The organism is Thermostilla marina, from assembly GCF_054657455.1.
In genome coordinates, this window is record NZ_BAAHYR010000001.1 from 3,112,009 (window position 1) to 3,227,351 (window position 115,343).

At 58.5% G+C, this 115,343-nt stretch carries 84 protein-coding genes and 1 tRNA gene (2 of these 85 only partly in view); 39 read left to right on the forward strand and 46 right to left on the reverse strand.

The features are described 5' to 3' along the window. The 3 genes from ACYQ2I_RS11405 to ACYQ2I_RS11415 form a co-directional block, all read right to left on the reverse strand. Positions 1-614 carry the 5' portion of an efflux RND transporter permease subunit gene (locus ACYQ2I_RS11405; protein ID WP_460167139.1) on the reverse strand. 2,497 nt of this gene lie to the left of the window's left edge, so 614 of the gene's 3,111 nt are visible here — the first part of the coding sequence; the start codon lies at positions 612-614; the stop codon falls past the left edge of the window. Between the two features lie 93 nt (positions 615-707). Continuing rightward, positions 708-2,093, reverse strand: a complete 1,386-nt coding sequence (locus tag ACYQ2I_RS11410) for an efflux RND transporter periplasmic adaptor subunit (protein WP_460167140.1) — start codon at positions 2,091-2,093, stop codon at positions 708-710. A 289-nt stretch (positions 2,094-2,382) separates the two neighbouring features. Next, on the reverse strand, positions 2,383-4,296 hold the full coding sequence (locus ACYQ2I_RS11415) for a glycerophosphodiester phosphodiesterase family protein (RefSeq protein ID WP_460167141.1): 1,914 nt from the start codon (positions 4,294-4,296) through the stop codon (positions 2,383-2,385). Between the two features lie 274 nt (positions 4,297-4,570). Between ACYQ2I_RS11415 and ACYQ2I_RS11420 the strand changes: the two genes are divergently transcribed. From ACYQ2I_RS11420 to ACYQ2I_RS11430, 3 genes are all read left to right on the forward strand, one after another. Next, entirely contained in the window at positions 4,571-7,483 is a 2,913-nt protein-coding gene (locus ACYQ2I_RS11420) for an HzsA-related protein (protein WP_460167142.1), read from the forward strand. Between the two features lie 104 nt (positions 7,484-7,587). Next, positions 7,588-8,973, forward strand: a complete 1,386-nt coding sequence (locus ACYQ2I_RS11425) for a sulfatase family protein (RefSeq protein WP_460167143.1) — start codon at positions 7,588-7,590, stop codon at positions 8,971-8,973. A 112-nt stretch (positions 8,974-9,085) separates the two neighbouring features. Then, complete coding sequence (locus tag ACYQ2I_RS11430; RefSeq protein ID WP_460167144.1) at positions 9,086-10,489, forward strand: sulfatase family protein; 1,404 nt, start codon at positions 9,086-9,088, stop codon at positions 10,487-10,489. 85 nt (positions 10,490-10,574) lie between these two features. On the opposite strand, the gene ACYQ2I_RS11435 is transcribed toward ACYQ2I_RS11430, so the two are convergent. The 3 genes from ACYQ2I_RS11435 to ACYQ2I_RS11445 all read right to left on the reverse strand — a co-directional run bounded on the left by ACYQ2I_RS11435 (position 10,575) and on the right by ACYQ2I_RS11445 (position 15,141). Continuing rightward, on the reverse strand, positions 10,575-12,215 hold the full coding sequence (locus ACYQ2I_RS11435) for an alkaline phosphatase D family protein (protein ID WP_460167145.1): 1,641 nt from the start codon (positions 12,213-12,215) through the stop codon (positions 10,575-10,577). A 195-nt stretch (positions 12,216-12,410) separates the two neighbouring features. Continuing rightward, positions 12,411-13,706, reverse strand: coding sequence for a Gfo/Idh/MocA family protein (locus ACYQ2I_RS11440; RefSeq protein ID WP_460167146.1), 1,296 nt, complete (start codon positions 13,704-13,706; stop codon positions 12,411-12,413). 136 nt (positions 13,707-13,842) lie between these two features. Beyond that, the gene (locus tag ACYQ2I_RS11445; RefSeq protein ID WP_460167147.1) at positions 13,843-15,141 is read right to left on the reverse strand and encodes a Gfo/Idh/MocA family protein; all 1,299 of its coding nucleotides are present in this window, start codon (positions 15,139-15,141) and stop codon (positions 13,843-13,845) included. 292 nt (positions 15,142-15,433) lie between these two features. Between ACYQ2I_RS11445 and ACYQ2I_RS11450 the strand changes: the two genes are divergently transcribed. The 6 genes from ACYQ2I_RS11450 to ACYQ2I_RS11475 all read left to right on the forward strand — a co-directional run bounded on the left by ACYQ2I_RS11450 (position 15,434) and on the right by ACYQ2I_RS11475 (position 22,446). Then, entirely contained in the window at positions 15,434-18,160 is a 2,727-nt protein-coding gene (locus tag ACYQ2I_RS11450) for an FAD-dependent oxidoreductase (protein ID WP_460167148.1), read from the forward strand. A 103-nt stretch (positions 18,161-18,263) separates the two neighbouring features. Beyond that, positions 18,264-19,229, forward strand: a complete 966-nt coding sequence (locus ACYQ2I_RS11455; protein ID WP_460167149.1) for a sugar phosphate isomerase/epimerase family protein — start codon at positions 18,264-18,266, stop codon at positions 19,227-19,229. Positions 19,230-19,247: 18 nt separating this feature from the next. Next, a complete protein-coding gene (locus tag ACYQ2I_RS11460; protein ID WP_460167150.1) occupies positions 19,248-20,249 on the forward strand; it encodes a Gfo/Idh/MocA family protein in 1,002 nt (333 codons plus the stop codon). A 70-nt stretch (positions 20,250-20,319) separates the two neighbouring features. After that, on the forward strand, positions 20,320-20,715 hold the full coding sequence (locus ACYQ2I_RS11465; RefSeq protein ID WP_460167151.1) for a metallopeptidase family protein: 396 nt from the start codon (positions 20,320-20,322) through the stop codon (positions 20,713-20,715). A 141-nt stretch (positions 20,716-20,856) separates the two neighbouring features. Further along, entirely contained in the window at positions 20,857-21,183 is a 327-nt protein-coding gene (locus tag ACYQ2I_RS11470) for a UxaA family hydrolase (RefSeq protein WP_460167152.1), read from the forward strand. Positions 21,184-21,243: 60 nt separating this feature from the next. Further along, positions 21,244-22,446, forward strand: a complete 1,203-nt coding sequence (locus ACYQ2I_RS11475) for a UxaA family hydrolase (protein ID WP_460167153.1) — start codon at positions 21,244-21,246, stop codon at positions 22,444-22,446. Between the two features lie 91 nt (positions 22,447-22,537). Here ACYQ2I_RS11475 and ACYQ2I_RS11480 read toward each other — a convergent pair whose 3' ends face one another. The 12 genes from ACYQ2I_RS11480 to groL (ACYQ2I_RS11535) all read right to left on the reverse strand — a co-directional run bounded on the left by ACYQ2I_RS11480 (position 22,538) and on the right by groL (ACYQ2I_RS11535) (position 39,088). Continuing rightward, positions 22,538-24,298 (reverse strand): divalent metal cation transporter, encoded by a 1,761-nt coding sequence (locus ACYQ2I_RS11480; protein ID WP_460167154.1) that lies wholly within the window; start codon positions 24,296-24,298, stop codon positions 22,538-22,540. A 275-nt stretch (positions 24,299-24,573) separates the two neighbouring features. Next, entirely contained in the window at positions 24,574-27,045 is a 2,472-nt protein-coding gene (locus tag ACYQ2I_RS11485) for a DUF4962 domain-containing protein (protein WP_460167155.1), read from the reverse strand. A gap of 201 nt (positions 27,046-27,246) precedes the next feature. Continuing rightward, complete coding sequence (gene nuoE, locus ACYQ2I_RS11490) at positions 27,247-27,792, reverse strand: NADH-quinone oxidoreductase subunit NuoE (RefSeq protein ID WP_460167156.1); 546 nt, start codon at positions 27,790-27,792, stop codon at positions 27,247-27,249. After that, positions 27,789-29,558, reverse strand: coding sequence for an NADH-dependent [FeFe] hydrogenase, group A6 (locus ACYQ2I_RS11495; RefSeq protein WP_460167157.1), 1,770 nt, complete (start codon positions 29,556-29,558; stop codon positions 27,789-27,791). Before ACYQ2I_RS11495 ends, nuoE begins: the two co-directional genes overlap by 4 nt. Before the next feature lie 80 nt (positions 29,559-29,638). Continuing rightward, entirely contained in the window at positions 29,639-31,822 is a 2,184-nt protein-coding gene (gene nuoF / locus ACYQ2I_RS11500) for an NADH-quinone oxidoreductase subunit NuoF (RefSeq protein ID WP_460167158.1), read from the reverse strand. A 722-nt stretch (positions 31,823-32,544) separates the two neighbouring features. Beyond that, the gene (locus ACYQ2I_RS11505) at positions 32,545-32,748 is read right to left on the reverse strand and encodes a DNA gyrase inhibitor YacG (RefSeq protein ID WP_460167159.1); all 204 of its coding nucleotides are present in this window, start codon (positions 32,746-32,748) and stop codon (positions 32,545-32,547) included. Positions 32,749-32,809: 61 nt separating this feature from the next. After that, entirely contained in the window at positions 32,810-33,127 is a 318-nt protein-coding gene (locus ACYQ2I_RS11510) for an FmdB family zinc ribbon protein (protein ID WP_460167160.1), read from the reverse strand. Between the two features lie 47 nt (positions 33,128-33,174). Then, positions 33,175-33,891, reverse strand: coding sequence for a nucleotide exchange factor GrpE (gene grpE, locus ACYQ2I_RS11515; RefSeq protein WP_460167161.1), 717 nt, complete (start codon positions 33,889-33,891; stop codon positions 33,175-33,177). 72 nt (positions 33,892-33,963) lie between these two features. Beyond that, complete coding sequence (dnaJ, locus tag ACYQ2I_RS11520; protein WP_460167162.1) at positions 33,964-35,094, reverse strand: molecular chaperone DnaJ; 1,131 nt, start codon at positions 35,092-35,094, stop codon at positions 33,964-33,966. Between the two features lie 267 nt (positions 35,095-35,361). Continuing rightward, on the reverse strand, positions 35,362-36,981 hold the full coding sequence (gene groL / locus ACYQ2I_RS11525) for a chaperonin GroEL (RefSeq protein WP_460167163.1): 1,620 nt from the start codon (positions 36,979-36,981) through the stop codon (positions 35,362-35,364). Between the two features lie 81 nt (positions 36,982-37,062). Then, positions 37,063-37,362, reverse strand: coding sequence for a co-chaperone GroES (gene groES / locus ACYQ2I_RS11530; protein ID WP_460167164.1), 300 nt, complete (start codon positions 37,360-37,362; stop codon positions 37,063-37,065). 82 nt (positions 37,363-37,444) lie between these two features. Beyond that, positions 37,445-39,088, reverse strand: coding sequence for a chaperonin GroEL (gene groL, locus ACYQ2I_RS11535; RefSeq protein WP_460167165.1), 1,644 nt, complete (start codon positions 39,086-39,088; stop codon positions 37,445-37,447). 636 nt (positions 39,089-39,724) lie between these two features. Between groL (ACYQ2I_RS11535) and ACYQ2I_RS11540 the strand changes: the two genes are divergently transcribed. Continuing rightward, complete coding sequence (locus ACYQ2I_RS11540) at positions 39,725-40,006, forward strand: hypothetical protein (protein ID WP_460167166.1); 282 nt, start codon at positions 39,725-39,727, stop codon at positions 40,004-40,006. Positions 40,007-40,008: 2 nt separating this feature from the next. Continuing rightward, positions 40,009-40,470 carry an Hsp20/alpha crystallin family protein gene (locus ACYQ2I_RS11545; protein WP_460167167.1) on the forward strand — a complete coding sequence of 154 codons (462 nt, stop codon included), beginning with the start codon at positions 40,009-40,011 and terminating at the stop codon, positions 40,468-40,470. 170 nt (positions 40,471-40,640) lie between these two features. Here ACYQ2I_RS11545 and ACYQ2I_RS11550 read toward each other — a convergent pair whose 3' ends face one another. After that, positions 40,641-41,057, reverse strand: a complete 417-nt coding sequence (locus ACYQ2I_RS11550; protein WP_460167168.1) for a hypothetical protein — start codon at positions 41,055-41,057, stop codon at positions 40,641-40,643. Positions 41,058-41,481: 424 nt separating this feature from the next. On the opposite strand from ACYQ2I_RS11550, the gene ACYQ2I_RS11555 reads away from it, so the two are divergent. Next, positions 41,482-42,513 carry a hypothetical protein gene (locus tag ACYQ2I_RS11555; RefSeq protein ID WP_460167169.1) on the forward strand — a complete coding sequence of 344 codons (1,032 nt, stop codon included), beginning with the start codon at positions 41,482-41,484 and terminating at the stop codon, positions 42,511-42,513. A 223-nt stretch (positions 42,514-42,736) separates the two neighbouring features. Here ACYQ2I_RS11555 and ACYQ2I_RS11560 read toward each other — a convergent pair whose 3' ends face one another. From ACYQ2I_RS11560 to ACYQ2I_RS11610, 11 genes are all read right to left on the reverse strand, one after another. Continuing rightward, a complete protein-coding gene (locus ACYQ2I_RS11560) occupies positions 42,737-42,955 on the reverse strand; it encodes a hypothetical protein (RefSeq protein WP_460167170.1) in 219 nt (72 codons plus the stop codon). 244 nt (positions 42,956-43,199) lie between these two features. After that, positions 43,200-44,627, reverse strand: a complete 1,428-nt coding sequence (locus tag ACYQ2I_RS11565) for a hypothetical protein (RefSeq protein WP_460167171.1) — start codon at positions 44,625-44,627, stop codon at positions 43,200-43,202. Then, entirely contained in the window at positions 44,624-47,101 is a 2,478-nt protein-coding gene (locus tag ACYQ2I_RS11570; RefSeq protein WP_460167172.1) for an ABC transporter substrate-binding protein, read from the reverse strand. The genes ACYQ2I_RS11565 and ACYQ2I_RS11570 overlap by 4 nt, the downstream gene beginning before the upstream one ends. Beyond that, positions 47,098-50,730 (reverse strand): outer membrane protein assembly factor BamB family protein, encoded by a 3,633-nt coding sequence (locus tag ACYQ2I_RS11575; protein ID WP_460167173.1) that lies wholly within the window; start codon positions 50,728-50,730, stop codon positions 47,098-47,100. Before ACYQ2I_RS11575 ends, ACYQ2I_RS11570 begins: the two co-directional genes overlap by 4 nt. Positions 50,731-50,814: 84 nt before the next feature. Next, the gene (locus tag ACYQ2I_RS11580; protein ID WP_460167174.1) at positions 50,815-51,447 is read right to left on the reverse strand and encodes a biopolymer transporter ExbD; all 633 of its coding nucleotides are present in this window, start codon (positions 51,445-51,447) and stop codon (positions 50,815-50,817) included. 83 nt (positions 51,448-51,530) lie between these two features. Further along, a complete protein-coding gene (locus tag ACYQ2I_RS11585) occupies positions 51,531-52,022 on the reverse strand; it encodes an ExbD/TolR family protein (RefSeq protein ID WP_460167175.1) in 492 nt (163 codons plus the stop codon). Positions 52,023-52,065: 43 nt separating this feature from the next. Further along, positions 52,066-52,758 carry a MotA/TolQ/ExbB proton channel family protein gene (locus ACYQ2I_RS11590; RefSeq protein ID WP_460167176.1) on the reverse strand — a complete coding sequence of 231 codons (693 nt, stop codon included), beginning with the start codon at positions 52,756-52,758 and terminating at the stop codon, positions 52,066-52,068. Positions 52,759-52,811: 53 nt separating this feature from the next. After that, positions 52,812-53,666, reverse strand: coding sequence for a hypothetical protein (locus tag ACYQ2I_RS11595; RefSeq protein ID WP_460167177.1), 855 nt, complete (start codon positions 53,664-53,666; stop codon positions 52,812-52,814). A gap of 151 nt (positions 53,667-53,817) precedes the next feature. Further along, positions 53,818-54,150 carry a HEAT repeat domain-containing protein gene (locus ACYQ2I_RS11600; protein ID WP_460168414.1) on the reverse strand — a complete coding sequence of 111 codons (333 nt, stop codon included), beginning with the start codon at positions 54,148-54,150 and terminating at the stop codon, positions 53,818-53,820. A gap of 1,518 nt (positions 54,151-55,668) precedes the next feature. Continuing rightward, on the reverse strand, positions 55,669-56,784 hold the full coding sequence (locus tag ACYQ2I_RS11605; protein WP_460167178.1) for a glycoside hydrolase family 26 protein: 1,116 nt from the start codon (positions 56,782-56,784) through the stop codon (positions 55,669-55,671). Positions 56,785-56,885: 101 nt separating this feature from the next. After that, positions 56,886-56,959: transfer RNA gene (locus tag ACYQ2I_RS11610), tRNA-Met, on the reverse strand. A 530-nt stretch (positions 56,960-57,489) separates the two neighbouring features. Between ACYQ2I_RS11610 and rpsR the strand changes: the two genes are divergently transcribed. From rpsR to ACYQ2I_RS11625, 3 genes are all read left to right on the forward strand, one after another. Next, a complete protein-coding gene (gene rpsR / locus ACYQ2I_RS11615) occupies positions 57,490-57,738 on the forward strand; it encodes a 30S ribosomal protein S18 (RefSeq protein ID WP_460167179.1) in 249 nt (82 codons plus the stop codon). Positions 57,739-58,071: 333 nt separating this feature from the next. Then, positions 58,072-58,992, forward strand: coding sequence for a tetratricopeptide repeat protein (locus tag ACYQ2I_RS11620; protein ID WP_460167180.1), 921 nt, complete (start codon positions 58,072-58,074; stop codon positions 58,990-58,992). Between the two features lie 25 nt (positions 58,993-59,017). Further along, entirely contained in the window at positions 59,018-60,034 is a 1,017-nt protein-coding gene (locus ACYQ2I_RS11625) for an RluA family pseudouridine synthase (protein ID WP_460167181.1), read from the forward strand. A gap of 26 nt (positions 60,035-60,060) precedes the next feature. Here ACYQ2I_RS11625 and ACYQ2I_RS11630 read toward each other — a convergent pair whose 3' ends face one another. From ACYQ2I_RS11630 to queA, 5 genes are all read right to left on the reverse strand, one after another. Continuing rightward, positions 60,061-60,804 carry a PIG-L family deacetylase gene (locus ACYQ2I_RS11630; RefSeq protein WP_460167182.1) on the reverse strand — a complete coding sequence of 248 codons (744 nt, stop codon included), beginning with the start codon at positions 60,802-60,804 and terminating at the stop codon, positions 60,061-60,063. A gap of 74 nt (positions 60,805-60,878) precedes the next feature. Continuing rightward, positions 60,879-62,135, reverse strand: coding sequence for a precorrin-6y C5,15-methyltransferase (decarboxylating) subunit CbiE (gene cbiE, locus ACYQ2I_RS11635; protein WP_460167183.1), 1,257 nt, complete (start codon positions 62,133-62,135; stop codon positions 60,879-60,881). Between the two features lie 141 nt (positions 62,136-62,276). Then, the gene (locus tag ACYQ2I_RS11640; RefSeq protein ID WP_460167184.1) at positions 62,277-63,461 is read right to left on the reverse strand and encodes a cysteine desulfurase family protein; all 1,185 of its coding nucleotides are present in this window, start codon (positions 63,459-63,461) and stop codon (positions 62,277-62,279) included. A gap of 62 nt (positions 63,462-63,523) precedes the next feature. Next, positions 63,524-64,129, reverse strand: coding sequence for a phosphoesterase (locus tag ACYQ2I_RS11645; RefSeq protein ID WP_460167185.1), 606 nt, complete (start codon positions 64,127-64,129; stop codon positions 63,524-63,526). Positions 64,130-64,199: 70 nt separating this feature from the next. After that, entirely contained in the window at positions 64,200-65,249 is a 1,050-nt protein-coding gene (gene queA / locus ACYQ2I_RS11650) for a tRNA preQ1(34) S-adenosylmethionine ribosyltransferase-isomerase QueA (RefSeq protein WP_460167186.1), read from the reverse strand. Positions 65,250-65,380: 131 nt separating this feature from the next. Between queA and ACYQ2I_RS11655 the strand changes: the two genes are divergently transcribed. The 4 genes from ACYQ2I_RS11655 to ACYQ2I_RS11670 all read left to right on the forward strand — a co-directional run bounded on the left by ACYQ2I_RS11655 (position 65,381) and on the right by ACYQ2I_RS11670 (position 70,204). After that, complete coding sequence (locus ACYQ2I_RS11655) at positions 65,381-66,517, forward strand: glycosyltransferase (RefSeq protein ID WP_460167187.1); 1,137 nt, start codon at positions 65,381-65,383, stop codon at positions 66,515-66,517. 152 nt (positions 66,518-66,669) lie between these two features. Further along, positions 66,670-67,137, forward strand: a complete 468-nt coding sequence (gene mraZ / locus ACYQ2I_RS11660) for a division/cell wall cluster transcriptional repressor MraZ (protein ID WP_460167188.1) — start codon at positions 66,670-66,672, stop codon at positions 67,135-67,137. A gap of 389 nt (positions 67,138-67,526) precedes the next feature. Beyond that, on the forward strand, positions 67,527-68,468 hold the full coding sequence (gene rsmH / locus ACYQ2I_RS11665) for a 16S rRNA (cytosine(1402)-N(4))-methyltransferase RsmH (protein WP_460167189.1): 942 nt from the start codon (positions 67,527-67,529) through the stop codon (positions 68,466-68,468). A 278-nt stretch (positions 68,469-68,746) separates the two neighbouring features. Continuing rightward, a complete protein-coding gene (locus tag ACYQ2I_RS11670) occupies positions 68,747-70,204 on the forward strand; it encodes a LysM peptidoglycan-binding domain-containing protein (protein WP_460167190.1) in 1,458 nt (485 codons plus the stop codon). Positions 70,205-70,220: 16 nt separating this feature from the next. Here ACYQ2I_RS11670 and ACYQ2I_RS11675 read toward each other — a convergent pair whose 3' ends face one another. From ACYQ2I_RS11675 to ACYQ2I_RS11685, 3 genes are all read right to left on the reverse strand, one after another. Further along, positions 70,221-71,711: a sulfatase family protein gene (locus ACYQ2I_RS11675; protein ID WP_460167191.1), complete on the reverse strand. Its 1,491-nt coding sequence runs from the start codon at positions 71,709-71,711 to the stop codon at positions 70,221-70,223. Between the two features lie 125 nt (positions 71,712-71,836). Continuing rightward, positions 71,837-73,312, reverse strand: a complete 1,476-nt coding sequence (locus ACYQ2I_RS11680; protein ID WP_460167192.1) for a sulfatase family protein — start codon at positions 73,310-73,312, stop codon at positions 71,837-71,839. A gap of 255 nt (positions 73,313-73,567) precedes the next feature. After that, positions 73,568-74,221 (reverse strand): MBL fold metallo-hydrolase, encoded by a 654-nt coding sequence (locus tag ACYQ2I_RS11685; RefSeq protein WP_460167193.1) that lies wholly within the window; start codon positions 74,219-74,221, stop codon positions 73,568-73,570. Between the two features lie 484 nt (positions 74,222-74,705). On the opposite strand from ACYQ2I_RS11685, the gene ACYQ2I_RS11690 reads away from it, so the two are divergent. Further along, positions 74,706-75,581 (forward strand): DUF1571 domain-containing protein, encoded by an 876-nt coding sequence (locus ACYQ2I_RS11690; RefSeq protein WP_460167194.1) that lies wholly within the window; start codon positions 74,706-74,708, stop codon positions 75,579-75,581. A gap of 147 nt (positions 75,582-75,728) precedes the next feature. On the opposite strand, the gene ACYQ2I_RS11695 is transcribed toward ACYQ2I_RS11690, so the two are convergent. Then, the gene (locus ACYQ2I_RS11695) at positions 75,729-77,177 is read right to left on the reverse strand and encodes a sulfatase family protein (RefSeq protein ID WP_460167195.1); all 1,449 of its coding nucleotides are present in this window, start codon (positions 77,175-77,177) and stop codon (positions 75,729-75,731) included. A 241-nt stretch (positions 77,178-77,418) separates the two neighbouring features. Here ACYQ2I_RS11695 and ACYQ2I_RS11700 point away from each other — a divergent pair, with 241 nt between their 5' ends. Next, positions 77,419-78,849 carry a sensor histidine kinase gene (locus ACYQ2I_RS11700; protein WP_460167196.1) on the forward strand — a complete coding sequence of 477 codons (1,431 nt, stop codon included), beginning with the start codon at positions 77,419-77,421 and terminating at the stop codon, positions 78,847-78,849. Positions 78,850-78,852: 3 nt separating this feature from the next. Here ACYQ2I_RS11700 and ACYQ2I_RS11705 read toward each other — a convergent pair whose 3' ends face one another. Together ACYQ2I_RS11705 and ACYQ2I_RS11710 are read right to left on the reverse strand one after the other, a co-directional pair. Next, positions 78,853-80,007 (reverse strand): FG-GAP repeat domain-containing protein, encoded by a 1,155-nt coding sequence (locus tag ACYQ2I_RS11705; RefSeq protein WP_460167197.1) that lies wholly within the window; start codon positions 80,005-80,007, stop codon positions 78,853-78,855. 153 nt (positions 80,008-80,160) lie between these two features. Beyond that, positions 80,161-80,904, reverse strand: a complete 744-nt coding sequence (locus ACYQ2I_RS11710) for a hypothetical protein (protein WP_460167198.1) — start codon at positions 80,902-80,904, stop codon at positions 80,161-80,163. A 221-nt stretch (positions 80,905-81,125) separates the two neighbouring features. Between ACYQ2I_RS11710 and ACYQ2I_RS11715 the strand changes: the two genes are divergently transcribed. The 9 genes from ACYQ2I_RS11715 (at position 81,126) to ACYQ2I_RS11755 (ending at position 92,976) form a co-directional block, all read left to right on the forward strand. Beyond that, complete coding sequence (locus ACYQ2I_RS11715) at positions 81,126-81,902, forward strand: methylated-DNA--[protein]-cysteine S-methyltransferase (protein WP_460167199.1); 777 nt, start codon at positions 81,126-81,128, stop codon at positions 81,900-81,902. Positions 81,903-82,161: 259 nt separating this feature from the next. After that, complete coding sequence (locus tag ACYQ2I_RS11720) at positions 82,162-82,362, forward strand: hypothetical protein (protein ID WP_460167200.1); 201 nt, start codon at positions 82,162-82,164, stop codon at positions 82,360-82,362. 403 nt (positions 82,363-82,765) lie between these two features. Next, positions 82,766-83,722: a hydroxypyruvate isomerase family protein gene (locus ACYQ2I_RS11725; protein WP_460167201.1), complete on the forward strand. Its 957-nt coding sequence runs from the start codon at positions 82,766-82,768 to the stop codon at positions 83,720-83,722. 234 nt (positions 83,723-83,956) lie between these two features. Then, positions 83,957-85,750 carry a tetratricopeptide repeat protein gene (locus ACYQ2I_RS11730; protein ID WP_460167202.1) on the forward strand — a complete coding sequence of 598 codons (1,794 nt, stop codon included), beginning with the start codon at positions 83,957-83,959 and terminating at the stop codon, positions 85,748-85,750. 477 nt (positions 85,751-86,227) lie between these two features. Continuing rightward, a complete protein-coding gene (locus ACYQ2I_RS11735) occupies positions 86,228-86,653 on the forward strand; it encodes a hypothetical protein (RefSeq protein ID WP_460167203.1) in 426 nt (141 codons plus the stop codon). Positions 86,654-86,763: 110 nt separating this feature from the next. Beyond that, positions 86,764-87,594 carry a purine-nucleoside phosphorylase gene (locus ACYQ2I_RS11740; RefSeq protein WP_460167204.1) on the forward strand — a complete coding sequence of 277 codons (831 nt, stop codon included), beginning with the start codon at positions 86,764-86,766 and terminating at the stop codon, positions 87,592-87,594. Positions 87,595-87,647: 53 nt separating this feature from the next. Beyond that, positions 87,648-91,064, forward strand: a complete 3,417-nt coding sequence (ileS, locus tag ACYQ2I_RS11745; protein ID WP_460167205.1) for an isoleucine--tRNA ligase — start codon at positions 87,648-87,650, stop codon at positions 91,062-91,064. A 69-nt stretch (positions 91,065-91,133) separates the two neighbouring features. Beyond that, the gene (gene purN, locus ACYQ2I_RS11750; RefSeq protein WP_460167206.1) at positions 91,134-91,775 is read left to right on the forward strand and encodes a phosphoribosylglycinamide formyltransferase; all 642 of its coding nucleotides are present in this window, start codon (positions 91,134-91,136) and stop codon (positions 91,773-91,775) included. 220 nt (positions 91,776-91,995) lie between these two features. Then, complete coding sequence (locus ACYQ2I_RS11755; protein ID WP_460167207.1) at positions 91,996-92,976, forward strand: type I phosphomannose isomerase catalytic subunit; 981 nt, start codon at positions 91,996-91,998, stop codon at positions 92,974-92,976. A 64-nt stretch (positions 92,977-93,040) separates the two neighbouring features. Here ACYQ2I_RS11755 and ACYQ2I_RS11760 read toward each other — a convergent pair whose 3' ends face one another. Further along, entirely contained in the window at positions 93,041-95,671 is a 2,631-nt protein-coding gene (locus tag ACYQ2I_RS11760; RefSeq protein ID WP_460167208.1) for a hypothetical protein, read from the reverse strand. A 324-nt stretch (positions 95,672-95,995) separates the two neighbouring features. Here ACYQ2I_RS11760 and ACYQ2I_RS11765 point away from each other — a divergent pair, with 324 nt between their 5' ends. Continuing rightward, positions 95,996-97,219: a DUF6807 family protein gene (locus ACYQ2I_RS11765; protein WP_460167209.1), complete on the forward strand. Its 1,224-nt coding sequence runs from the start codon at positions 95,996-95,998 to the stop codon at positions 97,217-97,219. Positions 97,220-97,291: 72 nt separating this feature from the next. Here the strand turns inward: ACYQ2I_RS11765 and ACYQ2I_RS11770 are convergent, their stop codons facing one another. Both ACYQ2I_RS11770 and ACYQ2I_RS11775 read right to left on the reverse strand, forming a co-directional pair. After that, positions 97,292-98,911, reverse strand: a complete 1,620-nt coding sequence (locus ACYQ2I_RS11770) for a sulfatase family protein (protein ID WP_460167210.1) — start codon at positions 98,909-98,911, stop codon at positions 97,292-97,294. A gap of 78 nt (positions 98,912-98,989) precedes the next feature. Further along, on the reverse strand, positions 98,990-100,486 hold the full coding sequence (locus tag ACYQ2I_RS11775) for an arylsulfatase (protein WP_460167211.1): 1,497 nt from the start codon (positions 100,484-100,486) through the stop codon (positions 98,990-98,992). A gap of 344 nt (positions 100,487-100,830) precedes the next feature. Here ACYQ2I_RS11775 and ACYQ2I_RS11780 point away from each other — a divergent pair, with 344 nt between their 5' ends. From ACYQ2I_RS11780 to ACYQ2I_RS11790, 3 genes are all read left to right on the forward strand, one after another. Next, complete coding sequence (locus ACYQ2I_RS11780; protein WP_460167212.1) at positions 100,831-101,367, forward strand: sigma-70 family RNA polymerase sigma factor; 537 nt, start codon at positions 100,831-100,833, stop codon at positions 101,365-101,367. After that, positions 101,364-103,154 (forward strand): FecR domain-containing protein, encoded by a 1,791-nt coding sequence (locus tag ACYQ2I_RS11785; protein WP_460167213.1) that lies wholly within the window; start codon positions 101,364-101,366, stop codon positions 103,152-103,154. The genes ACYQ2I_RS11780 and ACYQ2I_RS11785 overlap by 4 nt, the downstream gene beginning before the upstream one ends. Before the next feature lie 134 nt (positions 103,155-103,288). Then, the gene (locus ACYQ2I_RS11790) at positions 103,289-104,842 is read left to right on the forward strand and encodes a DUF4159 domain-containing protein (protein WP_460167214.1); all 1,554 of its coding nucleotides are present in this window, start codon (positions 103,289-103,291) and stop codon (positions 104,840-104,842) included. A gap of 125 nt (positions 104,843-104,967) precedes the next feature. On the opposite strand, the gene ACYQ2I_RS11795 is transcribed toward ACYQ2I_RS11790, so the two are convergent. Further along, positions 104,968-106,872 (reverse strand): alpha-L-arabinofuranosidase C-terminal domain-containing protein, encoded by a 1,905-nt coding sequence (locus tag ACYQ2I_RS11795; protein ID WP_460167215.1) that lies wholly within the window; start codon positions 106,870-106,872, stop codon positions 104,968-104,970. 194 nt (positions 106,873-107,066) lie between these two features. Next, positions 107,067-108,677, reverse strand: a complete 1,611-nt coding sequence (locus ACYQ2I_RS11800) for a hypothetical protein (protein ID WP_460167216.1) — start codon at positions 108,675-108,677, stop codon at positions 107,067-107,069. Between the two features lie 317 nt (positions 108,678-108,994). On the opposite strand from ACYQ2I_RS11800, the gene ACYQ2I_RS11805 reads away from it, so the two are divergent. The 5 genes from ACYQ2I_RS11805 to ACYQ2I_RS11825 all read left to right on the forward strand — a co-directional run. Further along, positions 108,995-109,621: an RrF2 family transcriptional regulator gene (locus tag ACYQ2I_RS11805; protein WP_460167217.1), complete on the forward strand. Its 627-nt coding sequence runs from the start codon at positions 108,995-108,997 to the stop codon at positions 109,619-109,621. A 35-nt stretch (positions 109,622-109,656) separates the two neighbouring features. Continuing rightward, positions 109,657-110,544, forward strand: a complete 888-nt coding sequence (locus tag ACYQ2I_RS11810; protein ID WP_460167218.1) for a 4Fe-4S dicluster domain-containing protein — start codon at positions 109,657-109,659, stop codon at positions 110,542-110,544. Positions 110,545-110,563: 19 nt separating this feature from the next. After that, a complete protein-coding gene (gene nrfD / locus ACYQ2I_RS11815; protein WP_460167219.1) occupies positions 110,564-111,799 on the forward strand; it encodes an NrfD/PsrC family molybdoenzyme membrane anchor subunit in 1,236 nt (411 codons plus the stop codon). A 14-nt stretch (positions 111,800-111,813) separates the two neighbouring features. After that, entirely contained in the window at positions 111,814-114,969 is a 3,156-nt protein-coding gene (locus ACYQ2I_RS11820; protein WP_460167220.1) for a molybdopterin-dependent oxidoreductase, read from the forward strand. 196 nt (positions 114,970-115,165) lie between these two features. Further along, positions 115,166-115,343, forward strand: partial view of a molybdopterin molybdotransferase MoeA gene (locus tag ACYQ2I_RS11825; protein WP_460167221.1) — the 5' end (the start) only. The gene runs 1,076 nt beyond the window's last position; the window shows 178 of its 1,254 coding nt (coding positions 1-178); the start codon lies at positions 115,166-115,168; its stop codon lies beyond the right edge, outside the window.

Below are 115,343 nucleotides of genomic sequence, written 5' to 3' on the forward strand. Positions count from 1 at the left end.
CGCAAATCATCCATCGTCAGGCCCAGCTGACTCAACTGGGATTCCGAAACATCGATATACACGCACCGCTGCGGAACGCCCCAGAACTCGACTCGCGAGACACCGGGCACCAGACTCAATTCTTTTTTCAAGGCGTCGGCGAACGTTTCCATTTCGGCATAGTCGAAACCGTCGCCGGTCAGCGCCAGCAAGAAGCCATAGACATCACCGAAGTCGTCCCCGACGACCGGTTTTCCGGCTCCCGGCGGCAAGTCGCCGGCAGCATCGTTCACCTTGCGCCGCAGCTCGTCCCAAATCTGCGGGATCTTCGAAGAGTCGTACTTGCTTAGAATATCGACGTTGATAATCGAAAAGCCGGGTGACGAACGGGACCGAATCCGCTTTACCTGCGGCATTTCTTGAATGGCCCGCTCCAACCGATCGGTCACCTCCAACTCGACCTCTTCCGCGGTCGCCCCCGGATAGACCGTGGTGATCGCCGCCGTCTTGATCGTGAATTCCGGATCTTCCAACTGGCCGAGTTGAGTCGCCGCCGCCAGGCCGCCGAGAGTCAACAAGACCGCGGCAAAAGTTGTTACGGTCGGCCGTTCAACAGCAATCTTGGCCAAGTTCACCTTGGAGCACTCCCTCAAAGATTAACCGACCACCGCTCGGAAAGGCGTCGGTGAAACGAACGTCTCTTGGTAAAGAGACAGATAGCCGCCTCGTCAGGCGTCTCCCTTGCCGGCTTGCTCACCATCCGACTCATCCGGCACGGTTTCAGCCTTGCCCGCCGCTCCGGCGTCTTCCTCTTGCACAGCAGACTCGAGTGATGGGAGTTTGACCTGTTGCCCTTCGCGCAAGACATGGACGCCGGCAGTCACCACAATTTCACCCTTTTGCACTCCGACAATCTGAATACCGCCGGTCGCTACCCCCCGAGGATCGACTTTCCGCTTCCGGACGGTCTCGGTCTCGGGATCGACGATCCACACGTATGAATTCCCGTCCCCATCCCCTAACAAAGCCGACTCAGGCACGACGAATCCCTGCTTTGCCACCTCGTCCGGTAGGTCCACCGTACCGTATAAGTCGCCGGTCATGCCCGGCATGACCAAGCCATCCGAATTGTCGACCGTCAATTTGACCGGATACGTGCGCGTGATAGGAGACGGCTCGATACCGATCTCCGTCACCGTCGCCGGAAACACTTTCTCCGGAATTTCGCGAAATTTACAACGCAACTCTTTGGCGTACGGGACCAGCGGTAAAGCGCTCTCGGGCACATCCACGACGAAATCAATATGCCCGATATCCACCAACCGGCAGATCGGTTGTTGCGGTTGAACGGTCTCAAAGTTCTCGACATAAATCGCGGTGATCGTGCCGGAGAAGGGAGCATGAAGCTCACAATACTTGAGCTTGTTTTCTGTCGCCTCGACGGCTGCCGACAATGTTAAAATTTCGGCTTTCTTCGCTGCGATATCCTCTTCGCGGGCTCCCCGCAACCCGATCGCCAGAGCCTCTTCGGCTTGTCGCAATTCGGCTTCGGTCTGTTCGACACGCTGCTTCGTAAGGTCGAAATCTTGCTGTGAGATCGTCCGCGAAGCGACAAGCTGTGAGTCGCGTTCGTAATCCTTCTGCGCACGCTCGTATGCAGCCTTGGCACTGGCCACAGCGGCTTTGAGTTGTTCGATTTCTTCCGGCCTTGCCCCGGCCTGCATTTTTGCCAATTCAGCCTCAGCCCGCGCCAAAGCCCCCTTTGCGCTATTCAACTCGACCTCGAAATCCGTAGGATCGATCTTGGCCAGCAAATCGCCTTTTTCGACTTTCTGACCAACACGAATGGGACGTTGAATCAAGGGGCCTCCGACACGAAAGGCCAAATTGACTTCGGTCGCGGCCTCAGCCCGTCCCGGTAACGATCCTTTGCTTAGCGCCGAGAAATCTCCAACGACAGTAACCCGTACGGGTCGCACAACCTCGGTAGACTCCGGCTCGCGGCAACCGACAACCGAGGTGACCAGCAGCATGCCGAATGCCACAAAGGCGAGCGACAAGTATTCAAAGCGATGTCGAGCCGCCTTTTCCTGCGAGGCAACAAAGACCTTCATCGAACGAGAACCTCGCTTTCCAGAGGCAAAATAAAAAAGAATGGCCCCGAAACGCTCCGCCGATTCGGAATCAAGAGAGAGAGTTCCCCAAAAGACGGCCGAAAGAGAAGGAGCATTCGGAGATCAATTTGACCAAACTCGTAATCGAACTGTATCCCTTGTGTGATTAAGTGTCAAGGAACCGCAGACTCGGCTTACCTGCTTCCATGATTGCACGGTTTGCGGTTTTCTATCTCCGACATCTTGTTGTCGTCTTGCACATGGAATAGCGCAAAGTCGAAAAGGCCGATTATTCCGCTGTCTCGCCGGGGGTAATCGTCTTGCCCAAGTAGATGCCGATTTCGATGAGCAAACGTTCGGCGGGTGAAAGATTCTTCATCTCCCGGAGCGCACGTCTTGCCATGGACACGTCGTCGGTCAAAATCCCGTCGGCATCGCGAGAAGCCAGAACGGCCACCCACACCGGGTCGTTGACCGTCCAGACATAGACTTCCTTGTTCCGCTGATGCGCCGATCGAATCAATTCACGGCCGGCCAACGCCGTGTGTACCCCCAGAAAAGCGACGTCGTCGCGGGTCAGATCGCCAACAGCCACAGCGGTCAATTGGCCCACTGACCAATCCGGACGCAGTTCCCGTAGCTCCTTCACCAATTCGCGGTCGAGCGACATCAGCCGAACCTGATCGCTCATCTCGGCCTGCTCGACGGCATCGATCACCAATTGCACAAGGTGCTCACCATGGGCATATCGCTTGAGCTCGATCACCAGAGGAATACGATCGCGACACGCCTCCAGCATGTCTCGTAATTCGGGAACACGTTGATTGCTATAGCGCGGATCAAAATGACTTCCTATGTCAACCTGCTGCAACTCGAGTAGTGTCGCTTCCTCGACAACCAAAGGCACCCCGGCCACTTTCATCAAGTCGGCGTCGTGAATGACGACAACCCGACCGTCGGCTGTTTCTTGAACATCGATCTCGACCGCATCGGCCCGATTCTCGATGGCCATCTCTACGGCGGCCAAGGTGTTCTCCGGGGCATGAAACGCTCCAGCGCGGTGGGCCAACACTTCGCAATCCGGGACATCGGCCACGGTATCTACGGCCTCCCATCCGACTAAAGCGCCGACCACCCCGGCTCCGATCACGCCTACCCACGCCCACCGGACGACGCTCGGCTTGATCTTGCCGGCCGCCGACTTGATGCTCTCCAGCTCGGCCTGCTGAAATCCGCCCCGAGGATGAAATCGTCGGTAGGCCGCGTACACAAATAGCACGAATAGCACGTTGCCCGCAACGTGCAGCATTGCCTGAGTCGCAATCCAAATGAGAGCGCACAGTTGGACGACGACCAAGAACAGTTGTGGACGCTGCGCCACATAGTGAAGCCAAGCCCAGCACACCCCGCCGACAAAACCACTAACCAGCCATGAGGTTGCCAGGTACGCTCCCCAAATACCTGCAACACCGAGGGCTAGTCCCATCCGTTGCCCGTGAACCACCGCGCCGCTTCGACGCACGGCATCACGAGACGACAACCCGTCCACCAATACCAACGGAAACGCCAAGAAATATCGAGCAAGCATCGCTGCCGCGGCCACACAATAGCCAAGCAACAACAATCCGCCGATGGCGACCGCCATGAAGAACTCCGGCGGCTTCGTCGTCAGATACCAATTAATGTCATGCGAGCCGAGCAACCAGAATGCCGTTAAGGCTGCAACTATGGCGAAGGGCACAAATACCGCCACAAGCGGAACCAAAATGCGCAGTGCCGTCGCAAACAAAGCCCGCCGTCGCGAGAATGTCAAGCGCAGTGCGGCATAAAGGTTCGCAACAGCATTTTCTCTCGCATTGCGGCCTTCTGCCTCCTCCCGTTCGCCGATCGTCAAATAGATCAGCACGATTCCCGCTTCGAATGCCCCGATCGCCAACCCCAGCGCGGCGAGTATTATCCCCAGAGCGGCCCCAAGCGGACTCGCCAAGTAACCGGCAATTTGCTGATCGGCCAAAACACCCTCGGGAGAAAGAGCGAGCATGCCGCGAAGCACCAACCCGAACGACGGCGTCAACACGGCGACACCCAACATCTTCACCGCGATATCGACCAGCGTCAAACTCCGCCAGTGACGCCGAACTCCCCGCCAAGTTGCACCCCACAGTGATTGGGCCGTCGTCCAGGTGCGTTGCACGTCAATCATGATCTTCCCTTTGCTGCCCTCGATCGCGTCTCGTGCCCCCCTCTCCGCGATACGTCGCCGGCGTTCGGTTGGAGTTCCGCGAGGCGTTGTTGCCAAACTTGCACATCCCGCATGACGTTGCTACCCTAAATTCGGCTTAACAATCGGAATACCTAGCAGTTAGGTTTCCCCTCGCATCCCCCCGTTTCCATCGTCACCCTCCCTCAGGAGCCGAATGATGCTGTCGCTTTTTGTGATACGCGCATCCCACACGCCGACCGGAAGGCCCTCTCGCATGCGTTCCGTCCTTGGTTTGTCTTTACCGCTTGTCATCATAGCGGCTTGCCTGTTGACCGGCTCTCACGTTCACTCGGCCGAATGGGTAACGGCATCATCGACGCACTCGCCGCCGTATCCGGCTTATTATGCTGTCGACGGCAAGGGGGACACTCGCTGGGCCAGTCGGTCGTTTCAGGCTGGTGATCCGCAATGGTTGACCATTGACCTCGGACGCTCCATGCCGATTACGGGTGTTCGTATCCACTGGGAACGTGCTTTTGCCGCTGCGTACAGCTTGCGCGTTTCGGAAGACGGCAATCACTGGGACACCATCTACGAACAACCTGACGGACGCGGCAATGTCGAAGAAATTCCTTCCCTTTCCGGTCACGGCCGATTCTTGCAGTTGTACTGTACGAAGCCGGGGCCGTTCGGATTGGTATCGGTCTGGGAAATCGAATTTCTTGACCCGGCAGCACAGGCGAGACTATCAGCAAGACAGGAAGAAGCCCGCGCGGCCGAGGAAAAAGAAACGGCCGCCTGGAAGCACGACGTGATCGAACATCTTGTTTCGCAAGGAATCTCGCAGATCGTCTTTGCCGTCCGCCAACCGGGCAAAGACGGGCATTGGTACGCCAACTTTTCGTATTACGCCGACGACGAAAACCGCCTCACGTACGGCGACGGTGGTCGTCTTTGCGTTCTCGATTTGCGGTCCGGAAACGTCCGTACCTTGCTCGACGATCCCCGCGGCGGCGTGCGGGATCCCTACGTGTCGTACGACGGGGCAAGCATCGTATTCTCATACCGGCCCGGGGGCACGGCGCACTATCATCTTTACGAGATCCGAGCCGACGGCACGGGACTCCGTCAACTGACCGACGGCCCCTACGACGACATCGAACCGTGCCTGATGCCCGACGACACGATCGTGTTCATCTCCAGTCGTTGCAAACGTTGGGTGAACTGCTGGCTCACACAGGTCGCCGTCATGCATCGTTGCGATCGCGACGGCGGCAACATTCGGCCGATTTCGGCGAACATCGAACACGACAACACCCCCTGGCCGCTGCCCGACGGCCGCATTCTTTATCAACGGTGGGAGTACGTCGATCGTTCCCAAGTCGACTATCACCATCTATGGACGAGTCGCCCCGACGGCACGCAACAAATGGTGTTTTACGGGAACATGCACCCGAGCACCTTGATGATCGACGCCAAGCCCATTCCGCACAGCGATGCAGTCGTGTCTATCTTCTCACCGGGCCACGGGCGGCGGGAACATGACGGCTTTGTCACGCTGGTTGATCCCCGCTACGGTCCGGACGATCCTCGTGCAGCCCGCAACATCACAAAGACCCCCGACTATCGCGACCCCTGGGCGTTTTCGAGCGATTTGTTCATGGCTGCCCGCGATACGCGGTTGGTGCTGTTCGACACCGAAGGTCGCGAAGTCGACCTGTTTCGTCTATCCCCGAGTGATGTACGCCTCGGCCTGCAATGCCATGAACCGCGTCCGCTCGTTCCTCATCCGCGAGAAAAAGTCCTGCCCGACATTGTCGATTCCTCGAAAGACGTCGGCTATTTCTACCTGGCGGATGTGTACCACGGTCGCGCCATGCAAGAGGTTCCGCGCGGAACGATCAAGAAACTGCTGGTCCTCGAATCCCTGCCCAAGCCGATCAACTATACCGGAGGCATGGATCCATTGACCTATGGCGGGTCGTTTACGCTGGAACGTGTTCTAGGCACAGTGCCGGTCGCTGAAGACGGCTCGGCCTATTTCGAGGCGCCGGCGTTGCGATCGATTTTCTTCGTGGCCCTCGATGCGAACGACATGGCCGTCAAGCGAATGCGCAGCTTCACGACGGTCCAACCGGGCGAAACGGTCGGCTGCGTCGGCTGTCATGAACCACGGTCGAACGCACCGCTTGCTCGCTTCGGAGCCACCCAGGCGTTGCTGACGGCGCCGCGGCAGATCGAACCGATCGACGATTGCCCCGACGTTTTTGATTTTCCGCGTGACATTCAGCCGATTCTCGATCGCCATTGTGTCGATTGCCACGGTTACGAAAAGACGGAGCGAGGCGGTCCTTACGCGGGCAGAATCCTTCTCTCGGGCGATCACGGTCCGATGTTCTCTCATGCGTATTTCACGATGACCGTCCGGCAACTTTTCTCGGACAACCGCAATCGCCCCCGCAGCAATGATCGCCCCTACGAACTCGGGTCGCCGGCCAGCGCGATTTTCGAGTACATAAGCGGTAGCCATTACGGCGTATCGGCCGACGCTCACGAAAGAAAAATGCTGAGATTGTGGATCGACACCGGGGCTCCGTATCCCGGTACGTACGCCGCTTTGGGGAACGGCTCGATCGGCGGCTACTTCCAGAACACCTTGGTCGAAACCGACTTCGATTGGCCGACGACCAAGGCAGGCGCCGATGTCATGCGTCGTCGTTGCGACGGTTGCCACACGGGCAACAACATCCTACCGCACGCAATTTCGGACGAGCGCAATGTGTCGTTCTGGCGGTTCGACATCAACGACCCGCGCCTTGCCCTCAGCCGTCATATCGTCTTCAACCTGTCGCGGCCGGATAAATCCCTGCTACTGCTTGCCCCCTCGGCCCGCAACGTGGGGGGCTGGGAATTGTGCCGAAATGCCGACGGCACTCCCCACGTCGAGTTCGCCTCGCCCGATGATCCCGATTACGAAACGCTTCGCCGGATGGTCGAAGCCGCGGCGCGACGTCTGGCCGAAATCAAGCGATTCGACATGCCGGGTTTTCGACCGCCCGAGCCCTATTTGCGAGAGATGAAACGCTACGGGATCCTTCCCGCCGACTTTCCGGCCGACGCGACGGTCGATCCTTATCAGCTCGACCGCCTGTATTGGGAGTCCTTGTGGTATCGCCCCGCCGGTTGACGCGAATGTCGAGACCAATCACACTCGGCACGATCGGAAGCGGAGATGGTGTGCGGCGTATCGGTGGTATCACTACCTTTCTTTTCTGTCGATGAGGCCCTTCAATGAACCGCATGCCCTGGTACCTGTTGGTGTTCCTTTGCTTCATGGTCGTCTCGCCGCGCCTTCGCGCGACTGCGGCAGAATTAAAGTCGCAAACCCCACCCAACATCGTTTTCTTGCTTACCGACGATCAGCGGTGGGATACGCTCGGTTGCATGGGAAACTCCATTATCCAAACGCCCAACGTCGATGCGTTGGCCGAGCGCGGAATCGTCTTCGATCGGTGCTTCGTCACAACGTCGATCTGTGCCACGAACCGTGCTTGCATTCTCAGCGGTCAATATGCATCCAAACACGGAATCTGGGATTTTCGAACGACTTTCGGCCCTCAAGAGTTGGACGAAACCTATCCCGGCGTCCTCAAGGCCCACGGCTACATAAACGGGTTCATCGGCAAATGGGGCGTGGGTGCACCACCGCGCGGGTATTTCGAGTACGACAAAACGTTCCCCGGCCAAGGGAAATATGAAAACACCATCGAAGGCCGCACTGTTCATCTCAACCGCATCATGGGGGATCAAGCTGTCGAGTTCCTCGAAACGGTTCCCGGTTCGCAACCATTTTGCCTTTCGGTGAGCTTCAAGTCGCCGCACGTTCAAGACGGCGATCCCCGTCAATTCATTCCCGAAGCCGACCTATCCGACCTGTACCGCGACGTTGTCATTCCCGCGGCTCCTCTTTCCGATCCCGCCTTTTTCGATGCCCTGCCCGAGTTTCTCCAGCAAACCGAAAATCGAATTCGCTGGAAACTTCGGTTCGCCACTCCCGAAGCGTATCAAGAGTCGGTCAAGAACTACTACCGGCTGATTACGGGCGCCGATCGTGTAGTCGGTCGCATCGTCGACACCCTCCGACAACGCGGACTGGCCGACAACACGGTAATCATCTTCACCGGCGACAACGGCTTCTACTTGGGAGAAAGAGGATTCGCGGGCAAATGGTTCCCGCATGAAGTCTCCATCCAGGTGCCGCTTGTCGTCTTCGATCCGCGTCTTCCCAAAGAACAACAGGGAACACGACGACAAGAGATGGTTCTGAGCATCGACATCGCGCCGACGATTCTCGATCTCGCCGGAGCACCGATTCCCGCGGGGATGCAAGGCCGAAGCCTCGTCCCCCTGCTTCAAGGCGAGCCCACCTCTTGGCGTCACGAGTTCTTCTATGAGCACCTCTTCGATCACGCGACCATTCCGCGTAGTGAAGGTGTACGTACCGAGCGATACAAGTACATACGGTACGTCGATATCGACCCGCCTTACGAAGAACTTTACGACCTTGCGACCGATCCGGATGAGGCCCATAACCTTGTCGGCGTCCCCGCATCGGCACCACTTTTGGATCGTATGCGGGCAAAGTGGGAATCGTGGCGCGAAGCGCTGCGTCATTGACCTGCCATGCTTCGCACTCGATCGTGTCGTGTAAACACAAAATGCAGCCGGCATCCTGTCGACTGTCGACAATCACCCGACTTGTTTTTCTGAATCAACCAGGAGATTTCTTATGGACAAATGGAAGTTGATACCGATCATCCTGCTTTCGTTGTCGTGGTGTGCCCTCGAAACGGTTCGTGCCGAATCACCGCCGGTCAAACCCAATTTTCTGATCATCTTTTGCGATGATCTCGGTTATGGCGACCTGAGCTGTTTCGGACACCCGACGATTCGAACGCCGAACCTCGATCGCATGGCCGCCGAAGGCCAACGCTGGACCGATTTCTACGTGGCCGCCTGTGTGTGCACACCGAGTCGCGCCGCCTTGATCACGGGGCGATTGCCCGTGCGAACGGGGATGTGCAGCGACAAACGCCGTGTGCTGTTTCCCGACTCGGCGGGCGGACTACAGGCCTCCGAATACACCATTGCCGAGGCACTCCACGACCTGGGCTACACGACGCACTGCATCGGCAAATGGCACTTGGGACACTTACCCCAATATCTTCCGACTGCGCACGGTTTCGAAAGCTATTTTGGAATTCCCTATTCGAACGACATGGATCGTGTCGCCGACTCGCCGCGAGGCCGGGAAGCCTTTCTCCACCCGAAGCCGGAGTATTTCAACGTGCCGCTGATGCGGAACACCGAGATCGTCGAACGACCGGCCAACCAATACACGTTGATAAGACGATACACCGACGAAACCATTCGCCTGATTCGCGAGAACCGCGATCGCCCCTTCTTCATCTACCTCGCGCACAACCTGCCGCATGTCCCCTTGTTCAATTCGCCGGAGTTCAACGGCCACAGTCGTCGCGGATTGTACGGCGACGTCGTCGAAGAAATCGATCATAACGTCGGCCGAATCCTGGAAACGCTCAAGGAACTGAAGCTCGACAAGAAGACCTTGGTCGTTTTTACCTCCGACAATGGTCCGTGGCTCATTTTCGATCAGCAAGGCGGATCGGCCGGACTTCTGCGAGGCGGGAAAGGTAGCACATGGGAAGGCGGTATGCGGGAACCGACCATCTTCTGGTGGCCGGGAACGATCGCTCCGAAAATCGTCGAAGACATCGGTTGCACGATGGATCTGCTCCCGACCTTCGTTGCTTTGGCCGGGGGCTCGCTGCCGGAGGATCTCGTACTCGACGGTTACGATATTTCCCCGGCTTTGTTGGGCACGGGGGCGAGCCCACGAGATCGGATGTTCTACTATCGCGGGACGCGTCTGTTTGCCGTGCGCTACGGTCGGTACAAGGCCCACTTTCAAACCCAGGCAGGATACGGCCAACCCAAGCCGGAAATACATGATCCGCCGCTGCTGTATGACTTGTGGGTCGATCCGGGCGAGCAATACAACATTGCCACAGATCATCCGGACGTAATTGCCAAGATCCGTAAAATCGCCGGGGAGCACGAAGCGACGCTCGACCGCCCCGAATCTCAGCTCGAAAAAGTCATCGGCAAGTAGGGGGCCTTGATCCCCTCAAGAAATAGCCGGAGCCGGGCCTCGACTCATCGCTGCCCGGCTCCCTTCTTTTTCGCCGTTAAACGTGTTACTTCCCGCCGGTCGATCGCAAATCGCTGAGGGGAACGGTAATCTCGTAAATCGGCTCGTCGTCGATGCTGAAGATGCGATAGGTAACGGTCGGATCGTCCGCCAAGGTGTCGAATGCGAGCATCCCGAACGAGCACTTCTCGTTGTACCCGAACAGCGCCCCTTCGACCAAACCGTGGGTGTGGACGTTCGTCAACCGCGAACTTTCAAACTCCCACAGCGGATAATCTCCTTCACGGTCGATCTTCCATACGTCGCTACGATGCCGATCGGCCGAAATCAAAATCACTCCGTCGATTTTCTCCTTCGTCAAGAAATCGAAAATCTCGTCACGTTCGTCGGCGAACCCTCGCCAGGTGTCCAAGCTGGTTCCCTTGGCATCCAACGTCCACGGAACGGGTGAAGCAAGCACCTTGAAGGTTGCATCCGACCGCTCAAGCTCTTTTTTCAGCCACTTCTTCTGATACTCGCCCAACATCGTCGGATTGGCCGATTTGGGATCCGTTCGCCAATAGCGACCGTCGAGCATGAAGAATTGCACATCGGCAATGCGAAAAGTGAACCAACAACCGGGATGTTTCTCGCCGCCGCCGTAGGACGGGTTGACCCAGTTCTCTTGAAACAGCTTCCAGACGGGAATCTTCCACGGCGGATCGTTGCGTTTCGGACCACCCCACTGATCATTCGTGCAGAAATCGTGGTCGTCCCAAATCGCGAATACGGAGGTCGACGCAGTGAACCGCCGGTACTCAGGCCGCGTTTGCCGCCGGTAATAGCAGTAGCGCTGTGCCTGAGGCACCTTCGGCTGGTCGATGTATACGTTGTCGCCTAAGAACAGAAACGCGAGCGGCCGATGACCGCGAATCGTATCCCACATCCGTTCGTGTTGCGGATTGTAGCCGGCCCCGCCGCCGAAAGCGATTTCGAACTTCGCCGGTCGCCCCTCGACAGGGAACGTTCGGAATTGCGGCAGATCCTTGCCGAAGAGGCGATTCCCGTCGATTACGATATCGTAGTAGTACGTCGTATCAGGCTCGAGAGATTCGATTCTTGCAATGCCCGTGTAATCCCGTTCGGCATCCGTAAAGCTGCCCGGCGTACGCAGCGGAGACGTCAACGCGGGATCCTTGCCCACGAGAACACAAAACGGCTCTTCCTTTGCCGTTCGAATCCAAAAGCTCGCCGCGCGATCCGTCACGTTTCCGACCATCGGCCCGTGAATGACCGGTGACTTCAATTCGGCAGTGACTGCTCGATAGGCAGCCGTCTCGTAAAGCGGCGCAAACCAATCGCGAGGTCCTGCAACGAAACGCTCGACCGGCAGCCCCTGCGCGATCGCCCGTCGCATCGCTTCAACGGCATGCGGCACATCGCCTTTCCGACAATAAGCCATCGAAAGCACGTACCAACCTTCCACGTCGTCCGGTGTGACCGCGACTTTTTCGGTCAATGTCTCGATGACCTCATCCGTTTTGCCGTTCGCGATCTTGGCGATCAACTGCACATGATATTTTTTGTCGGGATAGGCTTTCGGCGGTGCTTTTCGCGATTGCGCGGCGAGCGGAGATTGCATACTACAACAAGTACACAACAGCACGAGAACAAACAGTACGACGTTCTTGACGCCCTTCGAGGACATGGAACACCCTCCTTTTGCTACGAGACACCGGCAACATCCGTCACACCCCCGTTCCCGGTGTTCGTGTGGTTGAAGCCCCATCATATTCGCGAAAACGGGCCGATGCCAGTCGGCACCGACCCGTAATTTCCATGCCCTCGGCGCACGCAACCGGTCTCGCGATCGGCTGCGTGGCCTGTTCACCGAAGGTCGCGTTTATACCTCAGGCAACACGTAGGGCTTTCGCCGCTCACGATCGAGCAACGCGTTGGCCTCGTCGTCGCCTTCGAATTGTTCTTTGACGGGATCCCACTTGAGCGGCCGCCCCACCCATCGAGCAATATTGCACAAGTGGCACACGGTCGTCGAGCGGTGCCCGATTTCGACATCGCAAATCGGCTTCTCGCGAGTTTTGATGCACTCGAGCCAATTCAACAGGTGATTGGTGCTCTCGTACAAGTGGACCGTGAAGTCATCGTAGGGAGGTTTCGCCAACTCGCGGGGTTCAACGACGAAGCGGGCGCGATCAATCGTGATCTTGCCTTTGTCGCCGATGAAGATGCCGCCTCCGGGAGGTCCATTATCGAGCCGAACCACCACGCCGTCGGCGTACTTGAAGCACACCTTCGGCACGCGGCAAATCTCTTCACCCCTCGCACGCGACTCCGGCTTCGTATACGTCGGTGGATTGAACTTGGGACCTTCCGTCCAGATTTCGACCGGGCCCGTATCGTCCTTGCCGAGCGCCCATTGGATTTGGTCGAACCCATGAGCCCCCCATCCGGTAATTTCGCCGCCGGAATAGGGTCGGAAGGAAATCCAGCCCGGATTCGCCCGTGGTGCATAGAGATCCGGATGGTACGGCACCAACGGCGCCGGCCCGCACCACATATCCCAATCCAGCCCCTCGGGTACCGGTTGTCCCGGAAAAGCACATTCCCATGGACTCGGATAGTTCGCTGCAATCACTTCGCGAATCTTACCGATGCGTCCGTTGCGCACCAATTCGCAAGCCAACCGGTTGGCCGGCATCGAACGTTGCTGACTTCCCGTTTGGAACACACGACCGTACTTACGCACTGCCTTGACGACCTGACGGCCTTCGTGGATCGTCAACGTCATCGGTTTTTCGGCGTAGATGTCTTTTCCCGCCTGGGCCGCGTGAATACATACAATCGCCCGCCAGTGGTCCGGCGTGGCGGTCACAATGGCGTCGACATCCTTTCGTTCCAGCAGCTTCCGATAATCCTGGTACGCGTCGGCACCAAACTGGGCGGCATTCGCTTTGCCTCGCGGCAAATTCACGTCGGCGATGGCGACAATGCGTCCCAGCGACGGCATTCCCCCAAACACCTGCATTCCACGGCGTCCGATGCCGATCCCGCCGATGCCGATCCGCTCGTTGGCCGAGGGCGTGTCCTCGGTACCGAGCACGATTCGGGGAATGATCGAGGGTGCCGCCACGGCCGAGGTCGCTAGGGCCGCCGATTTCAAGAAACTCCGTCGTTTCACGTTGATAACCTCCCGCGTATGGAAAACGATGATTGTGAGAAACTTTTCCTTGTTACGAAGCGCGATAATCCGACGATCGCCGTTGGGACGAGACTCGCTTCGGCAAATCTTGTGCTCCCCCAATACGTTTCCGGCGTCACGCCTCGGGATACTTCCAGGGGGTGCGATACTCGCGTCGCAACAGAGAATTCGCCTCGTCGTCCCCGACGATTCGCTCGTTCTCTCCGTCCCATTCGACGCTACGTCCCAACTTCAATGACAGCATTCCCAGCAAACTCATGGTCGTCGAACGATGCCCGATCTCGATGTCACACACCGGACGCCGTTTCGCCTCGATCGCATCGATGAAGTCGGCCCACAACTCCGGAATATTCTGAGAATCCGGCTCATGCAACACCGGGTCTTCATGATAGATCGGTTGACTCTTGTTCGCCGGATAAAACGTCCAGCCGTCGCGCCATCCCAAATGCAATGTGCCGGCGGTGCCGTAAAAATAGCAGCCGATATTATGGTTTTCGGCGTTGTTTCCCGCATACCGACGATGTTCCCAAACCGCAGTGAACGAATCAAACTGGAATTCGACCGTTTGGGTGTCGGGGGCGTCGTCGGTCGTCTCGCGGATGAACCGTCCTCCCATCGAACAGACTTTTTTGGGATAGGTTTCCTCCGTCCACCAAAGAATTTGATCCATCCAGTGAATACCCCAGTCTCCCAACGTACCGTTGGCATAATCCAGGAAATGTCGGAAGCCCTTGGGATGAATGGCAGGATTGAAAGGCCGATAGGGCGCCGGCCCGCACCACATATCCCAATCTAGACCTTCGGGAGGCTCCGTGTCGGGCGTCGGCGATCCGACGCCGCCGGGATAATGCACAAACGCCCGTACCATCCCAATCTTACCAAGCTTCCCTTCTTTCATAAATTTTTGGGCGCTGATGCAGTGAGGTGATACGCGCCGGTGTGTGCCGACTTGGACGACGCGGTCGTTCGCCCTAGCCGCGGCCACCATGGCTCGCCCCTCCAAGATCGTGTGGCTGATCGGCTTCTCGACGTATACGTGCGCACCGCCATTGACCGCAGCGATCGTGATCAGCGGATGCCAATGATCCGGCGTCGCCACGATGACGATTTCCGGCTTCTCCTTTTCGAGCAACTCTCGGTAGTCGCGGTATTTGTTCGGTACCTTTCCCGTCAGTTCTTCGATTTTCGCGACGGCGGGATCCAGTTGATTTCGATCCACGTCGCACATGGCAATCACTTCGACATTCTTTGCGGCAACCGCGGTCGTTAGGATGTTCATTCCCCACCACCCGGTGCCGACCAATGCCGTGCGGTATTTCTTTCCCTTTTGAACGCCCAACACAGCAGGGGCGGCTACGCTCAGCGCCCCCAAAGCTCCCGCCGACTTCAGAAAACCTCGACGTCGCAGTTGCATCACGCTCCCCCTTGTGTTCGGTCCGTTTTCGTTACGATACATCGGCCCGATGCCCGGCATCACTTTCTCGCCCTTTCTCCCGTTTTTTGAGAATGACGAGCCGGGTTGTGCGTGTCAAGAAAATCTCGTTCCCCCAAAAAATTGCCGAAGCCGCGCCGACGCAGATTTCACGATGCCGCAACCCCAAAATCATCGGTGACCGTTCGTTTGCCCTTTATGCTCTTCCCGCTAACAATTAGGCGTTAACCGACAAGGAACCGGACTTCCATCATCCTCGACCAAAAGAAATCCCATGTGTACACGATCTCGCTCTTGCTTTCTTCCTTTCGTTCTCCTGGGTCTCTTTGCCGCGACATCACCGTGTTTCGCCGATGAGCCGACAACCCTTTGGCTGGAATGCGAAACATTCGACAACTTAGGCGGCTGGACGAACGACGCCCAGTTCGTCGACCATATGGGCTCACCCTATCTGCTTGCGATAGGACTCGACGGTCCGGTGGCGGACGCATCGACCGAAATCCGGATTCCCCACGCCGGTACGTACCGTTTGTGGGTACGATCGCGTGATTGGCTACCGGAATACAGTCCCGGGCGTTTTCAGATTGTGTTGGGCAACCGGGCCTGCGCGCATGTCTTCGGACAATCCAAACGATACGGCGGGTGGTACTGGGAAGACGGCGGAACCGTTACGCTGCCCTCCGGAACGCTGCGTGTCGCACTACACGATTTAACGGGGCATTACGCTCGCTGCGATGCGATCGTCCTGACATCCGATGCAAACTATCGTCCTCCCAACGACTTGCCCGGATTGGCCGAAGCCAGAGAACGATTCGGCGGCGTTTCCCGCGAACTCGATGAACGCGGCCCCTACGACACGATCGTCGTCGGAGGCGGATTGGCCGGCACATTCGCCGCCGTCGCTTCTGCCCGAATGGGGTGCAAGACGGCCCTCATTCAAAACCGCCCCGTGCTCGGCGGCAACGGCTCGACCGAGATTCTCGTTCGGCCGGAGGGCGATACCACGCGAGAACCGCTCGATCCCGGCGAAGGCGGCATCATCGAAGAGGTTCGGGGCGACGTGTTCGATTACTCCGACCGCATGCTTGCGTTGGTACAGCAAGAACCCAATCTCGATCTGTTCCTGAATACACATGCCACCGACGTCCAAATGCGAGACTCGCGTCATATCGAAGGCGTGTACGCCCTCGACGTGACCACGAACCGACGATACTTATTCCGCGGCAACATTTTCATCGACTGTACCGGCGATGGCGAGATCGGCGTGTGGGCAGGAGCCGAATATCGTCATGGCCAGGAACTCCGCTCGATGTACGGAGAATCACGGGCGCCCGTCTACGGCATGATCAACACAGGCACGATGGGTGGAACGCTTCGCTACGACGTCGAACGTCTTCCGACGGCGATCCCGTTCGAAGCACCGTCGTGGGCATACAAATTTACAGACTGCGATGATTTCGGCCCCAAACGCCATCCACAGTTGAATTTCGGCGGATGGCAATGGGTGATCGAATACGGCGGCCAGCGAGATACCTATCGCGACGCCGAGGAAATCCGTGACGAGCTGCTGCGCATCATCTGGGGTATGTGGGACCACGCGAAAAATCATTGCCCACGGCTGGCTGAAGACGGTGCCGCCTACTACCGCCTCAAGTGGGTCAGCCACGTCGTCGGCAAGCGGGAATCGCGACGCCTCATCGGTGACTACGTGATGCGGGAACAAGACATCGGCGAACAAACTCTTTTCCCGGATCGTGTCGCCTACGGGGGATGGGGAATCGACATCCACCCACCCGGCGGCTTCTATGCCCCCGGTGAACCGGCCGTCTTTTCGCATAAGGTGAAATTCTCGATTCCATTTCGCAGTTTGTATTCGAAAAATATCGACAATTTGATGATGGCCGGCCGATGCATTTCGGTCTCCCATGTAGCCCTTGGTGCGACGCGCGTAATGATCACATGCGGCCTTCAAGGCCAAGCGGTCGGCACGGCGGCCGGATTTTGCAAACGCCACAACGCCATGCCCCGCGACGTCGGCCGAAGTTACATCACCGAGCTGCAACAACAACTCCTCAAAGACGGTTGCTATCTGATCAAGCTACCGAATTCGGATCCGGCCGATCTTGCCCTCCGAGCCGTCCGGGTAACAGCTTCGAGCACGGCTTCGCCCGATGCAGTAAAGATTCCGGCGAAGCCGTACGAACATCCCTTAGGACACCACCGCGCGGTTCGGTTTCGGCTCGAACGGCCGCAACTTGATGCCGTGGAAGTGCATTTACGCAACGATTCCGGTCAGCCGATCCGTTTGACCGCAGGCTTGCACGTCTCGACCACCGAGGAACGCCCCTCCGCCGACCCTCTCGCCACGGCCGAAGCGGTCATCGCCCCGAATCTCGAAGGCTGGATCAGGTTTCGCTTTTCGCTCGACAAACCTCTTCCGCCCGGCTCGTATTGGCTCGTACTGCCGAAAACCGATCACGTTTTCTGGACCTTGTATCGCTCAGAGCCGGCGTTTACCGGTCGTGCATATAACAACGGGAACGAGTGGATCACCGCGCCGGGCTGTTACGCTTTTCGGACGTCGCCCGGGGATCCGCCGAAAGCCGTCCTCGCTGCACCGATTCGCCCACCGGGTGAAGACGTGTTCGCCCCACAGAATGTCGTGAACGGCTATGCCCGAGCCGTCGAAGGCGTACCGAATTCATGGCGCCCCGATCCGACGGCTTCTTGCCCTCAATGGATCGAGATCGATTTCCAGCAGGCGAGGGAATTCAACACCGTCCACATATCTTTTCAATCGATGACGATGCGCGCGGACGATTTCGACATTGCCGTTCCCGACGGTGACGGTTGGCGCACCATCGCCGAAATCCGCGACAACACGATGCGGCGGCGTGTCGTGACGTTTCGAACCGTCCGGGCGAATCGCCTCCGGGTGATCGTCCAAAAAGCCCAACAGGAAATGGGAATCTGCGAGATTCGCATTTACCACGAACGATAATTTGCCCGCAGGCACTGCGGCAATTATCTTGCACACAATGAGAACTGCTCATTGCGAAGCCGACACATTTCCCCAGCATGCCACTCGAAGGGAGAGCGCCGACATGTCGTCTGTAGTAAATCGCCGAGGATTTCTGGCCGGCTCGGCCGTGGCCGGTGCGGCTGCCTGGTTGACCAACTCGCGACTCGCCGCGGCCGCCACGTCGGATGGTCGCCCGACGTGGAAAGGGGCCATGATCGGCAAGCCTGACGAACCGACGTTGACGCGACTCAAAGAGGCCGGATTCGAGGGCATCGAATCGAACGATCGCCATGCCGCAATCCCCGATGCCGAAGCTGCGAGGAAACTAGCCGAATCGCTGGGCATGCGGATTCATTCCGTCTTGTACGGGTGGGCGAATTTCAATACCGACAAGATCGATTCCGACATCGAGAGCGTCGCCAAATCGCTGGAAACGGCCGCGGCCTACGGCGCCGATGCTTTGCTGTTGGTCCCCTGCCGAATCGGCGGTATGCCCATGCCGCAACCATGGGAATTTCAGCTCGAGTTCGATCCCAAAACGAACCACTTGATTCGCGTCGTCGAAGGCGACAATAGTCCGTACGAAGCGTACATCGCGGCACACAACCACGCGATCGACGCATCCCGGAAGGCAGTTGAAAAGCTCATTCCTCGCGCCGAGAAAACCGGCGTCGTCATCGCTTTGGAGAACGTGTGGAACAATTTGTGGGTCAAGCCGGCTCATTTCGCGAATTTCGTCAAGTCGTTCGGCCATCCAAAGGTGCAAACGTACTATGACGTCGGCAATCACGTGAAGTACGCCCCGCCTCAAGAGTGGATCAAGGCGTTGGGTACGACGATCGCCAAGATCCATATCAAAGACTTTGCTCTCAATCCCGACGGCCGTGGCGGTAAGTTCGTCCATCCGCGAGACGGAAGTGTCGACTGGCCTGCGGTTCACGACCTTCTTGTCGATATCGGATACGACGGTTGGCTGACGATCGAAGACGGCGGGCTTGAGTTGACTGAATTCCGCCGCCGGCTCGATTTGATCATTGCCGGAAAATAGCCCTTTGGGAGACGCCCCATGCCCCGCATCCCTCGTCGCCGGATGTTTCCCGTTGCGGCAAGCGCATGGTTCCTCGCAAGCAACGCCTCCTTTGCACAGGATGCCGCCGACTCCACAAGCGTCCTTCGGGCGGGAATGATCGGACTCGATACGTCGCATGTCGTCGCCTTCAGCCGCATGATCAACGATCCGAAAGCCGAGGGCCCGACCGCGGCGGTCGAGATCATTGCCGGTTATCCGAACGGCATGCCCGACAATGAGTTTTCGCGGACGCGGATCGCCGGATTCACTGAGACCGTTCGCGAAATGGGGATCACGATTTATGATTCGATCGATGCGTTATTGCCGCACGTCGATGTCGTTCTGATTGAAAGCGTCGACGGGCGTCCTCATCTGGAACAAGCCCGCAAAGCGATTGCGGCACGCAAGCCGATGTATATCGACAAACCGATGGCTGCCTCGCTTGCCGATGTACTCACGATTTTTCGTGAAGCCCGTGAGGCCGCCGTTCCTGTGTTTTCGGCTTCGTCACTCCGATTCAGTTCAGGATTCCAAGCCGCACGTTCAGGCAAATTAGGAAAGATAACCGGGTGTACCGCGTGGAGCCCGTATCACGTCGAACCGCATCACCCCAGTCTCTTCTGGTACGGAATTCATGGTGTCGAAACGTTGTACACCATCATGGGCCCAGGATGCCGCACGGTCGTGCGGGAGCGTGACAATCGCGTGGTGGGACGATGGGCCGACGGTCGCGTCGGCATTTGGGAAGGTCGCGAAGGATACGGCGCCGAAGTGGAAACGCCCGACGGAAAGAAATCGGCAGGCAAATACGAAGGTTACGGGCCTTTGTGTTTAGAAATCTGCCGTTTTTTCCAAACGCATAAACCTCCGGTCCACGAAAAGGAAACCGTTGAGATCTTTGCCTTCATGGAGGCCGCCGACGTCTCCCGGGATCGGGGCGGGCAACCGGTCGAGATCGACGAAGTGATGAATTCAGCCGTCGAAAAAAGTAAAGGCTGACACGGCGACTCGTCGGGCTCCCTTTGCCCCGGACAACCGATTACGATCACTGCTTCGTACGAACCGCGTCATGGATGAATCGACTCGGAACTGGTTCGATGCGATCTTTGAGGAGGTGCTCGACGCGATGCCCTCGCGCATCCACGAGCTGATGGAGCAAATTCCGATCCACCTCGAGGATCATCCGTCTCCGGCAATGATGCGGGAACTGGGCATTCGTTACCGAGACGACCTGTGCGGGCTGTTCACCGGAATTCCGATCACCGACAAAAGCCTCGAGCATTCGGGAGTGCTTCCCGATGTCGTCACGATCTTCCGTGAAGGCATCATGCGTGCAGCCGCCGACGAATTCGGGCGCATCGACGAGCAGGCACTTCGGGATCAGATTCGCATCACGATTCTCCACGAATTCGGCCACTACCACGGTCTGGACGAAGATGAATTACGGGCTCTTGGATACGGCTGATCCGTCGCAGGCTTTCCGCTATCGACGACGGTCGATATGATGAACGACGTGGCCGCTTTTGATGCATTCAGAAAGTGAACACGGCCTCACAGCCGCGCACCCTCGTCGCTTTTCCGACGCCATTTCCCAAGGAATCGAGTCGTGGCAGCCACTCTGATTCGCATTCACCCTGAAGACAATGTCGCCGTCGCCACGGGACCGCTGTCTGCGGGCATGACGATTTCGGTCGGCGAGATCACACTGTCCTTGCACCAAGCGGTCCGGCTCGGCGACAAAGTCGCCTTGCTACCGATCGCCAAAGGTGAACCCGTGCTGAAGTACGGACTACCGATCGGCAAGGCAACGGCCGCAATCGCACCGGGCGAACACGTTCATACCCACAATCTTGCCAGCACCTATTACCCGACGTTCGACCACCGGGGCGACGGTCCGGAAGAACACGCGGCTATCACAAACAGCCCCGAATAAATGTCGGCGATCGGTCTCCAATCAACCAGCGAACACTAGGGCAGTTCCGGGGATGGTTACATGTCTGACGACATTTCGATCATTGGTTTTCAACGACCGGACGGCCGCAAAGGCATTCGGAACATCGTCCTTGTCGCCTATTTAGTCGAGTGCGCACACCACGTAGCCGGCGAGATCGCTCGCTCCTTCCCGGACGACCAGGTTCACCTAGCCGGTTTTCCCGGTTGCTACCCGAACGCTTATGCCCATCGTGTTCTTGCAAGCGTCGCAACTCACCCGAACGTGGGTGCGGTTGTGTTGGTATCGCTGGGATGCGAAAGTTTCGATCGGGAATCATTGGCCGCCGCCGTCGAATCGTCGGGGCGCTCCGTCGCCACGATCGTCATCCAAGAAACCGGTGGAACGGCACGATCGGTCGAGCTGGGCCGCACAATCGTTTCCGACTTTCTTCGGACCATCGCCGAAGCCCCTCGCGTCCCGATGGGACCGGCAGACCTCGTCGTCGGCACGATTTGCGGTGGTTCCGACGCCACAAGCGGAATTACGGCCAACCCGGCTTGCGGTCGTGCCTTCGACCTGTTGCTCGATGCAGGCGGGACGGCAATCTTTGAAGAAACGAGCGAGCTGATCGGGTGCGAACATTTGATGGCGCAGCGTGCCGTCACTCCGGAATTGGGACGCGAGATCGTCGCCGTCGTCGAAAAGGCGGCTCGATATCACCAAGTTCTCGGCCACGGTAGTTTCGCGCCCGGCAACGCGGAAGGCGGTTTGACGACAATCGAGGAAAAATCGCTGGGCGCCTATGCCAAGAGCGGCCGCTCGCCCATCAGCGGAATCCTCAAACCTGCCGTCGCGCCGCCACGTCCGGGGTTGTACCTGTTGGACGTCGTTCCGGATGGAGACGTCCGCTTCGGCTTTCCGAACATTGTCGACAATGCCGAGATCGTCGAATTGATCTCGTGCGGTTGCCATTTGGTGTTGTTCACGACCGGCCGAGGATCGGTCGTCGGTTCGGCGATCTCGCCCGTTATCAAGGTCTGCGCCAACCCCGAAACCTATCGTCGAATGACCGACGATATGGACGTCAACGCCGGCAAGATTCTCGACGGAGCAGCCGATCTCGACGAAGTCGGAGCTGAAATTTACGCGAGAATTCTGCGGACGGCCGCTGGCGAACCGACCGCTTCCGAACGACTCGGGCACCGGGAATTCATCCTCGGATACAAGCGATTCGACCCGCTCGAGCCCGCATGCTTGCCGTAGGTTTCCATGAAACACATCGGGCCGAAGCCGGACATTGCCGCTTCGGCCCGATTCAACTCTTACGCTTGGCTACCGGAGTTCACTTTCCCGCCTATTCGGCGGCATCTCCCTGAGCTTCCCCGGTCTCGGCCGTATCGCCGCCTTGTTCGGCCGGTGCGGCCTCGCCCGAGGCGGATTCGTCGGGTGCGGCTTCTTCTTGCGATGGAGCCGCATGCTCGGCCGCCGGTGCGGACAACCCCAAGAATTCGCGCACGCGCGGATTCTGGATTACGCGGTTGTTGATCTGGATCACCGAACCGATCGTGGCTACCAACAGTGCCACGACGAGAACGGCGTTGAACAACAAGCGGGAAAGCCCCTTTCCGACTGCGTCGCCGATGTAGCTGCGTTTGTTGTTCATGATCAAGAATGTGAGATATGCAATCGGCAACATCGCGAAACAGATGGCCGAGGCAGCAACGGGAAACCAGAAGGGCAAAGTCGTTACCACGCCGAAAATGCCGATCGCCGGCGTCAATGCAAACAGGCGGAAACGCGTCTTCGTGTATTCGAGATTCAGCATCTCACAAAACGTGAAGCCGCACACGATCATGTGCGTTGAAATCGCACTACACGTCATAGCAATCAAACCCAAGTCGAAGACCAGACGCCCGGCCTTTTCACCAAGTACCCCGTGCAACGATGCCGCAGCGGCGACCGGCTTGATTCCCTCGCGGAGGACGTCTTCTCCGGAATACACCCCCGTGACCGTCATCGCGATAATGACCAACGACGTCACCAAGACGAACGGCAGGAACATCGACATTCCCAAGTCCCACTTGGCCAACGTCTTGTGCTTGGGGCCCCACCCTTTGGCAAGCAGACTGTACGGGTAAAGGAAGGTCATGTTGATGCCGACCGCGGCCCCGAGCATACCCAGCACCAAAGTCACGTTCTTGGGATCCTGCCAGTTTGGAATGCCGTACCAGCCGATGAAGCCTTTACCGAGTTCGGCCCAGTCGATTTTCGAGGCACTGGCAATGACCACGATGGCGAACATCAAAATGACCAGCCCGATGACCGCCCGCAGGAACCATTCGTACAGTTTGATTCCCCGCGAGCTGCCCCCGTAGGAGAACACCATGAAAACGTTGATTCCGAGGATGATACAGCCGACGAGCCAGCCGAGTCCCAAACCGGCAGGCGTAAATACGCTGGCCAGCTTGGCTCCTTCACCTTTCGCGGCGTCGATTTTCAGTTGTTTCCATTCATCCGCGGGCACTCCCGTACGCACTTTTTGCAGATCAAAAGCGTCAAACTTGGCCTTTAGTTTGTCGGCCACCGCTTGCACGGTTTCGCTATCGGCCGGTGTCGCGAACGTTCCATCGGCCAATTGCACCATTTCGACATCGGTTACGACGCTGGCCATCTTGCCCAAGTCGCGCATGGCCCCCGCGGCCAGCCCATACTGTGGAAAGTGCCAAATAATCGACGAGGCAATCGTGGCAAGCGCCCAAAGGAAAACAAGAACCCAACTCAACTCCCGCCCGAAGGCCTTGTAAGGGCGTTCCTGCGTGGTCAGAACCACGTTCGCCAACGCCGCCAACATCATGACGCCCAAGAACATGGCGACCGGCTGAACCCACAACAGCTTGTAGCCGAAGGATGCCCCCGCCATGACCGAAGCGGTCGCACTTCCCGCTCCCAGGGTCATTGCGCTTTGCAGCAGCCCCGGACCGGTTCGTTTGATGTAGCCGATCGCCCTCGGCAAGAAGGGCTTTTGCTCCAAGGCCTCCAGTTCAGCCACTTCGCGTTGTAGTTTCTCAGGATCCCACTTGGCCGTCATCGGAAGGCCTTTGTTGCCGTCACTCATCGCTTGACTCCTTGGCGTACAAGGACAGAAACCGTTTCGTTGATTCGGGTAAGAAATCGTCATCTGCGACCGCGCCACCGCGCGCAAATTAAGCGATCGCCCGGGAGTTACCGGCCCGCCCGATGCGACCGCAGACCGATTCCGCTTCCGGCGGATCAGGCATTAAATTAGCCCCGATTCGGGGATTTTGCAACAACCAGCATTAGGGAGCATCACAGCCGGAGCACGGAAGAAACAGACAACAACGCTTCTTCGTCATCTGCGCACGAACCGCCCTACTGTATACCATCGACAATCTGCATCTCGTCGGGTCGGCCGTCGCTGAATCGTCGCCGCACCACGATCTGCCCGTGTGTGGCCAGGTCTCCGGAACGCACCGTCGCTTCTCCTGAAAGGGGCAAGAGCAGTTCGGCGGTCCCGTCCGCCAATTCCGCCGTCAAGATGTATCCTCCGTCGACCTGACGCAACGTCGCCTCATGCCCGACAGACGTCCCTTTCTTGTGCGGACGATACAGCGCGACGAACTCCACCGACCGGGCTTTCTCGGTCGTGGACGCCATAAGATGCCATTCCCGCAGCGTAATCCGCGGTCGCGGATTCGGATCGTATTGGTTCGTCTGTTCAAAGTGTAAGCCGCGCGGAGCAAGGAACTCGACGGGGCAAACCACCTCTCCCGACGACGCCGTCAACCGATTATCGTCGAGTTCCATCCGATTCGGCGAGTGCAACCAGTACTCGTAGCGAACAGGACGCGACGCCTCGAGCCGGTCGTACACGACGACCAACTCCGGTTTGCAAAAGATGATCGTCCTCGTGAACCGCTTCAGTACCGAGCTGTCACCCTGCGGCGCCTTCGTATCTTGGTAGCAACCACCGGCTTCGCCCTCGACGATATCGATCGTCGGCGAGGTCGAAAAGGCCGTGATGCGTCCCCGGCAGGCCGCCGAATGCGGAATCTGTCCGATTCCGTCGACGGTGATCGAATTGACCGAACGCGTGCTCCACATCCAATCGCGATGATGAGCACTACCATACATGTCGCGACGACCGCTCGACACAAACAACCGCTGGTTGTAAGCCGAGAGCAAGAACGCATTGTTTGCGTCGTACCCGTGCGATTGCGTCCCGAACGGGCTCGATTTGAACTGTACCTGGACGTTGTCGCGACCGTCCGTCAACGTCGTATTCAAAACGGCTTGTCCCGTCCCCCGAAAGACCCGCGACGTCGGCAAGTCGACGGGCGGTTTTCCGTCCGTTGCCGGCAAGGCTCCACGCACGAAATCCCAGCTCGTCGTCTTCGGCGGCGAGCCGCCCATCGTGTCGACGTACCATTGCCAATATGGGTTACCCGCTTGCGCCGCCAGAATGGACACCAACGGCACGTTCGCTCTTGCCTCCCGCGTGCAGGCCAAGTCACCGAATCCGCCGGTCTCGGAAAACGGCGGCATGAAGTACATGGCGTAGTACCCAGCTTTCGAGAAGTAAGGCTTTCGATAGGCATCGACACCGAAAGCCGCCCGCATCACATCGGCCCACCACGTGAACCGGGTGATGTAACTGTTCCAGTACGAAGCCCCCTCGTGCCAGCCCCCGTCGTCGTCGGACCACACGGGATAGACGTTGTAGAAAACGTTGACGGCGAACCACGTCCAATCGTCGGCCTCGGCGATCTCTCCGTGGAACGCAACGCCGATCTCGCCTAGAAAATGATAGGCTCGGTTGCTGTGACTCGCGTAGGGTTGCCAGAGGTGCCGCGGACACAAATGACGGTACATCTCTTCGCCGCGTGCCTTCATGACGTCACGGCATGTTTGCCGCTCCGATTCGTTCAGCAAATCGTAGACGTAGGTATACGTTCGCGAAAAAAAGTACGCATAGGGCATCCCCGCCTCGTCGTTGTACCGGTAGCCCGTCGCACCATGCGGGTCCCATTTCGCGCATTCCATCAAGATGCGTCTCGCTGCCTCGCCGTAACGACGGTCGCCGCTGATTTGGTAAGCGAAGCCGAGTTCGGCAGCCGTCCCCAATGCCCGTTGCGTGTACGTTCGATTTCCCCACCAAATCTCGCGCCATGCTTCACCTCGCGGTTCGATATCGTCGGGATACCGAGGCGGCTCTTTCGTAGGGGGAGGATTTCGCAGGGCTTCGTCGCACTGCTTCTTGATTGCCTGCCAAGCATCCGCCAGTTCCCCCTTTGCCGCTTGGCGCAACCGAGGCAAATCCTCCGGTCGCAAGAACAACCGCGGGTGCGCGTCGGGTATGCGAGCCAGTAGTTCTTTTCGCGTCGGCATGGGAAAGGCTGTTGCCCCCGAGGCTATTCGAAACCGACGTGGTCGACTCCACGCCGTATGCCGCGATTGGTCGTCCCATCCGCGATATCGCCACCAGTACGTTTTCGAAGGCAACACAACAGGCGGTGTGTGCACATTCCAATTAATGTCGTCGGCCGAATAAACGATTTCGGAGAATGACTCGTCACCGGCAACCTGAATTTCCCAGTGATTGATCCCTTTCTGCGGCCGCCACGCGAAATTCGGCGGTGACACGACAAGCACGCTGTCGTTCGTCGGGCGGTACCCCCACTCTCCCGGGCCCGCCGGTCTCTCGTCCAGTGGGATTTCGGCCCCCATGGTCACCGCCCCGACAAGCAAACCGACCACTAAAACGAACAAGACGGAGATCGCCGTTCGTTCGTGTTTTCGGCAACGTCGGCGGAACGACGCACGATAGGCTTCAGCACATTTCATAGGGACATACCATAAGCGGAGGGAAACATACGGAAAGAAAACCGGCGGGACACTGGCGAGGTGCTACTATCCTTTCTCGAATGCGACGCGTCTGCAACCTGTCGACATCGAAATACTCAAAAAACGCGAAGCCGGAGCCCCGCATCAAGCGAAACTCCGGCTTTGGTGGCCCGTTTTTGAAAGACGGCAGTGTCAGCGGAATCAATCGTCTTGTTGTTCTTCTTCCCGCACTTTCTGGAGATAGCGTTCCAAGATGACGGGCACCTGGTCGGGTGTCACTGTTGCATGGACATCGTCGTTGATGGTCATGACCGGTGCCAGACCACACGTCCCTAAACAACGAGTCCCCTGAAGCGTGAACAACCCGTCGGAACTCGTTTCTCCGAATGTGATCCCAAGCTCATCCATCAATTTCTGAGCAACGCGGTCGGCTCCCTTGACGTAGCAGGCCGTTCCCATGCACAAGTTGATGACGAACCTTCCTCGCGGCTGGAGCCGGAAAAAGTGGTAAAAGCTTGCCACTCCCGCCACTTTCGCCGCAGGGACTTGCAACAGTTGAGCGACCGCATCCAGGTGGGCCTCGGCCAAGTAGCCGTATTTGGCCTGGATCTTGTGTAAGACGGCAATCAAGTAACTGTGCGGCTCGGGACGATTCCGACACTCGTTGATGTATTCGACGATGTCCTCGCCCAGGACGTGTTCCGCCGTTGCCTTGACTTCTTCCCAGTTATCGATCGAAGCGCTCATCGGATACCTCGCGGAAGTCGTGGTCTATAGTGGGTGTGCAGCAACTTGTGCGCCATCAACGAACCCGGACTTCCCAAGAAGTTCTCGTACAGGTCTTCAATGGCCGGGTTCTCGTACGACTTGCGCAACTCCTTGCTGCTGTCGATGGCATAGAGGGCGGAAGCCCGCTGCCGAAGTAAGTCGGGATCCAAGACATGATATTCGCCCGAAGGATACGGCTGTCCGCCTCCGCCGATGCACCCCCCAGGACACGCCATGACCTCGATGACGTGAAAATCCCCTTCTCCCCGCACGACGCGATCGAGCAACGTTTTCGCATTCGTCAGCCCGTTCGCAACGCCGAGATGAATGTTCTTGTCGCCGATGGCAACGTACGTCTCACGGAGTCCCTCGACCGCCCGCACCTCGGTGAATTCGAGCCGTTGTGCCGGTTTGCCCGTCACCATCTCCGAAGCCGCCCGCAATGTCGCCTCCATGACACCGCCGGTCGTCCCGAAGATGTCGCCCGCCCCCGAAGCCAACCCCAGCGGTGCATCGAATTCACCGTCGGTGAGCCGCGTGAAGTCGATGCCGTAGCATTTGATCATCCAGATCAACTCGCGAGTGGTCAGCACGGCGTCGGTATACGGGCGTCCGTTTTCATCCTGGTGCTCCGGACGACTGGCCTCGTATTTCTTGGCCACACAGGGCATGACCGCCACCATATAGATATTCTCGGGATCGATCCCCTTCATCTTGGCGTAATACGTTTTCGCCAGCGTCGAAAGCATGCTCATCGGCGACTTACACGTCGAAGCGTGCGGGATCAGCTCAGGATAGAACTTCTCCATGAAGCTGATCCAACCGGGCGAGCAGGACGTGATCATCGGCAAGGGACCGCCGTCCTGAAGCCGATTCAGAAATTCGTGGGCCTCCTCGACGATCGTCAAATCCGCCCCAAAATCGGTATCGAACACGGCATCGAACCCCAGCAACCGCAGGGCCGTCACCATCTTCCCCGTGCACGGAGTGCCGGGCGGCAACCCGAACCCTTCGCCGATCGCCGCGCGAATCGAGGGGGCCGTTTGCACGACGACGTGCAGGTTCGGATTCGCCAACGCCTGCCAGACATCCTCGACGCTCGATTTTTCGAGGAACGCCGCGGTCGGACACACGTTGATGCACTGGCCACATTGGATGCAGACCGATTCATCCATCGGCGTCATATGGGCCGGAGCGACGACGGTATTGAACCCGCGTCCGTGCTGGCTGAGGTTGCACACGCCTTGAATCTCGGCACACACACGAACGCAGCGTCCGCACAGAATACACTTGTTCGGATTGCGAACGACGGCGCAACCGCTATCGTCGATGGGAAACTCTTTGCGTTTTCCCTCGAACAATCGTTTGCGGACCCCCAGCGAATATGCCAAGTTTTGCAGTTCGCAGTTTCCGTCACGATCGCACGTCTGGCAGTCACGGGGATGGTTGTCCAGCAGTAGTTCAACGATATCGCGACGTGCCTCTCGAATCTCCGGCGAATTCGTCACGACCTCCATGCCGTCCCAAACGTGCACACTACACGAAGCCATGTAGAAGCCGGTGTTTTTGACTTCGACCAGACAAACACGGCACGACCCGGCCAGACTCAGATCGGGATGATAACACAACCGTGGAATCCGAACGCCGATCTGTTCCGCCGCCTCCATGATCGTCGTTCCCTCGGGCACAGCGATCTGGGTGTCGTCGATCTTGACGTTTACGAGTTTCTTTTTCGGTCGAATCATGACGATGGTTTCCGTTGTCGGTCGACAGCTTGTCGAAAACAATTTCCGTCAGACGATGAAAGCCGAACCTGCTTTCGGCATCACAACCGCAACACGGCGTCGAAACGGCATACCTGATGACATCGGCCGCATTTGATGCAGGCGTTTTGGTCGATGACGTGCGGTTCCCGTCGCTTCCCCGAGATGCACTCCACCGGGCAGTTCCGGGCACATGCCGTGCACCCGATGCACTTTTCAGGATCGATTTCGTAGTGGATCAACGCCACGCACTTCTTGGCCGGACATCGCTTCTCGATCACGTGGGCCAAGTACTCGTCGCGGAAATGCGTCAACGTACTCAATACCGGGTTCGGTGCGGCACGTCCCAAGCCGCACAGCGACGCTTTTCGTACGAGTTTAGCCAACCGTTCGAGCTTATAGATATCCTCTTCCGACCCCTTGCCGTTCGTGATTCGCTCGAGGATTTCGAGCATCCGTGTCGTCCCTTCGCGGCACGGAGTGCATTTCCCGCACGACTCATCCTGCGAAAATGTGGTGAAAAACTTGGCGATATCGACCATGCAGTCGGTTTCGTCGAGAACGATCATTCCGCCGGATCCCATGATCGAACCGGCCTGCTGCAAGTTGTCGAAATCGACCTGCAGATCCAGCATTTGGGCCGGGATGCAGCCACCGGCAGGGCCGCCGGTCTGGACCGCCTTGATCTTCTTGCCGCCCGGCGGGCCGCCGCCGATATCTTCGACGATTTCCCGCAGAGTGATTCCCATGGGGACTTCGACCAACCCGGTGTGCCGGACCTTTCCGGCCAAGGCAAACACCTTCGTGCCGCCGCTCTTTTCGGTACCGATCCGTTTGAACCAGTCGGCCCCATAGGCGATGATGACCGGTACGTTCGCAAACGTTTCCACGTTATTGATGACCGTCGGCTTGCCCCACAAGCCGGCCTCGGTCGGAAACGGCGGACGAATCCGCGGCTGCCCTCGCTCACCCTCGATTGAATGGATCAAGGCCGTTTCTTCGCCGCACACGAAGGCCCCCGCCCCGAGGCGAACCTCGAGGTCGAAATCGAATCCCGAGCCGAGGATGTTCTTTCCCAACAGCCCCCATTCGCGGCAAAGCCGAATCGCATTTTCGATCCGCTCGATGGCCAAGGGATATTCGGCCCGAATATAGAAGAACCCCTTTTGAGCCCCGATCGCGTAAGCCCCGATGATCATGCCTTCGACGACGTTCAACGGATCGGATTCCAACATACTGCGATCCATGAACGCCCCGGGATCCCCTTCGTCGGCATTGCAGATGATGTAGCGAGTCTTTTTCGACGATTTCCTCGCGAACGACCACTTGACACCCGTGGGGAACCCACCGCCGCCCCGCCCGCGCAAGTTCGACCGGGTAATCTCTTCGATCACCCATTCGGGATCACCTTGCGACAGGACCTTCGCCAAGGCTTCAAAGCCTCGAAAATGCAAGTATTCTTCGATACTCGTCGGATCGAGTACGCCGTTATGACGCAAGGCGACTCGAGTCTGGCGATTGAAGAAGGCCACATCACCGTACAGTTCGAAGAAATCACGGCTGACCGGTTCGTCCCGCACCACGAGCCGTTCGACGATCCTTCCGCCCTGCAAGTGTTCGCGAACGACCTCTTCGAGATCGGCTTCGTTCTTCAATCGATAGAGAACATTCTCGGGACGGATCAGAACGTGCGTGCATTTCCCCTCCATTTCGGCACTGCACGCCCCGAAACAACTAGCCGGTGTCACACGACACGTCTGCTCCGACACCCCGAGTTCGCGAAGACGATCGGCGATCGCCCCACCGCAGATTTTCTCTCCATGAAAACCGCATCTGGCTGAACCGCAGTTAAGCAGCTCATGGCGAGTGAGTTCCTCCACCGGCCCGTCCAGAACGTACTCGAGCAGAGGCTCACCCTTCATGATGTGACGGGTGAAGATTTCGTGTACGATCTTTCGGTCGACGCGCTGATACTTCACCGGAATCTCACCCGCCCGGAAAATACCGACGATCGGCTCGCGACTACACCGGCCCGTACAACCGGTCTGCCTCAGCACGATGTCGGTTCTTCCCGAAGCCGCGATGTGCTTGCGAAACTCGTCCAGGACCTCGAGCGATCCTGCGGCATGTTCACACGTCGCCGACCCGACCTGGATGAAGGTGTATCCCTCCCGGGATCGGGCCGCATAGGCCTCGTCGGCCTTCTTCCGCAACTCTTGCAGCGCTTCGAGAACTTGCTGATTCACTGCCGTCCCTCGTATTCAAAGCGGAGTGTTCCAATAACCTCCCGAGTATCCTGCCGAACCGCCCGGCCTCCGCGGCGGTATCGACCGCCATCATGGCGACACCGCGAAGCGACTCTGCTTTCGAGCCGGGTTATGCGACCGTCACGGCGCACTCGGGGCGCACACGGTAGATAACCTCAAGTCGGTCCGCAGTTCCGACAAGACGCGATCCTTTGCCTTCCGGAAACAAAAGACGGGAATATTCCTTTACACCGATCGAAGCGTGAGAACGCAATGCTGCCTTACCGAAGGGAACGAAGGCCTTGCAACCTCGCTCAAGGGAGGTCACGTCGAAGTAGTGGGAAGCCGAAACGGGAATGTTCTCGCGAATCGTGACCTGCCTCTCACAAATGTCTCCAATTCGACACTTGCCTGCAAGTCCTCGGCTCTCATTTTTTCAATTCGACGCACACCCCAACCGGCAAGGCCCGAGCCACAACTGCCTTCTCACGGCTCGCGGCACGGCCGCTCGGTCCTCACACAAGTCCTTACGCCCTATCTCGGACTTGGTTCACCCGCCGGTCCTAAAAGTGTCACGCCCCCGTTTGCCGAGCCTGTTTCACTGCTCTGTACGACACGACTGCTAAACCGAAAAGCGGGACCACCATTGGGGTGATCCCGCCAGTATTTCATCGGCAAGATGCTCAGGAATGATTTCGGTTCACACTTTGCAGCCCACCTTTTCAATACTCGTCACGGCACACACGGTCTTCTCGTCCCCACCCTTCCCCGTCTTCCTCGTCGGGCTCGACCGGCATCCCGTATGCCTCGTCGAGCCACCGACCAAGATCGATCCGTTTGCAGCGTAGGCTGCAAAAAGGCATCGCCTTCGGATCGGCATCCGGTAGAAACTCGCAACCGCAAATCGGACAGACCATCGGCTTCATGATCGTTTCACCGCTCCGGACCATCCGACCCTACCAAGTGAAACCGCGATTCCCGGCATGATCAGTCTTTCTTTGCCCCATTCTTGCCGTTACCGCTACCGCTCGACTTATCCTTGGCTGCTCCTTGTTTGTACGAACTGCTGCGGTAATCGGTCTGATAGAAACCGGACCCCTTGAACAAGATCGCCGCCCCTGGCCCGATCAACCGTCGAAGCTTCCGTTTCCCGCAGGCAGGGCATTTCTTCAAGGGCGCTGCCGTGATCGATTGAAACTCCTCAAATTCATGATCACAAGCATCACAATGGTAATCATATGTAGGCATGACGATCCTCACCAAAGAAGAATTACCAAAACCATCTCGTTTTGCGATTTCGCTCACACTCTATCGACCACACGTCACACGCCTTCACGCGCAGCGTGCTTCAACTACGGTTCTTGTTCGGTTGTCTCTTCGGCACACTCTTCATCGCCGGACGTGTGCGTGTCATCGGCCTCGGGCTGAAACGACACGATGACCTGACTCGGTCGCACAACGCGATCGTGCAAGGTGTAACCTTCCTGCGTCACGTACACAACCGTGTTCGGCGGATGGTCGTTGCTTGGCTGCCTTGAAATCGCTTCGTGCAAATTCGGATCGAACGGGCTGCCCTCGGCTTCAATGCGAACGCAATGATGCTTGCAGAACGTGTCCTCGATTTGCTTGAGCACCATCTTCAATCCCGAGAGCAACGCCTCGATGTCATGATTCTGCTCTGCGGAATCGACGGCCCGCTTCAAGTTGTCGACGATCGGCAACAGGTCACGGAAAAGATCCATGCCTGCGTATTTGCGTTCTTCCTGGGCTTGGCGCGTTACACGCTTGCGGTAATTCTCGAGTTCGGCCTGCCAGCGCATGGCGCGCTCGTTGGCTTCGGCAAGTTGGGCTCGCAAGTTCTCGAGCTCCGCCTCGGCCGATGCCTCACACGCAACCTCTTCCGCGACGGTCGTCGCCTCTTCTTCGGCGGCCATCGAAGCTTCGTTCCCACTCTCATCGGATGTCGCCGAAGCAAACTCCGGCTCGAGCGACCGCTGTTCGTCTTCGGTTCGCTTCTCTTCCGCGGCCTTGGCTGCTTGTTGTTCCGTCGGTTTATGTTTCTTGCTCATGGCGTTCGTCTCCTCGCGCCAAGTTTTGGTCGTTCTTTGCTCCCGGCGAAAGCCACACGTTGCCGCACGCGGCTAGGCGTCGCCGCGGAACAATTCCCGCACCTTGTCGAAAAAGCCTTTACGTTGCGGCAACACGTCGCTTTCTTCGATTTCGGCAAGCGTTTCGAGCACCTCGCGATGACGACGGCTGAGGTGCTTGGGCACTTCGATATACACCTGCACAAGCAAGTCACCGCGCCGTGTCGACCGTGGAGAGGGCATACCACGTCCCCGCAGCGGAAACACATCGCCGCTTTGGGTTCCTGCCGGAATCCTTAGCGTTTCCGGACCGTCCAAGGTCGGCACTTCGATCGTTGCCCCAAGCGCGGCCTGGGGATACGTGATGGGCACACGGCATATCAAGTGCTGCCCGTCACGTTGAAACAAGGGATGTTCCTTGACGTGGATGAAGCAATAACAATCGCCTCGCAGGCCGCTGTCGGGATCGATATCTCCTTCACCCTGAAGCCGCAGTCGCGTGTTCGTGTCGACGCCCGGAGGGATCTTGACTTCGCGGACGACCTCTTCGACGACCAATCGCTCTCCGCGACATTCGCGGCATTTGTCCTTGACCAGCTTGCCCCGTCCACCGCAGGCCGGACACGTCGACTGGACGGAGAAAAAACCCGCCGACTGGACGACGCGTCCTCGGCCGCCGCAGTATTGGCACACCACGGGCTGCGACCCCGCCCTTGCGCCCGACCCGTCACATGCGTCGCAAATGCGGTGGCGATGAAATCGAACGGTTTTCGTGGCCCCTCTGGCTGCCTCGACGAGATCAAGCGTCACCTCGCATCGAATGTCGGCACCGCGCCGCGCGCGTCGCGTTCTTCCGCCGCCAAAAATGTCGCCGAACAGGCCGTCGCCGAAAATGTCGCCGAACGCCTCGAAAATATCGTTGACGTCGTGAAATCGCGCTCCGCCCGCGGCTCCGCCGTTGACGCCCGCATGCCCGTATCGGTCGTATACTGCCCGTTTTTCGGGATCGCTGAGAACCTCGAACGCCTCGGCGGCTTCTTTGAATTTCTCGACGGCTTCTTCGTCGCCGGGATTGCGGTCAGGATGGTATTTCAGCGCAAGCTTGCGGTAGGCTTGAGCGATTTCCTTTTCGCTCGCGTTTCGATCGACGCCCAAGATTTCGTAGTAATCACGCTTTTCGGCCATCGTTGCCATGGCTCTTGTCAGAAGTCCGAATCGTTTCCCGCGACGGTTTCGACGCTGCGTACGACATCTGCTTTTTCGTCAATGCCGCCACACCGCTTTTTCGGCCGGCGTCTCGGTACAGCCCTACCGAGCGACATTTCGCTAACGGCATCGAAACCGTTGATTGTCGTCTTGTCATGGCAACAGGGCCACCCCTCGACTTGGAGAGGCGGCCCGTCGCCGTCTTGCTACCGAAAAAACGTCCGGGCGAAGATCAGGCCCGTCCCCTCAGCGGACCGCGCCTTCGACCAATTGGTCTTCCTCGTCTTCCTTCGGGATGTCGGTGACCAAAGCCTCGGTCGTCAGCATCAGCCCGGCGATACTGGCGGCATTTTCCAACGCACACCGCACGACCTTTGCCGGATCGATCACACCGGCTTTCATCAGGTCGCAATATTCACCGGTAAGCGCGTTGAAGCCGTAGTTGCCGTCCTTCTGGAGGACCTGATCGATGACAACGTCACCGTCCAGGCCGCAGTTTTCCGCGATCTGGGCCAAGGGACGTCGAATCGCACGGGTCACGATGTCGACGCCGATCTTCTCGTCTCCGCGGGCGTTGTTCCGCGCCTTTTCGAGCGCGGGCAGACAACGCAACAGGGCCGTGCCGCCGCCGGGGACGATTCCTTCCTCGGCAGCCGCTCGCGTAGCGTGCAAGGCGTCTTCCACACGGGCTTTCGTCTGCTTCATCTCGGCCTCGGTGGTTCCGCCGACTTCGACGATCGCCACACCACCGCAGATTTTCGCCAGGCGTTCCTGGTACTTCTCGCGATCGTAGTCGCTGTCGGTGGTTTCGATCAGTTTGCGCAACTGATCGGCACGCGCGGTGATGTCGGCCTTCTTGCCGGCACCTTCGATGATCGTCGTGCTGTCCTTGTCGACGGTAATCTTCTTCGCGCGGCCGAGATGTTCCAAGCCCACGTTTTCGAGCTTGATGCCCAGATCTTCGCTGATCACCGTACCGCCGGTAACGATGGCGATGTCTCCCAGCATCGCCTTGCGCCGATCACCGAAGCCGGGTGCCTTGACCGCACAAATATTCAGCACCCCGCGCAGCTTGTTGACGACCAGTGCCGTGAGGGCCTCGCCCTCGATGTCTTCGGCGATGATCAGCAAGGGTTTGCCGGTCTGGGCCGTCTTCTCCAACAACGGGATCAGATCTCGCAAATTCGTGATCTTCTTCTCGTGGATGAGGATGTACGCATCCTCGAGATAGCAGTCCATCTCGGGCGCCCGGTTGATGAAGTAGGGCGACAGGTATCCCTTGTCGAACTGCATACCTTCCACGATACGATACGTCGTTTGGGCCGACTTGCCTTCTTCGACGGTGATCACCCCGTCCTTGCCGACCTTCTCCATCGCCTCGGCCAACAAATTTCCGATGGCCTCGTCGTTGTTCGCGCTGATCGTACCCACATGCGCCAATTGTTTTTGGTTCTCGACGCGCTGGGCCATATCCATCAAATGGGACACAACGGCGTCGACTGCCATATCGATTCCGCGGCGCACGGCCGTCGGGTTGCAACCGGCCGCCACATTACGCAACCCTTCTTTGAGGATTGCATGCGCCAAGACGGTCGCCGTCGTCGTCCCGTCACCGGCGGTATCCGACGTCTTAGAGGCGACTTCGTTCACAAGCTTGGCGCCCATGTTTTCGAACTTGTCTTCCAGTTCGACTTCTTTGGCCACGGTGACGCCGTCTTTTGTGACTTGCGGACCGCCGTAGCTCTTGGAAAGGATCACGTTGTGGCCGGTCGGCCCCAGCGTGACGGCGACGACCTTGGCCAGCTTTTCAACACCTCGCAACAAGCGGTTGCGAGCGTCGTCCGAATAGAGCAATTGTTTCGCCACGATTGCGGCTCCTTTATTTCCTCACGACAAAACCAGGATCATTCTGCGGTCGGACGAATTCGTCCGACCGCCCGCTTCGCTTCATTTGACGACCTTGGCCAAGACTTCGCTTTCCCGCAGAATCTTCAGCTCTTTGCCGTCCACTTCGATATCGCTTCCGGCATACTTGCCGAAGATCACTTCGTCGCCGACGGCCACCGACATCTCGCCTCGCGAGCCGTCGTCGAGGAGCTTACCCGGCCCGACGGCCAAGACGGTACCGCGTTGCGGTTTTTCCTTCGCGGTGTCGGGCAGGACGATACCGCCTGCGGTCGTCTCTTCCGCAGCCACGGGTTCGACAACGATCCGATCATCGAGAGGACGCAGATTAATCTTGCTCATCGTCTTTCACCCTTTCCGATTATCTGTATTCTCGACCTTTTTGAGGAAACGTTTCTCAATCAAAGCCCGTACCCGGCGGACTTCAGAAGTCCATGCCCCCCATTCCGTCCATGCCGGGTTGACCGTTGTTGTCCGACGGTTTTTCCTTCTTGGGAATCTCGGTCACCAGGCACGATGTGGTCAACAGGAGCGAAGCAATACTTGCAGCATTTTCGATCGCTACCCGAACGACCTTCGCCGGGTCGATAATTCCTTGCTCGAACATATCGCCGTAGGTGTCGGTCAAGGCGTTGTAGCCTTCCGTCTTCTTCATCCCCTTGACGCGGTTGACGACGACGGCCCCAGACTGGCCGGCGTTCTCGGCGATCGTCCGCAACGGAATCTCAAGCACATCGGCCACGATTTGCACGCCCAAAGCCTCGTCGCCCGAAGCTTGCACTTTCGCAACGGCGTCGGCACTGCGCAACAGTGCCACACCACCGCCGGGCACGATGCCCTCGGCCAAGGCGGCTTGGGTCGCGGCTTTCGCATCGTCGACCAAGGCCTTACGCTCTTTCATTTCGGTTTCGGTGGCGGCGCCCACGTAGATCTGCGCGACACCACCGGACAATTTCGCCAACCGTTCCTGGAGTTTTTCGCGATCGTAATCGCTGGTGGTCGTTTCGAGTTCCTGACGAATCTGTTCGCAACGACCGGCGATCTCTTCTTTCTTTCCGCCGCCGCCGACGATCGTCGTGTAATCGGAACCGACGACGATCTTCTTCGCAGTTCCCAAGTCTGCGAGCTTGATCGACTCGAGCTTGATCCCCAGGTCCTTGAAGATCGCCTTACCGCCGGTCAGGGTGGCGATGTCGCCCAACATCGCTTTCCGGCGTTCACCATACGCAGGCGCCTTGACGGCACACACATTCAAGATGCCGCGAAGCTTGTTCACGACCAGCGTGGCCAACGCTTCACCTTCGACATCCTCGGCGACGATCAACAGCGGTTTATTCGCCTTGCTGACCGCCTCGAGAAGGGGTACCAACGCACGGGCGTTGGAAATCTTTTCCTCGTGAACCAGCACGAGGCAGTTTTCGAGTTCAGCCACCTGCTCGTCAGGATTGGTGACGAAGTGCGGCGACAGGTAACCGCGGTCGAACTGCATCCCTTCGACGACCTCGACGTACGTCTCGGCCTGTTTGCCTTCCTCGACGGTGATGGCCCCGTCTTTACCGACCTTGATGAACGCGTCGGCCAGCACGGCCCCGATCGACGGATCATTATTCCCGGCGATGGTGCCGACCTGGGCGATCTCTTTTTTGTTTTTCGGATCGATCGGCTTGGCCTGCTTGCGAATCGACTCGACGACGGCCTCGACGGCCTTATGAATGCCTCGCGACAAGGCCATCGGATCGGCGCCGGCGGCGATCATCTTCAGGCCGCGCGTGTAGATGGCCTCTGCCAAAACGGTCGCCGTGGTCGTCCCATCACCCGCGACATCGTTCGTCTTGGAAGCCGCTTCGCGGACGAGCTTGGCCGCAAGATTCTCGTACGGATCCTGGAGATCGACGTCCTCGGCTACCGTCACGCCGTCTTTGGTGATCTTCGGGGATCCCCATCCTTTGTCGAGCACAACGTTCCGCCCCCGCGGGCCGAGCGTCGCTTTCACGGCACGAGCCAATTTGCTCACCCCGCTGGCAAGCGACTGCCGGGCCGCTTCCTCGAATTGCATTTGTTTCGCCACAGTGGGTTCCTCCTTTTCCAACGGTCGCAATCATGGACCGATGCCGAATCCGGCCGTTTCTGCCCCGACACTCGCCGACGCTCGGCTCGTCGAAGCGAAACAGCCCACCACAGAGGTATTTCTTTCTAGCCAAAATCGTGCAGCTTCCCGTCGGGCAGTCGATCGCCATCCGCACACGAATCCCCGAACAGGAATCGCCCCCTCCCAAAGCAAGAAGCGTGCCGATCAAGACACAAATTCATAAGACATTTTACAGACTACAGTTACGTCGAATGTCCCAAAGTCCGTTCGGCACACGTTTGGCAGTCACCCGGCCTTGTGGTATGCCAATTTGGCAGACAGGCCCGACGAATCACCACCATCCAGCGTCCACCGTCCACCGCCGAAAACCGACCGCTACGACTTCCCGGTACCCACCCGACTGAGGGAGCTGCTTTGCCCAAACGAATCCGTTCCCGGCAAAGGCGGCAATGTCTGCCAAATTGACAGCAAGCCTGCCGCAAAATTTGTCGTTTTGCCGCAACGCGACCACCGATGGGCGGGAGCCATCAGGGGCAGGCCACACAGCGCAAACCACGAACAGAAGACAACTTGCGACAAATCCGCCCATCAATGCAACAGCCGACGTGCTCTTTTTTGATTTTGGCACGCCCGTTGCAAATGCTGATCTACGGCGGCAAGAGAAGCCCCGACACCAACCGCGCCTCGATCGTCTCCGTCGGCGCCCTACAGGAAACGGGCATCTCGGCGGTGAAAAGCACGGAGGCCGACGAGACGAAGTTACGAGACGCGATCAATATAAACCTTTCCTTACGACGGCGTTCCGGCATTGCCGGAGAAGATATGGTGAACCGTGGTAGCCGGGCATTGCCCCGGCAGGCGAATCATCAAGGTGAAACAGGCGGAAAGGAGGTGTAGCCATGACGAGGACCTTGGTTCCTTGGACTGCGACGGCTCCGGACCGTGTGTTTGACACCTTGCGGCGCGAGATGAACGAGTTGATGGAGCAATTCTTCGGGGCTGAGACCAACGGCCGCCATGGCGCGCCGTGGTATGCTCCGCGGGTCAACCTGGCCGAGACGGACAAGGAGTTCGAGTTGACGGTCGACCTGCCGGGCATGGACCCCGAAGACTTCCAGGTGGAACTCAAGGAAGGGCAACTGTGGATCAGCGGTGAACGCAAGGAAGAGAAGGAAGAAAAAGGCAAGACCTATCACCGCGTGGAACGGCAGTACGGCAAGTTCCAGCGGGTGATCCCGCTCCCCGCTGCGGTCAATGCCGATAAGATCGAGGCGGAATACCGCAACGGTGTGCTGCGGATCACGGTGCCCAAGGACGAAGCCGCTCAGCCGAAGCGCATCAGCGTGAAGAAAGCCGGGTGAGCTTCGAACGGGCGCGGTGCATGCGTCCCGCCGATCCTACGTGCCGTGCGCCGACTGTAGGGAAGCGGTCCGGAACGCTGACCGTTCGGTACTGTCGGCCCCTTCGGCTCGCCGCTTCTTCGGCGGCCGAGGGGCTACTTTCGTTTCTTGCTGCACCTTTCCGCCGCGAATCAAAACGTGATGTCGGCCAGCCCGGGATAATCCGCGGGATGCAGCATCCGAAGGTACTGCACGCCGAGCTGATAGAAACCGGCTCCCATCGGGCTGAGGTGAATAGCCTTCGCGTGCACGAACTGCGTATTGCCCTCATGGCGGAAGGCCAAAATCACTTCATCGACGCCCCGAGGCTCACTCAACACGAGGGATGCTCCCCCGCTGGAAACTTCCTTCGTCACAGCGGCGAACATCTTCGTGAAGTCGGGCTTCTTGTTCTCAAACGGGATGACCAGCGTCACGACGGTCATCCGTACACGGCTTTCGGCGCGATTCCCGAATTCGAAGTCTTGTAAGTCGGGACAATTATTGTTGACCAGCTTCAGCATGAAGCTGCGAACATCCAGTTTCGGATCACGAGCAAAAAGCCACATCGAACGTCGCCCCTCCTGTTGCCGCCGTCCACGGATGCGCAAGGCGCCGGAATCCACCGACGCGATCTATTTCCCCAACAAGTCTAGTTCACTTCCTGTGGGCGTGTCGGCCGGGCCGAGCAAGTGGAGCGTAACCGCAATGGGGTTCGGCGACTAGGCGAGCCGATTGTGTCGAATTTTCCGCGCCATGAACGGCAAAGTCCTGGGCTTTCGTACTTGCCGTCCGACGCCTCGTTCGGTGATGCAGACGGCCCGGCGAGCCTTCCTCAAGCCACTTGGAAGCCAAGTCTTGACCCTTTGCAGAATTGAGCTAGAAATGGGAGATTATCGCTCGATCGTCATGGGCCGTCGGCAGACGGCGCCGCTCGACATGACAGTTCGCATCGACGAGACATCTGCGGTTTCTTCAGGCGAGAATCAGGACATGACAACGTCACGAGAACGGGTCGTCAATGCGTTGAACTTCGAACCGGTCGACCGCATCCCGCGAGACTTGTGGCTTCCGCCCGAATCTATGTCCCGTCGCCGTGATGAACTCGCCGAGCTGTTGCTGCGGTTCCCTAGCGATTTCGAGCGACCGTCCGGATTTTATCCTGCCGGCAAGCGCACTTCGGGCGATCGGAGCACGCCCGGCGCCTATACCGATGCCTGGGGATGCACCTGGGAGATTTCGCATACGGACGGGTCTGCTACACTACTTCGGCCCGCGATTACCTCTAAAAAGAAGATGTGCACGTACGAGCCGCCAATGGAGGTCGTCGAAAATCTCGACCCGACTCCGGTGGACGAAATCGCGGCCGAATCATCCCGCTTCGTTTTGCCGTGGACCGACATTAGTCTCGTTCGTCGAATGATCTCGCTCGTCGGCGAAGAACGCTTTCAGACCGAGATACGCGATACTGCGTCCGACATCTTTGCGCTGCTTGAGGCGATCGACACGTACAATACTGCAGAAATCGAAAAATGGGCCGAAAGCAACGTCGACGGCATCATGCTGGTCGACGACTGGGCCGATGCAAATCGGCTCAACCTGCCGCTCGGCGTCCTGCGAAATCACATTTTGCCGCGGCTGGCCCATTACGGCGAAATCTTGTGCGAGGCCGACAAGTTCGTATTCTTGAGCGTAACCGGTAACATCACGAAGATACTTCCGGAACTGATCGAGGCGGGTATCGATTGCCTCCACACCGATCTCGCGGGATGGGACTTAGAACGAAGCGCCGAATCAATCAGGGGAAAATTGGCAATCTGGGCAGCGCCCGCTATTGAAACATCTTCATCTTCCGACACGGAAGAAAGCGGCCCGCGGGAAACGATTCAACGCCTCGTAAAGGTGTTCCAGCCACAAAACGGAGGATTTATCGCGGGGTTCACTTGGGACGAGTCGGTATCGTTCTACAGCGCCTGCGCGGTGTTCGACGAATGGAACTTCGCGGTAGGTACCCCATCGGCCTAGTTTTCGACACGACACCTCGAGGGGCCCCAGGGTAGGCATGTGGATTCCGCCTTCGCGCGTTTTGGTTGCGTGGCGGGTTTACGAAGGCGTAGAATACATGTGTCTCGAAAGAAGGGAGTCCTGAAAGGGTGAAATAATGTTCCACCCAGTCCTCGTGGTGTCAGCGACCGTTCTTGTGCTTTTCATGGTCGCCGGTCTGGCATGGACGCCCGCTCGTCGCTTTTTATCCCGCAGCCGGATTGCCGACGCAAAGCGATCGTTTCGCCGCCGTCGGGAACATCTGGAAGCAAGCTTCGTTTGCTTGGTAGCTCGCCGTGCCGAAGTGGATGTCGATGACGTCCAGTGTGAGTTCGAAGATGAAATTCTTTTCGTGCGGCATCGTGAAACCGGCGAAATCTCGGCGCTGGTCGGCATCGCGATTGATGTTCGTATGCCCGGCCAAACATTCGCCGATCGTTCACTCGGCCTGCAACGAGCGGTCGCCTGGTTCCGTCTGGGACCGGACGGCTGGCAGGCGACGGAACGACCGCTCATGAACCTAAGCCCGCGAGAAGCCTTGAACCGACTGGGCAGTCAACTGGAACCCCTAGGCTTGGAACGCCCGCGACCGCGAACCGTAAGCTCTTGAAGGAAGGCCGCCGCGTTTCTCTGGACGAGCCGACCGCGCCCGCCCCCCTTGGGAACCGTTACTTGCTTTGTCGGGCTTGCTCCAACTGCTGGGTCAACGCCTCGACCTCCGACGGATCCAAGAATTGAACCACCAGCTTCTTGATCTCGTCGAACATGGCATCGACGCGTCGCTGCGAAGCGGGATCGTCACAAACGGTGAGCTGTTGTTGTTGAGTCAACTCGTTGACGAACTGCTCGCGCGTTTTCAGGCCTCGGGCCTCCGTCAGTAGGCGATCGGCAGTGTCAAAATCACCGTTTTCCAAAGCGCGACGGGCACGAGCGAGCAACAACGTCCGCCGCGTCACCAAATCCATCAGTTCATCCTGGACGCCGATCAAGTATCCTTCGGCCGCCAAACGCTGGTCGTCATTGGGAAGAGCGGCTTCCAAAACCGGCTCCAGACCGGGGACGACCGGTAAACGGGCCAATTGACGCGAGCCGTGTTTGACGATCAATTCTCGCAAGGGTGACACGTCAACCGGAGAAATCTCGACCGCGCCCTGAAAATCGGTCCGTCCGATCCGCTGATAATGGTCTTCACCCGGCGACTTTGCGTAGATGTCGTAGCCGACCAAGGGCGTCTTTTCTTCTCCCGGTGAGAACAACACCAATCGCGTCGTTCCCTCCTGCGGACGCACTAGACGGGTGATCTGGCGCACGCGTCCGCGCCGTCTGGCGCTGAACGCATTCCGCAAGCCCGAATACACGCTGCTGATCAGCTTCCCTCCGTCCTCGACCTGGTCGATTTGCAAGTACGACCAAGGAACTCGCACGATCGCCCGCGCCTTCCCGAACCGATCTTCGTATCGCACAAACGATTCAAAGATGGCGCCGACCGCAATCTGATCCAACCGCTCGTCTCGAGCCGGCAAAGCCCCTGCCCGCAACCGTAATTGCACCGAATCAGATTCGATGACGGCAATTCGAGCCAATGGCGTGAAAGCTCTACGAACTGTCTCTTCAACGGCCTCCGACAACAGTGAACTGTCGGGAGCGTAGCCCTCGACGGGAACTCCAAACGACTCCAAGGCGACATCCCAATCGCAGGCCCTCAAGTGCAGTCCGTCGATTTCTTCCGATACGACGACGAGAATGACCTTGTCCCACTTCTTGGGATCGCGCCAATCTTCGGGAAACGCGTCTTTGTCTACGTTGTTCCAATCCGCCAGAATCACCGAACGCAAACTGGGAGGACACATGCCCCCCGAGACATCCCAGCGCGCCGCGGCCGCATAATCAAGCGACGCCACCACGGCCGGCAACACTTCGCTCTCCAGCAACGATTCGAGTTCGATACAGTCATCTGCGGCAATCACGATACGAACCTTGTACGGCGTCAGCTCCCACATCGATTGCGCGCAGAGGTTGGGGGCATTCGACACTGCGAACGCAAGGCCGACCGCCGCAGCGAAGAAACACGAACTCGGTATCTTCAACCGATTCATTGCGTCTCCAACATCGGTGGTTGAATGCGCCACTTTTCCACGCTCTGGTACAAGACGACCGGCTGACGCCCGCCGGGATCCAGTCGATTGCGATAGGCATAATAGTCACGCAGTTGCCACAGCGGAATGATGGTCACATCGTCATGAACAAGCCGGTGGATCTTGCGGAGTCGGCGTCCGATCTCACGCCAGTCGACGGCCTCGGCCAGTTCGTCCATCGCTTGGAGTAGATAAGGCGAGACCTCTCCCCGAACAGGCCCTCCTTTTCCCAACAATCGGTAGACATCGACGATCGGCTCCCACATGGCGACTTCGCAATAATAGAAGTCGATCTCATCACCCTGTGTTTGCCACTGCGAATAAGTCATCGGGACGAGCTCTATCTCCATCCCCAGTAACTCGAGTTGTTCTTCGATTTCGGAGCACGCTTCGGCAGCCAACTCCGTCGGTGGGTGTCCGATCGTCAACTCAAGCGAATCCGGGAAAGGCTCGCCGCCCTTCTCGGCCTTCGCAGCCGCCTGTGAGAACGCAACCTCGCCGAGTGCCAACGCCAAGGCGGGATCGTACGGCCGAGGCTCAATCGTATCGTCGTAGGCGTAATCGAGCGGATCGTCGAACGACACACCTTGAGCGAAAGGGCCGCTGACGACCTGACAGCCCGGCGTTTCGCTCCCACCGAGCAGATTGTTCAAGATACGCTCGCGGTTGATTCCGTACACGATTGCACGCCGCAAATCCCGATTGCCGGCCAACGGGCGTTCCAGATTCGGCACGAGACAATGCACCAAAGGAACCGCGTATTGTTCCACGACGATGCCCGGTTCTTCCCGAACCATCGGCAGTTCCCAGGGGTTGATCCGGTCGACGATGTCGACTTCGCCGCGGCGGAGCGCCCGCAAGCCGTCCCGACCGCGAGCAAAGTACTCCTCGACGATCTCGGCCGGTTGGGCGGCTTCTTTGGCTGCATACCCGGCAAGTTCTTGGAAAACGCGTTCCCGCTCATTGGATAGTGAAGGCACCGGGGTGTACGGCCCCGTTCCCGGCGGTTCTTCGTCGTGCCAGTTCGCGCCGACCATCACCCACGGACCGATCCGGCAGCGCAAGAGTCCCTCAGGACGCACGAACGCGTGTCGCAGATCGACGTCGACCACCCGGCCTTCGCGGGTTGCCACGCGTTCGACAATGGACGCCCACTGGGGGGCGTACTGCGCCGACTCGGGCGACGTCATAGCGAGCATGTAGGATGCCAAGTCAGCCGCAGAAAACGTCAACTCCGCCGCATTCGGAAAAGGCCGTTCGGTCTCCAGGGTCAACGACAACCTCGCGCCGAGATTCTCGATGCGCAAGGTTCCCCACGGACACACATATGTACCACCCTCTTGGCCGGGGCCGGTAAACTCCATCAAGGTGCGGTACAGCAATCGACCGGTCCGACGTGCATTCCAGTCGCAAAGTGATGCCGGGTCCTGGATGTCGGCGAACCCCAACACGCCGACGCGCACGCGTGGAAAACGCCGAAAAGCCTCTTGCACGGGCTCGGCAATGCCGGGTAAAGCAGGCCATATTTGCAACACTTTGCGGGCCGACGAAGCCGCCTCGCGATCCCTTCCGGCTTCGAGTGCCGCACGCAGTTGTTCGGCCAATTTCGTCGCTTCGGCAATCCAACGTTGCCTCCATTTTGCAACCGCAGGATCGTCAGGATAGTGCGATTCAAGCCTTTCCAACAATTCGCGTGCGGCCGGAACCTCGTTGCGCGACACATAATCTTCGATCAACTTGTCGATCGCCAACGAGTACGTTTCTTGCAAGCCTGGATACTCTGCGTCGAGTTCATACAGTCGTTCAAGGTCGGCCAACGCTCGATCGTAAACGTGTCGATCCACGAAGTCTTGCGACTCGGCCAATAACAGTTTGGCGTATACTTCGTCTCGTCCCGGCCATTCGGGATAGTTGTCGATCATGAAGAGCAAGTGATCGAACGCCGACTCGAACTTTTTCTCGTCGATCAAGCGAGACGCTTCATTCAGGATCAATTGAGGAAACGGTCGCACCTCGACGACATGCGGCCAGGCAACGCGATATTTTTCGCCGGGCTTATCGACCAGTTCGACTTCCAAGAACCCTTGTTTGGGCAACGTTTCGGGAAAACGGCCGTCGGGCCACTCGATCGGCTCGACCTTCAATATGAGATTGTCGTTCGCCGCGTCGAGTTGGATTTCGTCATACGGCAGGCGGTCGTAGAGGGGGACTTCCGACTCCGCCACGCCCTGCGGTTCCGTCTCTTGAGCGCGTAGCGAAACCGGCCCGGGCAACACGCCCAACACGAGCACACAAAAAAACCATACGAGCGATTTCCACCCCCACGCCGTCATACCGCGCAAGGGCGCACGACGCGGCTTGCGACGAGGTTCCATGCCCCCGCCGTCGCGAATCTCCGGGCGTCGATCGATCACGTCACAAGTATGTCGAATCATGGTTCGTGCCGGAATTGCAACGCCTTACTCGGTTCGTTCAGCGACAACAAAGGCTCGGCATCGAGGAAGACGAGGTGTCCGTCCGTCGTTCCTACGACGATCGTCCCCTGGATGTCGACCGGGCCCGTCGCAAGCGGAACGCGCAGTTCCGACCGATCGAGGATCTTTCCTTGGGCCGGATCAACACGCAACACGAGGCCGCGTCGCGTCGCGAGAAGCACGTCTTTCCCCAAAGGCCACGGTCGCCCCACCGGTCGATCGCCTTGGAGTTCGATCCGACCGCAAATCTTCGGTGACGCGTCGATAACGCACAATCGCGAGTCATCCGTTGCCAGGAATGCGTATTCACCGACGGCAATTGGTCCCCAGGCACAACGCCCTTCCAATTCCAGCTCGCCTACCGATTCCAAATCGGGCAAGCGGTGTGCATGGATGGTATGACGAGAATCGACGGTAAGCACGATATCGCCCAAGATCACGATACCGCAATCCGTCACGTCTGCCTCGACCGCGGCTTCCAGGGCCACATGTCGCGTCGGTGCATCGCGAAGGCGCACGCGATACATGCCGTGCTCGCGGTCGGCCAGCAATGCTTCGCCTTCCGCTGTTCCCACGGCGTCGACCCACGTAAATCGTTCACGTGGAGCCGCCGGGAGTTGCAAGGGGTGATATTCGCCCTTACCGCTCTCCCAGTTTACCGCATATACGTGGCCGCCCTCGCTTGCCGTAATGAATTGGCCGTTTACGAAGGCCGCCGGTGCCGTTACCGGTTCCGGAAAACGAACGGCCGTCGCCTGCGAGGCCGTCGCATCGTCGCTCGTTTGAATCTTCCAGACATGATCTTCCATCTCGGCTGGATACGCCAACCACTCCTTATCGTTCACCCGAATCAGCCGCCGCAGAGGCCCCGATTCTTTCGGCAGGCCGACGTGCATCGCGCTGAGCAGCACGCCGTCTTTCGGCTCCCCCGAAAGGCGAAACACATCGCCGGATCGACTCACGAAATACGGAACGTTTGCGTTGCTTTCCCTTTGCGCATCGACCGAAGGTTCGGCGGGAATCGCGATCCGCACTTTCCAGCGTACTTCTCCCGACTCCGTATCGACCGCCGCCACGACCACTCCCGGCTGCCGGGTTTCCCTCGCCGAATAGAAAACGGTGTTGCCGAGGACGACCGGCGGCCCTAACGCCGCAGTTCGCTCGACGGCAATCCACTTGGGAAGCAAACGTCTTGCCGAAGCCTGAAATTCGTACTTCGTCAATTGCGAATCGGCGAGATACACATTGCCCTCGGCGTACGTCGCGTAATGGATTCCCGGCCCTTCCCGGCGGGCGAGTTCTTGGCGCTTGCCTGAAGCGAGAAACGTTACCGGCTCGTCCGGTTCCCCGCCGCGCAACTCGTAGACGAGGAGGTCTCCGTCGATGGTCACCGCCAACACACGCGAGCCGAATACGATCGCCGGACTCCGAATCAGCCCGTCGATCGTCAACTGTTGGACCTCGATAACGGGTACAGTATCGTCATCGGCATTTTCCACGTTGAACACACGCAATCGCGTTTTCTCGCCCGTCTCCTCAAAAAGCAAAAGATACGGATCGATAAACAACGGCGGCACGCGAATCGTCCCCGCTTCGTGTCCGAGATAGACGACTTGCCGGCAGGCTTGGGCCTCGGGTTCGATTACGAAAAGGTTGGAATGGGCAGCGACCTGGTACCATCGACGCCGCCGAGAATCGACGACCGGCGCGAGAGTCAATTCTTGCGGCAATCGCCAAGCGCCTCGGGATTCCCCCGCTTCAGCATCCAACACGATGATTCGCCCGCTGCGCGTCGCCACGAGGATGTCGTCCCCATTCACGACAGGCATTGAATCGACGGCTTCACCGATCGGCTTGTGCCAACGAACGGTCCCATCTGCCGATGACAATCGCTCGACAGCTTCAGCGTTCCAGTCGACGACAAGAACATCGTCGCCGGGCTTGTTTCCAAGTGACACCGGCAACAAGGGGGCGGCGTTGACGGCGACCTTTGCCCCGACACGATGCGTCCATCTCAAACTGCCGTCGGTCGCATCGAGCGCGAACAGACTTCCCGATACCGCTACAAATAGGCGAGTCCCCTCAGGAACGGCCGCTTCCCCCTGTTGCACGACTGCGGCCAACGCCGCTTGGTCCGGTTGTTTTTCGACATTGTGCCGCACGGGAGCGCCGACCGGTTCGTCCGAAAACGTCACTCGCTTCCCTTCCGATTCGGTCACCTGCGCGATGACTGATTGCAACTCTTTGTCGGAAGCGAGCGAGGGATATTGTTTCAACAAGCGACGGCGCACATCGTAGGCTTGGTCTGATTTTCCGCTTTCCAAAAGCTTCTTGATCTCGGCAATCGCCTCGACGCGTTTGTCTTCCTTCGTGATTTCGCGACGCGCACCATCGAGCAAGGCCTGAATATCGGCCAACCGTGTTTGCGGCCGTTTTTCTTTCGGCACGTACCGCTCCAAGAGAGCCAGCGATTCTTCGGCGGCATCGACCAAATCAGGATCGCGTTTTTCGTACGCCCGCTGCGCCAACTTCTCAGAAAGCTTCGGCAAGAGAGCCGTCAGCTCACCTTCCGCTTCGGCACGAAATACCTCCTCGTCGTCGATCTGGGGAAGTACTTCCTGCGCCAGATCGAGCGCTTCGTCGGGAGGCGCCCCTTCGACGGCCTGCCGCAATTGCGCCAAACCTCGACGTACCCGAGCGGCTCCGACTTCGGGATGGTTCGGAAACCGCTCCAAGAACATATCGTACTTATGGATCGCCTGCGTGTACGAAGCGCTACGATAGTCGTCGTCGGCCGCGGCCAGCAGCTCATCCCCGCCTTGCCGATTCAAGATCCATACCAGCGCGATGGCCGCGAACAACAGGAGCAAGACACCGCCCGCCCCCCAAAGCAATAAGGGAGACTCCCACACATTCCGACGTTTCTTGACCGGCGGTGCCGGTCCCTGCAACGGTTCCATTCCGCCGCCAAGCGCCCCGGGTATCCCCGTCCCCGGCATGGACGAGGGGATCGTTCCGGGAGTCGGCGGCACTCCCGGTTGCGGTGCGGCCGGGGCCGGCTGCTGATATCCGGGAATGCCGGCCTGTGGCGGCACCCCATAGCCCCCGGCCACGGAGCCACCGGAGGCACTCGGAGGTGCGGTGGTTTGCATCGATTGCCGGTCTGAAGCCGCGGGCGAAGACGCCGTCTCGGGAGACGGTTCCACAGACTCGGCTTCCGGCGGTTCGTCGGCGAACCCCAATTCCTCGTCTTCGTCGACAACTTCGACCGGCACGTCTCCGATATCTTCCTCGCCCACGGATCCGGGGCCGGGAATATCCAACCGAGAATCACTTCCCGAAAGCGGCAACGGCTCGGGACGTTTTCTTTCCTCACTTGAAGAATCCTGCGAGGCCTTGTCGAGTAGTCGTTGGGCGAGAAGCCGAGACAGATATCCCCGATCGACCAGGAACCTCGCGACCATCGGCGCCGTCAGCGGTTTCGGGCCGTTCGCGGCTTCGTCGATCTTCTTGCGCAGATCGGCAATCACCTCGGGCGGAACGAGGTCCTTTTCTTCAAGCAGCGTCAGGAAGTCGGATGCCGAGATCATGGGGTGCCCATATTGCTTGAGAAATCGGTCGCGTTGCGAGGCATGTCACCTTCTGCCTCAGCCGCGAGTCACTTCCGAATGTCGTCACAATTCCGTTTCGTCAAGGGTCGCCACGCGGATTCGCTCCATTCCGACGGCGTTGCCGGCATCAAGGACCATTACCAACGTTTCGTGGCGGGCGTCGCCATCGGCGAGGACGAGCATGCCCGTCGGCCCCGAAGCCGCACTCGCCGGATCTCCCTCTTTGGCTTCCCGCAATCGCGAAAGCAATTCTTGCTCACTGGGCGCATCCTCTCCGTCGACGGTGATATAGTTGTCGGCGTCGATCCGCACGATGATGAAATCGGTATCGGTTTCGAGTTCTTCGAGGGTTTGGCTTTGCGCAGCCTCTTCTTGTTGGTCGGGCGGCGGCACTTCAAGCGATTTTTGTAGATTGAATGCGGCCGTCACCATAAAGAAAATGAGCAGCAAGAAAGTAACGTCGACCATCGGCGTCATATCCAGTCCCTCGTCTTCTTCGCCGACGGAAGACCGAAAACTGATCGCCTGCGGATTATCGGCCCCCGGCAACGGCGGTGCCTCGACCGGAGGTTCCCGATGGCCGGCCATCGGCACACGCCCGACGGTGCGACAGTGCGGGCAGCGTACATTTCGCCCTCCGTACTCGTCTTTCACCGAGAGCGATTTTCCGCAATTGTGACAATTGAATACGACCATCTCTCAGTTCACTCACCGCCGCCGAACGAAGCGTTTTCGTGCCGTCAAAGCTCACCGTGCACGACAGCTCGTCGCGAAAGCGTTCATTTCTTGTCAACCACTCCTAAGTAGATGCGCACGCCTTGTTCTTGCGACGCTGCCGCGGCGATGCGCGTCACATCACGGTTTTTTACCCCTTTTTCGGCCTTGATCAGCACGCGGCTCTTGCCCGCTCGAAGTCCTTCCGCAACCGCCTGGGCAATCAAGCGTTCTTGGGCTTCGATGTCGTCGGGCAGCGGCTCCCCTTTCTTACCATCTCCCAGGTACACCAAAGGAAGTCGCCCGCCGGAACGCTCGGCTACCGTCAAGATCACACATTCTTGCTGGGGAATACCTGTACCGTAGCGGGCCTCGGGAATTTCCGCACTACTTTGCACATCCATCGACGAGGCAACAAGGAAAAATATCAATAACAAGAAAGTGACGTCGATCATCGGCGTAATGTCCGGATCGACCGACTCACGTCGCGGACGCCGAAAATTGATCGCTCCGCTCTCTTCAGCATTCAAGAATTGTTGCAGGTTCGACTGCGGCATCGTGTCGGCCTACTGCGAAAGGCATTTGCAGGAAAAGTCTCGATCAGCTCCACTGGCTCGACGCAGCCTGTTGGGGCGTTTGCCCGGCGGCCGGATGGGCAGGAAGTACGTACTTGAGCGACTCGAAGAAACGGCTGAGCCCTGTCCCCACCAGATCTTCCAGTTTGCGAATCTGCACACTCACGTTCGCCGTACAGATCACCAACGGAATCGCAATCGCCAAGCCCATTGCCGTCGTGATCAACGCCAAGCTGATGTCGCTCGCCAGTTGGGTCGCATCGACCTTCGCGCCCGACGACAACTTGCTGAACGCCCCCATCATCCCCAATACGGTTCCGAACAATCCGAGCATCGGTGCCGTCTTGATGACGGTGTACACCCATGTAAGCCGATACTCGAGGTCGGCCAACACGTCTCGTTGAAACCGCTCGATGATCAACGTTCGCAAACGCGACACGCCGAGCTTTCGATTCATAAGGGCCAACCGCACCAATTGCGGCATCGCCCGGGTATCGTCCTCGCACATGGCGATCGCCTCATCGAAAGCGCCTTGCGAAAGCAGTTCGTCGAGTCGCGCCAAGAACTCGGCCTGTGCCTGTTCATTTCGAAAACGGGTTTGGCCGACCCGACGAAACACCATCACCACACAAAAGGCGCCCCAGATCGCCACCAGCCCCAAGGCGATGTACGTGGCGTTACCTAGGTAATGCGTAATTGCCGTAATGTCGAGACCCATGAGAACGTTTCACCTACTAGCTTGGGACGATTTGATGTCGATGACGTAAGGTGTTACCGGTAGCTTTGGTCAATCACGAAAAAGTCGAATCCGTTTCCTTGGGGACGAATCCCAAACCGCGTTCGCAGCACGCGGTCGGCGCGGTTTCCCGCTCTGGCCTGTTCGAGCTCGTACAGCCTCCGCTCGACCTCCGGCGGTAAGAACTTGAGAATGATCTTACCCGATGCCGAGACGCCCGCCTTGGCCAATAATTCCAAGTCGGCCTGCATCAGATCTCCTTGCCGCCACGTCAGATAGTAGCGTTTTTCTTGATCGGCGGGACCGGTACGGACGGTGGGCCGTGAGCTGCTCAGATTAGACACATACTGCACGCGATTGTCCGGAAGGAGGACTCCCAGTTCGATTTTGAAATAATCGAGCTGTCGGGCATACGTTTCGAGCGTATTTCCCTTATCGAAAATAAGCTCCCATCGTCGCGGCTTTCCGGTTCCGCCGGTCCCTCCACCGCTGCGGCGCAAATCTCCTTTCTTACCTCCCCGCTCCAGATTATTCGGATCAGAAAAGATCGGGTTATCGAGCATCGCGAGCTTCGACGAGACGGCGTCGGCAACGTTCGCCAAAGCGTCTTTGAGTTCCGGATCTTCAAGATCTTCTTCTTGCCCGAGGTTCTCGGTGTCGAGCTCCATATCGTCCCCGATCGGTGCATCACCTTCACCGATAGGTTGCAAGTCGATCGGAACCGCCGTTTGGTTCGCATTCGTGTGTCCGGTGAACCAGATGACCACCAAAATCAAAACCGCAATTCCCAGCAAGACCAACAACGACAGCACGACGCTCACCGCTCGATCGTAGGCGGTCGTCTGTAGCGCGTAGTCGGAATCGTGCAATTGCGGAATGAATTCCGGCATCCTCGTTGAACTCACCTTTTCTCCGTTGTTTCACCGAGCTTTGTCCATCGATCCGCATGCTCGGCGTTCTTGGAAGCGCGGCGGCCCCCATTCTGACGTGTTCCCGAACACGACGCAATCGCCGAACACGGGGCGCCCCTCGCTCCGAATCTCAATGCTCGAATTCGGCATCCGGCCGAATCGACCGATACCACTGCTTCCACTTTGCGACTGCGTTCGCGCGTTGCGTTTCGTCGAACCCGGCGGGTAAGCCGGGCGTCAATTGCCGGCTCAACCGTCGAAGGGCTCGATCCGCCTCCAGTACGATCGCAGGATCCGGATCGGTCAGGGCATAGATCAGGACCGGGACATACTCGAGGTTGCCCGCCTTCCCAAGTGCTCGCACCGCCGCCATGCGGGCCTCAGGAGACGGATCTCCGGCCAATTCCTTTAGTTTCTCACCGATGTCGGAAACCAGCAGTTTCTTGACTTCCTCACCCGACATGTTCCCCAGGGCTTCAAGTTTCCGAAGCGATTCAGCCTTGTCGGGATCGTCAAACACGGCCGTCAGGTCCTCCGGCGAAATGCGAACAGGCAACGCAACGACTCGCCCGTCTTCCAAACGAACGCTACCGGTGGTTTTCGGCAATCCACGCCCCCCGACGAGGACACCGGGGCCGAAATCCCTGGCCTTTTGAATGGCTTGTTGCGTCGAACGGACTAAGAACATGATCGCGAAGGCCGTATCCGGCACCTTTCCGCACCGATCGATCCAAGATCCGTCCTTCTCTTGATGCTCCAACAGGTACTCGGCACCGGCGGTATACCAGTCGGGCCAGTTTCCGCGACCGTCCACCAATTCGCGGAAAGAAAAGTACCGCTCGACGGTGTACAGGTAATAGTAGCGGTACATTCCGGAGTCGATTTTGAAGTTTTGCTCGATGTACATGTTGCCCCGATTCAGGCCTGCACGAATCAACGCGGGCGACACCGAAAACCGAATCCCCCGTTGTTGCGCCCGGTCCGGCACACGTTGAACCGCACCGGGCAAGCCGTCGTCGCCTTCCGATTCCGAAGGACGCAGGAAAGAAGCACACACGTATAGCGAAGCTGTTCCGGCAACCCCCATCCCGATGCGCACTCCGGGTTGTCGCACCAATTGGTTTCCCGGTGCCGGATGGCCCTGATACGCATAGCCGCCGCCGGGGTCCTGTGTCCGAATGAGCCACATGCATACGCGATCCAGCGGCCCCGGATCGACCGGGATTCCGGCCTGCATTGCTTCCCACAAACCCAAGACGGCGTACTGCGTCTGCGATGTATCTCCCGTCTTCCCGTGCTCCGGATCGTTCAGCGGGTAACCCCATCCGCCATGCGACTTTTGCCGAAACTTCAAGTAATCGATGATTGCCGTAATCTCGTTCCGATAACGAATCGGATCATAAGAGCACAGAAAGATCAGCGACAAACCGGTGCTGTAGATATCCCAACGTCCGATGGGAAAATCGCCGGGTTGGTGCGAACCGGGTACCGCGCGAGCAATTCGGTCGGCCGACTTGGCCACCAACGGATGGTCGGCATGATGCGCCTTCAAGAAGGCCAAGCCGATCAACGCATCTTCGCCCAGAGCGCCGATCCGCTCCGACCCCGCATCCGCTTCAAGAAACTTGAGCCCGCGTTCGACGGCCGCACGAACTTCCGGGCTTTGCGGGGTGAGAGCCAACGCCGAGCGCGCACCGAGCACAAAGCACAAGACCGCCGCTGCGATCCGGGCAAGCTTCTCCATGATCGGCCTCTCTGTTCCCGTCATCACGCGCCGCCGAAAAGGCATGGCATAGCCTCCGTCGATCGCACGCCGCCTGCGTCTCGATCGATGCTTGGCCCTTCCTCCGCAGCATGCGGCACGTTGCAATGGCAAGACGATTGCGAAAGATGAGTCACTCAACACCGACGATGCTAGTTGACCGGCGCATGGGTGTCAAGCAAGCGTAACAATGGGGGGCCTTGCCCAGAAACCGAAGCTCTACTCAGCGGCAGAGGACGTACGCAGGCCGTACATGTCGGGGAGATCGCCCAAGAATGTCGTCCGCGCGTCCTGGTAGAACCGCACGAAATCAGCGTGCAATGGCTCCGCGGGCACCGGCACCCAATGGTGCTCGGGCGAGGCGTTGCGCCAGGTCAGCCAATAGACGACTTGCTGTGTGTCTTCGTCGCTATAGACGGCCTCGAGGATGCACCGCGTAAACCAATCGTCGATCGTCGCGTTGGAGATCCCCTGACCGACACCGGCTTCGGTGATCGCGGCAACTTTTCCGTGCTCACGGGCAAAACGCACAATCACACGACAATTTTCGCGAATCATGTCGGCAATGTTTCCCCCGCCCCAGTAGCAGTCGAAACCGACGATATCGACCCAATCATCTCCCGGGTATCGTCCGTCGGTCAGCCCATTCAACTGAGCAGGACGGGAGGGAGAGTACGCGTACAGGAGGTTGTGCACGCCTTTTCTATCTCGCAGGTAGGTAACGGTGAATCGCCACGCCTGCACGAAATCTTCAGGTTGCACGCCCTCGTGCGACCACCAGAAATGCCCGTTCGTGTTTTCATGAAACGGCCGAAAAATGACCGGAACCTTGACGCCGTCGACTTCGAGAGAATCAAAAAACGCAGCGGCGCGATCCAACTGATGACACCAGTAGTCATGCTTGGCACCACCCGGCAGAATCGCCCGAACGGCATCTCCTCGCTTATCGAGGTAATTGCCGCCGGTGACGGGATTCCGCGCGTGCCAACTGTACGTGATGATTCCTCCGCGGCGAAATACCTCCTCTACTTGGCGTTTTCGGACCTCGACACCGTCGATGAAATCGAACCCGAACACGGCAGGAAAGTCGCCAACCGCTCGTTCAACGTCGCTTTTCCAATCGGCAGGATCGTCGGATTTCCATCCGATGCCCGTGACGATCGTATTCTGGTGCCCGAACAAAAGAGTCTCGGGAGCGAGCTCTTTCAGCCAGCGATAGAGGATTTTGGTTTCTCGCGTGGCCTGGGGATCAATCTGGGCGCGACATTGCCTGCCGGATGCCGCCGCTACTCCGAGGCCGACAGCGAACAGAAAGAAGATGCACCGTCTTGTCATCGCTATCGCTATTCCTCTGCTCCAACATGCCCGCAACACACCACCCCGAAACAGACCGTCGGCGCGTAAAAAAAGGAGGTCGACGACCTCCCGGATACAAGTAGCGGCGCAGGGACTCGAACCCCGGACACGCGGATTATGATTCCGCTGCTCTAACCAACTGAGCTACGCCGCCGAATTTATTGTCAACACAATGATCGACTCGCCGATACGTCGGACTCCATCGAAATCCGACGGTCGCGAATCTGCGATCGGCGTCCTCAGCGGGCAAGCTCGGACACCGATCATAAGCTTAGCCTAACGAGAGAAACTGCCCTTTTCAAGTGGGGGGACCAACACACAACACAAAACGTAACTTCTTAAAACACAAACATTTAAGACACGCCACAGCAAAACTGTCTTGCAAATCCTTCCTCGGAAACCGTCGGCGAGTTTTTAATCATCCCGACACCAATCGACGTGAATTCCACCAACAAGAATCTAGGCAGCCTAGGGGCTCTGCAAAACCTACACGACTCATCCGCCGGTCCGGCGTGCTGCTGGATAAGTTCCCAGCGGCGGGCGACTTGCGTTTTTTCGCCAAGTCGATAAACTGAAGGTCTTTGTCGAGTGAGGAGTGTCGGCACCTACTTGGCCAGTGTTTTCGCGGTGCCCGACCAAGGCGATATACGCAGCATTTCTGACCTATTTCGAGTCGAGTACACGATGGCAAAACGAAAGAAGCGAGTTCGAGCAAAGCGGCGCAAACGGGACCCCCTGATGGTCGGCGGCGAATACCCTCGCCCCTTGTACGTCGATTACAAAGATATCGACTTGCTCAAGAAACTGACGAATCGGCAAGGAAAGATCATCGGCCGTCGCAAGAGCGGGTGTTCCGCGATGAGTCAACATGCCGTCACGAAGGCCATCAAGCGAGCCCGTTTCATGGCGCTGCTGCCGTACGTGGGCGACTAATTTCAGCCGACCGCCGGTTGAATGGGGCGGTGTCGTCGGTAGTTCTGCCGGACGCGAAACGGGAACGATCCGCGAGTTACCTCACTGGCGCGAGAGTGCCGATCGAACTCGGTGCTCTCGTGCGTTTTTCTTGTCGCGAGGCATGCGATCCACGGCGTTCCGTCACCGCGGCCCATCCGTATCGGGACGATCGCGGCTTGCCTTGACGGCGATGTGTATCTCCTTCTATATTCAAGGCTTTCGATCGCCGAGAGGTTTACCTCGTCGGCACTTCCCCCTTCCATGCGATCCTCGGCTGTTGAATGCCATTTTCCAGCGAAAAGAACGCCTGACATGAGACGCGAACGCCGACACGAGTTGCAGCACAACGATTTTGCCGAATGGCTCGTCCAGTGGTACCGGAAACTGGCCCCTCACGGTCGATTGATCGGGGGGATTGGCGTGCTGATTGTCTTGGCGGTTGTCTTGTACATCGTCCAAACGAATCGATCTCGATCGTACCGCGAAGAAGCCGCGTCGGCGCTTTGGGCGGCCCTCCGCGTAGGCACAACGGCCAATCTCGAAGACGTCTACGAAAACTACAACAAAACGGCGAGCGGTCAGATGGCCCTGTTGATCGCTGCAGATCTTCATCTGCAACAGGGGTGCAACCAATTGACCGTCAACAAGGCCGACGCCGCGGATGAGATCCGCAAGGCATTAGATGCTTATATGCAGATCTACGAGCGGCCACGCAACAAGGAACTCAAGGAACGGGCCTTGTGGGGGCTGGCGCGGGCTTACGAGGCGTTGGCGTCTACGAGCGAAGGGCAAGGCGAAGCCGATAAGGCACTCGAATACTACAAGCAGCTTATCGAAGAGTTTCCTCAAAGCTGTTATCTCGACATGGCCAAACGCCGAACGGTCATGCTGCAACGCAAAGACACGCTCAAGATGCTCGACGCGCTGGCCGCCTACGAACCACCCGCTCCCGGAGCCGGCGATCTCGATTTGCCGACGTCCGACGGCATGGGATTCGATCCCGGCGACCTTCCGACCGGCGGGGATGTTCCCAACGTGGTAGGCGAACCCTCTGATGAGTCCGGTGCAGGCGACGAACCGGCAAACTCCGACTCCGAATCCCCGGACCTATCGGGTTCTGACGAGGCCGGTCCGGGACCTGCGCTGACCGCGCCCGGCGGAGATACATCGTCTGAAGAAGGCTCCGCATCCGCCGACGAACAGGAAACTTCCCCGGCAACGGAAGAAAACTGATCCGGCGTCCAACGGCATCGTCCTCATGACGGCTCCACACGCCTCGGCTCTCGAACGGTTTGAAGCCGGCAAGCCGGTCGAGCTGGTTGTCGAGTCAGCCGAAGAAGGCTGGCGGCTTGACGTGTTCTTGACGTATCGCTTGCAACAATACAGCCGCGCTCACTTGCGGCGCGTCATCACCGCAGGCGGTGTACAAGTCGACGACCACGGAGGCAAACCGTCGTACCGCTTGAAGGCCGGACAAAAAGTTCGTCTCGTTCTCCCCGAGATTCCACGACAATCTCCCAAACCGGAACCGATCCCGATCGAAGTCGTCTACGAAGACGATTGGCTGGCGGTCGTCAACAAACCGCCCGGCATGGTGGTGCATCCTGCACGGGGCCATTGGTCCGGAACACTGGCCGGTGCCGTCCAGTACCGCTTCGGGGGCCGATTGAGCAAACTTGGAGGCCCCACTCGACCGGGAATCGTACACCGCCTAGACCGTGATACGAGCGGTGCCGTACTGATCGCCAAACACGATCGCGCACACACCGGTTTGGCCCAACAGTTTGCCGACCGATCCATCCGCAAGGAATACTTTGCCATCGTCTGCGGAATTCCCGATCGAGACAGCGACCTGATCGACGAACCGATCGGAATTCATCCCAAACAGCGCGAGAAGATGGCGATTCGCCGCAATCACCCGGACGCCAGACCGGCCCAAACCATCTATCACGTCGTCGAGCGATTCGATGGGTTTGCGGCTGTTCGTGTTTGCCCCAAGACGGGCCGCACCCACCAGATTCGTCTGCACTTGGCGCATATCGGCTGCCCGATCCTGTGCGACAAACTCTACGGCGGTCGGGCCGAAATCACCCTGGGTGAGCTGCAAGGCCGAGAAAGAGATGACCGTATCGTTCTTGCCCGCCAAGCTCTCCACGCCTATCGTCTTACGCTACAACATCCTCAAGACGGCCGCGAATTCCACGTAGAAGCACCGCTTTGGCCCGACTTGAAAGAGACGTTGAACGCCCTGAGAAGCCTACGTTCTCTCCGGTAAGGGCGTCTCCGGCTCGCAACGACACATCAGTCGAAGAACAACCCCATCAAGTTTCTCGTTCCCAAGGTGCCCGGCACCCCCAAAACCTCCCCGGCACCAAAGCCCGCCGTTTGCCCTTGTTGGAGACTGATCGCCTTCAGACGCTCGAGCACCTCAGGGCGTTGTTCGAACTGCGTGCGGTACGCGGCAATCGCTTCGATCTTGCGGTCGATTGTGTCGGTGATGTCGTGAACAATTCCCCACGCGCCCGGGCGCACGGGATCCAAGTCCCTGGTTGCCAAGTAGTAATACATCAACCGCTCAATGGTATGCGGCGCTCGGCCGTCAAAATGCGAGTCCCATTTACACAGGCGCGAATAAAACACGGCTGCCTCGGTCAATTTACCCGCCTGCTCGTGATCGGGGGACGCCAGCGGTGTCGGGGCCCCCAAGCCCAAGACCAGCCGGGGGCGAAATCGGCGAAAGACCGTCGCCAGGGCGACACGCCCCTCGAAATCGTCGAACAGGCGGCGATTCGTCAACGGAAGGATACAACGGAATGCAGCGCCGAGAATTCTGGCCGCCTCGACGGCCTCGGCGATGCGCACATCCGGCGAAGGTGAACGCGGCGTCGGTTCTCCGTCGGTCAAATCGACGATTCCTACCGTGTATCCTTGGTCCGCCAACCGAGCCACCGTGCCGCCGCATCCGATTTCCACATCGTCCGGATGGGCTCCGACTGCGATCACATCGACACGATCGACCTCGTTTCCAAAGGTCTCAAGAAACACGCCGTACCCCCTGAATCACCAATCTTCCCACACCCAGCAACCTCCGAAGAAGACATGCGACCGAGGCCGCAGCATCATTTCGTGGGCTTGACGACCGACACAAGAAACGTCGGACTGACGGGCTGGAATCGCACGCGGTCGAGCTGGTAATTCCCTCGAGCCACGTTGATCAACAGCACCTGCACGTCGTGACAATGACCGCGCAGCGTCCGATGGACGTCGGCAACGTTGTCGATGCTTCCCATGGTCACGACGAGTCGCCCGCCCGGTTTTAGTCGCACGAACGCCTGCTCACACAGGGTGACGACCTGCCGACCGCTTCCTCCGACGAAAACGGCGTCCGGGTCGGGCAGATCGCTCCACGCTTCCGGTGCCCTTCCGAACACCGGCACGACATTATTCACCTCAAACCGGGCAACGTTTTCTTTGGTCAACTCGATGTCGTCGGGATCCATCTCGATGGCGTAGACGGTTCCCTCGCGGCAAAGTTGTGCGGCTTCGATCGCCACCGAACCGCTTCCCGCACCGACATCCCACACGATGCTGGACGGACCGAGATCCAGTTCCGCCAACGCGATCACGCGAATCTCGCGAGGTGTAAGAAGGCAGCGTTTCGGCTTGCTCTGGAGAAACACCTCATCGGGGTTCCCGAAAAGCCGTCGTCCGAACATCTCGCGAGGTCGGTCGGGTACATCGGGTTTCCGAACCAATACCATGACGTTCAGCGGCGAGAATTGCATGTCGGCGATGTCGGCCAATTCACCGTGGGTCACCCGCTCGTCGGGTGAACCGAGATTTTCACATACGTACACCGTGAAGGTGTCGATTCCGCGGGCCAGCAACGCCTTGGCAACGGCCGCCGGCGGATACGCCTCGGTAGTAAACAACCCGACTTTTTCGGCGACGGCAATCACGTCGATGATATCTTCCAGCGGGCGGTTCGCCAGATTCGTCAAGTACGCTTCTTCCCAGCTTTCCTTCACGCGGGCGAAGGCCAATTGCATTGTGCTGACGTGCGGCAACACCTCGAAACGGTCTTTGCCCAACCGATCGCACAGGTATCGAGCCACACCGTAAAACAGCGGATCGCCGATCGCCAGCAGCACGGTTTTACGTCCGGCATTCTTTTCAATCGTGGCGGCAATTTCGCTCAATTCGCCGGGTGTCGTGATTTGCTCGGCCTTGGTACGGCCGACCAATGCCAGGGCATGCGACTCGCCGATCAGTACATCGGCTTCTTCGATCACTCGCCGGGCGAAGTCGGTAACGCCCGACAAGCCGTCCTCACCGATTCCGACGATATAGATTCTTTCCGATTCGTTTCCACTCACGGATGGATCCTTTTCGATGATGAACTTCGCCACTAATCGCGGCTGCGCATGCCGCGGTCGTTTTGCCTGCCGTTCACTTCGGGTGATTGTAGGAGAGGGAAGGCGCCATTGGCAACAGGGCGGTTCCCGACGCGTTTCCACTCACTGCCCTACAGTCCGCCGCAATCGCGCAACGGCTTCGGCGACCGCGTCGACCGCTTGGGTAATGTCGCTGTCACTGTTGAAGCGTCCCAGCCCGAACCGGACGCTGCACCTTGCTTCGTCTTCGTGCAACCCGATTGCCGTAAGAACATGACTGGGCTCAGGCTTTGCCGAGCTACAAGCGGCGCCCGACGACGCCGCAATCGACGGGCAGTGCATCAACAGCGTTTCGCCTTCGATTTGCGGAATCAACACGTTCAAATTGTTCGGAAGCCGATGGACCGATCCCACAGGGGGCCCGTTGAGGCGAATATCGGGAATCCGAGCCACTAGTTCACGGTACAGGCGATCTCGAAGGCCTCGCAGTCTCGCGGCTTCGGACTCCCGTTCAGCCGATAACAGATCGCACGCGACTGCAAATCCGATGATTGCCGGCACGTTCAATGTTCCGCTTCGCAAACCTCGCTCGTGGCCTCCACCGACGATCAACGGTTCCAACCGTACTCGTGGCCTGCGACGGCGAACCACCAAAGCTCCGATTCCCTTCGGTCCGTAGATTTTGTGGGCCGAAATGCTGATCAGGTCGGCATTCCACCGGTCGATCGATACGGATTGTGTCGACATCGCCTGGACGGCGTCGACGTGAAAGACGACTCCCCGCTCCCGACAGATTTCGCCAATTTCGGCAACAGGTTGGAGCGTACCGATCTCGTTGTTGGCCGCCATGATCGAAACCAGACACGTCTCCGGCGTCAGCGCCTCGGCGACCCACTCCGGATCAATTCTTCCGGGAGTGTCGTCCGTGTGACGTTCCGGTTGTAGAACGGTAATCTGCCCTCCCTCTCGCTCGATACGATACACCGCCTCGAGAACCGAAGGGTGCTCGATCGCCGAAGTCACCACGTGCGACCGTTCCTTTCGTCGACGACGCCATACGCCGAGGATCGCCAGGTTGTTGGCCTCGGTCGCGCCGCTGGTGAAAATCACCTCGTCGCCACGCCCCCCCACACACGCGGCAATTCGGGAACGTGCCTCTTCCACCGCCTCACGAACCCGTCGTCCCGACTCATGGGTCGTGCTCGCCGGATTCGCGTACAGCTCGGTCAAGTACGGTAACATGGCCTCGACAACCCGCGGATCACAACGGGTCGTCGCGTGATTGTCGAGATACACCACGTCGGCCATCGTTTTTTCGGTTTCCTTTGGGTAGCATCGGCACATCGGCCGGCGAACGGATCTTCGCCGCTCTACCGCCCGAACAGTCCCCGCAAGCAAATTTGCGACCAGGTTTCAAAACCGTCGAGGTTTGCCAAGAGCTCCGACACCGACACGAAACCGGTCTCGGTGATCTCGGCTTCGTTCGGCTCCAACTTCGGTTCGACCAGGTCGAAGCGGTGAACGATCCCCAAGTGGACTGTGCCGACCGGTGTTTCGTCGTCGTTGATCAACCCGACACACCGCTCGGTGTAATCACTGAGGATGCATACTTCTTCTTCGAGTTCGCGTCGCATTCCCTCTCGGTACGGGTCTCCCTGACGGGCGTCGACCGCGGAAATGTGTCCACCGATGCCGACGCTATGTTTTCGATGCAGTCGGCTTTCTCCTTGGCCGGTTCCCCGCGTGTAACGGAACACCGAAACGCGTCCTTCGGCATCTTGCCAGCAAAAAATACAGTAGGGAATCAATTGCTTCCACGAGGGGTCTTGCTCGACCTCGGCTCTCGGCCGAAAGGAAACATGCTCGGGTTTCAGCAGTTCGTCCAAATACGGCCCGGGGTCGCTGCAAAACCCTTGAAAACGGCCGACTTCGTGGAAGACCGAAGTCGGTACTACCAGCACGCGTTCTTGTTCCATGTCGATGTTCCGCCGTTTGATCCTCACCGGCAAACACGACCTGATCCTCGACTCTGAAGCGGGAAACGGCCTAAAGGATCAACATCGCATCGCCGTAACTATAGAACCGATATTCTTCGCGAATAGCCTCTTCGTAGGCTCGTCGAATCAACGCATCCCCGCCGAAAGTCCGCACCAAGACCAATAACGTCGTCTTTGGAAGATGAAAGTTCGTCATCAGGCAATCGACGGCGCGAAAGGTATACGGAGGCCGAATGAACAAGTCGGTTTCGCCACGAAAAGCCTTCAATTCTCCATCGGCCGCCGCTGTTTCCAAAAGGCGCACCGACGTGGTTCCAACGGCAACGACGCGTCCACCTCTCGCCTTCACTTGCCGAAGACGATCCACGGCCTCCGCGGTCAATTCGCCCCATTCGGCGTGCATCCGGTGCTCTGCAAGGTCGGCCGTCTTCACCGGCGCGAACGTCCCCAAGCCGACATGCAACGTCAAATAAACCTGCTCGATTCCGCGACTCGAGAGCCGATCCAAAAGGTTCTCGGTGAAATGCAAACCGGCCGTCGGGGCAGCGACGGCCCCCGGAACGCGCGCGTAAACCGTTTGATAATGTTCCTGGTCCTCAGGCAACATCTCGCCCTTGCGAATGTACGGCGGCAAGGGAACCCGCCCGACCCGATCGAGCAATTCGAGCAACGGCATACCGATCTTCGGTTTGGCCAGCCATTTGCCTTCGGCGGTTTGCCCGATCATGTGTAACTCGATCGCTTCGCGCCCTTGCCGATCGAGCAACACGATGTCTTCACCGGGCTGAAGTTTACCTCGCGTATGCCCCAATACCAACCACACACCCTGCTCGCCGAGCTGAAGAAACAACCCCTCCCAGCGACCGCCCGTTTCCTTTCGAAATCCGACCAGTCGTGCCGGCACGACGCGCGTATTATTCAGAACCAAGGCATCGCCCGGTCGCAAGATCTCCGGCAAATCGCGCACGTGCCGATGCTCCAGCTCGCCCGAAGCCCGATCGACCACCAACAACCGCGCATCGGCACGGTTGGGCACCGGCTGCTGGGCGATCAGGTGCTTCGGCAATTCGTAATCGTACGCCGCCAGATCGAGACTCATGCCGTCTTCCAAACTCCCCATCTTAGGGGAACAGTCCGATTCGTCGCTTTACACTCATACCCCGAAATGAGTATAAGCGAGCAGTGGAGTGTTGTCATTGGGGCCGATCTCGCGAATCGCGGAACCGAATCATGTCGCCTCATCCCATCGGATTGACGATCACCGATCTTGACGTGGGCGGTGCCGAGCGATGTTTGACGGAAATCGCGTGCCGTCTCGATCGGACGCAGTTCGAGCCTCACGTCTTCGTGCTTTCTCCCCCTCCTTCGCCAGAAAAGGCAAAGCTCGTTCGACGTCTTCAACAAGCCGATGTCCCGGTCACCTTCTTCAACTTTCGGCGGAATCTCGCTTTTCCAGTTGCGGTATTGCGTGCGGCTCGCGCTTACCGACGCGAGTCAATTTCCTTGGTGCAAGCGTTTTTGTTTCACGCGAACCTCGTGGCCCGCTTGGCAGCTCTAGCGGGGGGCGTTCCCTGTGTGGTGTGCGGCATTCGCGTGGCAGAACACCGCCGTCGCGGTCACCTGCTCTTGGATCGCTTGACGTCTTGGCGGGTCGACCGGTACGTGTGCGTGAGCGAGGCCGTGCGCCGCTTCAGCGTGTCGTCGGCCGGGCTTCCCTCCGAAAAACTTCTCGTCATCCCCAACGGTGTGGATCCCGCCGAGTACGAGAGCGTTTCCTCGCCGCCTCCGTTACCGATCGCCGAAGGTCGAATCGTGCTTTATGTGGGGCGACTGGACCACCAGAAGGGAGTCGACATCTTGCTGCGTTCGGCGGCCGCCTGGTTGCCCCAATACCGTGATGTGCATTTGCTTCTCGCCGGAGACGGGCCGGATCGTGCCCGCTTGGAATCGTTGGCTCGGTCACTCGAAATCGCACGACAAGTCTGTTTCCTGGGATTTCGCGAAGACATACCGGCCCTGCTGCGTGCCGCGGACGTTTTTGTTCTTCCTTCTCGGTGGGAAGGGATGCCGAACGCCGTCTTGGAAGCCATGGCCGCCGGACTTCCAATCGTCGCCACCGACGTCGAAGGGGTCCGCGAGCTACTGGGCGAGGCAGCGCCACTTGTGCCCCCGGAATCTCCGGACGCACTTACCACTCACATCACCCGCTTTCTCGACTCCCCCTCGTCAGCCCAAACTATCGGCGAAGCCAACCGAGAACGCGCGTCTTCCCTGTTTTCGTGGAACTCCGTGGTGGACAGCTACCAAGCGCTCTGGGCCGATCTTCTCACCCAAAAAATCGCCGAAAAATCGCGAAAATTGGGTTAGGTCGCGGCTGTCTGTCCCAAGTCCTTTGCTGCACGCAGGCTACGTCGAAGCGGCCGTTACTAACTGCCGAAACGGCCCAAATTCCACGCTTGACGTCGAAAACGAATTGCTTATGCTTGGGGACGTGTGGGGCAAATTGGAGCGATTTGGGGATGCCGCTGCTTACCGGACAGTATACCCGAGCGATCGACGACAAGCAGCGCATCGCGATGCCCAAGCGACTGCGCGACGCCTTCGGTACCAGCAAGGGCGACCACCTTTATGTCTCGCCGGGACTCGATGGTTCGTTGTCGGTTTACGATGAGGCTTCCCTTTCAGCGTTCGCCGACCGGTTGGCCAACGCGTCGCCTACGAATCGTGACGTGCGCGACTTCACCCGGATTTTTTATGCCCTGACGGAAGTCGTAGAAATCGACAGCCAAGGACGCATCCGAATACCGCAGAACCTGATCGAGTTGGCCGGTATGACAAAGGAGGTCGTTCTGGTAGGTGCCCGCGATCACGTCGAAATTTGGGCCGCTCAGCGCTGGCGAGAGTACCTTGCGGCAAAGCAGCCGGCATACGACCGCATCGCCGAATCCGCCTTCGAACCACGTCCCAACACTTTTGGATGCACTTGATTCACCATTCATCGGCCGTTGGCCATCGCCTCCAACGATTGATCACCGCACGGCGACCACGCGTCTGGATTCGACAATCGTTACAGGCTTCACCCCTAAAAGGGCTAAACGTGTCCGTCCGTACCAATCGCCTAGCGTGAGAGTGGGAGCGTCGGTTACCGGCCACCGATCGACGCATCCCAACCCGGCAACCACGTGCCGTCGGGAGAACTCACGGGCCGGGACAGGGATAGACCGGTCGCGATAGCGGAGCCTGTGCGTCGGATTCAGACGTGGGCATTCCCCCTCGTTCATAGGGACGTGACCGAGGGGGTTTTTGTTGCGCTCGCGCCCGGCGTCTTCCGGCCCGGAGGCTGGTCGCAACGTGCCCGCCCCGCTAGCATGGATCCATGATTCACGATCGGCCCAACGAACTTTGCAATACCGGACGAAACGACACGATGGCGTTCGATTTGCCTCCACCAACGCGACATCAGCCTGTGTTGCTCCGAGAGACTCTCGAACAACTGCAGATCGAATCGGGAGCCGTCATCGTCGACGGAACCTTTGGAGGCGGCGGGCACACACGGGTAATCGCGGAACAAATCGGCGCCGACGGGCGGGTTATTGCTATCGATCGTGATCCGCAGGCTGTCGATCGCGCAAAGGCGCTCGCCGCAAACCTTCCTGTCATTCCGTACCTCGGCAACTATTGCGACCTCCCCGAGATCCTCAGGGACTTGGGCCTTGAAACCGTCGACGGCATTCTTCTCGACCTGGGGCTGTCCAGCGATCAACTGGCCGATGACGACCGCGGATTCAGCTTTCAATCGAACGGTCCGCTGGATCTTCGCTTTGATCCTACGCGTGGGGAGCCGGCCTGGAGACTGTTGGAACACATCAGCGAGCGTGCCTTGGCCGATTTGATTTTCCGGTATGGTGAAGAGCGCTACAGCCGCCGAATCGCTCGAGCCGTCGCCGAACGTCGCCGCAAGCGGGAACCCATCCGCACCGCCGCCGATTTGGCCGAACTCGTTCGCCGTTGCGTCCCGCGGGGACGCCAACGAATCGATCCCGCAACGCGAACATTTCAAGCCTTGAGAATCGCCGTCAACGACGAACTCGGTTCATTGGAGCGAGCCTTGAAAAGACTGCCCGAATGCCTTCGCCCGGGAGGCCGTTTCGCCATCATCAGTTTTCATTCGTTGGAAGACCGGCTGGTCAAACATGCGTTTCGCAATGATCCGCGTTTGCACGCGGTAACACGAAAGCCAATCTGCCCATCGGAGGGGGAAATTGCCGCCAATCCACGAAGTCGTAGCGCCAAGCTGCGCGTGGCCGAACGGGTTTAGCCACGCAAGATAGACAAAACAGGAAAACACGACAAAACATTCCGATAGAACGGATTCGTGCCGCCCGATTCCCTCAATCGGTCGATGAAAGAAAAAAGGCAACCCGTATTTCGCGCCGGGTCGGAATTCGGCAGCCCCTCTTGTGGGGTTTAGGCAAATACGGTAATTATGCCCGACATTGGAATGGAACCTAGACGCTCTGGCTCGGCTCGACTCTCACATAGGTTCCGGCCCAATAGGTTCTCGTCTTTTCTTCGCAGGAAAGCAGGGATGCGATCATGGCCGAGGACATGGCCAAGTCGGATGTCGGCCGCTCGAGCAACGGCTCATCGGTAGCTGTTGACGAACTGGGCACCCCAGTCGACGGCGGTATGCGCGAAAAGCTTGCTCGATACCAGCGTGAAGTACGCTGGGGGTTGCTGATCTTGGCGGCGCTCGTCATTGCATTGGTTGTCGCCACCGGATACCGCGTGGTACGAATGCGGGCCGAATCGAGGGCGGAACAGCTCGTCGATCAGCCCAACGCATCGAACGAAAGTGAAACGGCCACATCGGGAGAGGATTCCGCTACCGGTCCGAAGATGCCGGCGTTCGCTTCCAACGGTACCGCCTCAACGTCCTTGTCATCGTGGGATCCGGACGACGGGTTTGCGTTCGTCGGCGACGACAGCGGTTCGCAGGAGACAGATCGTTCTGCTCCGGCGACATCCTCTCCGTACCCAACCTACGCACAATATCCGGAATATGCTCAGCCCGGCGACACGCCCCCTGACGTCCCGCCGTATTATGCCGACCAGCCGAACGGCGCTACACGCTACGGGGAATCGGCATACGCGCCGCAAGCACAAACGGAAGACTACGCCCAAGTTCCCGGCAGCGGATACTCGTCCTACTCGCAGGAAATCGCCCCCTTCCCGGACGCATTGCACGGCGGCCGGGGCGTTCCACCGCAACACAACGAATTCGGTTACCCCTCGGACTCGCAAGGGTACGCCGCCTATCGAACCGATGTGACCGGCTCATCGAACTCGTCCATCACGATGGGGGCGGAAAATGCGTCTTCCGCGTACGGTCCATCGGGCTCTTCCTCCGATAGTTCCCTGGAGTACACCGCAACCGGCCGTATGCAGGGTTCTTCACGTGTCGATGTCTCCCAAGAATTTGCCGACGTCCACGCGTCCCCCTACAATGCCTACGGCCGTACGACCGAGCCGACAAATACGTCGCCTCTGCCGGCGACGACTCCAAACAACGCGATGCCCCAATACGGCGGGCGATACGCCGACATCACAGCGGGCTCTTGGGAAGCAACCGCCGGGTCGCGAACCGACGCCGGCGCATTGACTACGGCTTCGCCTGCCGGTCCGGTCGCGTCGCAGCCGTTCGGAAACTACGATCCGTCACCGACGTCGACGAACCCTTCACCTTCAGAGGTGCGGGTTCCTCCGCTGCAACCGATTCCCGCCTCCCCCGGCAACATGGGTGTTGCAGAGCGATATGGAACGTCGCCATCGACGAACACGAACTATCGCCCGTATGTCGTTCGGGAAGGCGACACACTTTTCGAAATCGCCCGACGGGAATTGGGACGCGCGTCACGGTGGATGGAAATCTACAATCTGAACCGCGATCGTTTGGGCGACCGGCTCGAACATCTCCACCCCGGCACAACCATCTTGCTGCCGACGGAAAACCGAACGGCTGCTCGGGCGTTAGGCTCCTTTCCGCAGCAATGATCGCCCGGGTACGCAGTCAATTACGCGGGCTCTCCGCCTTCGTCCCGATGAAATGATGCCCTTGACGAGCCGCTTTTAGTTGCTCGGTCGAATCGATTTGCGCCCCTGGGTCGTGCTGTTCGGCAAGCCACTGATCCAACGCCCGACTCAGACGATCCTTGATCTCGGCATACTGCGGATCGTCTGCCACGTTCGTCATCTCGAACGGATCATCCTGCGTGCAGTAAAGTTCCTCGGCAGGGCGCCGCATGTAACGTTCGATCACTCGGTACGTCGCCTCGTCCTCGGCCGAAGCCATCAACCAACTGTTCCAATACGGATTGTGTTCAGGCAGCCCCATCACGTGTTTTTCGATATAGATCCGGTCCGGCAGGAGGTTTCGCACGTATCGGAATTTTCCGTCGGTCACGCCGCGAATGGGATAGGGCGGCCCCTCGGGCACGTTGTTGTGCATGAAGAAGGCGTATTCGCGGTGGGTGTCGGTTTCGCCGAGCAATACCGGCAAGAAACTCTTTCCGTCGAATGTTCCTTCCGGATCATCTGCACCGACCGCGTCGAGCAACGTCGGCAAAACATCCGCATACTGCACCAAAGCCGACGTACGGCGTCCTGGCCTCACTTTCCCCGGCCAGCGCACGACGAGCGCTGTGTGCACGCCTTGGTTCCATACCGTCCATTTGCAACCCGGAAATTGGGCTCCCTGTTCCGACGTGAACACGACGATCGTATCGTCGGCATGACCGGTCTCGTCAAGCATCTTCAATATCGCGCCGACTTGCTGATCGAGAACCTCGATTTCGGCCAGATAGCGTGCGAAATCCTGACGCGAAACCGGGGTGTCGGCCACATGCGGCGGCAGCTCGAACGATGCGGGATCAAAGTGGGACGGATCGCCCGCCGTCCAAACCGCGTGCGGAACGACTAATGCCGTCACCAAGCAAAACGGCTTTGCGGCGTTTCGAGTAATGAACTCACGGCAACCGCCCAAGTCGAAACGAACCGTCGGTGAAACACAATTCGTCTCAAGTCCGGGCACGATTTCGAAGGGGAAAACACTCTTCGGCCGAACGTGGACCTTACCGGCCAATCCTACCCGATAGCCGAGCGGACGCAGGTAATGCGGCATACTGCGCACGCCGCTGCGCGAGGCCGAGTGATTCCAGCAGCAACCGTTCCCGATGGGATAAAGGCCGGTATACAATTCGCTCCGACACGGTTGACACATCGCTTCGGTGACAAACGCCTGATCAAAGACCACCCCTTGGCCGGCCAAGCGATCGATATTCGGCGTCTTTACGTTCGTGCCGCCATAGATGGGCAAGTCGCTGTAGGTCGCGTCGTCTGCGATTATGACCAGGATGTTCGGACGTTCCGCGGCGAGAAGTTGATTCTGCGTTCCATTGATCGCGCCCCACCAAGCGACGATCGCCACAATCGCGGCAACTCCCGCCATCCGGTTGCGTTGCGTCCCCCGGGCGCAGCAGCAGCGTGCAGTGTCGTTTTTCACTTTGCTATCCCCCACATTCGGACATAAAAAACAATCGGGGAGGCGTCCCCGCCTCCCCTTTCATACCATTGATTGCCGCAAGCCCACGAAATGCACGCCGGCGGCGAGTTTGAAAAGCCAGAAAACTATTCCGGCACGCCGATCTTATCCCAACCATCCAGTTTCGGATTGAGGGTTCCGTCGTGATCGAGAATCGGCCGCGGATCCGGTACGCGCCCGAGCGGACGACATCCCGGTCCGATTCCTTCCAAGCCGAGATCGTCTTTCATGGCCTCGGCAACCTTGGTCAACTCGGCGACGATTTCCGGATGATCGGCAGCCACGTTCGTCGTCTCACCGATGTCGTCCTCGAGATTGTACAGCTCGCCCCGTTTGATATGCAGCTTCCACGGGCCTTTGCGCACCGCCTCAAGAATTAGGCCGCGATAATAGTAGAACACTTCGTGCGGCGACTTGGCCTCGGGATCGCCCGCTAGGATCGGCCAAATGTCGCCCCCGTCGATCTTGCGGTCCGAGGGCACCGTTCCGCCGGCCAATTTCACGATCGTGGGTAACAGGTCGATCATGCCGGTGATTTCGTCCGACGAAGTGCCCGCGGGAATCTGTCCCGGCCACCAAACAATCGTCGGTTCGCGCATGCCGCCTTCCCATGTGCTGCCCTTGAAGCCTCGAAGCGGCGCATTGACCGCGCGTTGGGTACCGCCGTTGTCCGAGGTGAACACGACCATCGTCTTTTCCGCCAATCCCAATCGACGGATCGTGTCCACTACCTGCCCGACGCTCCAATCAACCTCTTCGACCCAGTCGCCATAGATTCCGTTGTTGGAATGCCCGACGAAGGCCTTGCCGGGATAGATCGGAAAATGGACGGCGGAATGCGGAAGGTACAGGAAGAAGGGGCCGCCCTTGTGTTCCTCGATGAACCGGACCGCTTCTTTCGTGTACATTTCGACCAAGGCCTGTTGGTCGTCGGGAAGTACCCGCTTAATGACCGACTCGTTCCGCATCAGCGGCAGCGGCGGTTGGCCTTTGCCCTTGCGATTCTTGGGAATCGGCTGCCCGAGGCTGCTCTTCACACCGTCTTCCGCCGGCCCCATGTCGTTCGAATACGGCAACCCGAAGTAATAATCGAATCCTTGCTTTCGAGGCAGGAACTCGGGCTGGTCGCCTAAATGCCACTTTCCGATACAGGCGGTCGCGTATCCGCGTTCCTTGAGCAGCTCGGCTATCGTGATTTCGTTCGGATTCAGCCCGTGATCGTATCCCGGAAAGAGCACGTGCGGAATCGGCAGACAGCGCTTCGGATAGCATCCGGTCATCAGTGCTGCTCGCGACGGCGAACAAACCGGTGCCGCGTAGAAGCACGTGAGCTTGCACCCTTCGGCGGCCAAACGATTCAAGTTGGGAGTTCGATTCAACTTTGAACCGAACGGTTCGATATCGGCGTAGCCCATATCATCGATGTTGATGATCACAAAGTTCGGGCGTTCGATATCGGGCCGTTTGGTCGCCGCGGCAGCCGAGTCGGTCGTCCCCAAGACCGATAGGACTCCCCACGCACACAGCGATCCCAACGCAAGAGAAAGCAGATTACGTCGCATCGCGGGTCCTCGTTCGGAAAAAGGTTCACGTTGCCCAGATCCCTTTTCCGCTTCCCGTGACCAAGTCCGCCGAAATGCCGCAAACGGCCGATCGGCGGCACACAGTGCCTCACAACCCGCTACCGATGATAATTCAAGCTCCCTGCCGATGCACGCAAACATCGGGATGCTTCCCACCGCGCGCCATGTCGGCGGTACGCCTCAAACGGAATCTTCTTACACGAGGTGAACGCCGCCCCCGGCACCGACCGAGCGTCAGCCTCGCACGAACGGGTTCGAGCGACGTTCTTCGCCCACGGTCGTATCAGGGCCATGCCCGGGATGTAAGATCGTTTCGTCGGGCAGTGTGTAGATCTTCTCGCGGATTCCCTTCAGCAACGCCGCATGATCGCCGTCGGGGAAGTCCGTGCGGCCGATGCTCCCGGCAAAGATGATATCTCCGACGAATGCCTCGGGCATGTAGTCCTCTGAATCCCAAAGATAGGCGACGTGTCCCGGTGAATGACCGGGCACATGAAGAACACGGAACAAGAGCCCATCCAGGGCGAGTTCGTCGCCGTCTTCCACCAGCCGATCGGCGCGCGGACTTTCGATAGCCATCCCGAAGGCCATCGATAGGTTCTGCTCCGCATCGGTGAGCTTGTGCGCTTCATGTTTCCCGATGATAAGCTCTGCATCGGGGTACCGCTCTTTCAGCGCTGCGTTGCCCGCAATGTGGTCCGCGTGACCGTGCGTATTCAAAATCGCGAGCACATCGAGTTTCTCTTGCTCGATGAACCGAATGATGCGGCCCGGCTCCAGCCCCGGATCGACAACAACGGCAGCCTTCGAGTTTTCTCGATGCAACACAAAGGCATTTTCTTGGAACAGGCTCGAAACCGTAACGTGCACGACCAATCTGTGTTTCACTGATGCCTCACCCATGGTGACCTCACGGACCGTGCCGCCCCCACAAATAGTGGATTAGATGCTCGTCTTCAGGGCTAAACCAGCTCTGCTCTACACCGCCTCATTATAACTAGAAAGGGGTGGTTTGCAGCCCCGAGGAGTCAAAACAGGCAAAACACGCAGTCTACAAAACCGCCATCGAACTTTCTGTTTGCGAGACCTCGGTATGCTGTGTAAACTCATCCCCATTGTCGAATCGGGCTAACGGTAGCGGTTCGGCTAGGGCGATGAAGCAGGAAGAGAGATTCGCTTTCTGCGTTGCGCGCCGCCCACGTCAAACCGCTAGGATTGCGGCAGCGTACCGGAAACGTAGACTTCACGGACAAATCGGACTCGTCTTTAGTGGCGGAACGTGTTCTTCTTGGTGCCACGACCTAAGGGGAACGGAATCCGGAAGACCTCGAGTCGTTGGTCGAGGGACGCCGTAGCAAGGGAGTGAAATCTTATGTCGTTTCGACACGCTATTTGGGGAACAACCTTCACCATTGCCGTGACTGCTTGGCTTTCGGCCGACCTTTCGGCCCAACAAACCCCACCTACCGGTGGTACAGCAGCGCCCGTTCGCGTTGCAGATCGATCCGTCCAACCCAACGAATCGCAAATCGTGGAACACCCTCTGATGCCCGCCCTGCGTTGGGCGTACCAAGGAATCAAAGATCTCGAGAAAATCGAAGACTATTCGGCGATCCTGGTCAAACGGGAACGCATCGACGGCAAGCTCAAGGATCCGGAATACATGTTCATCAAGGTCCGCAACCGACCGCTGAGCGTATACATGTATTTCCTCGAACCTTCCGAAGTCAAAGGCCAGGAAGTCATCTGGGTCGAGGGCCAGAACGACGGCAAGATGTGGGCGCATCCGCCGGGACTGCGAAACAAGATCATCGGCACCGTCTCGCTCGATCCCACCGGTCCGATTGCGATGCAGGGGAATCGCTACCCGATTACCGAAGTGGGAATCGTCAATCTCGTCCGGCGGTTGATCGAAGTCGGCGAAGAAGACATCAAGTACGGTGAATGTGAAGTCAAGTTTTTCGAAGGCGCCAAGATCAACGACCGTGTGTGCACGTGCATCCAGGTCGTGCATCCGGTTCCGCGGCGGAATTTCCGATTCCACATGGCGAGAATCTATGTCGACAAAGCCACCAATCTCCCGGTTCGCTACGAATCGTACGATTGGCCGAGCAGCCCGAATGAAAAACCGCCGTTGATCGAAGAGTACACATACCTCAACTTGAAACTCAACAACGGCTTCACCGACGAGGATTTCAGCATCACGAATCCGAAGTACGGCTTCCGTGAAGGCAAAGCGAACCAGTAGCCGCGCATCTAGCGACGATACGTAAGAACACTCGGCGGCCGGCGTTCAATGCAACACGCCGGCCGCCATTTTCTTCGGCCGAGCGAACACCGCCAGCAAAGGCGGATCCGCTCCGTCGACTCCAACTCCACGCTTCAGCAGCCACGGTTATTCGTTCGGCTGCGTTTTCTTTTTCCCGGCGCCTTGTTTGGTCGATTTGGCTTTGGGCGCAACAGGAACCGACGTGCCTTTCACGATTGGTGAAGGCTTGTCGGCCAAGATCTGCTTCATCCATTTCTTGGCGTCAAGAACCTCGGGATCCTGAGAGTCCGTGACGTCCTTGTACGCCGTCCCGTCACGGCAATCACCGCAATCGTAAAGCCGTCCGAAGTCGGTCATCGTGTTCCGCTCAAGCAACCACCGCTCGGTTCGGACGATACGATACGGTCCGATATACGAGAAAATCCATTCGCGAGTCTTCTCGGCTTCACCGCGCAGAATGGGAGCGAAGCTGACCCCGTCGAACTGGTGTTCCGCAGGCACTTTCGCACCGGCCATGTCCACCAGCGTGGGAAATACGTCGGAGCCGTCGACCAATGCGTCGACCGGTCCCAACGGCTTCACGACGCCCGGGCAATTCACGATGAAAGGAACGCGTGCCCCGAGTTCGGTCGGTTGCCCCTTGCCGTCGCCGCCGGTTCCGTTGTCACCGATGAACATGACAACCGTGTTTTCCCGCAACCCCAGTTCGTCCAACGCCCGCACGACCTTTCCGACGATCTTGTCGAGATAGGCCACGTTGTCGGCGAAGTTTTCCCGCTTGTTGATGAAATGATCCTCCGGTCCCTGCGTTGAATCCGGCGTCGTGTAATACGGCGCATGCGTCAGGGCCATCGGGTAGTAGACGAAGAACGGTTCGTCTTTGTGTCGCCGAATGAAATCGACGACGAAGTCGCTGAAGATGTCCGGGCCGTAATCGTTCGGCTCCGTCGGCAAGTACTTTCCGTTTTTCACGATCGACGGATGCCAATATCGGGAAGTCTTGATCTTGCGGTCATCCTCATAACCGCCTTTGTGAACAACCCCCTCGGGAAGGTTGTGCCGATAAGCCCACATGCAGTACTCATCAAACCCCGCTTCGCGCACCAGGTTCGGCAATTCTCCGCTCAGTTGCCATTTTCCGGCATGGGCAGTCGCGTAACCCGCTGCCTGCATGACTTGCCCGAAGGTCACGTGATTCGTGATCTGCTCAGCGGGATCGTCGGGTTTCGGTCCGCCCGGCCGACCGGCGAATTGAAAAATGCCGTTTCGGTATCCGTATTGCCCCGTCATGATTTCGAACCGGGTCGGGTGGCAAATCGGGGTCACGTAGGCGGTCCTGAACATCACCCCCGAGGCCGCCAGGGCATCGAGGTTCGGCGTCTTGTGCGTCGGATGCCCGTAACACCCCAATTCTTTCGCACCGATGTCGTCAGCCAGCATGACGACGAAATTCAACGGCTTCTTTTTCGGAGCGGCCGCGTTCAACAGCGGTGCCGCGCCGCACAGGACCACCAAAAGCGTCAACGCCCCGATGCTCCACAAACGTCGTCGATGGATCAGTTTCCGCTTCATCATGGCTTTTCCCTCGTCAGCATTCCCCCTACACAGCGGGGGCACATCGGACCTTTTGTAACGATCGAACGCATTGTTTCGGTGAGATTCGTCCCGACTGGGGCCGAATCACGTCCTATCCTTCCAATAGGGTGCAAGAGACTAAACGCACCGACGCGCGAAAGCGGAGCCATCCCCCCCTTTTGGCTCCTCGTCGATATATCACACCTAGACAGCAACGAGGAAGCACTGGGTACCAACACCGATGAGCCAGAACCAACCCGAGATCGTCACCAGCCTGGAAGAACTCTGGATCGACCTGGAACCCACGCCCACCCACGAGTCTGCACTCCGGTTGTTCACGCATCAATTCGACCGGTGGGAACCGGTGTGGACGTGTGTATACGACGCCTCGGGCGCCGAAATCGAAACGTACGTCGCCTCGCCAGCGAGGGTTTTCGATCGGGTTACTCGCGCAACTGCCTTCGCGCGAGCAAGTGATTCGACAGTCGACCACGACGGCAAAGCCCCTCATCTCTTCACGATACCGGCCGACGACCGTCTTCCTCATTTACTCGTCGTGCGCCGTTGCAACGAGACGGGCTCGACCAACGCGTGGCTCGTCGCGGCATTCCAACGACCGATTACAGCAGAGGAAATACAATCGGCGAATCCAGCAATTTTGCAGGTCGCCGAGCTGACCATTTTGTGCAGTCTGCTCAATAATGAACACGACTTCCTCAAATCCAAAGCCGAGCAGCTCGCCGCCGAAAACGAAGCACTCAAAACGGCCCAAGCGCAGGCTGTCGAACAAGCAATTGAAGACCATGAAAAGCGTTTGCTCGCCGAACGCGAAAAAGAAGCCCTGAAGGAACTCGTGCGGGCAATCGAAGAAGCCGATCGCACGAAACGAGACTTCTTGGCGAACATGTCGCACGAACTTCGAACACCTTTGCACGCGATTCTCAGCTACGCCGCGTTCGGACTGAAGCATACCGGCGACGAGTCACTGGCAAAACTCAACCGCTATTTCTCCCAAATTGAGAAAAGCGGCAAAACCTTGCTGGCGTTCGTCAACGATTTGCTGGACTTTTCGAAACTGGAAGCCGGCAAAATGACTTACGAATTTGCCGTACACGACATTACCGAAATCGTCTCGTCGGTGTGTGACGAACTTCAGTCATTGGCCGTACAACGCGATCTCGATATTCGAGTCGAGGCGCCGGACGGCTTCATCCGGGCGGAATGCGACGGCGTGCGCATCGCCCAAGTCGTCCGCAATATCGTCGGCAATGCGATCAAGTTCGCCGAAGAATCGACCTCGATCGTCGTCTCGATCGATCAAGACGACACCAAAGTCAAACTGGATGTAAGAAACGTCGGCGACCACATCCCCGAAGAAGATATCGAACGAATCTTCGAAGGATATGCCCAGTCACGAAAGCACGCGCACAAGACCGACAGCACCGGCCTGGGCTTGGCAATTTGCCGCAAATTGATCGCCCAACATCACGGAAGTATTTGGGCCGAAAACGTACGAGACGGGGTCGTCTTCCACATCCAACTTCCTATTCGGCAAGACCTCGCGGCCAAGCGAGGCCGTGTCGATTCTTCAGACACGAAGAATTCGACCAACGGCGTGTCCGATTCGGCTGAGCAACCTGCCGAGTTGGTGAACCAACTCTCGGCCACGTAACCGTCAGCGCCGATTGAACAAGATCTGCGTACCGTCCTTTCCGGCAACGACGATGTCGAGATCACCATCGGCATCCAGATCGGCGGTGCGAATTTGCAATCCGGCACCGGCCTGCCCTTCGGCGATCGGGTGGCGCGTAAACGTCTGCTCTGCGGCGTTCCACGAATAGGCGCACAACAGCGGAGGGTCGGCACTCCCCGGATCTTTGCCGTTATGAGCGCGAACTCGTTTGCCGGTTAGAAGTTCCTCGACGCCGTCGCCGTCCAAATCGGCGAACACCAAACAATGCGCTTGCGAAAACGTGTCGTCGATGAGATGTTCGACGAACGCCAGCTTGCCGTCTTCATTTTGTCCGGTCGCTTCCCACCAATACAAACCGTAGTCGTGGGCCTTGCTCCAGATCAGGTCGTTGCGACCGTCGGCGTTCAGATCCCGCACAAGCATTGGGCAACTCGCATGGAGACTCCAGTCGGCATGATATTGCCAGTCCCTCCCCAACGGATCACCCTCCGGCCGCTCATACCACCCCTCGCCGAACAACAAATCGCTACGGCCGTCGTTGTTGATGTCGCCGAACCCAATTCCGTGCCCATTGTGCGGCCCGATCTTGTGACCGACCAGGGTCGGTGAAGCACCGCTTCGATCGAAGGTCCAAATCACGCACGGATTTGCCTTGTTCCACTGGTTGGCGATCCATTCGGGCGTATCGTCGCCGACCAGATCGACCAGGTAAGCGGCTTCGTTCGTCTTCATTTGTGTATCGACGAGCAAGTTCCGCTCCCAAAGCATGCCTCGCAGCACGCCGTCGCGACCGGGATTTCTGTACCAATACACCTCGCTTTGAGTGAAGGCCATGGAAACGACATCGACCCAGCCGTCGCCGTCCACATCGTAGGCCCATTCCCCATTCGAATGCACGTAACCGCTCCAATCCTCGATGAGCCGGACCGGTCGCGGAATCCACTCGCCGTTGCGATACCAATTTCTGCCTGCGATCACGTCGAGCTTGCCGTCGTTGTCGACATCGGCAATGTCGCATCCTTCGTTCGCGTCGACGGTAAGCACTCGCACGTCAAACGCAAAGGGCTGATCTCCGAAAGCCTGCCTTCCGAAAACAAGCAGCCAGACGATTACGACGGCAATACAATGACGGCGCATGGACGCACTCCTTGTCGCGAGGGGGGACGCGGAACGCATTCCGCGATTCAACGATCGACCGTCCGGCATTTTGCCGGTGCCCCAAGATTAGGCAGCACACTCCGCGAAATCAACGTTTCGACGCAATCCGGCATCATCCGCGTACGGTCCCAATCATCCGAGAGCGATCGCCTTCGCCAACGGTTGTAGAATGCCTTCGAGGACGTAACGATCGACAACCGTGAAGCAGGTCTCTTTGAGCAAGTCGAGCGTTTTCGAAAAATCCTGATCGTCGGGCAACCCGCCATAGTGCCGCGCCGTGACGTAAACGCTCAACTGGTCTTCCGGATATTCCCCGGTGCGGACATGATAGTCGGTCGTGCGTGTCTCGGTGCTGATCCGACACTGTAACCGGCATTCACTGTCGAAGCTGAGCACCAAGGACGGCTCATAATGGACGACCTGACGCGACGGCATTTCGGCCACCCGTTCGAAGGCGGGCGGAACCCCTAATACATCCGCCAGCAGCTCGTTGTGATTTCCGCGGTAGGTGAAGTCGAACCCGAACAGCAAGTCGATGGCTTCGCAATCCAGCGGCGTCACCGAAAGATGATAAGGCGCCAGTTCCAATACCAGGCGGTGCTGCTCGACCGCCGCATCGACACTTTCCGGATTGAGTTGCCCCGAGAGAATTCGACGCGGCTCAATGCTGCACCAGTGGTGTGATCCTCCGGCCTTGTCGGTTTCCAGGACGAGCTCATGCCGATCCCGAGCGTAGAAATTCCGCATCGCCGGATACGACTTGCGGATGCGGTCGAAGAAATGCAAAATCGTTTCTCGCTGCGACGGCAACGGCATGGCCGTATTCAGCGTCATGTTCACGTAGAAATCGTCACAATACTGGGCGTACACGTTCATCTCCGGTCGATCTCCTGCACGGAGTTAGATGCCCGATCCACAGGGAAGCCCAGGCGGGCGGGAAACCGCTAAACAAAGTCGTCGCGTAGACCGCGGGCTGCGTGGAATGCCACCCTATCTAAGCAAGTTTACGCCGCTCGGGCTCGTTTGCGAGCCCTACCCCATACAGCCACCCCAAGATAGGGGAATCCGCAAGTACCCCCTCGATCGGGCCAAAACCAATGTACGCAAAATCGTCTCATCGCATCGACCACCGATCGCAGCAATTGCCGCTTGGAGCCCCTATTGGGCGACCTGCCGCCTTTTCACACTGCTGGGAAGACGAACCCGTTTCGCTTCATTCTCTTTCCCGTTCCTGCCTTCAGAAAAGTCGTCAGCCAAAACCCAGCTTGAAATATTGGGGAGCAACTCGGCTGACCCCACTGGGGTGGGTCGGTGTTCTGATCTCAGATAGAGGCTTGGGTCGTCTCGTTTTTGGGCACAATTCAGCCGGCTCGGCATTGGCCGCCTTGTGCCAACCGGAGGAACATTGGGAAAAGATCGGCGTCGTAAACGGACAGACGAATCTCCCCTCGCCAGCCGATCTGGCCGACGTTCCGCGGGACACAGCCTCAAACGTGGAGGCAGCTTGCCGATTGTTGCACGAGATCACGGAATACGCGCTCGGCCGGAGACGCGATTGGTCCCCCAACATTCCTCTGGCTCCGCTGGGGGCCACACCTTTTCGCCGCCGCGTGTGGGAAGCCTGTCGCGCAATCCCGTTCGGCCGCGTCCGTACCTACGGCGAACTTGCCTGCCGAATCGGCCGCCCCCACGCCGCGCGGGCTGTCGGCGCGGCACTTGCAGCGAACCCACTTCCTTTGGTGGTCCCGTGCCATCGGGTTATCCGAGGTGACGGCGCACTCGGCGGCTTTTCAGCCCCCGGGGGAATCGAGCTTAAATCGTGGTTGTTGGCTTTCGAAAAAAAGTGTCTTCACGACGTGTCCGATTCCCCGTAATTTTCAAAGATGATCCCCTACACTGGGAGTAGGAGCAGAAGCCGCTCATTCTGCACATTTTACCCAATCCGCCCATCCACTCCAAAACGAACTGGTCACTCGAATACTTTTCGCGCAAAATATGGAGGATTCGGTTTGATCGTCGTTTTCCATTCGCCCCGAACCTGACATCGTGATCCTTTCACACATACGACTTCGAATCGGCGAGCTAAAATTGGTACGAGAACACCAAGATCAGCCTCGGGGAGAATTGCCTCGGATGGATTCCAGATCGGTCTACTTGGAACGCAGGGCAAACGGCAGCCTACTGGTACGTGTTCGCTCCGGAGAACGCAACGGCGTGAAACTGCCGGATGCCGTTTTCACGTTCAATTGCGGTGATCCCCAGTTCGAATACTGGGCGGAGCTACTCCAAGATCGTGAATCACTGAAACTCGATCAGGTAGAGCTCCCCTGCTGACACGCACCTCCGCTCTCTGCGATTGCGCAGAGTGTGCACTCCGCGCCAAGTTTCAACTCCCCGGGAAGTTATACGGGGAGCACGTCGAGTATCTTCTACCTCGCATTCTGCCGAGCAAAGACGTCGCAATTTTCGACGCTGTTGTGAATCATCTCTCCACCGGCCCCGCGAATCACGGCCGACCACGACGGGGCTCCGGCGTCGCCCGCAAATTGTCGCGAGAAAGCATTTCTCAGCCCCGATTCAACACACGTCATTTCCATTTTTGTCACTATCCCCGATTGCCTTTGCTGTGTCGTTGCTTCCGCGATTTGCGGAATCTATGCTCAAGCAATGCCAATGCATGATTTTCTCGTTTTTCGGTAGTGCCGCACGATCAGCTCGAACCAGCGGGAGTATTCCGATGCGCAAAGGTATTCATCGCCCCCAATCATCGGTCGCGTCCACCCCCACGGCGTCACGCCGTACCTTCCTGGCTGCGGGTACGGCCGCCTTGGTCGGTGCCGCCACGGCTTCACGTTCCGGCTACGCTGCCCCGAAAGTACCGGCGGTCTTCGACACACCGGGTCCCGATTACCGCATCGAAAACGACCGCATTCACCAGTCGGTCTTCTCCTGGTGCTTCGATCCCATGCCGGTCGAAGACCTGATCCATGCCTGCCACAAGATGGGCATCAAGGCAATGGACGTGCCGGAGCAGTATTATCCGCTGCTGAAAAAGCTCGGTATGAAGCCGGCAATGACCTCCGGCGGCGACTACCGCGAAGGCCCGACCGATCCCGACCAGCACGACAAGGTAGTTGCCGATTTGAAACACGGCATCGATGCCGCCGCGACATGGGGTGCCGGAAAAGTCTTGGCCTTCACGGGAATGCGTCAACCCGGCTTGACCGATCGGCAACTGGCGAACAATTGCGTCCGCTGCTGGAAGAAGGTCATCCGTTACGCCGAAAAGAAAAACGTCGTCATCTGCCTGGAAATTCTGAACACGCGGGATGACAGCCACCCGATGAAGGGACATCCCGGCTACTTCGGCGACGACGTCGAACTTTGCGTCGATCTCATCCGACGGGTCGACTCGCCCAACTTCCAACTCTTGTTCGATATCTATCACGTCCAGGTCATGAACGGCGACGTGATCTCCCGTATTCGGCAGTACAAGGACATCATCGGCCATTATCACGTCGCCGGTGCTCCAGGCAGGAACGAACCGGACGAGACGCAAGAAATCTTCTATCCTGCGGTCATGCGGGCGATCCTCGAAACCGGCTACCAAGGCTACGTGTCGCAGGAATTCATTCCCACGTGGGAAGACAAATTGGCTGCTCTGCGCAAAGCAGTGAAGATCTGCGACGTCTAGTGTGAGCGTTCCAAGCGTCCCATCCCCGTACGGTCTTCGTCCCGGTGCGTTTTGCGCATCGGGACGTTGTCGTTTCTCTCGGCGGTCGGCTTGGTCGGCAGAAGCCAATCGTAGAATCCGTCTTTCGCCGCTTCTGCCAAATCGCTAGACTCCCGCATCCGGTCGCATTTCAGGGAGTGTGCGACGAATCAGGGGTTAGAAAAGCCATCAACCGGAAATCCACGGAGGGAACCGGTGAGCACGAACACGAGTCGTTTCGACCTCGCTATCGCCGTTTTGGCGTTGGACGAACAAGAGACTATCGCCGCGACGATCGAGCAGGCCAAGCGCATCGCCGCCGGTGTCTATGTCCTCGATTGCGGTTCACGCGATGCCACGGTCGAAATCGCGGAACAGCACGGTGCGACGGTCGTATCGACGAACTGGCCCTTCAGCTTTGCCGTTGCCCGAAACACGCTCTTGAGCGAGATTCCTTACGATTACCGCTACGTCCTGTGGCTGAACGCGGGTGAAACACTCGGGCACGAAACGGAATCGCTTTTGACGCAATTTCTGGCGACCGAAGCCCAAGCGGACAAAGCCTACTCGATCATGGTCGAAGTCCCTCCGGCGATGCCCGACGCCTCTGCCGAGCAGGTTTTGCAGTTACGCCTTTTCCCGCATCGGCCGGGAATTCGCTTCGTAGGCCGTGTCGGCGAAACGGCGACCGCTTCGTTGCGACAACTGGGCGTCAAGCAAGACATGGCTCCCGGGCGGATTCTGTGCCATGCCCGTCGACACACAGCGGTGTGGAAAGCGCGTCGCGCCCAACGGAATCTCCATTTGGCCACACTTGAAGCTCCTGATCCCAAAAACCGACCGGCTCGCATCTGGCGAATCATGGGCGAAGCCCTGACTGATTTAGGCCACACCACCGCTGCTTGCGAAGCCTTTCGGGAAGCGATTTCAGTAGCAGAAAACGGCTCCACAGAACAACTCGAAGCCTATTACGGACTGCTGGCCGCAATGGACAGCGATCCCAATCTCCACGGCAGCCGAATCGCAGCGTGCTTGGAAGCACTCGACGTGTTTCCTTTGGATGCCCAATTGCTGTGCGCCATGGGCACTTATTTGCAAAGTGCGAATCGAATCGACTTGGCGATCCGGTCTTTCGAGCTGGCGGTCACGTACGGCCAAGTCGACCTCGAAACGTGGCACGTTCAAGAAATCGCCGAAATGGCGTCGGTATGCTGGGCCCTAGCGTTGCAGCTCAACGGCGATCACGAAAAAGCCGAAACCGTTTATCGCGACGCGTTGGAACGGTTTCCGAATTCACCGCGTGTCCGGCGTCGCGCCGCCGAGCACTTCATCAAGCAAAGCAAGGTCGACGACGCACTTGCGGCTGCCGAAGCCCTTGCCGCCACAGACGAGGAACGAGAGGCACTGTTTCAAGCCATCCGCGGTGGCTGCGCAGCCGCACGCCAGGATTGGAAAGAAGCGCTCGCTCGCCTCCAAACCGCGTATTTGAGTGGTTGCCGCCATCCCATTTGTTTACGGTGGCTGGCGGTTGTTCTGTTGTCTCTGGGAGAAACGCAGTCGGTCGTTCCGATCCTCGAACAATGGATCGCCCAGGAACCCCAAACGCCCGAACCGCGCGCTTATCTCGAAGCAATCCGAAAACGAGGTGCGGGAACTTCTTCCCCCGAATCGGCCGAAACCACGACTGTTTCCGTCGAACCGCCCGCGGGCGAAGTCGCCAGCGAGATGACAGCCGTGCACGAAGGCGACGCAGTCGAGGCTACCGCCATGTCTTCGTCAGCAGAACCGGCTGTGGTCACACAGACACCGCTCGATCAGAACCAAGAGCTCGTCAGCACGGAAACAGTTTCTGGTGCCCCTGCCATGGAAACCCGAGATACCCTCGAACCGTCCCACACCGAGAAGGATACGACGGAAGAATCGGTCCCGCGTCGCTCGCGACCGGCCAAACCCCATGTTGCGTTCGAGACGAAACCGAATACCGTAGCCCCGGAAAAATCCCCCAACTAGGCGGGAGAAATCCCGCACAATCCGTGCATTCATCACGGCAATTGCAAAAACAAACCGCGATCTATTTTATCCATTTTGACATTGCCTGAGATGTGAACAACTGTTGATTCAGAGCAAGGATCGCTCTCGACCTTGAATCAGGCTTTCTCACCCCCGTGTTTGGGGCAGGGACATTCTGGGTGGATGTCCTTGCCCTTTTTTGGTTTCTTGCGCACTTGCAGGTAGCCGGAACTCGTTTCGTCTCGCCGGGGGTGCCCGTCTTGATCTGCTTGAAAGCAGATCGCAAAACCCTCGACCGGAGCGAGGCGGTTCTGTTCAAGACGCCCGTTGTGAGGGATAATCAAAGGCTTTCGGCCGTTTAGCAAATGCGGCGAGCCCAAGGCTTTTGCGTCGGCGGTCGGCGTTTCGATGCCGGCCGGCCGCTGTTCGTCGTCGAGCAGTACGGAATCCCAATCGGTTCAGCGGGTGGAACAAGCCATGACAGCGATCTTGGAACTGACGTCTCCAATCGGCAGCGGTGTGGATTGCGATCGCGGGAATCGGGTTCTCGCGCCGTTTGGAACATCCGTGGGCGAACCGGGCGGTTGCGTACCCGAGGCTTGGAGTTCGTTCTTCCCCGAAAACGACGACATCGACGACGACTTCGACGAGTTCGACGACGACGATTTCGACGACGATTTCGACGACGACTTTGAATTCGAAGCCGAATACGAGCGAGAAATCGAACGCGAGTTCGAAGAAATCGACGAAGAAGAGGAAGCGGCGGAAGAAGAAGAACCGGCAGTCGACGACGATATCGAAGTCGATGACGATGAACTGGACGAAGATGTCGACGACGATCTAGTCGATGACGACGAGGATTTGGACGACCTCGACGACGACGATCTGGACGACGACTTGTAAGCTTCTACCTTCGTCGCCGGTTGGACCATCGCAACCGAACACGGTTCCAAGCGACGACCAAACGCCCCAATTCCGTCGCTCGGTTTCGCCGCTTTAAGGAGGACCATTTGATGCAAGACTTGGCCGCAAATATTCAGGCTGCCGCCGATCTCGTCCGGCAGCGTTGGGCGACGACACCGAAAGTCGGCATCATCTTGGGCACGGGGCTTGGCTGTCTGGCCTCGGAAATCGGTGATGCGACCGTAATTCCCTACGAAGAAATCCCGCACTTCCCTCGCTCTACGGCGATCGGTCACACCGGCCAACTCGTGTGCGGCACGCTGGAGGGCGTCCCCGTAGTTGCGATGGAAGGACGATTCCACATCTATGAGGGTTATACCTATCAGCAAGTGACGTTTCCCGTCCGCGTCATGAAGGCGCTGGGAGCCGATACGCTGTTCGTTTCGAACGCGTGCGGCGGAATGAACCCGCAATACGAACGCGGCGACATCGTGGTCATCGAGGACCACATCAACTTGATGAACGGAAATCCGCTGATCGGGCCGAACGACGACTCGCTCGGCCCGCGGTTTCCCGATATGTATCAACCCTACGATCCCGAACTGATCCGCTGCGCATTGGAAATCGCCCGCCAGGAAAACTTTCAGGCCCATAAAGGTGTGTACGTGGCCGTCACCGGTCCGAATCTCGAAACGCGGGCGGAATACCGGTTTCTGCGATCGATCGGCGCCGACGTCGTCGGTATGTCCACCGTTCCTGAAGTGATCGTGGCCGTTCATTCGTCGATGCGGGTGCTCGGGCTTTCGGTCGTCACCGATATGTGTCTACCCGACGCGTTGGAACCGGTCGACATCGACGAGATCTTGCGGGTAGCAGCCGAAGGCGAAAAGAAGCTGCGACGAATCGTGCTCGAAGCGCTTCGTCGCAAATTCGCCGACTAGAAACGACACCGTACACACACGTCGGAATCTCAACGAAGGATTGGCACGAAACGATGTTCCCACAGGTTGAACGTTCGACTTCCTTCCCCCAACTCGAAGAACAAATCATTCGTTTTTGGCGTGATCGACAGATCTACGAAAAGTCGTTGGCCGCTCGAAAAGGAGCACCGGAATTCGTGTTCTACGAAGGTCCACCGACGGCTAACGGGTTGCCGCACCCGGGACATTGTCTCACGCGGGCAGTCAAAGACCTCTTTCCTCGCTACAAAACCATGCGCGGCTACCACTGCCGTCGCCGCGCCGGCTGGGACACGCACGGATTGCCGGTCGAAGTCGAAGTCTGCAAAGAGCTGGGAATCCACTCAAAAGAGGAAATCGAAAAGTTCGGCGTCGAGCCGTTCATCCACCGTTGCATCGAAAGCGTCTTTCGCTACACGCGAGAGTGGGAGCAGCTCACCGAACGTCTGGGATTCTGGATTCATCTTGACGAAGCCTACGTCACTTTCCATCAAAGCTACGTGGAAAGCGTCTGGTGGGCGTTAAAGAACCTCTTCGAACGCGGCTTGCTGTATCAAGGGCACAAGATCGTTTGGTGGTGGGCCCAAGGAGGCACCGCCCTTTCGTCGGGAGAAGTCGGACAAGGCTATCGCCAAGTTGCCGATCCGAGCGTCTACGTACGATTTCCCCTATTGGATGAACCGAACGTCGATTTGCTGGTGTGGACGACGACCCCTTGGACGCTCCCCAGCAACCAATTCGCCGCGGTAAAACCCGATCTTGATTATGCATACGTTGAATTCGAAGGCGTCGACGGCACATTGATCATCGCCTCGGCCTTGGTCGACACGATTGCACAAAAACTCAAGACCGAAGCCAAGGTCGTGCGAAGTGTAAAGGGCGCCGACTTGATCGGCAAGCGTTACAAACCGCCGTTTGACTACTACTACAAATCCGCAGGCGAGAAGCGAGGCAAACTGGCGGACGGCGGCGAGGAATACATCGCGTGGCGCGTAGTGGGCGCCGACTTCGTCACGATCGAAAGCGGGACCGGCATCGTCCATCAGGCCCCCGCTTTCGGCGAAGTGGACTACGATGTCCTCCTCTCCGAGCAGGCAAGGTTCGCGCCCGGAGAAGGCCCGGAACTGATCTGTGCGGTCGGTCCCGACGGAAAATTTACCGACGAAGCACCCGATTACGAAGGCCGTTGGGTGAAAGACTGCGACCGCGACATCGCTCGCGAACTCAAAGCCAAGGGGCTGCTGCTTCACCAGGAACAATATCTGCACGACTACCCATTCTGCTGGCGAGCTGAAGAAGATCCCCTGATTCAGTATCCCCGCAAGAGTTGGTTCATCCGGACGACGGCGTTGAAAGACCGGATGCTTGCCAACAATGCGCAAATCCGTTGGTTACCCGAACATATTCGTGACGGCCGATTCGGCAATTTTCTCGAAACGAATGTCGATTGGGCCCTTTCGCGAGAACGATTTTGGGGAACGCCGCTGCCCATTTGGGTCTGCGAGAAAACCGGTTACATGGAAGCGATCGGTTCCTACGAAGAACTGCTCGGTAAACCGGGAGTTTCCGGCACCGAGGTCTGGGAAGAAGCGAAGCGGGCAAACCCGGATTTGCCCGACCATCTCAAAGTACACAAACCGTACATCGACGCAATCACCTACGATTCGCCGAAAGCGCCCGGTGCTCGCATGCGGCGCGTTCCCGAGGTAATCGACTGTTGGTTCGACTCGGGCGCTATGCCATTCGCACAATGGGGCTTTCCACACCAACCGGGGTCGCGAGAAGCGTTGAGCAAGCAATTTCCGGCCGATTTCATCAGCGAGGCCATCGACCAAACACGCGGTTGGTTTTACAGTCTGTTGGCCATCAGCACCCTTCTGTTCGGTCCCGAAAACGACACGGAACCGACGTCGTCCCCTGAAGCATTCAAGACCGCCGACACGCCAAAACTGCAATTTCCGCACCCCTTCAAGAATTGCATCGTGTTGGGCTTGATGCTGGGCGAAGACGGCCAAAAGATGTCCAAGAGCAAACGCAACTACCGCGAGCCCCAAGAAATCTTCGATCGTTATGGGGCCGACGCGCTGCGGTGGTATTTCTACTCCAACCAGGCGCCGTGGACGTCCATCCGGTACAACGAACAGGCGATTCGCGAAAGCGTTCCCGAGTTCTTGTTGCGTTTGTGGAACGTGTACAGTTTCTTTGTCATCTACGCCAACATCGACGGCTTCAATCCGGCCGAATCCATCAGCGGCAGCGGCTTACAACTGACCCCCGAACATTTCGCCGACGGCAAAGGCTACCGGCCGATCAGCGATCGAAACGAGTTGGATCGCTGGATTCTCAGCGAACTTCACGCAACAACGGCCGGAGTCATCGCCGATATGGACCGATTCGACAGCTTTCCCGCTTGCCGAAAGCTTTCGGACTTCGTCGATGCATTGTCGAACTGGTACGTACGTCGGAGTCGTGACCGTTTTTGGGCAGGCGAGAAAACCCAAGACAAACAAGACGCGTACTGGACGCTGTACGAGTGCCTGATCACGACGATCAAGCTGATCGCGCCCTTCGTGCCGTTCCTTGCCGAACGATTGTGGCAAGATTTGGCCGTGTCGGTATTCGGTGATCGGGTCGTCGAAAGTGTACACTTGTGCGACTATCCGGCTCCGAAGCCGGAACTGGTCGACCGAGAGCTTTCGGCAAACATGGCCGACGTGCGGGAACTCGTCTCGTTGGGGCGTGCCGCCCGGATGAGCGCCAAGCTCAAAGTGCGTCAACCTCTCGCTTGCGTCGAGGTCGTTCCGGTTCGGCCCGAAAGCAAGGCCTGGCTGTCGGACCATGCCGAATTGATCTGTGAAGAGCTGAACGTCAAGAAGATTGAGTTCCTGGAAAACGCCGACGCGTACATCGACTACGTCGTGGTTCCCAATTTCAAGCGGCTCGGCCCACGTTTGGGCAAGAAAATGCCCGTCGTCAAACGCCTCTTGCAGGAGGCCGACGGATCCTCGCTCTTGAGTCAGCTCGAATCGGGCGGCAAGATCACCCTCGAAGCCGAAGGAGAAACGATTGAACTCGATCAGGAAGATATCGAGGTCCGTCTGAATGCCAAGGAAGGCTGGACGGCAGCCCAAGGGAAAATCGGCGTGGTGATCTTGAACACCGAGCTGACCGACGAACTATTGGCTGAAGGCCGTGCGCGAGATATTGTGCATCTGATTCAAGGTCGGCGCAAGGACCTCGGTTGTGAGTTCACCGATCGCATTCGCATCGGCCTGGTGAGCGACTCGCCGGCGATCAACGCGGCGATCGATCGTTTCCGCGACTATATCGCACACGAGACATTGGCGACCGAGATTCAAACGGCCTCGCTTCCCGGAGCGGAACCACTCGAAACAAAGGTCGCCGGAGAACCCTTGACGATCTACGTGGAAATCCACCAGAATGCGTCGTGATTGAACAGTTCCGCACCGCGAATCCGGGGCGGAACTCGGCACATCATTTACCATTCGACGGACGATCGCATGGACATCATCGGCGGGAAATCGGGAAAATTGCCGGTGGCCGTGCTCATATCGGGTACGGGTCGTACGCTCAAGGAATTGATCCACCGGATTCACCGAAATACCTTGCCGCTCGACATTCGAGTGGTCATCTCCAGTACGCCCAACGCCAAAGGGCTCCAGTACGCCGAAATTTACAACCTTCCCATCGAAGTCATCGAGCGTAAAGATTTTGCTTCCGACGAAGATTTCAGTAACGCGCTCTTTTCGGTTTGCCGGGGGCACGAGGTCGAATTGGTCGTGCTGGCGGGGTTTATCCGCAAACTGAACGTGCCGGAAGATTTTCGCAACCGTGTGATCAACACACACCCTTCTCTCGCTCCGGCTTTCTGCGGCAAAAACTACTATGGCAACCACGTGCACGAGGCCGTCCTCAACTCAGGCGTGAAGGTCACCGGTTGTACCGTGTACTTCCTCGACAATACGTACGACATGGGACCGGTGATCAGCCAGCATGCCGTACCGGTCCACGACGACGACACGCTCGACACACTTGAGCCTCGCGTATTCGCCGTCGAATGCGACGCCTTCGCGGAAGCACTCACCCGGATCGCCGAAAAAGGCGTCACCGTCGAAGGCCGCAAGGTGCGTTTCCGGGACTAGCCCCCTAATATGAGGGACACGCCTTGTCGGCGTTGTGCTATGCTTTTCAATACCCCGACGTCGGGGCGTTTTTACCGGCACGCAACAAACTCCCCCCTCCCGGCAACCAACACCATGTACAGGTTCGATCCCCTGCGCTCTTCGACACCACGGAATCCTTCGCGGCAGGGTACCTTCTCGATGATCGCTTGGCACGAAGCAAATCACGGGAGGTGAACCGGTGGAACCGCTCATCTTCGAACCGTATTTTCGGCCTCAGATTTGGGGGAACCGACGTCTAGCAAGCGTTCTCAACAAGCCCCTTCCCGAAGACGGGCAATTTGGCGAATCCTGGGAAATCAGTGCCCACCCACACGCGGTAACAACGGTTGCCCAAGGCCCCCACGCGGGAACGCCGCTCACCGAATTGTGGGAAGCCGAACGGGACGCTTTGTGGGCCTCGAACACATCACAGCCGGTAAAGTTTCCTTGGCTGATCAAGTACCTCGACTGCGATGCCCTCTTATCCGTTCAGGTTCACCCTGACGATGAAGCGGCAGCGAAACTCCTGAGCAATGAGTCGGGTAAGACTGAAGCCTGGGTGGTTCTGGCCGCGGAACCGGAAGCGGAGCTTTACCTGGGGCTGAAAGACGGCGTCACCGAAACCGACCTTCGCCGACACCTCAAAACGGGAACCGTCGACTCGCTCTTGCACAAGATTACCCCTAAGCCGGGTGATTGCGTGTTGATCGAGGCCGGCACCGTCCATACCGCCGGAAAGGGTGTATTGCTGGCAGAGGTGCAACAATCCAGTGACGCCACGTTTCGATTGTTCGACTGGAATCGTAAGGGCCCCGACGGGAATCCGCGCAAATTACACATCGAAGAAGCAATCGCATCGATCGATTGGAATCGGGGGCCGGTAACGCCCGTCGTTCCGAAGCCGCAGACGGGTTTGCCCGACGGCGTGATTGGGGAACATCTGGCAGCGTGTCGTTACTTCCGTCTCGACCGTTTCACGTTGCACAAGGCCTGGGAAATCGCCTCCCCTCGCGGCATGGAAGTGTGGATGGTCCTTGACGGTAGTGCCGAACTCTCGACCGGCACTTTCACGCACCGTCTGGTCCGTGGTCGATCCGTCTTGATTCCCGCCTCGTGCCCACCCTACCGTTGGACACCGATCGAAACTCCGACGGTGCTGCTTCGTTGTTCGGCAGAATAAAAAAACGACCGCGGCTGGTGTTCTCTCCCTTCCGCGGTCGTTTTTGGAAACCTGTCATCGCCGTCTACCGGTCCGAATAGACTTGTGTGCTTTCCTCTTTCGTAACCGGTACGCGAATGTCGTCACTGAGCAACTGAACTCGCACGCGCTGGTCCCCCGGCTGGACGCCCTTCACACGGATCCGATACGTCGTCTCTGCCTTCGGGGCCAGTTGCGACAACTTATCAAAAATAATCTCGTTCCCATTCACGTGGTTGGCCGTCGGACCGTCTGCCGCCACGGGTTGCAATTCCGGCGGCAAAACGGCCAACAGTTGAACGTTCGTTGCGGCTTTCGTGCCTTGGTTGCGAACGCGGATCTCGTACGTCGTTTCGCCGCCAAGCACGACCGGATCGTTCGTGTCGGCCACTTGGAACAAAATGGCGGCGATTCCCTCAACGTTGACAGCCAGTTCCTGTTCAGCGGTGATTCCAAGATCGGCTCTCGCCGAAGCCGTCAACGGTTGAGTCCCCTCTTCAATCGGCATCACGACGAGTTCCACCTGGCCTTGCTGTCGCACCGGGAGTTCGGCAAGCATCCAATGCACGGTCCGTGAGGCTTCGTCGTAGCTTCCTGCATTATTCGCCCGCACGAACTTCAATCCCGGCGGTAGAGTGGCCGTCAGATGAACATTTTGAGCCGGCGCCGTTCCCGGATTCGCGATCGTGATCGTGTAGGCAGCCTCTCGTTCTAAGAACCGTTTGGCAGGACCGTCGATTTGAACCTGCAACTGCGGCGAGAGGATCTCCAACTGCTGGCTGTCTTCAACCTTCAAGTTGCCGTCGGCACGGGCGGCCAGCATGTTCGTCACCGCCCCCGCTCGGACGGCTCGCAGTTTGAGTCGAACCTCGCGGCTCTCGCCCGGTGCCAAGGTGCCGATTACGTTCTCCAATTCTGCACCCGCCGGATGCTGAAGTTGCGGCGGCACGTGCTCCTCAAGAATCACGTTTGTCGCCGCCCCTGTTCCCGGATTCGAGATTCGAATGACCAGTTCGACCTCGTCTCCGATCAATACGCGGTCGGGCGCTTGCGTCTCCACAACCAATTGCGGCTTGGTCGCCAATGCCTTCATCGAGGCGGCGGCACCGATATGCACGGTTGCAACGCTACCGATTTCACCTTCCCGCGTGGGCATCAACTGCTCTTCGACGATAATCTCATCCCCGGGCTGCAAGGTTCCCAACCGCCACACCAGCTCTCCCGCCACGCCACGAGACGCCTGCGGCGATGTCGACAACAAGCGTGTCCCGAACGGAACTTCGTCGTGCAATTCCACGTCGCGCACGGCGACGGCGCCGGAATTTCGCACCATGATTTTCACGACGGCGGGCTTCCCGACCTGTACTTCCTCGGGCGCGACTTTTTGGATCGCGACCTGAGCGGTCTGCGGGCCCTCCAAGGCTACCTCGCCGGGCCTTCCCGTACCTTCGTCGTTCGCATCCGACCGCGGTGCTCCAGATACCTCGTCCTGCATTCCCGCCCCGACGGGTGCATATCCACGACCGGGTAGCGGACCAGCGTCGAACGGAACGACCGACGGAGCCGTTTGCGGTTGCGATGTCATTGTCGCATCTTCGCGAGGATTCGAGTACTTCGGCGTCGCTTGGACGTTCGAACCATCCGGATAGCGCGCGGCGGGTTGCTGCGTGTCATACGGCAAAAGCGACGCCCCAGCCCCGATACCGCTGTTTTGAGGCGTCTCTGCCGGTAACGAACCGGCATTGTTCGAAAACGAATTACCGACCGCACCGAAAGGCAATGCGTTCGTTCCCGTCATCGCGGGATCCACAGGCGAACCGTCTCCTCGGTCGACGCTCGGCAACGCGGCAGGCAGCTCGGTTGCAGCGGTATTCGGTTGTTCTCCGGCCGGAAAAGCGCCTTCCGAACCGTTGGCGGGCATCGGTGAAGCCGGGGCCGGCGCAGCCTCGCCCGGAAGCGCCGAAGGGGCCTCTTGTGAGAACGACACGGCAGGAGGTTCCGACACATCGTCACCCGGCATCGGGCCGGCCGACAGCGGCGCCCTCAAGGGATCAGCACCTTCGTTCGCACCGCTGCTGTACCCTTGGAAGTCGGCAATCGCCCGCAAATCGGCCACCGCGTCCTGCGGGCCGGCACCGCCGACCTCGAAAGCCTGAGAGCGAGGCAATGGTGCCGGAGGAATTTCTTCATTGGCTGTCGCCGTCACCACGCGACCGGATTCGGGCCGCAATGGATTCGGCGGCATACCGGCGGGCGTAACTTGTGGATCCGTTTTCGCCGGCGAGGGGGGCAGCGGCTGCGCGTCGGCGATGTCGCTCAATACGGCAGGCGGATGCGTAGGCACAGGTACCGCCGCGGTCTCTTGCCTCGGCTCCTGCATCGGCCCTTCGGTCGATGTTTCAGCATTGTTCCCGAAGGCCGCTTCCCACGCTGCGCGGGCATCATCCGGCGAAAGCAACCGCGACGCGTCGGGCACTTCGCGACGGAACGACGACGGCAACTTGGTTTCGGGGAATTCGGTTGTTGCGTTGTCGGCCGAGGCCGATTCTACGGGGCCCCGCTGCGACCAAAGGGCGTATCCTCCACCCCCTACCAAGGCGGCACCTAATACAGCAACGCTTGCCCAGACCAGTCGCTTCGCCGGCAACGTTCGCATCCATGCCATCCAGCGTTTCACGATCGCCTGCCTCCGTGCAGTCTCCGTTTCTTACGATTTACGTTCGCGGCGACGACGACGGCGTGCCGGAAGTGCGCACGGTCCGCCGCACGATCTGTCGTCTCGCAACGAGGTTGATACCACAAACCGGCACGAGGCGAAAGATCAGTTCCCCCGATCGGTACCCAATATTCCGACTGGTCGCACCGCGCATCGACGCTGATCTGTGAATGATCCCCGTTTGCAGTTCACAGAGGCAGCAAACTATAATGACGTCGTTTTTCGCCCCCCCACGATCACCGCGTATACTGTCTCCACTCGCCACCGTCTCCGCGGAGGAACCCGATGCGCAATCGACCGAAACCGACGACTATCGCTACCACCCTCATAATCTTACTTTGCTTTGCCTCACGAAGCCCGGCGCTTCCACCGGTCGTCATCCCGCCGCACGACCGTCCTGTGCCGTTGTCGCTGACCTTGCCGAGTACCCTTTCTTCGTCACCGATGCCGGTCACCCTGCGGGCGACCGGTCGTGACGTGACAGCCGTGGGCCAGCGAGGCTCCGGGTTTGACGAAGCGGGCAATCCGGTTCCGGGTGCGCGGCTGATTGCCGTCGTTCCGCCTGTCGACGAGACGTCGGAATACTCGATCCTCTCCTCCCGCAAAAAAGCCGCGCCTTTGTTTCGGCTGGAAGATGTCGATAAAACATCAGTGCGAATCTACCAAGACAGCACCCCCGTCTTACAGTACAACTACGGCACGATCGTGAACGAGACCGTGCCCGAAAACGAGCCCCGACGGCAACGCGCCTGCTACGTCCACCCGATTTGGGGAATGGATGGCGAGATACTGACGGATGATTTCCCGAAAGACCACTATCATCACCACGGGATGTTTTGGACTTGGCCCCACGTCATCATCGGAGAAAACGAGTACAGCCTTTGGGAAGACAAGGGAAACCTTCGTCAGCGTTTCGTAAAGTGGCTGGCCCAAGAAATCGGGCCGACCGCCTGCGTGCTCGGTTTCGAGAACGGCTGGTTCGAAGGAGATCGACACGTGTTGACGGAACGCGTCTGGATAACCGTCTACCCCGCCGACGACGATACCCGCGCGATTGATGTCGATCTGTTCCTCATTCCGAAGGTCGAACTCACCTTACGAGGCGCTGAAGGCAAGAGCTACGGCGGTCCGACAATCCGTTTTCGCCCACCGAACGCAAACGCCTCGATCATCACGGTCCCCGATGGCGTCACCAAAAACGATCTGACCGAAACCCGATTGCCGTGGGCCGACTTCACCACCACCTTCGATCATCGAGAACACCCAAGCGGCGCGGCAATCTTCATCTCGAAGCACTTTCCCGACTATCCACCGATGTGGCTGACGCGGCACTACGGACCGCTGTGCGTCGGTTGGCCGGGCACCCAAAATCGAACGCTTGAAGCGGGCAAGCCGGTCCACATGCCCTATCGCGTGTGGATCCACCGCGGCCAACCCGACCGCGACACCCTTGCGGCAGCTTACCAAGCATACATGACCGCATTGGATGCGGGATTCGCGCACCCATAAGGCGATCGACACGGCGTGCAGACCGGAACACGATGGGTGCGGCTTGCGATCGAGTTCGCAGGCCGCACGTTCTTACTTCAAGTTTCGCGAGCTGCCGTGGTCCCCCATCGCTTGCCGAGCTCTTGCCGTCAGAAACTCGATCACGGGTCGGCATTCCGGCCGGTCGATGAGATTACGTTGTTCCATCGGATCGTCGGCCAGGTTGTAAAGTTCTTTCGGATACACCCCTTCGCCGTAGGCAAAGCGATGATCCAACAACAATTTCCACTGTCCCGGCAGCGGCGCAGCGTTTGAACGGACCGCCACCCAGGCCAACTCGGGAGCCAACGTTCGCGATGCCTCTTTGTGATTGTTCGGGAACAGGGGAGGTCGCGGCAAGCACGATTCTCCCCGCATGGCGGCCAACTGCGAAACACTGTCCTCAGCGCCGAATTCCTTCCCCGATACGGGCGGCAACGGCTCGTCCAGGATATCCGCAAACGTGGCATACAAGTCGGTCAATGCCGCCAGCCGCGTACACGTCTTACCCGGCGTGTCGTCTCGCCCGTCGCCGATCCCGCCGGCAGGCCATGTCACGATCAACGGTACACGATGCCCACCTTCGTACAACGACCCCTTATTGCTCCGCAACGGCCCCGTTGCGTGTTTGTCGTTGCGCTCGGCCCCGTTGTCGCTGGAAAAAACGAATACGGTGTTTTCAATTAGCCGATGCCCCGGGCGCCGCGGATCCGGCGTTTCTTCCAAGAATCGCAGCAAGTGGGCGATGTGAACGTCGTTCTGGTAAATAAAGTCGTATCTTGCCGAGTTCGTCGGATTGCCGTTCTTGAAACGACTGGCCCCGACAACCTGTACACCACCGATCTTTTCGCTGGGCGTGTGCGGCAGGTGGTTAGCGGGCGAGGCAAAGTACAGAAAGAACGGTGTATCGTCGCGCGACACCTCCTCCAGAAATCGCATCGCATGACGGTGCAGCGCCTCGCCGATTTCGTGCAATCGATAGGAACCGTCGAGCTGTTTGCCGTTGCCGGTCGCACCGACGACTCGTCGCCCCTCAATCCAACCGGGCCCGATCCGCTGGTTGGGCCGATTCCCCTTGTCGCCGTCGGGACCTGAGGTCGGATGGCTTCGCGTAAAGCCTACGAAATAATCGAATCCATGATCCAACGGACAATCGTAAAGCGGTTGCGTCAGATCGGCGTCGTCCCAGCCGTCGGCCGGTTTGCCTTCGCTGGTCCGGTACGTGACACCCAAGTGCCACTTGCCGACCATGCCGGTGCGGTAGCCGTTTCGCTTCAAGAACTCCGGCAACGTCAGTCGTTCTCGCTCCAAGATCGGGTCGCATTGGACACCGTAAAGAACGTGGTATTTCAACCGCGATCGCCAACAGTAACGTCCTGTCAACAACGTGTATCGCGTGGGGGAACATAAGCTCGAAGGTGAATGGGCATCGGTGAAGCGAACCCCCATCTTGGCCAAGCGTTCCATCGCCGGGGTTTCCACCTGAAATTCGTCGGGGTTGCCCGTCCAATCCTGATACGCGCTGGTGTCGCCCAAGCCCATGTCGTCGGCCAAGAACACAATCACATTCGGCTTGGGCAGGTCGTCGGCCTTCGCATGCTTTTCTGAAACGATCGTCGTCCCTGCAAGGCAACCTATCATCACGAAAAGTGGCAAAGCCAAGGCCGATTTCATGGGTGTTCTCCTGGTGTTCACCTGGACAATCGCCCTCGGCCGAAGTCGAGGGCGATCTCGATTGCCGCGTTTCAACGATTACAACTCGGGCGGCACCCAATCAGGAATACCTTCCGTCTTCAGTTGCTTTTCGTACAACTCCCACTGCGGTCGGACGGGGGAATTCGGCACGTTTTCATTGACCATCAACGGAAGCGTCTCTTCCCACCACCGATCGTATGCCGCACGCAATCGAGCGACGACGTCCGGATGTTCCTCGATCACGTTCGTCGTTTCGAAGGGATCGTTTTCGATGTCGTAAAGCTCCTCGTTGTTCACGAACCGCCATTTTTGCGTGCGAACGGCACATCCTTCGAACTTGTAGTCATTGGGATCGGCACCCTTGGGCCAACGGCCGCGATGAACGAACAAACAGCGATCCGCCCACTCGGCTTTCGGGTTCTCCAACAACGGCACAAGCGATCGACCGTCGAGCTTCTGCATTTTCTCCGGCAGCTTCGCGCCGGCCAATTCAACGAACGTCGGATACAAGTCGATGTGCGCTGCCAAGGCAGGAATATCGACGCCTTCCCCCAAAACGCCCTTCCATCGCCAGAAACAGGGAACATGCGTGCCGCCCTCGTACGGCGTTCCCTTCCCCGACTTGAAGCCTGCGGTATAAAGCGGAATCTGCTTGCCGTCCTTGCGACCGCGAAGTACCGACTGGCCGTTGTCGGTGAGGAAGATCAACAAGGTGTTGTCCCACAAGCCCCATTCATCCATCTTCTTCATCAGCAGCCCCATGTTGTCGTCGATATTGACGATCATCCCGAATCGGGCCGCGGTCGAACCGTCGAAGCCCGCTTCAAGGAACGGCTTCTTGTATTCCTCGGGTGCGATCATCGGACCGTGAGGGGCGTTGGTCGGAATATAAGCAAAGAAGGGCTGGTCACCGTCTTTACACTGTTTGATCCACCCCAGTGCCTGGCGAAAGAAGACGTCGGTGCAAAAGCCGTGGGTTTTCACCAACTTCCCGTTGTGCTTGATCACCGGATCGAAATAGCGGTTTTCTCGGTTCGGCGGAAAATCGGCGCAACTGCAATCGTAGGCCTGGCCGATACCGCCCGCCCCGTGGATAAACACCTCGTCGAACCCGCGGTTCTCGGGTTGATACGGCGCTTCATCGCCCAGATGCCATTTCCCAAACACACCGGTGGTGTACCCGGCGGATTGCAACGCCTGGGCGATCGTATACGTACTCAGCGCCATCCGTTCCCGCTCGAGGATCGTATGGGTCACACCGTTCCGAAACTCATGGCGCCCGCTCATGATGGCCGACCGCGTAGGCGAACATGTCGGGCTAACGTGAAAATCGGTGAACCGCGTACTGAGCGAATACAATCGATCGAGATTCGGCGTCTTCAAGTACGGATTCCCCAGACAACTCAATTCGCCCATTCCCTGATCGTCGGTCATGACGAGGATGATGTTCGGCCGACTGCCTGCCAATTTCTCGGCCTGCGCCTCGGCGGCAAATCCACCGGCCAACGCCGCGACACAACAACACACCGCCGTCAATCCAAGGCCTCGCAACATCGGATACCTCCTTCGCGCGAATTCAACAAAGTGGGAGGGGGACGGTGTGGCGTTGGATGACCGATCATCCAAACACCCCCAGATTATTTTCTGTTGTACACAAAATCAACATATAAATCGCGATTCACTCATCCCTCTCGAACGTCCGTCGTCCGCCTGCCACATTCATGACGCTCCGGCCAGGAACGCACGCATCTTCGCCATATTGCTTTCGTTCGCGGGCGCGGCTCCCCTTTCGGGCCGAGAAGGGAAAACGTATTGAAAAATGCTGTCCGATTTCTCAACCGAGCCGGGTAAAGTAGACGGAGGGAGAATCAACGCCACCTTGGATCGGCCAAAATCCTGTGCACCCCTCTTTCGAACGAGACCGATGCGCCGAATTCGTTCGGCTTTTTGCCGCCGCTCAACGACGGCTTTTCCTCTATGCGCTGTCGCTTCTGCACGATCCCGTCGAGGCAGAAGAAGTGGTTCAGTCGGCAAGTGTCGTGTTGTGGCAAAAATTCGATGAGTTCGCACCTGAGTCCGATTTCACGCGATGGGCTTGCCGAGTGCTCTATTACGAAATCCTCAAATGGCGAGAGCGGCAGGCGAAGCGAGGCATGTCGTTGTCGCCGCAGTTTCTCGAGTCGCTGGCCGACGAGGCCTCGGAACTATTGAACGAAGTCGATCAGCGACGCGAGGCCCTTCACCGCTGCCTCGGTAAGTTACGTCCCCGTGACCGCAACATGCTGCTGGATCGTTACCGTGACGGCAATACCACCGAAACAGTGGCGAAACGTTACCATCGAACGGTCGGCGCCGTCCGTCGCGCACTTCATCGCTTGAGGATGACACTCCTCGAATGTATCCGTCGGGAAATCGCCCGCAGCGAACACCCATGAACGCATCGCACGCCGAATTCGATCGCCTCGTCGACGAACTGGAGGCCGGCATACTTTCGGCCGACGATGCGCGCCGATTGGAAGAGTTGTCGGCCGATCCGGCACTTCGACGAAAACTCGTCGAATATTTTTTTCTGATCGGAGAGCTGTATTGGCATGAATCGGTCGAGGTGCCTGTCGGTTCATCGCCGACAGGCGATGAATCCGCAACCTCTCACGAGCGGTTCGGAACCCCATCTCCCCTTTCCACAGGCGCCTCGGCCGGTAATGCCGTTCGCAGACTACCACAAGCGCACAAATCGCCTCGTCCCCGATACCAGACGTTCGCGTTGGCTGCCGCCGCAGTGTTGGTAGTGTCAGTAGCCGTCTCGCTGTACCTCGTTTCGAAAACGGCTCGCCCGGTCGCGCCGACAAATTCCACAGCTGTGGCAACCACGGACGATTCGGCTACGAAATTCCTCATCGTTGCGACACAAAACGCCGTTTGGAACGATTCGTCGACCCTCCCGAGAGAGAACTCGCTCATCGCCGATTGCAAGTATCAGCTCACCTCGGGGCGAATCTGGCTGACGGGGCCGACCGGAGAACTTTTATTCCTCGAAGGCACGGCAGCGTTTTCCCTCGGCCGCGTCAAGACGATCGAATTACATCGCGGCGTGTTCGCAATCACGAGTCGCCCAAAAACGGGCGAGTGGACGATCCGAACCCCCTTCGGCATCGTTCGCGACAAAGGAACGACCTTTTCTGTGCGTGTCGAAAAAACGGCAATGGATATCGAGGTAGCCGAAGGCGTCGTCGGCTGGACCGAAGACCTCGGAAACACGGACTCGGTCGAACTAGCCCCCCGACAGGCGGTACGCATCTCCCGAACACGCGATTCTCTGACTGCCCGGCCGATCTCGTGGACCGGTGATGTGATTTCCGCCCTGGTGCCTCCCGACGCATCACCGACGCCCCTTTGGCGGGACACTTTGACCCGCACCGGGCACGTTGCGACTGTTTTCGATTTCGCATCGCAGCGAAATCGTTTTCCGGCGATTGTCGGAACCGGCGTTCTCATTCCGGTTGCAACCTCACACGGCCGCACGACGCGCGATGTCGTGCCGGTTTCCGGTCTCGCCCGCGAACCTGCCGTGCAATTTCGCCGCTTGGATCCCGGGAATTACGGCGGTGCCGGCCTGATGCTCGAAGAACCGTTCTCGCTGCCCACACCGGCGACCTTTGTCGTCCTCGCTCGCTTCGACGGCTTTCCCGCGTCCGACGATCCGGAGTCGCCCGGTATTCATGTCGCCGAGCAACTCGGCACCCTGTTGATGTTGCAATCGCTAAACGGCGAGTATTTGCAATGGGCATTCGGTGCCGACCGACGCATCGAACTACATTCCGACACCGAAACCTTGACCTGGGACGGGACAGCCCCCGAGGCAGGCAAGTGGTTTTGCGCCGTATTCACGATCACCGCTTCCGCTACTTCGGGCGAAAGTTTGGTGTCATTGCATCTGATCGACCCGGCGACGGGCGATGTCTTGCCGCTCGCCGAGAAAACACCGTTGCGCGGCTACTCGGCATCGGCAACCGAACGTTTTTCGGTCGGGATCGGAGCCGATCGCGACGGCGCCAGGGCGTACGTGTGGCCCGGTGTCGTGGATGAACTGCTCATTTTCGAGGGCACGCCTTCGGTCGACGTCGTGGCCGGCACTTCGGCGATTCTTCGTAACGCCGCACGAATGGAGGCATCCTCGCTGGAAAACGTCTGGCCGACAGAGCGTGCCCCCACGGGATTGTAATGGACGAAATTCCTCCGATATCGAACCGACACAATCCGCATTTCCGATTTTTGAGGAGTCGAGAGAAGAGGTACAATGGAGAGAGACGTGAAGAGGCGCGGTTTCTCTCCGCCGTTCACAAAAGGAGAACGATCATGAGTCGACACACTGGTCATTCTCGGCGTCGCTTCCTGGAAGTGGCAGGACTGACATGGGCGATCGGCGGTGCCGCCGGAATGGCCGTGCCGTCGTTGGGCTTCGGTGAAGAAAACTCGGGGCCGATCGATTGCGGACCGCCGCCGAAAGCCAAACCACAACACCGCACCGGCGGCGAGTCCTTCGCCCCGTTGCCGCTGCCGGTCACGCCGTTGCGGCGAAGCGAAAAGAAACGCCCGCCGAGCCCGCCGGCTTTGATCGGCAAGATGGCTTTGGGGCCTACGCGTTGGATCACGCGTGACGGAAAACGGGTAATGTATCGGGACTGGATGACCGATCCGGCCGACGTTTCGACGCTGCTGCAATGGACGAACGACAAGTTGGGAATCAATTACCGAGCGATCGAAGCCGACTTCGGTCACTTTTCGTTCGATCCACGCGAATTGCCGGCTTTGCTGTTCGCCGGACATAATCATTTTCAGCTGACCGACGAAGTCCGCCAGAGCCTGGCCCGCTACGTGATGGACGGCGGCACGATCATTGCCGACGCCTGTTGCGGCTGGGAAGATTTTGCCAAGTCGTTCCGCGACGAAATGAGCCGCATTTTCCCTGGGCGTCCGCTTCGCAAAATGCTGCCGGAGGATCCGCTCTTTTCGTCGTACTACAAGCTGGGCAGCCTGACGTATCAACGGGCGGACGGCTCCACTTTCGACGAAGAACCCTGTCTTGAGTCGATCGATTTCGGTTGCCGGGCGGGGGTCATCTTCTCGCCGCGCGATATGACATGCGGCTGGGACGGACACGATCATCCTCGTGGATTGCGGATGACGATCGACGTCGCCCGCCAGATGGGCGCCAACATCATCACCTACGTGTTGGGCAATTACCAGTTGGCGCGTTTCTTGAGCACGACCAAGGTTTACTACGAAGCCGACGCCCCGTCGCGAGACGACTTCGTCTTTGCCCAAATCATTCACGACGGCGACTGGGATCCCGACCCTTCGGCCGTCCACAACCTGCTGAAACATGCCCGCGACAACTCGACGCTGGAAGTCAAATTCAAGCGTCAAAACGTAAAACTCACCGATCCCGGCGTGGTCACCTATCCGATCTTGTACATGACCGGACACCGCGACTTCGTATGGAACGACGAAGAAGTCGCCCTGTTGCAGCGTTATCTCAAAGCGGGCGGTATTCTGTTCGCCGACGCCTGCTGCGGAAGGTTGACGTTCGACCTGGCATTCCGTCGCGAGCTGTCAAAAGTCTTCCCGAACCAACGGCTGGAACGCCTCGCGCTCGACCATCCGCTGTTCCATTGCCACTACGATATCGACACGGTGGCCTACACGCCTCGCGTGCGGGAAGATTTCGGTGACCTCGACGCTCCCGAGATCGAGGCGATCTCGATCGACGGCAAATTGGCCGTGGTCTACAGCCGATTCGATTTGGGCAATGGCTGGGAGCAATTCCCCCATGCCTACAGCTACGGCCTGAAAGAAGAAGATGCCCTGAAATTGGGCACGAACATGCTCGTCTACGCCATCACGCACTGAGAGCGGCAAATCCAACCACTTTGCCCCTGTACCGGGGAAGCAAGGTACCAATACAAACGCCGACGCAGCATTCCACCGCGTCGGCGTTCTGTTTTCGTTGAAGCGTCCTTCGGCTCACTGCGTCGCTATTCGAGCGGAATCGCCAAAATGGTTGCACTCCACGGCGACACGCGGCAACAACCTTGTTGCAAAACGACACTCTTTTCAACGATATCGACGTTCAGCAGCTTGCCCGGCTCGTTGTACGCCTGGGGACCTTCGCCCGACACCTCCCAAGCGACCGCCTTACCGCTCGGCCGCTTTTTCCCGATATCGATCGTGACAGCAACCGCCGTGTCTGTCGGATTCACGATCGACAGCGTCAATTGCTTTCCGTCCGCCGACAAGGCTCCTTGGGCGTCGAGCGGCCCGTCCACACTCGTCTTGACCGGTATCTTGCCGAAATGGCGGCGAAACAACTTGAGCATCAGCCCCGTCGTCTCGAATGCGGCCACCGTTTTCGAGGTTTTGATCGCACCGATGACGTTGACCGTCTGCGCGTAGTTCGCCATCGCGTACACGTCCGTATTGCGAGCGAATTCGTTCAGTGCCGCAGCAACCCCGAGGCCGTCGCGCAGATAGTATCGCGTCCCCAATTCGCCGTAAAGGTGCGGGCCGTACCAGTAGTTCCATTCGTCGAGCGCCACGGGAATCGCCCGCCCGCCGAGAATCTCGTCGCGGTATCTCCGATGCGCTGCTGCAATCGCCCGCACTCGATTTGCTGCTTGCGCGACGTGTTCCACCACGTTTTCGCGGTACTGGACGTAGAAGTGTTCGCTGATCAAGTCCATGTGATCGGCACAATGCCGGAGCATTCCTTCCGTCCAACGGCCGACGTTCCCCACACCAATCACGCGGATCGACGCATCTTGTTGCCGCATGGCCTCGACGAAAGCGTTGTGCTTTTCGACGTAGTCTTCCAGCGGCATGTGCCCGAGCTGCCAGTTGCCGTACATCTCGTTGCCGATCCCCCAATACACGACACCGTACGGCTCGGGATGGCCGTTCTCGGCTCGCTTTCGGCCCCATTCGCTGTCGGCCGGTCCGTTGACGTATTCCAATTCGGCTAAAGCCAACGACACATCTCCCAACCCGGAGTTGACGACGATGTACGGCTCGGTCCTGAGAAGGCGACAGAACCGCATGTATTCGTCGATGCCGAAATCATTGTGCTCGATGCCCTTCCATGCGGGGTTTTTTCGCGGCGGCCGCCGGTCCGGATCACCGATTCCGTCGCGCCAATCGTACCCGCTGACGAAATTACCGCCCGGCCAACGATAGATCGGAGCATCCAGTTCCCGCAGCAACGTCAACGTGTCGCGCCGCATTCCTGCGACATTGTCGGCGGGCATCAAGGAAACGGTTCCAATGCGAAACGCGCCGCTGCCGCGCGAAGTGATCACCAAGCGACCGTCCTCGGTATTCGCCCCCGATGTGAATCGAAGCGGAACCTTGCGATACTCGCTCGAAAGCGAATCGACGCTGATCGTGGAGCGTTCATCGGCCTCGTCGCCCCATACGAGCGAAATGCTCACCGGGGCCGCCGAAGCGTCGCCTGCAAGCCAAACGCGTCCGTCGTATTCCTTCCCGGCAACCAACCCCAATCCGCGTTGTTCGATTCCGCAAACGGTTCCATCGCCCGGCAAGGTAATTTCCGGCGTGTGTTTCCCGACGAACGGCGCATCCGTTGCCATGCTCACGCCGCCGCCATCTCCGATCACCTTCCACGGCGATGCGTCGGCACCCACCGGTTCGTAGAATTTGCGGTCTTCGAGCATTTCCGCCCAAATTCCGCCGTAAATGCAGCGTCCCAAGTGCTCGATGAACTGCCCGTAGATGAGCGGAGAAATCTCCTCGCCCCGCTCCGTCGGATTGATCGACACGACGACAGGTTCTTCACCGCGCGCAAACATCGCCGCAGGTAAAACGACCGTCAAAGGCACCAGGAATCCGGCGCACACCACGAGCCTTCGGCAGACCCTATCCCCCATGACCTGCTCCTTTCAGAAACGGCACACTGAATAGTTCGGCGTCCGGAGGTTGCCGTCGTCCCCGAACACCTTCCAAACCGTGCCGTTTCAGCGTAATCGGCTCGCGAAGTGTTTTCCAGGCAAACTGCCGCCGTTGACGCAAGAGCGCGTTCTGTGTTCGCTCGTGCCGAAGGCTCAGAGGCAGGCTTCGTCCTTCAGAAGACCAGTTGCAGCCGCGTGAATGCTTCGTAGAGCGTATCAGGCGATGCCGCTGCGGACGAAGACTTGTAGAAATTGCCGGGCCAAAACACCGCAGCTCCCATGTCGGCCGTCAGACCACCGCCCAAGTCCAGCGTGTAAACGTTGGCGATTTCGGTTCCCATGTCGAACGAACCACTCGCGGGTCGGCGCACGTCGGACCTTAACCACCCGGCCGCTAGACGTCCGTCGAGTCGCTCAAACACGGGAAACACGTACTGCATTTGGACGGTAAACAAGCCGAGTCCCCGGTTTTGCAGACCGACGCCCAAGTCGTTTACATCGCTGGGACCGTCGGGACTGGTGATCACGAGATAACTCCAGTAACCCTGCGCCCCGAAATTGTCGCGTTCGCTTTGGGCGACCGTCCGAAATTCCGTCGAATAGTACGGATCGGGATCACCATCGCCGCTGGAATAAAGCACCTGCGCGCTAATCGCACCGGACCCCACCGGTACCGGCCCTGTTTCGAGCTTGAGCCCGACACCGTCATGTTGGAACAGCGGAAGCGTCTCGGAATCACGCCGTTCCCCGAAGTTGTACAAGGCGAACGCGTGCAGTGGGAATCCCCACAACTCGAAACGAGTTCGTGCCCCCAACCACACGTCCCAGCTTTCGTCGTAGCCGTCGACCGTCGGATACGAGTACTCTCCCCGATCCGATAGATAGTACGCGCTCACGCCGAAATTGCGGTTTTCGCACGCATTCCAATCCACATCCAGCGTCAACAACAACGTATCGTCCGCAGCCTGATAATCGCCTTCGGTGACGGCGAACAACCCCAAGCGAAAATCAGCATCACCGAGCATGGAACACGTGCGTTCCCAAACCAAACCGCCGAGATTGAAATCCCAGTCGGAACTGAACAACGTCTGGTCGAAACGGTCCTGCTCCCCCAAAATGCCTGCGCGAAATACACCCCACGGTTCGGCACGATACGTCAGGTAGCCTCGTCGCAGTTCGATACCCACCCGATCGTCTGCCCCGGGAAATCGCGGGCCCACATACGTCTTCGGGTAGTCGTAGTTTTCGCCCCAGGCGATGTGGCCCATCTCGACCTGGAGATATCCTTCGACCTGATCGTTGGGCCGCACGGTCAACCATGTACGAAAGCGTTGGTTGAAAAATGTCTGCGAACGCTGATCGTCGCTCAACTCTTCGGAGTGCCAATCGTAATTCGAAGCGTTGAACATCAACCGATATTGGCCGCCGATGATGACGGGCGCAACGTTTCCTTCCACTTCCGGACACACCACGATCGGTTTTGCAAACTCGACGCCAGCCTCGGCTTCGATCGGCGTTGGTGACGGCTGCGTTGCCTGAACCGGCACGACGTTCCCGTTCATGGCCGCTTCCAGCCGCCGGATGCGTTCTTCCTGCTCGGCAATTTTTGCCTGCTGGGCCTGCAACGTCTGCAAAAGGCGATCATCGCCTTCACCGAAAGCGTTCCCGTCGTTCCAAAACGCCCCCAAATCCTGTGATTGCTGTGCCTGCAAAGCCCCCGCATGCAGCAACCATCCGGCGAGGAATACCAGCGTCGCGAACCGCAGGTATCGTTCGATCTTCATGGGCATCGCATTCCGGAATTATGTCGGACGCAAGTGGCAAAACGGCAAGATACACAAGTCGTATCGGTTATGCGGGCATTTTCGCAAAACTTTTTCACCGCATTAAGAAGAGTGTTTTTGTCGACTCAGCCCCACAAAAACCTTCGAGAAAACGCTCAACCGAATATCTAATCAGAACTTACGACGCCCACAACTCGCCGACACAATCTCGACAAACCAACTTGACATTTTGCGATAAACCGGTCCTCAATATTGTTGACCTTTGTGTCATCTTGTGATATTGTCTTTTCTGTCAGACAAATTTTGGAGGATCGGCGATGCTTGCTTTTTCGCGAACCACCGGTTACGCGATCTTGGCGTTGGGGTGTCTCGAACGGACACAAGGCGCTTGGGTGCTTTCCAAGCAGATCAACGCTTGCACCGGAATTCCGATGCCCTACCTCCGCAAAATTTTGCACGCGCTGGGCAAAGCCGGCCTCGTGGAAACCAAGCGAGGCTACCAAGGAGGGTTTCGGCTGGCCCAACCCGCCGGCGAGATTCGCCTGATCGACGTCATCACGGCAGTCGAAGGGGAAATCGCCGAGAAGGTTTGCATACTGGGGTTGCGCGAGTGCAACGATAAGGCCCCTTGCCCGCTGCACTCGTATGCAGGCGAACTTCGCCAAGAGCTGTTGGAAAAGCTACGAAACACCAGCGTCGCCGACGTCGGCGATTATGCCCGCTCCGTACACTCGGAACTCCTTCGTTGCGCCACGCGAGGAGAAACAGCATACCTCCGGCCCGTCGATTCTTTGGGCATGATCGATGCGTCTTTGAGCGGTCAAATCGCTGTTGAATTACCGACCGTTCCACGCGGCGAAACGACGCCCGACTCACCTACACCGAACCAGCCCGCAGCGGGCGATGATCCTGGGTCATCTTCCGCTGCCGACGAAACGCTTTGATCCCTTTTTCGCCTTTTGCTCACGGGAGGTGCCACATGGCCGAGCATTCCAAGCATGAATCTTCGGAAGCTCCCGCCGACGCCAAGCCGTCTCGGCGCACTGCGATGGCCGAGATGCTGGCCGCAGCGGGAGCCGCCGCCGTCGCAGGTCGTGTCATGGCCGAAGAAACGGCCGAACAACCGGCTTCCCCGAGTGACGCACCGCCTCCAATGGTGGACGGCAACATTCTGGAAGTCATGCGAGCCGACCTGCAACGCGCGTTGAAGAAGCCGATCGAACAACGACGGTGGGTCATGGTGATCGACCTTCGGAAGTGCATCGGCTGCGAGGCCTGCACGGCTTCCTGCATTTCCGAAAACGCCCTGCCGCCGGGTGTCGTCTATCGCCCGGTCATAAAGGAAGAAATCGGCGAGTATCCGAACGTCCGGAAGCGATTCACGCCGCGACCTTGCATGCACTGCGACAATCCTCCCTGCACGCCCGTCTGCCCGGTCGGGGCCACGTACAAGCGTCCCGACGGAATCGTGGCGATGGATTATGAAGTCTGCATCGGCTGCCGATACTGCCTGTCGGCTTGCCCGTACAACGCACGAACGGCCGACTTCGGCGACTTCTACGGCGACGGCACGCCGGCGATCGCCGATTACGAAACGCGCCCCTTCATGGAATACGGCAAGATCTATCAGCGCAACCCGGGCGAACACGCATCCCCGATCGGCAACGCGCACAAGTGCCACTTCTGCCTGCATCGCATCGAAAACGGCATGTTACCCGCCTGCACGACAACCTGCGTGGGCGGCGCCACATACTTCGGCGATTACAACGACCCGAAGAGTCTTGTCCATCGCTTGATCGGTTCGCCGCATGCGACGCGACTGAAAGAAGAAGCCGGCACGGAACCGATGACGTTTTACTTGGTCTGAAAACGGGAGCACAAAAGCCATGAAAGCAGTTGGAAAAGGTATCGTCGGACTGATCTGGCTCGTCCTGCTCCTGGTAGGACTGCCGGGCGTGGTCACCTGGCTGACCAGCGGTCGTGATGCGGCGGCCTACGGCAGCTACGTCCCTTGGGGCTTGTGGGTTTCGGCGTACATCTACTTCATCGGGTTGTCGGCCGGGGCATTCCTGTTGTCGTCTCTGGTGTACGTATTCGGCGTGAAGAAACTGGAAAAGATCGGTCGCATGGCCTTGATCTTGGCCGTCACGACGTTGTTCATTGCGCTGTTGAGCATCTGGATCGACCTCGGCCACAAGTGGCGTTTCTGGGAGGTGTTCACGCGGCCGCACTTCACCAGCATGATGGCCTGGATGGTGTGGCTGTACACCGCCTACTTCATCCTGATCCTGGCCGAGCTGTGGTTCGACTTGCGATGCGACCTTTCGCAGCTTGCATCGCAAGGCGGCAGCCTGGCCCCCCTGTACCGGTTGCTCTCGTTGGGCCACAAGTGCCCGAGCGGCGACGGCGCGGCGGCCTGCCGCGAGAAAAGTCGCAAGACGTTGCAGGTCCTCGGTGCGCTGGGTATTCCCTTGGCCATCGCCTTCCACGGAGGCGTCGGAGCCTTGTTTGCGACGCTCTCGGCTCGTCCGTATTGGCACAGTTCGTTGGTGCCGATCTTCTTCCTGACCGGGGCCTTGCTCTCCGGTGGTGGTCTGTTGATGGCGATCGTCGCCTTGACCGGGGACGACAACGAGCAGACCCGTGACGTTCTGAAGTTCCTCGGCAAGATCGTCCTGGGGCTGCTGGTGTTCGACTTGCTGTTGGAATGGGCCGAGTTCTCCATTCCACTGTGGTACGCCGTCGGCTCGGAAAACGCGCCGATTTACATGGTTCTGTTCGGCAAGTTCTGGTACGTGTTCTGGATCGTGCACTTGCTGCTCGGAGCGGCGATTCCCTTGGTTCTCTTGCTGGCGAAGCCCGGATCGCGTGTGGCATCGCTGGTCGGGGGCGGTTTGATCGCCCTCACGTTCCTGGCCGTGCGTTTGAACATCGTGATCCCGGCCCAAGTCGTCCCGCAACTGGAAGGTTTGCAAAATGCCTTCATCGACAAGCGATTGCGGTTCGAGTACGTGCCGTCGGTCTTCGAATGGTCGATGGTCGCGTTCATCGCTGCACTCGGAATCACCATCTTTTACCTGGGCTGCAAACTCCTGCCGGTTGAAACGACCGCCAACGAATAGAGGAGACCGAATCCATGCATACGAAATCCAAATATCACGATAAACAGCGATCGGGCGGCCGCGGCATCAGCCGTCGCGCCCTGCTTCGCAGCTCGGCCTTCGTCGGCGGCTTGGCCCTCTTCTCAGGATGTGGCACGCAACGCACTTTCGGAGAGGAGTTCCCCGAATACGAACTCGCCAAGGCCGAAAACGTGCTTTACGGCGTGTGCCTGCAATGTCACGTCGCTTGCCCCATCAAGGCCAAGACGTGGGACGGCATCTTCGCCAAGCTGAGCGGCAATCCGTACAGCCCGCAAAATTACCTGCCGCACTTGCCCTACGATACGCCGCCTCAAGAGGCGGCCAAGATCGATGCCAAGCTGTGCCCCAAGGGGCAAGCCGGCATTCAAACCTACTACGATCCTTACCGGATTCGTAAGGTTCTCAAACGCAACGGGCCGCGCGGTTCGAACAAGTGGAAGGCGATTCCGTTCGATCAATTCATCGAAGAGGTCGTCGAAGGCGGGCAATTGTTCAAGGACCTCGGCGACGACCGGCACTATCCGGGATTCCGAGAAGTCTATGCACTCGACGATCGCGATCTGGCCGCCCAAATTGCGGCAGACGCCAAGGCCGTGACCGCCGGTGATATGACACTCGACGAGTTCAAACAAAAGTATGCCGATCATCTCGATAAGCTGATCGATCCGGATCACCCTGACCTGGGACCGAAAAACAACGGCTTCATCTTCGATGCCGGTCGTATCGAACACGGCCGGAAAGAGTTGATGAAGTGGTTCACCAACAATTGCTTCGGATCGGTCAATGCCTTCGAACACACGACAATTTGCGAGCAGTCGCATCATATCGCCTACAAGTTGATGACCGGCGGCGCAAAAACACACTTGAAGGTCGATTTGCTGAACGCCGAGTTCGTCATCTTCTGGGGAACAGGTGCCTACACGGCCAACTTCGGACTCACGCCGATGGCCGAAAAAGTGACCAGCAGCGTCGTCGACCGCGGCTTGAAGGTCGCCGTCGTCGATCCACGTCTGTCGAACGACGCCGGAAAAGCCGACTGGTGGTTGCCCGTCAAACCGGGAGCCGACGGTGCCTTGGCGTACGCCATGATCCGCTGGATTCTCGACAATCGGCACTATGACGAAAAGTACCTGCGGAACGCCAACCGTGCGGCCGCCGACGCCGACGGTGAACCGACCTTCTCGAACGCCGCCTGGCTGGTCAAGATCGAAGATGGCCGACCGACCGGTCTGTTGAGCGCCGAAGAAGCGGGCGTCGGCACGGCCGATCAATACGTGGTCGCCGCAGGCGACGAGCTGTTGGCGGTCTCGCCCGAAGACACGGAAAACCCGGTCGAAGGCGATTTGTTCGTCGTGCGAAAGGTCGGCGACATCGAGGTCAAGAGCGCCCTTCAATTGATCAAGGAAGAAGCGGATTCCCGCACATGGGACGAATACGTCGAGATCACGGGAATCGAGCGTGAGCTCATCGAGCGGGTGGCCCTCGAATTCACCAGCCACGGCAAAAAAGCCGCCATCGACTTGTACCGCGGTCCGGTGCAGCACACCGACGGCTACTACGCGGGCTGTGCCATCATCACCCTGAACGTACTCATCGGGAACGGCGACTGGAAAGGCGGTTTGACCGGCGGCGGCAGCCACTGGCACGAATCCGGCGGGAAAGAGGGAAACATCTTCAATTTCGCAGAGATGCACCCCAGTAAGTTCCCGACTTTCGGGCCGCCGGTTACCCGAGAGAAGAGCCGGTACGAGGATTATCTGCTCTTCAAGGAAGAAGGTTATCCCGCAAAACGCCCGTGGTATCCCTTCAGCGACAATATTTACCAGGAGATTATCCCCTCAGCCGCATCGGGCTACCCCTACCCCGGCAAGATTTTGTTCTTACACAAGGGTACGCCGGTTCTGGCGACACCGGCCGGTCACACGCAGATCGAGATGCTCCGGGATCCCGACAAGATTCCGCTGTTCATCGCCTGCGACATCGTCATCGGCGAGACGTCGATGTACGCCGATTACATCATTCCCGACCTCACCTACATGGAACGGTGGGGAACACCGCACGCCACGCCGGACATCGCGTCGACAACGAGCAAGGTCCGTCAACCGGTCGCCAAACCGCTGACGGAGGAGTGCAACGTCGACGGCGAGACGATGCCGATCTGCTTGGAAGCATTCCTTTTGGCGGTCGGGAAGAAGTTGGGACTCCCCGGCATCGGCAAAGACGCCTTCGGTCCCGGAATCGACTTCCATCGACCGGAAGACTGGTTCCTCAAGCTGGTTGCCAACATCGCCGTCGGTGACAAGCCCGGCGAAGCCGTTCCGGACGCCGACGAAGCCGAAATGGAACTCTTCCGCAAGGCCCGCCGACACCTGCCCAAGAGCGTGTTCGACGAGGAAAAGTGGAAGAAGGCCGTCCCGGCCGACGTTTGGCCGAAGGTCGTGTACGTCCTCAACCGCGGCGGTCGGTACAACGGTGCCGAAACCTGGTATGACGGGCCGTACATGAAGAAGAAAGCCGGCGTCATGTTCCAACTCTTCGTCGACAAAGCGGCGAAGCAAAACAACAGCATCAGCGGCGAACCGTTTTCAGGAGTGCCCATCTACCGAGGACAGTTCGACTGCTCCGGCAAACCGTTGGACGGCAACGGCGAATACCCCTTGCACCTGATCACCTTCAAAGAACCGTTCGGCGGCCAATCGCGAACGATCAGCAACTACTGGACGAATATCGCGATGCAGCCGGAAAACAAGATCGTGATCAACCGTCGCGATGCCGAAAAACTCGGCCTGCGTCCGAACCAAAAGGTCCGGCTGGTGTCGGCGTCGAACCCCGACGGAAAGGTCGACTTGGGTAACGGTACGACGATCGACGTCGTCGGCCGCATCGACGCAGTCGAAGGAATGCGTCCCGGCGTGATCGGTGTGTCGTGGCACTACGGTCACTGGGCCTACGGTGCCTCGGACGTCGAAGTCGAGGACGGCGAAGGCCCGAAGACGATCGCCGGAGATCACCGTCGTCGCGGCGGGCTGTGCCCAAACCCCGTTCTGGGCATTGATCCGGTGCTCAAAGACGTCTGCTTGACCGACCCGGTCGGCGCGAGCGCCTCGTTCTACGACACGTACGTGAAACTCGTGCCGGTGGAGGGCTGACACCGCCACGGCAATCTCTTCGTGCAAGAAGGAACGCTCTCTCGCCGGGCCCGTTTGCTCGGCGAGAGAGTCCTTTAACGTTTCGCGATATATGCGAAAGCGTTGATCGAGGATTGTGTTTTGATTTTCAACTTCGTGATCTGCATATAATTCTTCCGACAACCGTCCCAACGACGTCTTCATCTCCGAGGGGCTCATGTCTCCACCCGAAACCACCCTCGTTTCACCCGACACGGCATTGCGGTTGGTTCTCGAAACATTGAAGCCGCTAACGCCCAGAGAGGTCCCTCTGCTCGACGCGGTCGGCCTGATTGCGGCCGAACCCATCGCCGCCGATCGTGATTTCCCAGCGTTTCCGCGCTCGATGATGGACG

Excerpts from the sequence above, each read along its gene's own strand:
- ACYQ2I_RS11410 (WP_460167140.1), bottom strand. The coding sequence starts at position 2,093 with ATGAAGGTCTTTGTTGCCTCGCAGGAAAAGGCGGCTCGACATCGCTTT.
- ACYQ2I_RS11415 (WP_460167141.1), bottom strand. The coding sequence starts at position 4,296 with ATGATTGACGTGCAACGCACCTGGACGACGGCCCAATCACTGTGGGGT.
- ACYQ2I_RS11420 (WP_460167142.1), top strand. The coding sequence starts at position 4,571 with ATGCGTTCCGTCCTTGGTTTGTCTTTACCGCTTGTCATCATAGCGGCT.
- ACYQ2I_RS11425 (WP_460167143.1), top strand. The coding sequence starts at position 7,588 with ATGAACCGCATGCCCTGGTACCTGTTGGTGTTCCTTTGCTTCATGGTC.
- ACYQ2I_RS11430 (WP_460167144.1), top strand. The coding sequence starts at position 9,086 with ATGGACAAATGGAAGTTGATACCGATCATCCTGCTTTCGTTGTCGTGG.
- ACYQ2I_RS11435 (WP_460167145.1), bottom strand. The coding sequence starts at position 12,215 with ATGTCCTCGAAGGGCGTCAAGAACGTCGTACTGTTTGTTCTCGTGCTG.
- ACYQ2I_RS11445 (WP_460167147.1), bottom strand. The coding sequence starts at position 15,141 with ATGCAACTGCGACGTCGAGGTTTTCTGAAGTCGGCGGGAGCTTTGGGG.
- ACYQ2I_RS11450 (WP_460167148.1), top strand. The coding sequence starts at position 15,434 with ATGTGTACACGATCTCGCTCTTGCTTTCTTCCTTTCGTTCTCCTGGGT.
- ACYQ2I_RS11455 (WP_460167149.1), top strand. The coding sequence starts at position 18,264 with ATGTCGTCTGTAGTAAATCGCCGAGGATTTCTGGCCGGCTCGGCCGTG.
- ACYQ2I_RS11460 (WP_460167150.1), top strand. The coding sequence starts at position 19,248 with ATGCCCCGCATCCCTCGTCGCCGGATGTTTCCCGTTGCGGCAAGCGCA.
- ACYQ2I_RS11465 (WP_460167151.1), top strand. The coding sequence starts at position 20,320 with ATGGATGAATCGACTCGGAACTGGTTCGATGCGATCTTTGAGGAGGTG.
- ACYQ2I_RS11475 (WP_460167153.1), top strand. The coding sequence starts at position 21,244 with ATGTCTGACGACATTTCGATCATTGGTTTTCAACGACCGGACGGCCGC.
- ACYQ2I_RS11480 (WP_460167154.1), bottom strand. The coding sequence starts at position 24,298 with ATGAGTGACGGCAACAAAGGCCTTCCGATGACGGCCAAGTGGGATCCT.
- ACYQ2I_RS11485 (WP_460167155.1), bottom strand. The coding sequence starts at position 27,045 with ATGAAATGTGCTGAAGCCTATCGTGCGTCGTTCCGCCGACGTTGCCGA.
- nuoE (WP_460167156.1), bottom strand. The coding sequence starts at position 27,792 with ATGAGCGCTTCGATCGATAACTGGGAAGAAGTCAAGGCAACGGCGGAA.
- ACYQ2I_RS11495 (WP_460167157.1), bottom strand. The coding sequence starts at position 29,558 with ATGATTCGACCGAAAAAGAAACTCGTAAACGTCAAGATCGACGACACC.
- ACYQ2I_RS11505 (WP_460167159.1), bottom strand. The coding sequence starts at position 32,748 with ATGAAGCCGATGGTCTGTCCGATTTGCGGTTGCGAGTTTCTACCGGAT.
- grpE (WP_460167161.1), bottom strand. The coding sequence starts at position 33,891 with ATGAGCAAGAAACATAAACCGACGGAACAACAAGCAGCCAAGGCCGCG.
- dnaJ (WP_460167162.1), bottom strand. The coding sequence starts at position 35,094 with ATGGCCGAAAAGCGTGATTACTACGAAATCTTGGGCGTCGATCGAAAC.
- groES (WP_460167164.1), bottom strand. The coding sequence starts at position 37,362 with ATGAGCAAGATTAATCTGCGTCCTCTCGATGATCGGATCGTTGTCGAA.
- ACYQ2I_RS11545 (WP_460167167.1), top strand. The coding sequence starts at position 40,009 with ATGACGAGGACCTTGGTTCCTTGGACTGCGACGGCTCCGGACCGTGTG.
- ACYQ2I_RS11550 (WP_460167168.1), bottom strand. The coding sequence starts at position 41,057 with ATGTGGCTTTTTGCTCGTGATCCGAAACTGGATGTTCGCAGCTTCATG.
- ACYQ2I_RS11555 (WP_460167169.1), top strand. The coding sequence starts at position 41,482 with ATGACAACGTCACGAGAACGGGTCGTCAATGCGTTGAACTTCGAACCG.
- ACYQ2I_RS11565 (WP_460167171.1), bottom strand. The coding sequence starts at position 44,627 with ATGAATCGGTTGAAGATACCGAGTTCGTGTTTCTTCGCTGCGGCGGTC.
- ACYQ2I_RS11570 (WP_460167172.1), bottom strand. The coding sequence starts at position 47,101 with ATGATTCGACATACTTGTGACGTGATCGATCGACGCCCGGAGATTCGC.
- ACYQ2I_RS11575 (WP_460167173.1), bottom strand. The coding sequence starts at position 50,730 with ATGATCTCGGCATCCGACTTCCTGACGCTGCTTGAAGAAAAGGACCTC.
- ACYQ2I_RS11580 (WP_460167174.1), bottom strand. The coding sequence starts at position 51,447 with ATGGTCGTATTCAATTGTCACAATTGCGGAAAATCGCTCTCGGTGAAA.
- ACYQ2I_RS11585 (WP_460167175.1), bottom strand. The coding sequence starts at position 52,022 with ATGCCGCAGTCGAACCTGCAACAATTCTTGAATGCTGAAGAGAGCGGA.
- ACYQ2I_RS11590 (WP_460167176.1), bottom strand. The coding sequence starts at position 52,758 with ATGGGTCTCGACATTACGGCAATTACGCATTACCTAGGTAACGCCACG.
- ACYQ2I_RS11595 (WP_460167177.1), bottom strand. The coding sequence starts at position 53,666 with ATGCCGGAATTCATTCCGCAATTGCACGATTCCGACTACGCGCTACAG.
- ACYQ2I_RS11600 (WP_460168414.1), bottom strand. The coding sequence starts at position 54,150 with ATGTCGGGTGAGGAAGTCAAGAAACTGCTGGTTTCCGACATCGGTGAG.
- ACYQ2I_RS11605 (WP_460167178.1), bottom strand. The coding sequence starts at position 56,784 with ATGACAAGACGGTGCATCTTCTTTCTGTTCGCTGTCGGCCTCGGAGTA.
- rpsR (WP_460167179.1), top strand. The coding sequence starts at position 57,490 with ATGGCAAAACGAAAGAAGCGAGTTCGAGCAAAGCGGCGCAAACGGGAC.
- ACYQ2I_RS11620 (WP_460167180.1), top strand. The coding sequence starts at position 58,072 with ATGAGACGCGAACGCCGACACGAGTTGCAGCACAACGATTTTGCCGAA.
- ACYQ2I_RS11625 (WP_460167181.1), top strand. The coding sequence starts at position 59,018 with ATGACGGCTCCACACGCCTCGGCTCTCGAACGGTTTGAAGCCGGCAAG.
- ACYQ2I_RS11640 (WP_460167184.1), bottom strand. The coding sequence starts at position 63,461 with ATGGCCGACGTGGTGTATCTCGACAATCACGCGACGACCCGTTGTGAT.
- ACYQ2I_RS11645 (WP_460167185.1), bottom strand. The coding sequence starts at position 64,129 with ATGGAACAAGAACGCGTGCTGGTAGTACCGACTTCGGTCTTCCACGAA.
- queA (WP_460167186.1), bottom strand. The coding sequence starts at position 65,249 with ATGAGTCTCGATCTGGCGGCGTACGATTACGAATTGCCGAAGCACCTG.
- ACYQ2I_RS11655 (WP_460167187.1), top strand. The coding sequence starts at position 65,381 with ATGTCGCCTCATCCCATCGGATTGACGATCACCGATCTTGACGTGGGC.
- mraZ (WP_460167188.1), top strand. The coding sequence starts at position 66,670 with ATGCCGCTGCTTACCGGACAGTATACCCGAGCGATCGACGACAAGCAG.
- rsmH (WP_460167189.1), top strand. The coding sequence starts at position 67,527 with ATGATTCACGATCGGCCCAACGAACTTTGCAATACCGGACGAAACGAC.
- ACYQ2I_RS11670 (WP_460167190.1), top strand. The coding sequence starts at position 68,747 with ATGGCCGAGGACATGGCCAAGTCGGATGTCGGCCGCTCGAGCAACGGC.
- ACYQ2I_RS11680 (WP_460167192.1), bottom strand. The coding sequence starts at position 73,312 with ATGCGACGTAATCTGCTTTCTCTTGCGTTGGGATCGCTGTGTGCGTGG.
- ACYQ2I_RS11690 (WP_460167194.1), top strand. The coding sequence starts at position 74,706 with ATGTCGTTTCGACACGCTATTTGGGGAACAACCTTCACCATTGCCGTG.
- ACYQ2I_RS11695 (WP_460167195.1), bottom strand. The coding sequence starts at position 77,177 with ATGATGAAGCGGAAACTGATCCATCGACGACGTTTGTGGAGCATCGGG.
- ACYQ2I_RS11700 (WP_460167196.1), top strand. The coding sequence starts at position 77,419 with ATGAGCCAGAACCAACCCGAGATCGTCACCAGCCTGGAAGAACTCTGG.
- ACYQ2I_RS11705 (WP_460167197.1), bottom strand. The coding sequence starts at position 80,007 with ATGCGCCGTCATTGTATTGCCGTCGTAATCGTCTGGCTGCTTGTTTTC.
- ACYQ2I_RS11710 (WP_460167198.1), bottom strand. The coding sequence starts at position 80,904 with ATGAACGTGTACGCCCAGTATTGTGACGATTTCTACGTGAACATGACG.
- ACYQ2I_RS11715 (WP_460167199.1), top strand. The coding sequence starts at position 81,126 with ATGTACGCAAAATCGTCTCATCGCATCGACCACCGATCGCAGCAATTG.
- ACYQ2I_RS11720 (WP_460167200.1), top strand. The coding sequence starts at position 82,162 with ATGGATTCCAGATCGGTCTACTTGGAACGCAGGGCAAACGGCAGCCTA.
- ACYQ2I_RS11725 (WP_460167201.1), top strand. The coding sequence starts at position 82,766 with ATGCGCAAAGGTATTCATCGCCCCCAATCATCGGTCGCGTCCACCCCC.
- ACYQ2I_RS11735 (WP_460167203.1), top strand. The coding sequence starts at position 86,228 with ATGACAGCGATCTTGGAACTGACGTCTCCAATCGGCAGCGGTGTGGAT.
- ACYQ2I_RS11740 (WP_460167204.1), top strand. The coding sequence starts at position 86,764 with ATGCAAGACTTGGCCGCAAATATTCAGGCTGCCGCCGATCTCGTCCGG.
- ileS (WP_460167205.1), top strand. The coding sequence starts at position 87,648 with ATGTTCCCACAGGTTGAACGTTCGACTTCCTTCCCCCAACTCGAAGAA.
- purN (WP_460167206.1), top strand. The coding sequence starts at position 91,134 with ATGGACATCATCGGCGGGAAATCGGGAAAATTGCCGGTGGCCGTGCTC.
- ACYQ2I_RS11765 (WP_460167209.1), top strand. The coding sequence starts at position 95,996 with ATGCGCAATCGACCGAAACCGACGACTATCGCTACCACCCTCATAATC.
- ACYQ2I_RS11770 (WP_460167210.1), bottom strand. The coding sequence starts at position 98,911 with ATGAAATCGGCCTTGGCTTTGCCACTTTTCGTGATGATAGGTTGCCTT.
- ACYQ2I_RS11775 (WP_460167211.1), bottom strand. The coding sequence starts at position 100,486 with ATGTTGCGAGGCCTTGGATTGACGGCGGTGTGTTGTTGTGTCGCGGCG.
- ACYQ2I_RS11785 (WP_460167213.1), top strand. The coding sequence starts at position 101,364 with ATGAACGCATCGCACGCCGAATTCGATCGCCTCGTCGACGAACTGGAG.
- ACYQ2I_RS11790 (WP_460167214.1), top strand. The coding sequence starts at position 103,289 with ATGAGTCGACACACTGGTCATTCTCGGCGTCGCTTCCTGGAAGTGGCA.
- ACYQ2I_RS11795 (WP_460167215.1), bottom strand. The coding sequence starts at position 106,872 with ATGGGGGATAGGGTCTGCCGAAGGCTCGTGGTGTGCGCCGGATTCCTG.
- ACYQ2I_RS11800 (WP_460167216.1), bottom strand. The coding sequence starts at position 108,677 with ATGAAGATCGAACGATACCTGCGGTTCGCGACGCTGGTATTCCTCGCC.
- ACYQ2I_RS11805 (WP_460167217.1), top strand. The coding sequence starts at position 108,995 with ATGCTTGCTTTTTCGCGAACCACCGGTTACGCGATCTTGGCGTTGGGG.
- ACYQ2I_RS11810 (WP_460167218.1), top strand. The coding sequence starts at position 109,657 with ATGGCCGAGCATTCCAAGCATGAATCTTCGGAAGCTCCCGCCGACGCC.
- nrfD (WP_460167219.1), top strand. The coding sequence starts at position 110,564 with ATGAAAGCAGTTGGAAAAGGTATCGTCGGACTGATCTGGCTCGTCCTG.
- ACYQ2I_RS11820 (WP_460167220.1), top strand. The coding sequence starts at position 111,814 with ATGCATACGAAATCCAAATATCACGATAAACAGCGATCGGGCGGCCGC.